103 protein-coding genes and 1 tRNA gene (1 of these 104 running past the window's edge) are annotated in these 115,343 nt (G+C 34.0%); 56 read left to right on the plus strand and 48 right to left on the minus strand.

Annotated elements, in window-relative coordinates; all coding sequences use genetic code 11:
* The first annotated feature begins 241 nt into the window (after positions 1 to 241).
* The 4 genes from GN105_RS10450 (at position 242) to GN105_RS10465 (ending at position 5,465) form a co-directional block, all read left to right on the plus strand.
* Positions 242 to 1,069 (plus strand): RteC domain-containing protein, encoded by an 828-nt coding sequence (locus tag GN105_RS10450; protein ID WP_155285347.1) that lies wholly within the window; start codon positions 242 to 244, stop codon positions 1,067 to 1,069.
* Between the two features lie 536 nt (positions 1,070 to 1,605).
* Positions 1,606 to 2,136, plus strand: coding sequence for a hypothetical protein (locus GN105_RS10455; RefSeq protein WP_155285348.1), 531 nt, complete (start codon positions 1,606 to 1,608; stop codon positions 2,134 to 2,136).
* Positions 2,137 to 2,939: 803 nt separating this feature from the next.
* A complete protein-coding gene (locus GN105_RS10460; protein WP_155285349.1) occupies positions 2,940 to 4,148 on the plus strand; it encodes a hypothetical protein in 1,209 nt (402 codons plus the stop codon).
* A gap of 57 nt (positions 4,149 to 4,205) precedes the next feature.
* Complete coding sequence (locus tag GN105_RS10465) at positions 4,206 to 5,465, plus strand: hypothetical protein (RefSeq protein WP_155285350.1); 1,260 nt, start codon at positions 4,206 to 4,208, stop codon at positions 5,463 to 5,465.
* Positions 5,466 to 5,481: 16 nt separating this feature from the next.
* On the opposite strand, the gene bcp is transcribed toward GN105_RS10465, so the two are convergent.
* Both bcp and GN105_RS10475 read right to left on the minus strand, forming a co-directional pair.
* Positions 5,482 to 5,943 (minus strand): thioredoxin-dependent thiol peroxidase, encoded by a 462-nt coding sequence (gene bcp, locus GN105_RS10470; RefSeq protein ID WP_155285351.1) that lies wholly within the window; start codon positions 5,941 to 5,943, stop codon positions 5,482 to 5,484.
* 35 nt (positions 5,944 to 5,978) lie between these two features.
* Positions 5,979 to 7,835: an SLC13 family permease gene (locus GN105_RS10475; protein ID WP_155285352.1), complete on the minus strand. Its 1,857-nt coding sequence runs from the start codon at positions 7,833 to 7,835 to the stop codon at positions 5,979 to 5,981.
* A 131-nt stretch (positions 7,836 to 7,966) separates the two neighbouring features.
* Between GN105_RS10475 and GN105_RS10480 the strand changes: the two genes are divergently transcribed.
* The 8 genes from GN105_RS10480 to ribB all read left to right on the plus strand — a co-directional run bounded on the left by GN105_RS10480 (position 7,967) and on the right by ribB (position 16,464).
* Positions 7,967 to 8,458 carry a phosphoribosyltransferase family protein gene (locus tag GN105_RS10480; protein ID WP_155285353.1) on the plus strand — a complete coding sequence of 164 codons (492 nt, stop codon included), beginning with the start codon at positions 7,967 to 7,969 and terminating at the stop codon, positions 8,456 to 8,458.
* 146 nt (positions 8,459 to 8,604) lie between these two features.
* Complete coding sequence (locus GN105_RS10485) at positions 8,605 to 9,153, plus strand: nucleotide exchange factor GrpE (protein WP_155285354.1); 549 nt, start codon at positions 8,605 to 8,607, stop codon at positions 9,151 to 9,153.
* Positions 9,154 to 9,166: 13 nt separating this feature from the next.
* Positions 9,167 to 10,279 carry a molecular chaperone DnaJ gene (dnaJ, locus tag GN105_RS10490; protein ID WP_155285355.1) on the plus strand — a complete coding sequence of 371 codons (1,113 nt, stop codon included), beginning with the start codon at positions 9,167 to 9,169 and terminating at the stop codon, positions 10,277 to 10,279.
* Positions 10,280 to 10,699: 420 nt separating this feature from the next.
* The gene (locus GN105_RS10495; RefSeq protein WP_155285356.1) at positions 10,700 to 11,503 is read left to right on the plus strand and encodes a M48 family metallopeptidase; all 804 of its coding nucleotides are present in this window, start codon (positions 10,700 to 10,702) and stop codon (positions 11,501 to 11,503) included.
* 125 nt (positions 11,504 to 11,628) lie between these two features.
* Positions 11,629 to 12,270 (plus strand): endonuclease III domain-containing protein, encoded by a 642-nt coding sequence (locus GN105_RS10500; protein ID WP_155285357.1) that lies wholly within the window; start codon positions 11,629 to 11,631, stop codon positions 12,268 to 12,270.
* A gap of 491 nt (positions 12,271 to 12,761) precedes the next feature.
* Positions 12,762 to 14,039 (plus strand): adenosylmethionine--8-amino-7-oxononanoate transaminase, encoded by a 1,278-nt coding sequence (gene bioA / locus GN105_RS10505; RefSeq protein WP_155285358.1) that lies wholly within the window; start codon positions 12,762 to 12,764, stop codon positions 14,037 to 14,039.
* Between the two features lie 13 nt (positions 14,040 to 14,052).
* Positions 14,053 to 15,264 (plus strand): Gfo/Idh/MocA family protein, encoded by a 1,212-nt coding sequence (locus tag GN105_RS10510; protein WP_155285359.1) that lies wholly within the window; start codon positions 14,053 to 14,055, stop codon positions 15,262 to 15,264.
* A gap of 78 nt (positions 15,265 to 15,342) precedes the next feature.
* Complete coding sequence (ribB, locus tag GN105_RS10515; RefSeq protein WP_155285360.1) at positions 15,343 to 16,464, plus strand: 3,4-dihydroxy-2-butanone-4-phosphate synthase; 1,122 nt, start codon at positions 15,343 to 15,345, stop codon at positions 16,462 to 16,464.
* 29 nt (positions 16,465 to 16,493) lie between these two features.
* On the opposite strand, the gene GN105_RS10520 is transcribed toward ribB, so the two are convergent.
* The 9 genes from GN105_RS10520 to GN105_RS10560 all read right to left on the minus strand — a co-directional run bounded on the left by GN105_RS10520 (position 16,494) and on the right by GN105_RS10560 (position 32,277).
* Complete coding sequence (locus tag GN105_RS10520; protein ID WP_155285361.1) at positions 16,494 to 17,768, minus strand: NAD(P)/FAD-dependent oxidoreductase; 1,275 nt, start codon at positions 17,766 to 17,768, stop codon at positions 16,494 to 16,496.
* Between the two features lie 78 nt (positions 17,769 to 17,846).
* A complete protein-coding gene (locus GN105_RS10525; RefSeq protein WP_155285362.1) occupies positions 17,847 to 19,085 on the minus strand; it encodes a DUF445 domain-containing protein in 1,239 nt (412 codons plus the stop codon).
* 77 nt (positions 19,086 to 19,162) lie between these two features.
* Entirely contained in the window at positions 19,163 to 21,004 is a 1,842-nt protein-coding gene (glmS, locus tag GN105_RS10530) for a glutamine--fructose-6-phosphate transaminase (isomerizing) (RefSeq protein WP_155285363.1), read from the minus strand.
* A 75-nt stretch (positions 21,005 to 21,079) separates the two neighbouring features.
* Positions 21,080 to 21,559 carry a pantetheine-phosphate adenylyltransferase gene (gene coaD, locus GN105_RS10535; protein WP_155285364.1) on the minus strand — a complete coding sequence of 160 codons (480 nt, stop codon included), beginning with the start codon at positions 21,557 to 21,559 and terminating at the stop codon, positions 21,080 to 21,082.
* A gap of 2 nt (positions 21,560 to 21,561) precedes the next feature.
* Positions 21,562 to 22,542 (minus strand): D-alanine--D-alanine ligase, encoded by a 981-nt coding sequence (locus GN105_RS10540; RefSeq protein WP_155285365.1) that lies wholly within the window; start codon positions 22,540 to 22,542, stop codon positions 21,562 to 21,564.
* Between the two features lie 281 nt (positions 22,543 to 22,823).
* Positions 22,824 to 23,735 carry a PorP/SprF family type IX secretion system membrane protein gene (locus GN105_RS10545; protein ID WP_155285366.1) on the minus strand — a complete coding sequence of 304 codons (912 nt, stop codon included), beginning with the start codon at positions 23,733 to 23,735 and terminating at the stop codon, positions 22,824 to 22,826.
* Positions 23,736 to 23,747: 12 nt separating this feature from the next.
* A complete protein-coding gene (locus GN105_RS10550) occupies positions 23,748 to 27,674 on the minus strand; it encodes a T9SS type B sorting domain-containing protein (protein WP_155285367.1) in 3,927 nt (1,308 codons plus the stop codon).
* A 460-nt stretch (positions 27,675 to 28,134) separates the two neighbouring features.
* Positions 28,135 to 29,652, minus strand: coding sequence for a leucine-rich repeat domain-containing protein (locus tag GN105_RS10555; protein ID WP_155285368.1), 1,518 nt, complete (start codon positions 29,650 to 29,652; stop codon positions 28,135 to 28,137).
* A 711-nt stretch (positions 29,653 to 30,363) separates the two neighbouring features.
* The gene (locus GN105_RS10560; protein ID WP_155285369.1) at positions 30,364 to 32,277 is read right to left on the minus strand and encodes a S9 family peptidase; all 1,914 of its coding nucleotides are present in this window, start codon (positions 32,275 to 32,277) and stop codon (positions 30,364 to 30,366) included.
* 168 nt (positions 32,278 to 32,445) lie between these two features.
* Here GN105_RS10560 and GN105_RS10565 point away from each other — a divergent pair, with 168 nt between their 5' ends.
* Positions 32,446 to 33,126 carry an SDR family NAD(P)-dependent oxidoreductase gene (locus GN105_RS10565; protein ID WP_155285604.1) on the plus strand — a complete coding sequence of 227 codons (681 nt, stop codon included), beginning with the start codon at positions 32,446 to 32,448 and terminating at the stop codon, positions 33,124 to 33,126.
* A gap of 160 nt (positions 33,127 to 33,286) precedes the next feature.
* Here the strand turns inward: GN105_RS10565 and GN105_RS10570 are convergent, their stop codons facing one another.
* Together GN105_RS10570 and GN105_RS10575 are read right to left on the minus strand one after the other, a co-directional pair.
* Positions 33,287 to 34,693: a DUF5723 family protein gene (locus GN105_RS10570; protein WP_155285370.1), complete on the minus strand. Its 1,407-nt coding sequence runs from the start codon at positions 34,691 to 34,693 to the stop codon at positions 33,287 to 33,289.
* 489 nt (positions 34,694 to 35,182) lie between these two features.
* On the minus strand, positions 35,183 to 35,677 hold the full coding sequence (locus tag GN105_RS10575; RefSeq protein WP_155285371.1) for a DUF456 domain-containing protein: 495 nt from the start codon (positions 35,675 to 35,677) through the stop codon (positions 35,183 to 35,185).
* A gap of 491 nt (positions 35,678 to 36,168) precedes the next feature.
* Between GN105_RS10575 and GN105_RS10580 the strand changes: the two genes are divergently transcribed.
* The 3 genes from GN105_RS10580 (at position 36,169) to GN105_RS10590 (ending at position 39,029) form a co-directional block, all read left to right on the plus strand.
* Positions 36,169 to 36,846, plus strand: a complete 678-nt coding sequence (locus GN105_RS10580) for a DUF6261 family protein (RefSeq protein WP_155285372.1) — start codon at positions 36,169 to 36,171, stop codon at positions 36,844 to 36,846.
* Between the two features lie 51 nt (positions 36,847 to 36,897).
* Positions 36,898 to 37,503 (plus strand): hypothetical protein, encoded by a 606-nt coding sequence (locus GN105_RS10585; protein ID WP_155285373.1) that lies wholly within the window; start codon positions 36,898 to 36,900, stop codon positions 37,501 to 37,503.
* A 656-nt stretch (positions 37,504 to 38,159) separates the two neighbouring features.
* A complete protein-coding gene (locus GN105_RS10590) occupies positions 38,160 to 39,029 on the plus strand; it encodes an endonuclease/exonuclease/phosphatase family protein (protein WP_155285374.1) in 870 nt (289 codons plus the stop codon).
* On the opposite strand, the gene tsaE is transcribed toward GN105_RS10590, so the two are convergent.
* The 3 genes from tsaE to GN105_RS10605 all read right to left on the minus strand — a co-directional run bounded on the left by tsaE (position 39,013) and on the right by GN105_RS10605 (position 41,327).
* Entirely contained in the window at positions 39,013 to 39,429 is a 417-nt protein-coding gene (tsaE, locus tag GN105_RS10595; protein WP_155285375.1) for a tRNA (adenosine(37)-N6)-threonylcarbamoyltransferase complex ATPase subunit type 1 TsaE, read from the minus strand. The two genes, GN105_RS10590 and tsaE, sit on opposite strands and share 17 nt — an antisense overlap.
* A 100-nt stretch (positions 39,430 to 39,529) precedes the next feature.
* Positions 39,530 to 40,279, minus strand: coding sequence for a shikimate dehydrogenase family protein (locus GN105_RS10600; RefSeq protein WP_155285376.1), 750 nt, complete (start codon positions 40,277 to 40,279; stop codon positions 39,530 to 39,532).
* 118 nt (positions 40,280 to 40,397) lie between these two features.
* Positions 40,398 to 41,327 carry a polyprenyl-phosphate transporter gene (locus tag GN105_RS10605; RefSeq protein ID WP_155285377.1) on the minus strand — a complete coding sequence of 310 codons (930 nt, stop codon included), beginning with the start codon at positions 41,325 to 41,327 and terminating at the stop codon, positions 40,398 to 40,400.
* A 260-nt stretch (positions 41,328 to 41,587) separates the two neighbouring features.
* Between GN105_RS10605 and GN105_RS10610 the strand changes: the two genes are divergently transcribed.
* From GN105_RS10610 to GN105_RS10650, 9 genes are all read left to right on the plus strand, one after another.
* Positions 41,588 to 42,238, plus strand: coding sequence for an epoxyqueuosine reductase QueH (locus GN105_RS10610; protein WP_155285378.1), 651 nt, complete (start codon positions 41,588 to 41,590; stop codon positions 42,236 to 42,238).
* Between the two features lie 18 nt (positions 42,239 to 42,256).
* Positions 42,257 to 42,661, plus strand: a complete 405-nt coding sequence (locus GN105_RS10615) for a hypothetical protein (RefSeq protein ID WP_155285379.1) — start codon at positions 42,257 to 42,259, stop codon at positions 42,659 to 42,661.
* Positions 42,658 to 43,392, plus strand: a complete 735-nt coding sequence (gene truB / locus GN105_RS10620) for a tRNA pseudouridine(55) synthase TruB (protein ID WP_227977363.1) — start codon at positions 42,658 to 42,660, stop codon at positions 43,390 to 43,392. The genes GN105_RS10615 and truB overlap by 4 nt, the downstream gene beginning before the upstream one ends.
* 1 nt (position 43,393) lies before the next feature.
* Positions 43,394 to 44,308 (plus strand): energy transducer TonB, encoded by a 915-nt coding sequence (locus tag GN105_RS10625; protein WP_155285381.1) that lies wholly within the window; start codon positions 43,394 to 43,396, stop codon positions 44,306 to 44,308.
* Between the two features lie 9 nt (positions 44,309 to 44,317).
* Entirely contained in the window at positions 44,318 to 45,358 is a 1,041-nt protein-coding gene (locus GN105_RS10630; RefSeq protein WP_155285382.1) for a glutaminyl-peptide cyclotransferase, read from the plus strand.
* A gap of 98 nt (positions 45,359 to 45,456) precedes the next feature.
* Positions 45,457 to 47,661, plus strand: coding sequence for a RelA/SpoT family protein (locus tag GN105_RS10635; protein ID WP_155285383.1), 2,205 nt, complete (start codon positions 45,457 to 45,459; stop codon positions 47,659 to 47,661).
* A 16-nt stretch (positions 47,662 to 47,677) separates the two neighbouring features.
* Positions 47,678 to 48,208, plus strand: coding sequence for an RNA methyltransferase (locus GN105_RS10640; RefSeq protein WP_155285384.1), 531 nt, complete (start codon positions 47,678 to 47,680; stop codon positions 48,206 to 48,208).
* 91 nt (positions 48,209 to 48,299) lie between these two features.
* Positions 48,300 to 49,199, plus strand: coding sequence for a NifU family protein (locus GN105_RS10645; protein WP_155285385.1), 900 nt, complete (start codon positions 48,300 to 48,302; stop codon positions 49,197 to 49,199).
* 30 nt (positions 49,200 to 49,229) lie between these two features.
* Positions 49,230 to 50,060 carry a rhomboid family intramembrane serine protease gene (locus GN105_RS10650; protein ID WP_155285386.1) on the plus strand — a complete coding sequence of 277 codons (831 nt, stop codon included), beginning with the start codon at positions 49,230 to 49,232 and terminating at the stop codon, positions 50,058 to 50,060.
* On the opposite strand, the gene GN105_RS10655 is transcribed toward GN105_RS10650, so the two are convergent.
* On the minus strand, positions 50,057 to 50,473 hold the full coding sequence (locus GN105_RS10655; RefSeq protein WP_155285387.1) for an acyl-CoA thioesterase: 417 nt from the start codon (positions 50,471 to 50,473) through the stop codon (positions 50,057 to 50,059). The two genes, GN105_RS10650 and GN105_RS10655, sit on opposite strands and share 4 nt — an antisense overlap.
* 248 nt (positions 50,474 to 50,721) lie before the next feature.
* Here GN105_RS10655 and dnaA point away from each other — a divergent pair, with 248 nt between their 5' ends.
* The 7 genes from dnaA to speB all read left to right on the plus strand — a co-directional run bounded on the left by dnaA (position 50,722) and on the right by speB (position 57,002).
* Complete coding sequence (gene dnaA, locus GN105_RS10660) at positions 50,722 to 52,140, plus strand: chromosomal replication initiator protein DnaA (protein WP_155285388.1); 1,419 nt, start codon at positions 50,722 to 50,724, stop codon at positions 52,138 to 52,140.
* 152 nt (positions 52,141 to 52,292) lie between these two features.
* Complete coding sequence (locus GN105_RS10665; RefSeq protein ID WP_155285389.1) at positions 52,293 to 52,757, plus strand: low molecular weight protein-tyrosine-phosphatase; 465 nt, start codon at positions 52,293 to 52,295, stop codon at positions 52,755 to 52,757.
* Between the two features lie 44 nt (positions 52,758 to 52,801).
* A complete protein-coding gene (locus GN105_RS10670; protein WP_155285390.1) occupies positions 52,802 to 53,503 on the plus strand; it encodes an SAM-dependent methyltransferase in 702 nt (233 codons plus the stop codon).
* A 95-nt stretch (positions 53,504 to 53,598) separates the two neighbouring features.
* Entirely contained in the window at positions 53,599 to 54,249 is a 651-nt protein-coding gene (locus GN105_RS10675; protein ID WP_155285391.1) for a phosphatidylserine decarboxylase family protein, read from the plus strand.
* A gap of 52 nt (positions 54,250 to 54,301) precedes the next feature.
* Positions 54,302 to 55,021 carry a YebC/PmpR family DNA-binding transcriptional regulator gene (locus tag GN105_RS10680; protein ID WP_155285392.1) on the plus strand — a complete coding sequence of 240 codons (720 nt, stop codon included), beginning with the start codon at positions 54,302 to 54,304 and terminating at the stop codon, positions 55,019 to 55,021.
* Between the two features lie 111 nt (positions 55,022 to 55,132).
* Positions 55,133 to 56,101: a polyprenyl synthetase family protein gene (locus GN105_RS10685; protein ID WP_155285393.1), complete on the plus strand. Its 969-nt coding sequence runs from the start codon at positions 55,133 to 55,135 to the stop codon at positions 56,099 to 56,101.
* 34 nt (positions 56,102 to 56,135) lie between these two features.
* Complete coding sequence (gene speB / locus GN105_RS10690) at positions 56,136 to 57,002, plus strand: agmatinase (protein WP_155285394.1); 867 nt, start codon at positions 56,136 to 56,138, stop codon at positions 57,000 to 57,002.
* 74 nt (positions 57,003 to 57,076) lie between these two features.
* Here speB and ychF read toward each other — a convergent pair whose 3' ends face one another.
* Complete coding sequence (gene ychF / locus GN105_RS10695; protein WP_155285395.1) at positions 57,077 to 58,168, minus strand: redox-regulated ATPase YchF; 1,092 nt, start codon at positions 58,166 to 58,168, stop codon at positions 57,077 to 57,079.
* Between the two features lie 313 nt (positions 58,169 to 58,481).
* Between ychF and GN105_RS10700 the strand changes: the two genes are divergently transcribed.
* From GN105_RS10700 to GN105_RS10710, 3 genes are all read left to right on the plus strand, one after another.
* Positions 58,482 to 58,952 carry a hypothetical protein gene (locus tag GN105_RS10700; RefSeq protein ID WP_155285396.1) on the plus strand — a complete coding sequence of 157 codons (471 nt, stop codon included), beginning with the start codon at positions 58,482 to 58,484 and terminating at the stop codon, positions 58,950 to 58,952.
* A complete protein-coding gene (locus GN105_RS10705) occupies positions 58,949 to 59,419 on the plus strand; it encodes a hypothetical protein (protein ID WP_155285397.1) in 471 nt (156 codons plus the stop codon). Before GN105_RS10700 ends, GN105_RS10705 begins: the two co-directional genes overlap by 4 nt.
* Before the next feature lie 609 nt (positions 59,420 to 60,028).
* Positions 60,029 to 62,221, plus strand: a complete 2,193-nt coding sequence (locus GN105_RS10710) for a hypothetical protein (protein WP_155285398.1) — start codon at positions 60,029 to 60,031, stop codon at positions 62,219 to 62,221.
* A gap of 90 nt (positions 62,222 to 62,311) precedes the next feature.
* On the opposite strand, the gene typA is transcribed toward GN105_RS10710, so the two are convergent.
* Positions 62,312 to 64,117: a translational GTPase TypA gene (gene typA / locus GN105_RS10715; RefSeq protein ID WP_155285399.1), complete on the minus strand. Its 1,806-nt coding sequence runs from the start codon at positions 64,115 to 64,117 to the stop codon at positions 62,312 to 62,314.
* 362 nt (positions 64,118 to 64,479) lie between these two features.
* Here typA and gyrA point away from each other — a divergent pair, with 362 nt between their 5' ends.
* The 4 genes from gyrA to GN105_RS10735 all read left to right on the plus strand — a co-directional run bounded on the left by gyrA (position 64,480) and on the right by GN105_RS10735 (position 69,857).
* The gene (gene gyrA, locus GN105_RS10720; RefSeq protein WP_155285400.1) at positions 64,480 to 67,005 is read left to right on the plus strand and encodes a DNA gyrase subunit A; all 2,526 of its coding nucleotides are present in this window, start codon (positions 64,480 to 64,482) and stop codon (positions 67,003 to 67,005) included.
* 109 nt (positions 67,006 to 67,114) lie between these two features.
* Positions 67,115 to 68,377: a tetratricopeptide repeat protein gene (locus tag GN105_RS10725; RefSeq protein ID WP_155285401.1), complete on the plus strand. Its 1,263-nt coding sequence runs from the start codon at positions 67,115 to 67,117 to the stop codon at positions 68,375 to 68,377.
* Between the two features lie 154 nt (positions 68,378 to 68,531).
* Positions 68,532 to 68,882, plus strand: a complete 351-nt coding sequence (panD, locus tag GN105_RS10730; RefSeq protein ID WP_155285402.1) for an aspartate 1-decarboxylase — start codon at positions 68,532 to 68,534, stop codon at positions 68,880 to 68,882.
* 24 nt (positions 68,883 to 68,906) lie between these two features.
* Positions 68,907 to 69,857: a lysylphosphatidylglycerol synthase transmembrane domain-containing protein gene (locus GN105_RS10735; protein ID WP_155285403.1), complete on the plus strand. Its 951-nt coding sequence runs from the start codon at positions 68,907 to 68,909 to the stop codon at positions 69,855 to 69,857.
* Here GN105_RS10735 and GN105_RS10740 read toward each other — a convergent pair whose 3' ends face one another.
* The 3 genes from GN105_RS10740 to pyrE all read right to left on the minus strand — a co-directional run bounded on the left by GN105_RS10740 (position 69,858) and on the right by pyrE (position 72,190).
* Positions 69,858 to 71,006, minus strand: coding sequence for a THUMP-like domain-containing protein (locus tag GN105_RS10740; protein ID WP_155285404.1), 1,149 nt, complete (start codon positions 71,004 to 71,006; stop codon positions 69,858 to 69,860).
* A 62-nt stretch (positions 71,007 to 71,068) separates the two neighbouring features.
* Positions 71,069 to 71,461, minus strand: a complete 393-nt coding sequence (locus tag GN105_RS10745; RefSeq protein WP_155285405.1) for an SRPBCC family protein — start codon at positions 71,459 to 71,461, stop codon at positions 71,069 to 71,071.
* Between the two features lie 87 nt (positions 71,462 to 71,548).
* On the minus strand, positions 71,549 to 72,190 hold the full coding sequence (gene pyrE / locus GN105_RS10750) for an orotate phosphoribosyltransferase (protein ID WP_155285406.1): 642 nt from the start codon (positions 72,188 to 72,190) through the stop codon (positions 71,549 to 71,551).
* Positions 72,191 to 72,198: 8 nt separating this feature from the next.
* Between pyrE and GN105_RS10755 the strand changes: the two genes are divergently transcribed.
* Genes GN105_RS10755 through GN105_RS10770 form a run of 4 tightly spaced genes read left to right on the plus strand, consistent with a single transcriptional unit; the run spans position 72,199 to position 75,768 of the window.
* Entirely contained in the window at positions 72,199 to 72,783 is a 585-nt protein-coding gene (locus GN105_RS10755) for an NUDIX hydrolase (RefSeq protein ID WP_155285407.1), read from the plus strand.
* 43 nt (positions 72,784 to 72,826) lie between these two features.
* Entirely contained in the window at positions 72,827 to 73,201 is a 375-nt protein-coding gene (gene crcB, locus GN105_RS10760; protein ID WP_155285408.1) for a fluoride efflux transporter CrcB, read from the plus strand.
* A 19-nt stretch (positions 73,202 to 73,220) separates the two neighbouring features.
* A complete protein-coding gene (lnt, locus tag GN105_RS10765) occupies positions 73,221 to 74,828 on the plus strand; it encodes an apolipoprotein N-acyltransferase (protein WP_155285409.1) in 1,608 nt (535 codons plus the stop codon).
* Between the two features lie 4 nt (positions 74,829 to 74,832).
* Positions 74,833 to 75,768 (plus strand): DUF6929 family protein, encoded by a 936-nt coding sequence (locus GN105_RS10770; protein ID WP_227977364.1) that lies wholly within the window; start codon positions 74,833 to 74,835, stop codon positions 75,766 to 75,768.
* A 151-nt stretch (positions 75,769 to 75,919) separates the two neighbouring features.
* Here the strand turns inward: GN105_RS10770 and GN105_RS10775 are convergent, their stop codons facing one another.
* The 10 genes from GN105_RS10775 to GN105_RS10820 form a co-directional block, all read right to left on the minus strand.
* Positions 75,920 to 76,696, minus strand: a complete 777-nt coding sequence (locus tag GN105_RS10775) for a hypothetical protein (protein WP_155289099.1) — start codon at positions 76,694 to 76,696, stop codon at positions 75,920 to 75,922.
* Positions 76,697 to 76,854: 158 nt separating this feature from the next.
* Positions 76,855 to 77,808 carry a transketolase family protein gene (locus tag GN105_RS10780; protein WP_155285411.1) on the minus strand — a complete coding sequence of 318 codons (954 nt, stop codon included), beginning with the start codon at positions 77,806 to 77,808 and terminating at the stop codon, positions 76,855 to 76,857.
* Between the two features lie 5 nt (positions 77,809 to 77,813).
* Positions 77,814 to 78,710 carry a hypothetical protein gene (locus tag GN105_RS10785; protein WP_155285412.1) on the minus strand — a complete coding sequence of 299 codons (897 nt, stop codon included), beginning with the start codon at positions 78,708 to 78,710 and terminating at the stop codon, positions 77,814 to 77,816.
* 30 nt (positions 78,711 to 78,740) lie between these two features.
* Positions 78,741 to 79,367 (minus strand): putative polyvalent protein kinase domain-containing protein, encoded by a 627-nt coding sequence (locus GN105_RS10790; RefSeq protein ID WP_173015002.1) that lies wholly within the window; start codon positions 79,365 to 79,367, stop codon positions 78,741 to 78,743.
* Between the two features lie 201 nt (positions 79,368 to 79,568).
* The gene (locus GN105_RS10795; protein ID WP_095912581.1) at positions 79,569 to 79,958 is read right to left on the minus strand and encodes an HU family DNA-binding protein; all 390 of its coding nucleotides are present in this window, start codon (positions 79,956 to 79,958) and stop codon (positions 79,569 to 79,571) included.
* 137 nt (positions 79,959 to 80,095) lie between these two features.
* Positions 80,096 to 81,349 (minus strand): pyridoxal phosphate-dependent aminotransferase, encoded by a 1,254-nt coding sequence (locus tag GN105_RS10800; RefSeq protein ID WP_155285413.1) that lies wholly within the window; start codon positions 81,347 to 81,349, stop codon positions 80,096 to 80,098.
* Positions 81,350 to 81,408: 59 nt separating this feature from the next.
* Positions 81,409 to 81,840, minus strand: coding sequence for a hypothetical protein (locus GN105_RS10805; protein WP_155285414.1), 432 nt, complete (start codon positions 81,838 to 81,840; stop codon positions 81,409 to 81,411).
* 44 nt (positions 81,841 to 81,884) lie between these two features.
* Entirely contained in the window at positions 81,885 to 83,288 is a 1,404-nt protein-coding gene (locus GN105_RS10810) for a TIGR00341 family protein (protein WP_155285415.1), read from the minus strand.
* Positions 83,289 to 83,310: 22 nt separating this feature from the next.
* A complete protein-coding gene (locus GN105_RS10815; RefSeq protein WP_155285416.1) occupies positions 83,311 to 84,183 on the minus strand; it encodes a mechanosensitive ion channel family protein in 873 nt (290 codons plus the stop codon).
* 35 nt (positions 84,184 to 84,218) lie between these two features.
* Positions 84,219 to 85,064, minus strand: a complete 846-nt coding sequence (locus GN105_RS10820; RefSeq protein ID WP_155285417.1) for a transketolase — start codon at positions 85,062 to 85,064, stop codon at positions 84,219 to 84,221.
* Between the two features lie 257 nt (positions 85,065 to 85,321).
* Here GN105_RS10820 and GN105_RS10825 point away from each other — a divergent pair, with 257 nt between their 5' ends.
* From GN105_RS10825 to GN105_RS10855, 7 genes are all read left to right on the plus strand, one after another.
* Positions 85,322 to 85,804, plus strand: a complete 483-nt coding sequence (locus tag GN105_RS10825) for an ABC transporter ATPase (RefSeq protein ID WP_155285418.1) — start codon at positions 85,322 to 85,324, stop codon at positions 85,802 to 85,804.
* Positions 85,805 to 85,959: 155 nt separating this feature from the next.
* Positions 85,960 to 86,032 (plus strand) — tRNA-Pro (locus GN105_RS10830).
* A gap of 168 nt (positions 86,033 to 86,200) precedes the next feature.
* Positions 86,201 to 87,250 (plus strand): tRNA preQ1(34) S-adenosylmethionine ribosyltransferase-isomerase QueA, encoded by a 1,050-nt coding sequence (gene queA / locus GN105_RS10835; RefSeq protein WP_155285419.1) that lies wholly within the window; start codon positions 86,201 to 86,203, stop codon positions 87,248 to 87,250.
* 245 nt (positions 87,251 to 87,495) lie between these two features.
* Positions 87,496 to 89,250, plus strand: coding sequence for a 30S ribosomal protein S1 (rpsA, locus tag GN105_RS10840; RefSeq protein WP_155285420.1), 1,755 nt, complete (start codon positions 87,496 to 87,498; stop codon positions 89,248 to 89,250).
* Between the two features lie 164 nt (positions 89,251 to 89,414).
* Complete coding sequence (locus GN105_RS10845; RefSeq protein ID WP_155285421.1) at positions 89,415 to 90,698, plus strand: glycosyltransferase family 4 protein; 1,284 nt, start codon at positions 89,415 to 89,417, stop codon at positions 90,696 to 90,698.
* Positions 90,691 to 92,007, plus strand: a complete 1,317-nt coding sequence (locus GN105_RS10850; RefSeq protein WP_155285422.1) for an MATE family efflux transporter — start codon at positions 90,691 to 90,693, stop codon at positions 92,005 to 92,007. Before GN105_RS10845 ends, GN105_RS10850 begins: the two co-directional genes overlap by 8 nt.
* A gap of 39 nt (positions 92,008 to 92,046) precedes the next feature.
* Positions 92,047 to 92,589 (plus strand): RsmD family RNA methyltransferase, encoded by a 543-nt coding sequence (locus GN105_RS10855; protein ID WP_155285423.1) that lies wholly within the window; start codon positions 92,047 to 92,049, stop codon positions 92,587 to 92,589.
* A 97-nt stretch (positions 92,590 to 92,686) separates the two neighbouring features.
* On the opposite strand, the gene GN105_RS10860 is transcribed toward GN105_RS10855, so the two are convergent.
* The 13 genes from GN105_RS10860 to GN105_RS10920 form a co-directional block, all read right to left on the minus strand.
* On the minus strand, positions 92,687 to 93,967 hold the full coding sequence (locus GN105_RS10860; RefSeq protein ID WP_155285424.1) for a Glu/Leu/Phe/Val family dehydrogenase: 1,281 nt from the start codon (positions 93,965 to 93,967) through the stop codon (positions 92,687 to 92,689).
* Between the two features lie 249 nt (positions 93,968 to 94,216).
* Positions 94,217 to 95,275 (minus strand): nucleoid-associated protein, encoded by a 1,059-nt coding sequence (locus GN105_RS10865; protein WP_155285425.1) that lies wholly within the window; start codon positions 95,273 to 95,275, stop codon positions 94,217 to 94,219.
* Positions 95,276 to 95,582: 307 nt separating this feature from the next.
* The gene (locus GN105_RS10870; RefSeq protein WP_155285426.1) at positions 95,583 to 96,266 is read right to left on the minus strand and encodes a hypothetical protein; all 684 of its coding nucleotides are present in this window, start codon (positions 96,264 to 96,266) and stop codon (positions 95,583 to 95,585) included.
* An 87-nt stretch (positions 96,267 to 96,353) separates the two neighbouring features.
* Positions 96,354 to 96,884, minus strand: a complete 531-nt coding sequence (locus GN105_RS10875; protein ID WP_155285427.1) for an IS1096 element passenger TnpR family protein — start codon at positions 96,882 to 96,884, stop codon at positions 96,354 to 96,356.
* Between the two features lie 15 nt (positions 96,885 to 96,899).
* Positions 96,900 to 97,778 carry a bifunctional methylenetetrahydrofolate dehydrogenase/methenyltetrahydrofolate cyclohydrolase FolD gene (gene folD, locus GN105_RS10880; protein WP_155285428.1) on the minus strand — a complete coding sequence of 293 codons (879 nt, stop codon included), beginning with the start codon at positions 97,776 to 97,778 and terminating at the stop codon, positions 96,900 to 96,902.
* A gap of 37 nt (positions 97,779 to 97,815) precedes the next feature.
* Positions 97,816 to 98,238 (minus strand): DUF2750 domain-containing protein, encoded by a 423-nt coding sequence (locus GN105_RS10885; RefSeq protein ID WP_155285429.1) that lies wholly within the window; start codon positions 98,236 to 98,238, stop codon positions 97,816 to 97,818.
* Positions 98,239 to 98,319: 81 nt separating this feature from the next.
* Complete coding sequence (locus tag GN105_RS10890) at positions 98,320 to 98,796, minus strand: DUF2750 domain-containing protein (RefSeq protein WP_155285430.1); 477 nt, start codon at positions 98,794 to 98,796, stop codon at positions 98,320 to 98,322.
* 152 nt (positions 98,797 to 98,948) lie between these two features.
* The gene (ffh, locus tag GN105_RS10895; protein ID WP_155285431.1) at positions 98,949 to 100,280 is read right to left on the minus strand and encodes a signal recognition particle protein; all 1,332 of its coding nucleotides are present in this window, start codon (positions 100,278 to 100,280) and stop codon (positions 98,949 to 98,951) included.
* Between the two features lie 163 nt (positions 100,281 to 100,443).
* A complete protein-coding gene (locus tag GN105_RS10900; protein ID WP_155285432.1) occupies positions 100,444 to 100,986 on the minus strand; it encodes a DUF4199 domain-containing protein in 543 nt (180 codons plus the stop codon).
* A gap of 86 nt (positions 100,987 to 101,072) precedes the next feature.
* Positions 101,073 to 103,478: an efflux RND transporter permease subunit gene (locus tag GN105_RS10905; RefSeq protein WP_155285433.1), complete on the minus strand. Its 2,406-nt coding sequence runs from the start codon at positions 103,476 to 103,478 to the stop codon at positions 101,073 to 101,075.
* A 172-nt stretch (positions 103,479 to 103,650) separates the two neighbouring features.
* Positions 103,651 to 104,187 (minus strand): DUF4136 domain-containing protein, encoded by a 537-nt coding sequence (locus GN105_RS10910; protein ID WP_155285434.1) that lies wholly within the window; start codon positions 104,185 to 104,187, stop codon positions 103,651 to 103,653.
* A 128-nt stretch (positions 104,188 to 104,315) separates the two neighbouring features.
* Entirely contained in the window at positions 104,316 to 105,566 is a 1,251-nt protein-coding gene (gene metK / locus GN105_RS10915) for a methionine adenosyltransferase (RefSeq protein WP_155285435.1), read from the minus strand.
* Positions 105,567 to 105,800: 234 nt separating this feature from the next.
* Positions 105,801 to 106,334: a hypothetical protein gene (locus GN105_RS10920; RefSeq protein ID WP_155285436.1), complete on the minus strand. Its 534-nt coding sequence runs from the start codon at positions 106,332 to 106,334 to the stop codon at positions 105,801 to 105,803.
* Positions 106,335 to 106,502: 168 nt separating this feature from the next.
* Here GN105_RS10920 and GN105_RS10925 point away from each other — a divergent pair, with 168 nt between their 5' ends.
* Complete coding sequence (locus tag GN105_RS10925; protein ID WP_155285437.1) at positions 106,503 to 107,270, plus strand: murein L,D-transpeptidase catalytic domain family protein; 768 nt, start codon at positions 106,503 to 106,505, stop codon at positions 107,268 to 107,270.
* A 50-nt stretch (positions 107,271 to 107,320) separates the two neighbouring features.
* Here GN105_RS10925 and GN105_RS10930 read toward each other — a convergent pair whose 3' ends face one another.
* Together GN105_RS10930 and GN105_RS10935 are read right to left on the minus strand one after the other, a co-directional pair.
* A complete protein-coding gene (locus GN105_RS10930; RefSeq protein WP_155285438.1) occupies positions 107,321 to 109,003 on the minus strand; it encodes a L,D-transpeptidase family protein in 1,683 nt (560 codons plus the stop codon).
* 46 nt (positions 109,004 to 109,049) lie between these two features.
* Positions 109,050 to 110,453, minus strand: a complete 1,404-nt coding sequence (locus tag GN105_RS10935) for an aromatic amino acid ammonia-lyase (RefSeq protein WP_155285439.1) — start codon at positions 110,451 to 110,453, stop codon at positions 109,050 to 109,052.
* 159 nt (positions 110,454 to 110,612) lie between these two features.
* On the opposite strand from GN105_RS10935, the gene GN105_RS10940 reads away from it, so the two are divergent.
* The 3 genes from GN105_RS10940 (at position 110,613) to GN105_RS10950 (ending at position 113,184) form a co-directional block, all read left to right on the plus strand.
* Entirely contained in the window at positions 110,613 to 111,968 is a 1,356-nt protein-coding gene (locus tag GN105_RS10940) for an MFS transporter (RefSeq protein ID WP_155285440.1), read from the plus strand.
* A gap of 72 nt (positions 111,969 to 112,040) precedes the next feature.
* On the plus strand, positions 112,041 to 112,706 hold the full coding sequence (locus GN105_RS10945) for a hypothetical protein (RefSeq protein WP_155285441.1): 666 nt from the start codon (positions 112,041 to 112,043) through the stop codon (positions 112,704 to 112,706).
* A gap of 40 nt (positions 112,707 to 112,746) precedes the next feature.
* Positions 112,747 to 113,184, plus strand: a complete 438-nt coding sequence (locus tag GN105_RS10950; protein ID WP_155285442.1) for an NTF2 fold immunity protein — start codon at positions 112,747 to 112,749, stop codon at positions 113,182 to 113,184.
* A gap of 5 nt (positions 113,185 to 113,189) precedes the next feature.
* On the opposite strand, the gene murB is transcribed toward GN105_RS10950, so the two are convergent.
* Complete coding sequence (murB, locus tag GN105_RS10955; RefSeq protein ID WP_155285443.1) at positions 113,190 to 114,209, minus strand: UDP-N-acetylmuramate dehydrogenase; 1,020 nt, start codon at positions 114,207 to 114,209, stop codon at positions 113,190 to 113,192.
* Between the two features lie 250 nt (positions 114,210 to 114,459).
* On the opposite strand from murB, the gene GN105_RS10960 reads away from it, so the two are divergent.
* Complete coding sequence (locus GN105_RS10960) at positions 114,460 to 114,777, plus strand: YbaB/EbfC family nucleoid-associated protein (RefSeq protein WP_155285444.1); 318 nt, start codon at positions 114,460 to 114,462, stop codon at positions 114,775 to 114,777.
* Positions 114,778 to 114,830: 53 nt separating this feature from the next.
* Positions 114,831 to 115,343, plus strand: partial view of a ParA family protein gene (locus tag GN105_RS10965; protein WP_095894589.1) — the 5' portion only. It continues 255 nt past the right edge of the window; 513 of the gene's 768 nt are visible here — the first part of the coding sequence; its start codon is at positions 114,831 to 114,833; the stop codon falls past the right edge of the window.

Genomic DNA, 115,343 nt, shown 5'->3' on the forward strand with positions numbered 1-115,343 from the left:
CCATTGATTAGTGCATTTTAATGTTTTTTAACGAAGTAATTATAATTTACAGATAATCAATTGTTTAATTTTATTACATTAAACGATCATCTCCAAAAAGAAAAAAACAGATACAAAAAAGCCAATGAGCCTATATGGGTAAAAAAGCGTAGTTTTCACATTATTAGCAAGATTAGGGCATTCCACCTAAATTTGACATAGCACAAAGCTTTATAGAGAAATTAATCAATTATTCAAGAATATGAATACATTTTTTTATCAGTTTCTCTTGAAAATAAAGCAAGAGGAACAAAAGGTGAGTTTTTTGCCTGAAAGTTGTGTAGAGGAATCATTACAGATGATGTCCTTATTAAGCGATATGCTTAAAGAGCTAAAAATCTATGTCTTAGACAATGGATTTGATTCACAAAACGAAGAAATCATATTCTTTCGTGATGTGAAACCTGTCGTGCAGGGAAAATGGTTGTTTTATCATCAGTTATATCAATGGGAAGCAGTAACTTCGGTATTGTCCAAAGCACATCTCAAAGATTTTTTTGTTCAGCAAGGAAAGAAAATTGAAAAAGATTTTAAAATTTGTTTAAAGCAAAATCCTTTTTACAATTATTACCTATCAGAAAATCATTCTTGGGATGACAGATACTTTGTAAGGTATCAAATCAATGTGGATACCGAAGGACTGCCTGAAAATATGTTGAATTTCGATGCCGATTTCTCAACTTATTACGATTTTTTGGTCGCTCAAATACTTTGTAAAAAACAATTGGGTGAATATCTTTCCAATCGTATTACTGATTTAGAAGGAAGCCTCCAAGAAGTCGTTACAGATTTAGAATGGACTGCTACCAAAAATGATTTGATTGAACTCGTTTATGCCTTACAACACATCAAAGCGATTTCTTATGGGAAGATGAGTATCAAAAAAATCATTGCTGTCTTTGGTAAAATATTCAATATCGATTTAAAAGATAGCCATCACGCTTTCCATCGGATGAAAACACGTGCCAAATCAAAAACCGCTTTCTTAGATGAATTAAAAAAGACATTGGAAGAATATATGGATAGGTAATCCGTTTTCATCAGTAGGGTAACTAACTTACAAACGTCCCGTTTGATTGTTTTGAACGGGACTGCCTTACTATTGACCTTTTGAACAGGTGGTGGTTGCAACCACCACCTGTTCACAGGGCAAAGGTAAGATTTTTTTGCCAATTTGTAAATAGTTCGTACCTTTGCGACATTGAGTTACAACGCAAAATAAATAAAATCAATGAAATTGGCTCCGTTACTAAATCGTTACCTCATAGACTTTGAAAAATAAGTAACTCTCTGATAATAAATATTATATAATTTTAGTTAGATTTTTGTCAGAAAAATACATATCAATTTTATGAAAAGGAAAACAGAAAAAGATACATATTGTATAATTTATTTTTTGATGTTTTGTGTTTAATATATGCTTTTAACAAAATAATTATTTTTATTTAAAAATGAAATAGATAGCTAAAAAAAATATTATTTTTTATCTCAAATAATTGTATATTTTTGCAGCCGAATTAATTAAAAAATAATGTATTATTAAGTAGTTATTAATTTTTATATAAGATGAAAAAAATAATTTTAATGTTGATTGTAAGCTTTCCTTTATTTACTAAGGCACAAGATATTGCAGTAAAAAGACAAATAGGCATTGACGCTACAATGTTAGGAGTAGGGGCTTTTATTGAACAGCCTATTTCAACAAATATTTTAGCTGAAATTTCTGCAGGAGTGGGTTCTTCCGTATTAAAAAATTTAGGAAGTATAAATTATGTTTTTGATGATTTTCGTCCGTACACGCGAATTGAACTCAAAAGATTTTACAACAGAGATAATCGTATTCGTAAAAATAAAAATATTTTATTTAATAAAGGAAATTATATCGGTTTTCAAAATAAATTATACTACGGAATTAAAGCCGATGAGGGTACTCATACCTTTATGATAAATGAATTACATTGGGGAGTACAAACCGAATTGCATAATAGATTATTGCTTAATTTTCATATAGGATTAGGATATGCTTCTACAAAATATAGTTTATACAGTAGCTTTTTACCTACCATCGGTTTGAAAATTAAATATGTGATTTTTTAATGATAATACTTTAATAACTTATATCTAAAAAGACAGCTTATAAAAGGCTGTCTTTTTTTATGATTTTTTGTAAGTAAATAAAAAAATACTTTTGTATAGACTATATAACTAACTGATAAATCAGATTGTGTTTGTCTGTCTGAATAAAGTCAAAGACATTATTTTAATCGGAATTTTTCGGAGAATAATTTTTGATCGGGCAAACTCTTCGTAATTTTTTGGAAGGTAATTTCTGCTTGGGCGAACTCTTTGGAATTTTTCGGAGAATAATTTTTGCTCGGGCAAACTCTTCGTAATTTTTTGGAGAGTAATTTCTATTCGGGTGAACTTTTCGGAAAAAATTGTATATAGCTAACCCAAAATAGTCTGTCATACTGATTCCCCCTTCAAAAGGGGGCAGGGGGATGTAAATTCTAAGGAAACATCCTCCGTCCTTCGGACACCTCCTTCAAAAGGAGGATTTTAGAGTGCGACAATTTATATAAAGTTAGCTATGTTATATTTCAGAAAGAAAATAAAAAACAATAAAAAAATATGAGATAAAACAGAAAGGAATACACATTGGTTGTTTTATGCTTTTATTTTCTAATTAAAAATTGATTTTTACGAAGTTACGCAAAAAAATAGTTTGCCGTATTTTTTGTTTGTCGGGTAAAATGATTATTTTTGTAGGGAAATAAAAAATCGGTTTTAAAGTCTGATTTGCTGTTGATGATTTAGTTTTTATTCCTGTTTTCGGCAAAGGGATTAAAATTTGAGTTTTTTATTCATATAAAAGAGGTGTATCAATAGTATGATAAAAAATGAAAATCAATATAATTACTGACATCCGCTGTGCTTTTTTTTATTTTCTCGTGGTAGTTTGCTTAGGAGTTTTTCTTCGTTTGGTATATGTTATGCCGATTCCTTTTGAATACAACTATCGTTATATACTTCACGCACATTCGCACACTGCTTTTTTGGGTTGGATGTATGTTTTGTTATCATCACTTATTAGTAGAGAATTTATTAATGTTGTTTACGAAAAGCAATACAGAAGATTGTTTTACGTTACGCAATTTTCGGTGCTGGGAATGTTTTTTAGTTTTCTTTTTCAAGGATACGGAGTGTTTTCTATTATATTTTCATCTATTTTTGTTCTTTTATCATACATTTATAGTTATTTCTTCCTGAAAAAATCCAAAAATCAGATTTTGATGATTGAAAAGGAACAGAAATATAGCAGTGTTTCGTTTCTTTTTGTAAAAATGGGCGTTTTTTACTTGATTCTTTCAAGTTTAGGAATTTGGTCAATACCTTTGTCGATTGTCAAATTTGGGAAAGATTCGGATTTCTACAAGGCTTCTATAGCATTTTTTCTGCATTTTCAGTACAACGGTTGGATACTTTCTTCATTAACAGGATTATTCATACGGAAATTTGGCTGGGATGTGAGATTTCCTCAGCTGATGAAAAAAATATTTTACGGATTTCAGGTTGCCGTCATCGGGACATTAACGGTGTCTTGGTTAGGAATATTTAACTTTACGGAATTTTACGTAACAGGAGGTTTTTCCGGAATTATATGGCTGATTATGATATTAGTTTTAAGTTATTTATATTTTTTTAGGACTTCTGAAAAATCGCTTTTGGCTACATTGTTTTTGTTGTTTTTTATTTTGAAAGTGTGTGTGATGATTTTCGGGATTGTTTTAAATATTTTCAAACCTGTTTTTAATAATCCTGATTTGATTGTCAGTTATTTGCATCTGAATTTTTTAGGAGTTATAAATTTGGGATTGTTGAGTGTTTTATCTTCTTACAAATTATTGAAAGTAAATAAATTATCTGTTTTAGTTTATCTTTTGGCTTTTATTGTTACAGAAATTCTTATAGCTTATAAAGGTTTATTTCTTTGGCTTGACTTTCCTTTTTTTGATGCGTATTTTTTGTATTTGGCTATTGGCAGCATTCTGTTTTTACTCCCTGTTTCGTATTGGTTCGTACTTAGCTTAAAATTAAAAAAAGAATAATTTTTGACTTGCATTTTTATCGTAAATTTATTATTTTTGGCTAAAAATTATTGATTTATGAAAAAAAGTGTTTTTTTGATTGTATGTGGCTTATTTTCAATCAGTTTTTATGCTCAACTTCTGAGATATAATTTTGATGAACGGGGAGATACGTACATTCAGGGGTCGTTTCGCGGGCAATTTTGGCTGAGATATACGGATACTAATCCGGGAACAACCATAGGCGGAGAAGCTGTGAATCAGGCTGTTGATTTTTCTGTAAGACGCTATCGAGTTGGTTTTCAAGCTCAAATAAATAAGAAGTTGTATTTCTTTTTGCTGATGGGAAATAATAATATCAATCAGAAAACCATTCGTTCAACCGATTTCAGGTTGCTTGATATTTTGGCAGAATACACATTCAGTCCGAAATTGAAATTGGGAGCAGGAAAACTTATTTTTGCGGGTCCCGGGCGTTATGTGTATTTTTCCAATGGTTCGATGATGAATTTGGATCCTGCCATACATCAATTGTTTACAATAAATCATCACGATGATGTGGGACGAAACATAGGAATGTACGTTAAGGGACAGTTAGGAAAGCTTGAATATAACCTGAATGTTCAAAGTATTGCAATGCCCACAGATGCTCACATAAAAAGTTTTGGTTATTCCAAAAAACATACCTCTTTTGGATATGCTTCATACCTAAAGTATGAATTTTTTGATGATGAAAGTAACAGAAGTCCTTATAGTGGAGGTATAGGGACTTATATCGGAGCAAAAAAGATACTAAATTTGGGATTGGGATATGCTTTTAAGCCAAAAATGTTTGAAAGATTGATAGGAACAGATGTTAAACACGATGATTATAGAAATTTGGGTATAGATTTGTTTATAGATATGCCCGTATCGGAAAGAAATGCAGCTGTAACTACCTATTTAGCCTTCAATAATATAAATTTAGGAGAAAAATATGTCCGAAATATTGCAGTTAACGGTATTTTTGATGCGGAAGGGACTTCCTTCAACGGAGGTGGAAATGCTTATCCGATTGTAGGAACGGGAAATTCCATTATGTTTCAATTTGGATATTTGTTGCCAAAATCGGAAAATCATAAGGTACGTTTTCAGCCCAATTTTGGTTGGAAGTTTGCTGATTATAAAGGTTTAAATCAGGCAGTAAATGTGTATGATTTGGGATTGAACGTTTTCTTTAACGGACATAAAAGTAAGTTGTCATTAGGTTATAACAGTCGTCCTATTTTTGATAAATCTGAAAAAAAAGTCAGTACAAGGAAAGGAATGTTTGTGGCTCAATATCAAATCGAATTATAAAGGATTTTAGAGATTATCATTTGATAATCTCTAAAATTTGTTGAGTATGTTGCTTTGTCTTCACTTTTTCTATGACGTGTGTAATGATATGATTTTCGTTTAGAATGAAGGTCATACGATGTATTCCGTCAAAAGTTTTACCCATAAATTTCTTTTCTCCCCACACGCCGAATTGCCCAATAATTTGCTTGTTTTCGTCGGCTATTAAAGGGAAATTCAGATTGTTTTTAGAAGCGAAATTAGCTTGTTTTGTTACAGAATCGGCACTGATGCCTAAAAGTTCGTATCCTTTTTCTTTCAAAAGGTTGTAACCATCTCTCAAATCACAAGCTTCGGCAGTACAACCCGGAGTGCTTGCTTTTGGATAGAAAAAAATTATCAGCTTTTTTCCTTTGTAATCGGAAAGGCTAATTTCTTTTCCGTTTTGGTCTATACCTTTGAAATTTTTAACAGAATCGCCAATTTTTAATGTGTTCATATCTTAATTTGTTTGTTTTATTAGAAAAAAGTAGCTTAAAAAGGAAACAACAGCGGAAGTACAAAAACCATTACGATTCCCATAATGATTTGCAACGGAAGTCCAATTCTTACGTAATCTATAAAAGTGTATCTTCCTGCCGACATTACCAAAGCATTGGGAGGTGTTGAAAACGGAGAAGCAAAGCACATACTCGCTCCAACGGCAACTGCAAAGAGAAATGCTTGCGGATTCAGCCCTAAAGAAACTGCCGACTGGAAAGCTATTGGTGCCAGCAAAACCGCTGTAGCTGTGTTGCTTATGAACATTGTCATCAGTGAGGTGGTAAAATAAATACCTGCAAGCAATACATAAGGACTGTAACCTCCCAAACTTCCTACTAAAGTTTTTGAAACCAGATCGGAAACTCCTGTTTTTTCCAGAGCCAAAGCCATAGGTAACATTCCGGCAATCAGCACTACGCTTTCCCAATTGATGGTTTTGTAAGCGGCTTCCGTATTTCGCAACGCTCCTGAAATCACCATTAAAAGCGACGCTATTAAAACAGCAGTAACAGGAGCAATAGGAATGAAATCGAACATCATAGCAAAAACCATTGCTATCATAATGAGTCCCGCTATGGGAGCTTTGTGAGTTAGTGTTACTTTCGATGCCTCGCTCATCGGCTGTCCTAAAACAACCAACTGACTACGTTCGGCTTCAAGTTGTGCAATGTGTTCCCAAGTTCCCTGTACAAGCAGAATGTCTCCCGAATGCATTTTTTCATCTTTCAGATGTTGTAAAATATAAGTGTTTTTCCGCTGAATTCCCAAAATATTCAGACCAAAATGTTCTCTTAATTTGGAATCTTTGATGGGTAAATTTACGAACTTTGATGCCGGCATAATTAACACTTCTGCAATTCCTATTTCTTGAAAATTAAGTACATCTGTCTTTTTTTCTTCTGTTTGATGTGTGTCCAAAAGTTCCAATTTATTTTCGGAAATCATCATTTTTATGTTTTCGAAATCTCCTTGCAGGTATAAAATATCTCCCTCAAAAATAGTTGTGTCAGCATTAACCACTTCTTGATTGCCGGATTTAAAAAAAGGATTGTTGGAAGTAGATTTACGACGTATTTCTAACACAGAAGTGCGATATTTTTCATAAATTCGTATTTCCTTTATGGATTTTCCTTCAAAAGGTGAGTTTTTATTAACTTGTACACGATATAAATTCGTAGCAAGTTGATATTCATTAACTAAATCATATAAAGATTTACTCTTTTTTTTGTTTTCCGTACCTGAATTCTCTTTTTTTGATAATAAAAACTTGCTTGCAGGGATTAAAAATAAGATTCCAACAATCAAACAAACAATTCCAACAGGTGTAAACGAAAAAAATGTTAGTTGAGGATATCCTTCCTTTATGAGCACTTCATCAATCACTAAGTTAGGAGGTGTACCAATGAGGGTCATCATTCCTCCCATACTGCTGGCAAAAGCCATTGGCATCAATAAACGACTTGTATTGATGTTGGAACTCATCGCCATACTGACCACTATCGGAAGCATCAAAGCTACTGTACCTGTGTTACTTACAAAAGCTCCGATGAATGAAGTTACGAGCATTAACAGAATGAAAAGTTTAATTTCACTGTTTCCTGCCATTCGAAGAATTCTACTACTAATCATTTTTGCAAGTCCTGTCTGGAAAATGGCTCCACCCACCACAAAAAGCCCAATCATCATTATTACAACGGAACTCGAAAAGCCTGAAAGAGCTTCTTCAGGAGTAAGAATGCCAAAAACTACCAATAAAACCAATGAACACAGAGCTACTAAATCGGAACGAACTTTTCCGCTCATAAAAAAAATCGCCGAAGCAAACAAAATGGTAAGAGTTATGTACATAGAAGATTAATTTGGAATAAATTTAGAAATACTTGCACACCAAAGGTAGTAAAAAACAACATATTATCAAAATTTTTGATGTTTAATGTTTGTATTTTTTCATATATTTGAACCGAAAAATAGCAAAAATTATGACACCAATATTAAATCATCAAGATATTCAACACAAAATCAGACGGATAGCTTTTCAAATTTACGAGGCAAATTTAAATGAAACCCAAATTATTTTAGCAGGAATTCAAGGAAATGGATATATTTTTGCGGAAAACTTAAAAAAAATACTTTCTGAAATTAGTCCTATTGAAGTGATTTTATGTAAAGTGAAAATGAACAAAAAAAATCCGCTTGAAGGAATTACAACTTCCATAGAGTCAGAACAATACAAAGATAAAGTAGTGGTTTTGGTTGATGATGTTTTAAATTCGGGATTGACATTAATCTACGGTGTTAAACACTTTTTAGAAGTCCCTTTAAAAAAATTAACAACTGCCGTTTTAGTGAACAGAAACCACAAAAACTTCCCGATAAAGGCTGATTTTAAAGGGATTTCATTATCTACTTCCTTACAAGAACACGTTTCGGTTGAGTTTAATGAAGGAAATTATGTCGCATATTTAGAGTAATTAAGCAAATAAATATTAGTTTTTCAAATTAAAAAGGCATTCTGCACGATTTTAGTTTAGAATGTCTTTCTGCCATATTGTCACAAAAGAAAAAATGGCACACTTTTGAATATGATTATATCGTTTTTATACTAAAAAAATTGATTATGAGTACAAAAAAGAATACACACGAAGAGTCCGCTTCAAATGAAGAGCTTCAAAAAGAAGAAATTACTCCTGAAACGGAATCTGAACAAAATAATGAATCTCCTCAAAATAATGTAGAAGAGGAGTTGGCGAAAGAAAAGGATAAATTTTTACGTTTGTTTGCTGAGTTTGAAAATTATAAAAAACGCACAACCAAGGAGCGAATAGAGCTTTTTAAAACGGCAGGAGAGGACATTTTGTCAGCAATGTTGCCTGTGATAGATGATTTTGACAGAGCTTTGGCAGAGATTTCAAAATCAGGTGACGAGAATATGTTAAAAGGAGTGGAATTGATATATAATAAATTAGTTAATACGCTCAAATCAAAAGGATTGGAAAAGATAGAGGTAGCTCCGAGTGATATTTTTGATAGTGAAATACACGAGGCTGTTACTCAAATCCCAGCTCCTTCACAAGAATTGAAAGGTAAAGTGGTAGATGTTATCGAAAAAGGATACAAGTTGGGAAATAAAGTCATTCGATATCCAAAAGTTGTTGTAGGACAATAGTTTATAAAAATCAATGAAAAAAGATTACTACGAAATATTAGAAGTTTCAAAAACGGCAACCGCTGCTGAAATCAAAAAAGCATATCGCAAACAGGCTTTAAAATACCATCCGGATAAAAATCCCGGAGACAAGCAAGCCGAAGAAAATTTCAAATTGGCGGCGGAGGCATACGAAGTATTGAGCGACGATAGCAAAAGAGCCCAGTATGACCGTTTTGGGCACGCGGCTTTTGAAAACGCAGGAGGAGGTTATCACTCAACAATGGAGGATATTTTCAGTCATTTTGGAGATATTTTTGGCGGGCAATTTTCAGGTTTTTCAGGATTTGGAGGCTTCGGAGGAGGTCAGCAAACTCATATGCGAGGCGAAAATCTTCGAGTTCGTATAAAAGTTTCACTGGAAGACATCGTAAAAGGTGCAGAGAAAAAAATAAAAGTTAAAAGAAAGGTTCAGGCAGAGGGAGTTACCTATAAAACGTGTCCGACTTGTAACGGAACAGGGCAGATTGTTCGTGAAGTGAATACAATGCTTGGAAGAATGCAAACAGCAAGTCCTTGTTCGTCTTGTCACGGAAGTGGGCAAATTATTGATTATCGACCTTCAGATGCTGATTATCAAGGATTAAAAGTTGTTGAGGAAACTATTTCCGTGAAAATTCCTGCCGGAATTATGGAGGGCGTTCAACTGAAAGTTAGCGGAAAAGGAAACGAGGCTCCGGGAAGAAACAGCCTTGCAGGTGATTTGTTGGTGGTTATTGAAGAACAAGAACACGAAACGCTTAAAAGAGAAGGCGAAAATCTGCATTATGACCTGTATATCAGCTTTTCGGAAGCCGCTTTGGGAACTTCTAAAGAGATTGAAACCGTTACTGGAAAAGTACGAATTAAATTGGAAGAAGGGATACAATCAGGGAAGATCCTTCGGTTAAGAGGAAAAGGAGTTCCCAGTTTAAATGGTTATGGAACAGGAGATTTAATCGTTCACGTAAATGTTTGGACCCCCAAAAATCTTACAGAAAAACAGAAGGAATTTTTTAGAGAGATGCTCAACGATTCTAAATTTGTTCCCAACCCTGAAAAATCAGACAAATCCTTCTTTGAAAAGGTAAAAGAAATGTTCTCATAATAAATAAATTTAGAATTTGTATTACGATAAAGTTGAAAGGGCAGTGTAATTGCTGGGCTTTCAACTTTATTTTTTATGTTTGTTTCTATTTTTGATAATATATCCAAAATAAATTTCTGTTTTTACCAAACAATGAAGAATATTTGTTATGGGGGAAGCAATGGAAAAATATTTTTTACTCAATCATTGTGGGGATTTTATGCTAATATTTTGATATATGGGTTTTCAATCCCAGTGCATAGAGCGAGAACAAGATTTTTTTGTTGATTTGCAAATAGTTTGTATCTTTGCCTCACTGAATTACAACCTAAAAAAGGTAAAATCAACGAGGGTTGTTTTTGTTACTAAATCATTGCCTTCTATTCTTCGGTGATGAGGTTATAAAAAAGATATTTTATTTTGTTACAAAAAAAGAAAGTTATGAGAAGAATTAGTCTGGTTATCATTTTTTTAGTGGTTTTTTCTTGCAAAACAAATCCTTTTACGGGAAAAAATACGTTAAACTTTAAATCGAACAGTACTTTGTTTCCGATGGCTTTTACTCAATATTCTACTTTTCTGAAAGAAAATGAAGTTGTTATGGGAACGTCAGAGGCTGAAATGGTTAAGCGAGTAGGGCAACGGATTGCCAAAGCAGCTCAAATGTGGGCAGAGGCAATCGGTCATAAGGACTATTTGAAAGATTATAAATGGGAATACAATTTGGTTCACGACAAACAAGCCAATGCGTGGTGTATGCCGGGAGGGAAAATTGTGGTTTATACAGGAATTCTTCCCATTACCAAAAGCGAGGAAGGGTTGGCAGTTGTTATGGGACACGAAGTTGCTCACGCACTACTTGACCACGGAGCTCAGCGGATGAGTGCAAGTGACATACAGGTACTCGGAGCGATTGTCGGCAATGTGGCTCTTCACGATAGCAAGTATAAGGACACATTCAACGCAGCGTACGCACCGGCAACACAAATATTAGGAATGTTGCCTTATAGCCGTTCACACGAAACCGAAGCCGATGAAATAGGAATTCAACTTATGGCAATTGCAGGATACAATCCTGAAGAAGCACCTAAATTATGGGAGCGAATGCAAGCAAACAGTTCAGGACAGTCGCTTGAAATATTGAGTACGCACCCGTCCAATGCTTCGCGAATAGCAAATCTGAAAAATTGGGTTCCTAAAGCAAAAGCCGAAGCAGCAAAATACGGAATAACAACCTTCAAATAAGGAACATTTTATCAAAAAAATATATTTTCTGCATTCTTTGAAAAAGAAGTACGAAACAAAACAGTGAGTACAAGCAATTCTTTTTTGAAGAATGCAGATGAACGTTAAAGAGGAAGCATATAAATATGAAGAAATCCGAAAAAGTAAGTTTTGTAATCAATACATTGGAGGAAATATACCCAAAAGTAGATGTCCCCCTTGACCATAAAGACCCATACACCTTGTTAATAGCCGTGCTACTCTCTGCACAAAGTACCGATGCCCGCGTAAATCAAATAACACCGTTACTTTTTGCAAAAGCGGACAATCCGTACGATATGATAAAGCTATCCGTTGATGAGATTCGTGAAATCATCAAACCGGTGGGGCTTTCTCCTGCCAAGTCGAAGGGAATTTATGAACTGTCACACATTTTGATTGACAAACACGGCGGAGAAGTACCACAAAGCTTTGAGGATTTGGAAGCGTTGCCTGCGGTTGGGCATAAAACGGCAAGTGTGGTGATGTCGCAGGCCTTCGGCATTCCTGCGTTCCCCGTGGATACTCATATTCATCGGCTAATGTACCGATGGGGGCTATCAAACGGAAAGAATGTAACGCAAACTGAAAAAGATGCGAAGCGTTTATTTCCTCAGGAGAAGTGGAATAAACTCCATATCCAGATTATTTTATACGGAAGAGAGTATAGTCCTGCCCGAGGGTGGAATATCGAGAAAGATATCATTACAAAAACTATCGGACGGAAATCAGTTATTAATTCCATTTAGTCAAAATACTTAATGAAGAAGTAAAAGTTTACATAACAAATTATAAATATCTTATATCAATATAAAAAATACAAAGAACGGGAAGGAATTTTAGAAGAGAGATTAGTAAAAATTCAAATAATTGAAGAAAAATCAAAAAACAAGTGTTTTTTATTGGAATGTAATTGTGAGCAATTCAAAAGGAACTATAAAAGATACAAAAACAAGTGTGATATGTTTAAAAACAAGACAAAATAATATAAGATAGATAGTAAAAATTTAATAAACAAGTGTTATTTTTGAAGATGTAATAATCAAAAATATAAATTCAATACAAGAAAATATAAAAGTAAAAGTATGCAATGTCAAATCAATAATTATAGATAAAGATGATGAAGAATAAGTATTGATTTAATAAGATAAAAATTCAACGCAAATTAAATAATAAGCAAAATCGTGTAGTAAACACAAAAGATATTTTAATAAATAGAAGTAACTAACGATAAATAATTATGAAGTTACAACAAAGAGATGAAAAACATCTGTGGCATCCTTATACGCAACATCAAACAGCTTCCAAACCTTTAGGAATTGTTAAAGGGAAAGATGCTTTGCTTTGGGATGAGGACGGAAAGGAATACATTGATGCCATTTCCAGCTGGTGGGTAAACCCTTTTGGGCATAGTAACGAGCTTTTAGCACAAGCGGCATACAAACAATTAACACAACTGGAACACGTACTCTTCGGGGGATTTACTCACGAGCCTGCGGTGCTTTTAGCAGAGAAACTAATTTCTATTTTGCCTTCCAATCAGCAGAAAATATTCTTTTCGGACAATGGTTCAACTGCTGTGGAAGTCGCAATAAAGATGGCAATACAGTATTTTTTCAATAAGGGAGAGAAAAAACACGTAATAGTGGCGTTCGAAAATGCTTTCCACGGCGATACTTTTGGGGCGATGGCAGCTTCCGGAATATCGTTCTTTACGGAATCGTTTAAGGGGCAGCTTTTGGAAGTGGTGCGGATTCCCATTCCGGAGAAGGGCAAGGAGCAATTATCGGAAGAAAAGCTAAAAGAAGCCATAACAAAGCACAAAGTAGCGGCTTTCATCTTTGAGCCGTTGGTTCAGGGTGCAGCGGGAATGAAAATCTATGCTGAAAAGGCTTTGGACAATTTGATAAAAATAGCTAAAAGCCATAATGTTATCACAATCGCCGATGAGGTAATGACCGGATTTGGTAGAACAGGGAAAACATTCGCTTGTGATTATTTAAGTGAGCAACCGGATATTATTTGTCTTTCAAAAGCATTGACCGGAGGAACGATTCCGTTGGCGGTAACCTCGGCAACTCAGGAAATCTTTGATGCTTTTTGTGATGAAGACGTGAATAAAGCTCTGTTTCACGGGCATACTTATATGGCGAATCCTACAGGATGTGCTATTGCTTTGGAGGCAATCCGAATTTTGCAAACAGACGAAACTCAGCAAAACATAAAACGTATCGAGCAACATCATAAGGAATTTGTGCAAAAATTAAATGACAACCCGAATGTTGAAAATGCACGAACGCTGGGGGTTATTTTAGCTTTTGAAGTGAAAACATCAGGAAATACATCGTATTATGGAAGTATTCGCAACCGATTGTATGATTTTTTTATTGAAAAAGGCATAATTTTACGTCCTGTTGGCAATACAATTTACATACTTCCTCCGTATATTGTTACAAATGCACAGTTACAGCGTATTTATAGCGTAATTGAAGAAGCAATAAAGGAAATTGCTTCATAAAATCGGTTTAAAAATGAAAAAAGTATTCGATTTGAAGGTCGCTCCCATAGAAAATCTTTGTGTGGGATTTATCGGCGTTGGCATTCGAGGTATTGAAGCCCTGAAGCGATATATGTATTTGGATGTACGTATCTCGGCGGTGAGTGATGTGTATAAGGAATATATAGAAAAAGCCAAGAAAATTACAGAAAATCAGTCTGCTTCACCGGTTTTCTTCACAGGAAAGGAAGATTGGAAGAAACTTTGCGAAATGGAAGAAATTGACTTGGTTTATATATCTACACCTTGGGAGCAACACACCGAAATGGTGACATACGCAATGCGTTGTGGCAAGCACGTAGCAGTGGAAGTTCCGTTGGCTATGACCGTTGCCGATTGTTGGGAAATTGTCAGAACTGCAGAAGAAACTCAACGACATTGTATGATGTTGGAAAATGCGTGTTACGATAGCTTCGAATTGATGACTATTGAAATGGCAAAGAGAGGAGATTTTGGAGAGATTGTTCACGGAGAAGGGGCTTATATTCACGATTTAAGGCGTTTGAATTTTCAGCAAAATGATAGGGATACCTTGCGAGGCGAATGGCGGATGAAATATAGCCAAACACATAACGGAAATCCGTATCCAACACACGGAATAGCTCCTATTTGTCAGGCAATGAATATTTTAAGAGAAGATAATTTGGTAAAATTAGTGTCGATGTCATCTCTTTCAATCGGGATGAAACGCTATGCTGAAGCCACCTTTGGGAAAGACTCTCCACAGGCAAAAGCACATTACACAGGCGATATTAATTTGACGCTTATTCAAACGGAAAAAGGGAAAACCATTTTATTACAACACGATGATACCAGTCCGCGACCATATTCAAGAATATTTTTAGTGAGTGGAACAGACGGATTTATTCAAAAATATCCCACTCCTCAAATTTATTTCGACAAAAGGGAAATTCCACAATTAACTCAGGAGGAAGTAGCATCGTATTTGGAACAAAATCAGCATCATTATGTATTGGAAACCGCTCATTTGAGAGAAAAACTTCCGGAACAAAAGCCTATGGATATCATTATGGATTACAGATTAGTGTACTGCCTCAAAAATGGACTTCCGTTAGACCAAAACGTATACGATGGAGCATTGTGGTCGTGCATTACAGAATTATCACAAATTTCCGTAGAAAAAGGAAGTATTCCTGTTGATATTCCTGATTTTTTGAATGGATAACGCTTGAAAAATAAAATTTAGATTCTTTTATAAATTTATTACTTTAAATAATTATATTTGCCCGAAAATTGAGTTAAGATGAAAAAAATAGAGCTAAACACAATTGAAGAAGCTATTGAAGATATAAAAAAAGGAAAGGTAGTTATTGTGGTAGATGATGAAAATCGTGAAAATGAAGGAGATTTCATTGCTGCTGCAGAAAAAGTTACTCCTGAGATGATAAATTTTATGATTACGCACGGTCGTGGCTTGGTTTGTGCACCGCTTACTGAAAAGCGTTGTTCCGAGTTGGATTTGCCGATGATGGTACACAATAACACAGTGTTACATCAAACTCAATTTACAGTTTCCGTGGATTTGATAGGGCAGGGGTGTACCACCGGAATTTCAACTCACGACAGAGCAAAAACAATTTTATCATTGATTAATCCTGAAACAAAACCGTCGGATTTAGGGCGACCCGGGCATATTTTCCCACTTCGGGCGAAAGAAGGAGGTGTGCTTCGCCGAACAGGGCATACTGAGGCTACAATTGATTTGGCTCGGCTGGCAGGCTTTCAACCAGCGGGAATTCTGGTGGAGATATTAAATGAAGACGGAACAATGGCTCGGCTTCCACAATTGGTAGAAATTGCCAAACGTTTTGATTTAAAACTTATTTCAATAGAAGATTTGGTCGCTTACCGAATGCGGAAAGATACTTTAATTGTTAAAAAAGAAGACTTCTACTTGCAAACACCTTACGGAGAATTTCGCTTGCGTGCCTATGAGCAAACGACTAATAAACAAATACATTTAGCTTTTACCAAAGGCACTTGGGAGCCCGATGAGGCGGTACTTACCAGAGTCCACGCGTCATTTATCAGCAATGATATATTAGAGATTTTGGCAAATGATAAGGATAATCCGCTTGAACGAATATTTAAAAAAATCAATGAGGCAGGTAAAGGTGCAGTAGTGGTTATCAATAAAGAAGGATATTCGCAAGATTTGCTAAAACGTATCACAGAAATTAAAGAAAAACAGAATGGCAATTATATTCCGCAACCTTCCACTGATACAAAAGATATAGGAATGGGATCGCAAATTCTTCACGACTTGAACATACGTAAGATACGATTACTAACTAATTCAAAACAATCACATTACGTAGGGATGTCAGGTTACGGACTTGAAATTGTAGAGGAAATTGAATATTAAAAAAGTTGCCTATTTAGGCAACTTTTTTGTTAGTTTTTATCTTTATTACTCGGTTTTAGAATCATTCGGTAGGATTGGTCTTTACTGATGTAATATCCTAACCAATTATAAAAAGCTTTGAGGCGATTTCGAAATGTTACAAGCGACATAATATGTACAAAAACCCAGATAAACCAAGCAAAGAATCCTTTCAGAAATATTTTTTTAGGAATATCAGCAACGGCTTTATTTCGTCCGATAATAGCCATAGAACCTTTGTCAGTATATAAAAAAGGTTTAGCTTCTATGAAATCATTACTCAGATTTTTACCCAAATTTCGTGCTTGTTGTATAGCAACTTGAGCCAATTGCGGATGACCTTGCGGAAAATTTGAATCGGTAGTCATAATACAAGAATCCCCAATTGCATAAATATTTTCAAAACCTTCCACTTTATTGAAAGCATCTGTTTTTATTCTTTTTCCTCTTCCTAAAAGCGATTCATTATCAATGCCTTTGAATGATTTTGCGGAAACTCCGGCTGCCCAGATAAGGTTTCTTGCATCCAAAATTGTTCCGTCAGAAAGATGTACTTCATCATTTATGAAATCTTTTACAAAAACGTTGAGTTTGAGTTTTACACCCATTTTTAACAAGGATTTTTCGGTGTAATTTTGCGATTTTTCGGACATTGGCGCGAGTACTGTTTTTTGCCCATCAATCAGGAAAATATCTCCTAAGTCTTCCTGAGCAAGTTCGGGGTAGTCCTTTTCCAAAATGTAATGTTTCATTTCTGCAAAAATTCCCGAAAGTTCAACGCCCGTTGGTCCCGCTCCAGCAATGGCAAAGGAAAGCAGTTTTTTTCGTTGTTCTTTATCTTCAGTACGAGTAGCTCTTTCAAGCCGTGTATATACCAAATTTCGCAACATTAAAGCATCACTAATTGTCTTCATCGGCATTGCTTTTTCTGCTACATTTTGATTGCCAAAGAAGTTCGTTTCCGCTCCTGTTGCCATTACTAAAATATCGTAAAACATTTCTCCATTACTGAGTATCAGTTTGTTTTCAGAAGGAATTACCTCTTTGAGTTCTCCCATTCTGAAATTCGTGTTTTTGTACGAACGCAAAATTTTCCGAAAAGGATACGAAATGGCAGAAGGTTCCATAAAACCTGCTGCAACTTGATAAAGTAAAGGCGGAAAAAAATTGTAATTATTCATATCCACCAAAGTAATGCGGAACTTATCGGAATGATTCAATTCTTTAACAAGTTGTAAACCAGCAAATCCACCTCCAACAATAACGATATGTTTTTTATATTTCATTGAGTTTTTTTATATTTTAAAAATCGGTACAAAAGTAAAACGTTTTTTGAAATAAACAGGAGAATTTTGATGTTAAAATCAGAAAAGTTGAGTGATAATATAGATTAGAAGCCCAACCAATCCGCCAACTAATGTTCCGTTAATACGAATAAATTGTAAATCTTTACCCACTTCAAGTTCTAATTTTTCGCTTAATTCACGTCCTTTCCAATTTCCGACGGTTTCACTTATAAGCTGACCAACTTCATTTTTGTTTTTCAATACGAATTGATAGATTGTTTTCCGGCTCCATCCGTCTAATCGATTTTGAAGCTGCTTGTCGGTTTGTAACTGTTGAGTAAAATTCAGAATTGATTTTTTTAAATAACTTTTTAAAACAGAATTATTTAAGGGTTTTGACAAGTCTTCTGTCAGAAAGTTTTTGATGTAAATCCAAATATTTTTGGCGTATTTTTCAATATTTTCAGATTGTAACAAATTGCTTTTTAGTTTTTCCAATTTTTCTTTCCAATGAGATTCGTTTTTTAAATCTTCACTAAATTGAAGCAATTGGTTTTCTATCTCTTTGCGAACGGAATGTTCTTTATTTTGAGCCGCTTCAGCCATATAGTTTGCCAGCCCTGCCGTGATTTTATCAGCTAAAATTTTATCAATGAAATTAGGAATAAAAAATGCACTTTCTTGAGAAATTTTTTGATGTATTAAGTCCTTATTTTCCAAGATATAGTATTCAATTTTTAGGAAGATAAAATCAAGTATTTTTTGATGTTCTTTTTCTTTTAGTAAATATTCTAATATATTGCTTGTTAATTTATTTAACTCTATGTCTTGAAGTAATAGTTTAGATTTTTCTGTGATAAAATTTGTAATTTTTTCGTCATTAATATTTTGTATTATTTCTTCAAGTTTTACTTTAATTTCGCTTATTAATATGTTGATATTCTTTTCTTTATTTAAGTATTTAACAATAAAAGGAGAAACATTGATACTTTCCACGTATGGGCGGATATTTTCTGCTTTTAAAAAGTTTTCCACTACAAAGTTACCCAAATTATCTCCAATGTCTTTTTTCCGATTTTCAATCAAATCTGTGTGCGGAATCGGAAGTCCCAAAGGTTTATGAAATAGAGCGGTAACAGCAAACCAATCTGCCAAAGCACCAACCATAGCCGCTTCGGAAAAGGCTTTGATATATCCTACAAAAGACCATTCAGGAGCTTTTTTTTGCAGAATTACCATTGTAATGTACAGTAAGGTCATAAATAGGAATAATGCCGTGGCGATTCGTTTGTGGTAACGTAATTTTTTTTCTTTCATAAGTAGTATTTAAAAAAGAAAAGAATCAACAATTGAAAAATATCCAAATTGTCGATTCTTTATATTTAATTTGTTGATTATTCAACAGTTACTGATTTGGCTAAGTTTCTCGGTTGGTCAACATTACATCCTCGTTTTATGGCAATGTAATAAGACAATAATTGTAACGGAACGGAAGCCAAGATAGGGGAGAGAGCCTCACTTACTTCCGGAATTTCGATTACGTGGTCAGCAATGGAAGCCATCTGTTTGTCGCCCTGAGTTACTATGGCAATAATTTTTCCTTTCCGAGATTTTATTTCCTGAGCATTGGATACAATTTTATCGTAATGTCCTTTAAGCGGTGCAATGAAAATTACAGGCATATTTTCGTCAATCAAGGCAATAGGACCGTGTTTCATTTCAGCTGCCGGATATCCTTCTGCGTGGATGTATGAAATCTCTTTTAGTTTTAAAGCACCTTCAAGTGCTGTTGGGAAATTGAACCCTCTTCCTAAATATAAGCAATTTGATGCGTTTTTGTAGATTTCCGCTACTTCAATAGCAGTTTGATGCGTATTTTTAAGCGTTTTTTCTACTAAATTTGGAATGTTAGCCAAATCTTTAACCAAATTATGGTATGTTTTTTCATCTAAAGTACCTTTTTTACGTCCTAAATGTAAAGCCATCAGGGTCAGAACGGTAAGTTGGGTAGTAAAGGCTTTGGTTGAAGCAACCCCAATTTCAGGTCCTGCGTGTGTGTAAGTTCCTGAATCCGTGATACGTGCAATTGAAGAGCCTACCACGTTACATATCCCGTAAATGAAAGCACCTTGTTCTTTTGCCAGTTTTAAAGCAGCAAGAGTGTCGGCGGTTTCTCCTGATTGTGAGATAGCTATGACAATATCATCTTTGTGGATAATTGGATTTCGGTAACGGAATTCTGATGCGTATTCCACTTCCACAGGAATTCGGGCAAATTCTTCAAACAGATATTCTCCCACTAACCCTGCGTGCCAAGAAGTTCCGCAAGCCACTATTACGATGCGTCGGGCATTCAAAAATGTTTCAAGATGATTGTCAATTCCTGATAATTTGGTTGTATAATCCTCAAGTAAACGTCCACGCATTGTGTCTTGAATAGACTTTGGCTGTTCGTAAATTTCTTTCAGCATAAAATGGTCATAACCTCCTTTTTCAATGGCTTCTAAGCTGATTTTCAGCTCCTGCATAAGCGGAGTAACGCTTTCGTTGCTAGTGATGTTGCGGACATTTAGCGGTTTTCCCAAACAAATGGTAGCCATTTCACCATCTTCCAAATAAAGAGCATTTTTGGTAAATTCAACAAAAGGAGAAGCATCTGAGGCAATGAAAAATTCATTTTCACCAATACCGATAACGAGCGGACTTCCCAAGCGAGCCACTACGATTTCTTCCGGATGACCTTCTTCCATAACAGCAATGGCATATGCTCCCACTACTTCGTTAAGAGCATGTCGAACGGCACTTTCCAAAGAAAGATTTTCTTTTTCTTTGAAGTATTCGATGAAATTTACCAAAACTTCAGTATCTGTATCGGACTGGAAAGTAAATCCTTCTTGTATCAGTCGTTGTTTGATACTGTCATAATTTTCAATAATTCCGTTATGAACAATGGCAAGTTTTTCTGAACTTGATAAATGTGGATGTGAATTGACATCATTCGGAACTCCGTGCGTAGCCCAACGCGTATGTCCCATTCCGCAACCGAATTTAGGAATGTCATTTCCTGCTTTTTTTTCCAAATCGGAAACTTTTCCTTTGGTTTTTACATTTACAAATTTCTCAGAATTCAAAATAAATCCTGCACTGTCATAACCGCGATATTCCAATCGCTTTAATCCGTCAATAACAACGGGAAAAGCAGCCCTGCTGCCTAAATAACCTACAATTCCACACATAATTTTTATTTTTATTTTAAAATTTATACTTTTTTGAGTGGTTGAGTAGTAGTATTTTTTGTGAATTTGGTATTTTTAAAGTTTTTTATAGTTCACATTTTTATCTAATTTCACGCTTTCAGGAACAAGAACGGTGTAATTTCCGCCGTTTCTTATTACATCACGTACAATTGATGAAGAAATAAACGAAGTTTTTGCCGCTGTAAGCAAAAAAACCGTTTCGATTTTTGAAAGTGTACGGTTAGTATGTGCTATGGCTTTTTCAAATTCAAAATCAGCCGGATTTCGAAGTCCTCTCAGAATGAATTGAGCTTTGATTTCTTTGCAAAAGTCCACAGTAAGTCCTTGATATGTTGTAACTTTTACCTTAGGCTCGTCAGCGAAAGCTTTTTCTATAAATTCTTTGCGTTGTTCCACCGAAAACATACAATTTTTCTCATTGTTTACCCCGATGGCAACCACGATTTCATCGAATAAGTCCAACGCTCTGTGAATAATATCGTAATGCCCTAATGTAATTGGGTCAAATGATCCCGGAAATAATGCTCTTTTCATTTTTAAACTTCATTTATGGCTTCTTCGATAGCATTTTCAAACAAATCTGAGAGCGAAATTCCTGCTACTTTGGCTTGTTGAGGCAATAAACTGGCTTCGGAAAGTCCCGGCGTAGTGTTCATTTCCAACAAATAAGGAGTTTCTCCTACAATGATAAATTCACTTCGGCTGAATCCTTTCATTTTGAGTATTCGATATATTTTTTCTGCCAAATGATTGATTTTTTCAGTCATTTCAGCAGAAATTCGAGCGGGAGTAATTTCATCGGATTGCCCTAAATATTTTGCTTCATAATCAAAAAAATCATTGTGCGAAACAATTTCTGTCATTGGAAGCACTTTTACTTCGCCTTTGTAGGTAATCACACCAACGGAAACTTCTGTTCCTTCCAAAAAACTTTCAATCAGAATTTCATCATCTACATCAAAAGCCTTTTCGATGGCCTCTGCTAATTTTTCTTCTTCATACACTTTGTAAACTCCAAAGCTACTGCCTGATTTATTGGCCTTTACGAAACAAGGGAGTCCTACTTTTTTAACAATTTCAAAAGTCGAAAAACGTTCACCTTTGTTGAGATATACCGACGGAGCGGATAATATTCCGTAAGGTTTCAATACTGAAAGCATATCCCTTTTGTTAAAAGTTAAAGCCGACGCATACATACTGCAACCTGTTAAAGGTAAACCAATTAAGTTGAAATATGCCTGTAAATAACCATCTTCACCAGGTGAGCCGTGAATTGCATTAAAAACAACATCAAAAGTTATTTTTTTTCCTTCAACTTCAACAGAAAAATCATTTTTATTGATGGGGAATTCCTGATTTTGATTGTTGATGAAAACCCATTTTTCTTTGTAAATGTGAATAGGGAAAGTGTCGTACTTTTCTTTATTAAGATGCTGTATTACAACACTTCCGCTTTTTAAGGAAACTTCTGCTTCGGCAGAATATCCTCCCATAATAACAGCTATTTTTTTCTTCATTATTTTTTCGAGAATCTCTGTAAATACGTTTAATGCACGTGCCAAAAATAGTATTTATTATCTAAAATAAAAGTTAAAAGAAAATTTTTTATTATTTTAACCGATTTTTTGTATATCCCTGATTATAGATATACAAAATTGTAATAACATCCAAAAAAGTTATTCCTTGTTTTATATCAAGCCATTCAAATTATTGTAAAAATTTTGGTCATTTTCTTTTTCAAGTTTAGTTTCTTAATCCAACTTGATAGTTATAAACAAAATTGTAAAGCAAAAACCGTTTATAAAAAACAGCTTAGCGAAAAACCGTGAACATCTTTTAAATAATTCTGCTCCAAACTAACGTGATGACTATAACCATAAGTTGCACGAAAAATTTTCGAAATGCGTATCCCTATCATTGCATTGACAGCTGAGACCGTTTTATATCCCAAACCTATTTCTAAAATATTTTTATAGATGAAAGAAAGGTTGGCATCAGCTTGAAAAGGGGCTTGATTTTCGTATTTCAACAAGAAATTAGGTTGTAAAATCATTGTTTCAAATCGGTCAATATAAAAACGATAACCGAAGTATGCATAGAAAGGGTATGTCAGTTTTATAACGTTTACATTCTTGGCTAATGCATTTCCGATAAGGTTGGGAGCCGAAATACCTGCAAAAAACAAATTGTGATTATATACCATTGAAATTCCTACAGTGGGAATGGTAGCCGAAACATTTTCAGAAAACCGAGGGTCATTTTGTAATCCTAAATTTAACAAATCATCTTGGAAAAATCGTGCCCCCGCTGTGATACCAAACGACAAAGCGTGCGGACGATACAACGCCCATTGCGGACGTGATTCATAATAGGTTAAATCCAAAACGTACGCATAGGTAGCTTGTAGTGAATTGTTGGATATGGTACCCGTTTTGTCACTTACCACGCCTATGCCTAGAGCAAAATTTCTGTCGTTAAAAGGTAAAACACCCGATGCTGTAAAAGTGGTAGGAGCACCTTCTACACGCCCTGAAAATCCTTTGGCAGTGAATGTACTTAATGAAATCATTGCCTTGTCAAGCAACCCTGCATAAGCCGGATTTACCAGAAAAGGGTTGTGATTATATTCTGAAAAAGAAGGTGTTTGTTGTGCTTTTACAGAAAAAAACAGAGTTAAAAACAAAATAGTACTTATAGCGATTCTTTTCATATCATTTTACATTTATCTTCGTAATTCAAGTGAGCCATTGAGTTTCGTGTAAGGATGTTTGCCGTCTATTTCTATAATGAAGAAATAAGTTCCTTCGGGTAATTTTCCAGCACCTAATTTGGTTAGTTTGTTTGCTTGACCGCGAAACGCTCTGTCCTTATTATTATAACCTTCCACATAAAATACCATATCTCCCCAACGATTGAAAATGGAAACGCGATTGTTAGGATATTGTTCTATGGCTTCGATTTCCCAAACGTCATTGATACCATCTCCGTTAGGAGAAAATCCTTGTTTGAAATGACGGTCTTTCGCTATGGTTGTGAAGCTCTCTTCGGAGCATTCCATTGCATCACCCCAGCGATTAAAAGGGGTAATACGCACATAAATCGTACGTCCTGCGGGCAAGTCATTGGCAAATTGATATGAGGTATTGTTTTGACCATTAATAATTTGGTTTTCTACGATTTCGCTTCCTCCCGCCGATGTTCCTACCGAAATTCGATAGCCATCAGCACCTTCAACCATTTCCCATTGTAATTCAGTGTTAACAGGAACCAAACGACTATGGTTGTAAGGATTTACAAGGCGTGTGCATTGCAATGGGTTTCTTAAAATATTTACGTTATGAGAACTTTTGCAACCATTGGGCAGTTCGTAAGTTACTAAAACACTACCTTGTAATATTCCTGTGATAATGACTTCATTATCATTTGGAGAGATGGTTGCCAATGATGAATTTGAAATAGACCAAATTCCCATCTTTTTGTTGGCTTTTAAGGTAATTGTATTGCCAATAATTACATCAGATTCTCCTGTAATATTCACATTTTCAATAATAACAGAAATTTCTACCTTTTCGCTTTCACAATCGTTTTGTGTTTGTGTAACGAAATATTCTCCTGATTGTAAATCGGTTGTACCTTCCAATACAATATTTGAAGCGTTATACCATTTTAGGTTTTTACCCGTTGCTTCCAAGTCAGACACTTTTGCATTGTTGCAGAAAGTTTGTTGTCTTTCAACTGTTGGGGGATTAGTTTTATTAACAGTAACAGTAACTTCCAATTTTTCGCTTTCGCAATTATTCAGCGTTTGCGTAACGAAATATTCTCCTGATTGTAAAATAGTTGTGTCGTTTAATAGATTATCCGAAGTATCGTACCATTTTAAGTCTTTACCTGTTGCTTTTAAGTCAGATACTTTTGCGTTGTTGCAGAAAGTTTGTTGATTATCAGCTGTTGGGGGATTAGTTTTATTAACAGTAACAGCAACTTTCAACTTTTCGCTTTCGCAACCATTTTGTGTCTGCGTAACGAAATATTTTCCTGATTGTAAAACGGTTGTTAGGTTTAATAAATCACCCAAAGCATTGTACCATTTTAGGTTTTCACCTGAGGCTTTCAAGTCAGAGACTTTTGCGTTGTTACAGAAAGTTTGTTGGGTATTAGCTGTTGGCATTGGTGTTTTATTGACTGTAACAGCAACTTTCAACTTTTCACTTTCGCAATTGTTTTGTGTTTGCGTAACGAAATATTCTCCTGATTGTAAATCGGTTGTTGAACTTAATTCCATACCCGAAGCATCGTACCATTTCAGATCATTACCCGTTGCTTCCAAGTCAGACACTTTTGCACTGTTGCAGAAAGTTTGTTGCCTTTCAACTGTTGGTATTGGCGTTTTATTAACAGTAACTTTAACTTCCAATTTTTCGCTTTCGCAACCATTTTGTGTTTGCGTAACAAAATATTCTCCTGATTGTAAATCGGTTGTATTTTCCAATACATTATTTGAGGCATCGTACCATTTTAGGTTTTCGCCTGTGGCTTTTAAGTTAGACACTTTTGCACTGTTGCAGAAAGTTTGTTGATTATCAGCTGTTGGCATTGGTGTTTTATTAACAGTAACTGTAACTTCCAATTTTTCGCTTTCGCAACCATTTTGTGTTTGCGTAACGAAATATTCCCCTGACTGTAAATCGGTTGTTAAACTTAATTCCATACCCGAAGTATTGTACCATTTCAGACCATCACCCGTTGCTTTCAAGTCAGACACTTTTGCACTGTTGCAGAAAGTTTGTTGCCTTTCAACTGTTGGCATTGATGTTTGATTAACCGTAACAGAAACTTCTACCTTTTCGCTTTCGCAATCGTTTTGTGTCTGCGTAACAAAATATTTTCCTGATTGTAAATCGGTTGTATTTTCCAATACATTATTTGAGGCATCGTACCATTTTAGGTTTTCGCCCACTGCTTTTAAGTCAGACACTTTTGCACTGTTGCAGAAAGTTTGTTGCTTTTCAGCCGCTGGGGGTGTTGTTTCAAAAATTTGTAAACTTACGATGTTTGAAGTTTCTTTGTGTCCGCAATTTCCTTCTACAATTACTTGATATTTGTAGTTGTTTATTTCGTTTGATGTTTTAACAGTTAAATTATTTGATGTTACTCCGCTGTATGTCGCATCATTATTCAGATTTACAAATCCATTATTATCGTTTTTATCAACTTGCCATTGATATTTTGTAACGCTTTCGCCTGCAATGTTTATTGTTATGGTTTTTCCAGTACAAGCCCTAACAATAGCGTTTGGTTGGGTTGTTATTATAGGAGCAATACATTCTGATTCAAATGCTCCCAGATCAATATTTGCTCCTATGATTCTCCGCTCTCCAACCAAATCTTCATCTCCGTATTCGGGTAAAAAATAAGAGTTATCTCCGCCATTAACTGCCTGATTGTCTGCCTGAGGTTTCAAGTCAAAATTACTGCCTAATGGAGATAAATCGGATTTGATACTTCCCTTCACATTTTTTTGTTCATTATCACCAACAACACCAAATCCCGAAACGTACCTTCCTCTTGAATCATAATTTCCTATTTCTTTGACATAACTATTATAGTAAAAAACCTTATTTTGTCCCTCTTGAAAACCTGAAATAGAAGGACTTAAATTGGTTACGTCACTGCTTTCTCCCCCACTGGATGTGTTACCGTAGATGATACTATTGTAAAAGTTTATGGTAACTTTATTTCTGTTAGATACAGCTCCACCGATTTTATGCCGATTCGCGTGATTATTTGCAATGGTAACATTTACGAAGTTAACGGTATTGAAGCACCGTAAGGCTCCTGCTTCAGCCCCATAGTTATCAGTAATCAGTGAGTTGTGTATTGTGACACCACTGCTAATACCAGAAAGGTACATAGCTGCTCCTGTAATTCCTTTATTTTTATCAATCCAAATATTCCCTATCTTTGGTGAAGAAGAAAAAACAGCAACACCAGCGCCATAATCGGCTTTATTTCTGTTTATTTTTAGATTTTTTAACTCTAATGATGCTCCGTTGATATATATACCAGCTCCATAACCTTCTATTTTGTCGGAGTTTCGTGAGTTATGCCCTCCCACAATGTTAAATCCATCTAAAACGGCATTTCCTACATCGCCTTGTGCATATACCACCCGAAAGGCATTTTCATCATTGTTAAAAAATTTTAAGGAAGCACCTGCTCCACTGGTATTGTCATTATTGTTGAAATCGCCACTTAAAACCGTTTGATTGGATAACCAAAGACGCTGCTCAATATTGGTTTCATTACCTGCAAATCCTCCGTAAAGTTTTACGTTTTTGACCATCTTAAAGGTATTTTCCCTATTCTTATTATTAGAGCCGTCTCCCGCTATCGTATATCTCGGATGATATTTCCCTTTGGCAATCCATATTTGCAAAGGCTTGTTTTCCCAACGGTTTTTGTGTTGATCCGCCCAATGAAGAACGTATGCCAAATCAGGATATGCATTTTCCCAAGAAGAACCATCATTAGTACCTTTTGCTCCTTGTTTCACATAAATAATGTTTTCTGAGGAAGGATTTAAATTCTGTGAAATGATATTGCCGTAAAAAAATAAAAATAGAGTTAGAAGTATTATACGCTTCATATTTTGTTTATTTAGAGTCAGTAACTATTTTTTTGTAAAACTATTCAAAACCGATAATTTATTGTTGAGTAAATAAATTTTTATGATTTTAAGATGGTAAAATTCAAAAAGGGTCGCAAAATTAATAAAAAAAAGTATTTCTCTCCAAAAGAAAAATCATTAGTTTTTACAAGAAAGATATGAAAATTTTTCAATAATGTCTTTCTTTGGGTTTGGTAAAATTTAGTTTGGATTTTTTAAAGCGTTGCTATACGAGGAGTTACACACGATATATATTTCTCATCAGATGCGGAAAATATTTCACAAATAAAACCATTTTTTTTATTTTTTATAACACAATCGAAAAATTAAGAAGATGAACAACAAATATCAAGTGCTGACTGCTAAATTATTGAAAAAGCCCCAAGCAGTTCGGCACTGCTTGGGGCTTTTTCAGATTTTTAAATTATGAGTAAAGTTGCTACTTAGCACTTATTTTATCTTTGTATATACTCCACCAGCTATCTGGGTCTTTATATTTAACTTCACTACCCGCGGGAACATAAATATGTTCTAACGGATTACTAATTTCATCATTGTCTGAGAATAGATAATACTCTAAAGCGATAGGTTCAGATGAATTTAAAGTGATCGTTCTTAGTGAATTACAATTTCTAAATACGTAATCCCACATTTTTGTTACCGAAGCTGGAATGGTAATTTCAGTCAGTTTGTTACAACTATTGAATGCCGTATCGTAAATCGTTGTAAGTCCCTCCATTAAGGTTACATTTGTTAGTTCAGAACATCCAGAAAACATATTGGCGCTTAGCACTTTAACTCCTGAGGGAATGGTAATTTCAGTCAGTGCTTTACAATCTGCAAAGGCAGCATCTCCAATTTGCGTAACTGTATTAGGTAAAACGATGTTTCTTAACTTAATACATCCATTAAAAACTAAATCGCCTATTGCGGTCAATTCATTAGAAAATGTGATAGTTTCCAAACTGTTACATTTTCCAAAAAGCCTATCTGGAAAGGTTTTTACTCCGTTAGGCACAGCTATCGAAGTAAGGGCGTTACACTCCAAAAAGGCAGAGTCTCCTAATTCGGTTAGTGCATCTGGAAGAGTTATCGAAACAAGCCCTCGGCAACTATGGAAAGCTCCATCGCCTATTGAAGTAACTCCTTCTGGAACTGCGATATTTGTTAAAGCGACACAAGATTCAAATGCACTTTCTCCAATGGTTTTTAAGCCTTCGGGAAGTACTATTGATGCCAGACTGGTTTTTGTAGAAAAGGCTCTTCTACCTATGTTAGTAACCTGACTTAAAATGGGGTCAGACTGCATATCTACCTCAGTAACACCATCATTAAGCCATCGAACAAGAGTAGTACCATCGGTACTCAATTCGTATTGGTCTTCTGGGACTTTTACGAAAACCTTAACTGCCACGGTAAGCTCTTTTGAGGTCTTGGTGTCGGTAACAGTAACGGTTACTTGCCCTTTGGCAAGGGGAGTGAGCGTGATTTCGCTTCCGCTTACAGCTACGGTAAGTATTTGTTCATCACTGGAAACGGACTTATAAGTACCACTTCCAGATTTTGCTGTAACCGTAGCGGTTTCTCCCACAGCTACGGAAACTTCTGTTTTGTCCAACACAAATGCGGTAACGGTTACCTTTACGGTAGCTTTTTTGTCTTTGCTATCGGTGATGGTAAGGGTGCTTTCTCCTGATTTTTGCCCTGTTACGGTAACGACATTATCTTTGATGGTTGCCGTAACATTATCATTATCAGCAGAAACCTTGTAAGGCACATTTCCAGAAGTGATTTTTACTTCTTTGGTTTCGCCTTCTAAAATGGCAAGTGTTTCGCCTTCAATTTTAAGTTCGTGAATTTTTGGGGGTTCTGGCTCTTTCCCCTTTTCGTCTTTGGTACAGGATACTGCCCCGAAAATAAAGAACATTACAGCATAAAGAATGGTTGCTTTTTTCATTATAAAATATTTAATTAAAATTTAACAGGGGCAAATATACTTATTTAAACTGAATAAATATAATGTTTTTTGTAAAAAATGTATGAAGAAGCAATATTTTTTTATCGTTTGTGCAAGTAAAATCGAGTTTATTTGCTGAATATATGTATTTTGACAACGCCCATAGTTTTCTTCACAGTAATTTACATAAAAAACATTTTCCCACTGCTTCCTTCAATCTGATTTGAGTAAAAAATATTTTCCCATTGCTTCCTTCAGTCTGATTTAAGTAAAAAATATTTTCCCATTGCTTTCTTCAGTTTGATTTAGGTAAAAAATATTTTCCCACTGCTTCCTTCAATCTGATTTGAGCAAAAAATATTTTCCCATTGCTTCTTTCAGTTTGATTTGAGCAAAAAATATTTTCCTATAGCTTCCTTCAATCTGATTTGAGTAAAAAATATTTTCTCATTGCTTCCTTCAGTTTGATTTGGGCAAAAAATATTTTCCCATTGCTTCCTTCAGTCTGATTTGAGCAAAAAATATTTTCCTATTGCTTCCTTCAGTCTGATTTGCCTTGTGGGAATTTTTTCTATGGATATAAAATATACTTTTTGAAGAAAGAAAAGGATGTTTTTTAACTTTCCAAATCCGTATATCCGGCATAAAACAAAAAATCTTAGCTTAAATTTTACTTTTAAACTAAGATTTTTCTTTTTAAGGATTGGGATTTTAAAGCGTTTCTTTAAGCCATCTGAAAAAGTTTCGCTGCCAGAACAACCCGTTTTGAGGTTTCAATACCCAGTGATTTTCATCGGGAAAGTAAAGTAATTCGCTTTTTATACCTCTAACTTGTGCGGCGGTGAAGGCTTGAAGTCCTTGCTCTTTCGGGACTCTGTAATCTTTTCCTCCGTGAATAATTAATATGGGAGTATCCCAATTTCTGACCAAATTAATAGGGTTGAAATCTCGGTACGATTTTTTTGCCGCTTCATTGTCTTTCTCCCAATATGCACCTCCGATTTCGTTGTTATTAAAAAATAATTCTTCCGTGGTGCCATACATACTTTGCAAATTGAAAACTCCGCAATGAGCTATGAATGTTTTGAAGCGTTTGTTGTGAATTCCGGCCAAGTAGAACACGGAATATCCGCCGTAACTTGCCCCAATTGCACCCAATCGGGAGGTATCTACATAACTTTCTTTTGAAATATCGTCAATGGCGGAAAGGTAATCTTTCATCACTTGTCCTCCCCAATCTTTACTGATTTGAGCATTCCATTCTACACCAAATCCAGGCATTCCGCGTCTGCTTGGGGCAATGACTATATAGCCTTGCGAAGCCATAAGCTGAAAATTCCATCGGAAGCTGTAAAATTGTGTAAGAGCCGATTGTGGTCCTCCTTGGCAATATAACAATGTGGGATATTTCTTTTCGGGATTGAAATCAGGAGGATAAATAACCCAAGCGAACATATCTTTCCCATCGGTTGTTTTTATAATTCTTTCTTTTACTTCACATTTTGCGATGGATTTGTACATATCATCATTAATATGAGAGAGTTGCACTACGTCAAAGAAAGTTTTTTTCTTTGATTTTTTTGACAGGTTGATGGTGTAAATTTCAGCTGCCCGATTCATATCAGTACGTGTTACCACCAATAAATCTCCTGCCTGACCTACAATTCCGTTAATGTCAAAATTCCCCTTTGTTAATTGTTTCGGCATAGGTTTTTCATCAAACGGATTTATCTCAAAAACTTGTTCCGTTCCGTCTGTTGCGGCAAGGAAGTAGATTTTCTTTCCGTCATTGCTCCAAATGTAACTAAAAACGGTATTGTCCCAATGTTCGGTAATGTTTTTTTTCTGTCCGTTTTGAAGGATAACCAAATCATTTTTATCAGCTTCATTGCCTTCTTCCTTCATACTGAGCCAAGCCAGAACTCCGTTTTTATTAAATGAAGGATGCGTGTCGTATCCCATCATTCCTTCGGTAATATTTATTGTCTTTCCGTTTTTTGTATCGTATTGATAAATATCTGTATTTGTACTCAAAACGTAATCGGTTCCTACTTTTGCTTTGGTAACATATAAAACCTTTGTTCCATCATTGTTCCAGATATAATCTTCACTTCCTCCGAAGGGTTCTTGTGGAGAATAATAAGGAAGATTTTCCATAATGTCCGTTTGTTTTCCATCTTCAATATTTTCAATAAAAACGTGATTGAAGGTTCCGTCCGTCCATTTGTCCCAATGACGATGGTCTAATGATTTGTAAAGTTGCCCGGTTGATTTTTCTAAATCCTGATAGAAGTCCTTTGCAAAAACAGAGTTGATTTTTACTGCTTTGTGAATTAGTTTTTTATCTCCCGAAGCATTTATTTTTTCGGTAACTTTTTTTGTTTCTTCTTCGGAAACGGGAATGGGAACGCCCCCTTTCACCGAAAGTTTATAAAACGATTTTCTGAAAGAATTATCTTCCATATTGGGTTTTGATACGCTGAAGAAAACATAATTTTTGTCAGAACTAAGTCCGATGGCTCCAATTCTGTTCAGTTCCCATAATTTTTCGGGAGTTAATGGTTGTTGTGCTGTAATAAAATTCGTAATCATTCCTGCAATTAGTGTAATAAATCCTTTCTTCATATAAGTTTGTTCTTTAATAATGGGGGTAAAGGTAGTAAATATTTGAAAAATGAAGTTTCTTCAGAAATAAAAAGCACGATATTTTTTTGATAAATGAATTTTAAAAACTATATTTGCAAACGATATTAAGGAATATTGTTGTCTTTCCAAATAATGTATGTTAGTCGGATGAAGAATGTAGTAATTACAGGTACCAGTAGGGGAATAGGTTTAGAACTGGCAAAACAGTTCGCCAATTTGGGGCATAAGGTACTAGCTTTATCAAGAAATGTACAACCACTGCAGGATTTTAATCATAAAAATATAGAGTTTTTCCCTTTTGATATAACATCAGAAGAGGATTTGGAGCAAGTTTCTTGTTTTTTATCTGAAAAATGGAAAAAAGTAGATGTTCTTATCAATAATGCGGGCAAATTAATTAATAAACCTTTTGAAAAACTTACTCGTGAGGATTTTTTTCAGGTTTATGACGTGAATATATTTGGAGTTGCACAACTTATACAGACTGTAATTCCGTTTATGGACAAAAACTCGCACGTGGTTACCATCAGCAGTATGGGAGGCATTCAAGGAAGTTTAAAGTTTGCCGGTTTGGCAGCTTATAGTTCGTCAAAAGGTGCCGTGATTACACTTTCCGAGCTTTTGGCTGAAGAATATAAAGAAAAAGGAATAGCTTTCAATGCGTTGGCTTTAGGTGCCGTACAAACGGAAATGCTTTCTGAGGCTTTTCCTGAGTATAAAGCCAATACAAGCCCTGAAAGTATGGCGAAATATATCGTTGATTTTGCCCTGAATGCAAATAAATTATTTAATGGGAAAGTAATTCAGGTTTCTAATTCAACACCGTGATAAATTAAAAGATAAAAAAGATAGAGTGAGAAATAAATGAAGTGAGAATTGAATGTAAGGAGGATTTGTGAAGAGAGATTATGTAGAATGATTAGCAGAGTTGAGGGAAAAATGAAGGAGAAATGCGTGAAAAGGGCTATTCCGAAAGGAATAGCCTTTTTTATCTGTATCTTCTTTCCAAAGGAATGACAAAACCGAAATTAACATTGGCGTTGAGGCTGTTTTTAGGAATATATTGTTCTGATAATCTCCCAAAAAATCGGTCTGAACCTATATAAAAATTAAATCGCGGTGTATAAAAGCTAATCATTCCGCCAAAAGTAACGCTATCGCTGGTAGCAGAAGCACTCAGTGAAGCCTCAAGCCAATCAATAGGGCGAATATTTCCACAAAACATCATCTGTGAAAAGCTATATATGTCGTTGAATCTGTGTGAAAATAACACGCCAAAATGTAGCTTATCGTAAGACGGAACCACATATTCCGCACCCAAATTTATCGTAGCAGGAAGCATCTTTCCTACGTTTTTCTTTCCGTCGTAATACAAAGAAAGCATCCGGGCAGTTTCAATTTTTAATCTGTTCATTTGGGCAGAAACGGTGGGCGTTTCCGTTGGATTGTAGTGAGAAAAATCCTTGAAGCCATCAAACATCCAATTCCCTTTTGACGACGCTAAATTTGCATTTTTCCACACCATATAACCTACATCGGTTAAAGAAGCGGACAAAGTAAGTTCTTCTACAAAAGGAGTTTTGTAAGTGAGTCCCATATCCAAGGCTATCCCTCTTCCGGGCAGACCAAAAGTGGGGTCGGACAGGTCATTTACTCTCGGTTTGCCGTTTAATGGTGCTTGATGTTGTAAGCCCGCATCGTCGCTATATCTGAGGTGCGAGTTAAGCACTGCCGTTGTAAGTTCGGTATCTCCGTCAATGTCCCAATAATTCCCCCCTGAAGAAATATTGAAATGATTCATCTTAAATTCTCCGTAACTTGCTCCGATTAAGACCTTTAATTTTGCCCCAACCGAAACCCTTCTGCTCAGTTTGCGGGAGTGTCCCAAAACTAATTCTGCGTATGTTTCCGATTTCATTCCTAATTTCTTGAAAGAATAGTTCTTTTTTGAGGCAGGCGATTTCATAAACACAAAAAGATGGTGCGGAAAAATTCCGTAGTTGTTGGAACGTAAATTAACCTCTACCAAATTCGTCCCGTTGAAGGCGTTGAAAGCTACCGAAAGCAGGTTGTAATTCAAATTGGCATTGATGGTTACATTGTTTTTTATCTTTTTAAGAAATTCCTTTGCGTCAACCGAAGGATGCAAGAACGTTACCAAATGACCATCTTGGTTTCCTTCAAGCGGATACAAAAACGTGGAATGTCCGTTCTTTCCTCGCGTGCCGATATTGATGTTTCCCATCAGAGGGACAGCAACATACGGCTTGTCAAGCAAGGCAGGATTCATTTGATGTCTGAAAGCAGATGTTTCCATAAAGTACGAAGAGCGTAGTTCCTGAGCAATGCTCCCCATCGCAGAAAAACTTAAGGCAAGTAATAAAATCTTTTTCATTAATAAGTCAATTAAATTTCCGGATACGATTTCCTTTTGGATTTTTATTTAGTGAAAATTTTCTGAAATAATAATTTTCCTTACAAATTAACCCCAAAAAACAAAAATGCCGCCGTAAAACAATTCTATTAAGCTGTTTTGTATGTATTTTGGGTTGTTTTGGGGCAAAACTATGAAAAAAGAACGGCTTTTTGCAAGCTTTTTTAGTTAAAATAAACGGAGTTAGTGAAGAAATATCTTAGCAAGCTGCATCTGCTAAAAGCAAAGTGATTATGAAAAATATTTTTGAATGTATATTTATTCAATATAAAACCAAAACTAATTGTTTTTATGATATAATATTATAATTTAAAAAATAAACAGACTGATATATTGAAAAATAAGCAGTAAATAAAAGCTATTATAATAAATTTATCAGATAAATGTATTTTTTATGAATGAATTATCTTTAGAAATATCCTTTTTCAAGAATTTACAAAATGTATTCTGCTAAAAAAGTTTTGCAATCAAATCAATTAGTATTGTAAAGAGCATTCCCACTCCGATTAAAAAATTAAATCCGGTACTATAGAAAAAACCAATGATAGAACCTTTCATTGATTTGAAAGCTTTACTTGTATCTTGGCTGTCGTGTAGTAATTCTCCTATGAAAACCCCGACAAGCATTCCTATTAAAAATCCTAATGGAATTGGAATAAAAAAGCCGATGAGCATTCCTACAATGCCTCCTGCACTTCCCCAATTTGTCCCTCCGTATTTTTTATTTAATTGTACAGGAATAATATATTCCAGCACCAATGAAACTATAGTTAAAATAGAAAATATCCAAAGATATATATTTGGCAATTCAGCTCCATTTCCAAAGAACTTATAAGCAAACAATCCGGCTAAACATAAAACTAAACCGGGTAACATAGGGATAATCGTTCCTAAAATTCCTACAATGATTACTAAAATACTTAGTATTGTTACTATGATTTCCATTTTTTTAAATTTTAAAATTTTACCTTACAAATATACTAAAAAATAATCTGAAATACAAAACGATATTATAGCATATTTTTAATCAAATTTATAGTAAAAAGGTAATATAATTCTTCCAAATAGATTTTATTCCTATTAAAATATCATCTGAAAAGCTGTTTTTAATATTAAAACAATGAAAAATATCTTTTTTGAAGCTGTATTTATAGTTAATTCTATGAAAAATATGGTCTAAAGATTCATTTTTTAATTGAAAATATATAAAAATATGATGTCAAAACCTTCTATGAAATTCAGAGAAAGAATTATATCACATTAAAAGCTATTTTTTAAAGCATTTCAATAAAAAATATCAGAAAGAAATTCTCAAAAATATTTTTTTCAGTTTGGAAGAAAAAGAAATTAGTATCTGATAAAAAATATTCTTATAAAAATTGTTTTTGAATATAAAATTTTATATTTTTGGCAAATAAAAATAAAAGCAAATTGCTATGATTAATCGTACAGACCTTCGGAAAGTTCGCCAAATGGAGTATTTCCAAGTAATGGCAACCATAAAACGCTTCTTGGAAGCAGAGAATTTAACCGAGTTAGGACTTGAAAGCCTCAAACCTGACTTTGATACAGCACTTGATGAGTTGGATAAGGCTCTGAAAGGAATGAAAAAAAGTGAATACACTGAAGTAATTTCAGAACTTGACCATAAACGCGATATGTTTCTGGTTGGTTTCATTGAGCAATGCAATCTGTATTTGGATTTTCCGGTTGAAGAGGTGGCACAAGCTGCCAAAAAGATTTTACCGGTGATTGAAAAGTACGGAAAAAATCCGCAAACGTGTCCGTTACAGGAAGAAACGGGAATTATCGTGAATCTTTTGCAAGATTTAGAAACTTCCGATTTGAAACAAGCTGTTGAAAAAATGCGGGCTAAGGAATGGATTGACGCACTTCGTGATACCAATGATAAATTTATCGTTGCCTATGAGCGTCGCATAGAAGAACAGGGTGGAAGTGAGACCGGTAAGGCTAAAGAAAAACGTGAAGAAATGCAAAAAGTATTCGTAAAGTTATGCAAACGAATCAATGCACTTTCAGAAATTAACGGTGTGGCAACGTATAAGAATATTATCAACAATATTAACGAGACGGTTAAAAAAGCCTTAAGCTGAAAAAACGAAAGCAATCCGTTTTAGAACTAAAATAACTAAAATCAAAATGCGATGCGAATAGGAACACGCCTTACCGTGCTGTTATATAAAAATAATACGTATCAGCGAGCAATTGAAATTAGTACAAATAAGTATCGGCTTGATGATGGTATCGGATATAGCTTTTGGGACATCAATCAGTTAGATAAGGAAGAAGATATGAAAAGATATCAACTCACAGAGGAAGAATATGAGGCTGTGCAGTTTGAATATTTTTGGTTGGAAGACTTGCTTGTCAGAATTAATGATTATCATTTTGAAATGGATTATTCCAAAGTTACTGCCAAAGGGCTTTCAAAACCAAGCAAGTTAAAAGAACTTTTGGAAAGAATATATCTGATTGAAAGAGAACACATACAGGAAGATTTTTCCGCTTTAAGTAGTAAAATACGAAGCCATAGGCAAGATTTAACTCAGATAAAAGTTTATATGGGAGGGATTCCTAAGGCAGAAACGTCCAATTTCAATGAAGTACTTTCGGCAATGGATGATATCGAGCGGAAATATATCGGGCATTATGATAAAATGAGCTTTATCAACCTGCTTGGAATTTTAACAGGAACGCTTATGGATATTACCGATGATTATGATATTAAAATCATTATGTTTGCAGGATAAAACAACAAGAAATTATTTTATTTCCTTTTAAAAAGATGCTGTATAAATGTTTTAATATATAAAATCATCAAAAAATATTCTTTAAAGATGGCTGAAAAAATTTAGTTATCATATTTTTGTAATAGTTATTTAATTTGAAATGATTTAGTGTTTTTGGGGATAGAGGCGGTCTGCAATAGAAATTTTCGTTCATAATATATATATATTAATTTTATGCCTCTATCCCTTTTTTTAAAATATAAAAAGAAAGAATTTTTCTTTAAAAATAAATGATTTTTTTTGGGGGTAGAGAAAACACCATTAGGTTAAATTTTTTTTTTCGTATGCAATACACTTTTGTTATTCTCTATCCCTTTTTTTAAAATATAAAAAGAGAGAATTTTTCTCTAAAAATAAATTATGTTTTTTTGGGGATAGAGAAAACACGTTTAGATTAAACTTTTTTTCATAGTAAGGATATGTTTTTTATTATTCTCTATCCCCTTTTTTACTGTTTAGGATAGGAGGGAAGTGCTTATTTAATTTTACATAATTTCATTTTTAATGGTTTTTTTTGCCCTCCTATCTTTATTATGTCTGTTTTGGTAATAAAATAAGCTATTTTTATTATAAAAGAATAGAAAATACAATGTTAATAAGCATATTTTAATCAAATTATGTGTATTATATCCTCAAAACGATGCCGAATAAAATCATTTCCGATAGTTTTTGCCATATTTTTCAGTGTATTGAATTATGCTCAGGCAATTGACGTGATGACTTTCAACATTCGTCTTGATAATGCAGGCGATAAGGAAAATTCTTGGACGCAAGGCAATCGGAAAGAACGTGTGGCGAGATTCCTTAAGGCTGAAAAACCTGCCATTTTAGGCGTTCAGGAAGCGTTACATCATCAAGTAGAATTTTTAGAAGATGTTTTTGCCGATTATCAGCGTGTGGGAGTCGGCAGAGACGACGGAAAGCAAGGAGGGGAGCATATGGCTGTTTTCTTTGATAAGAAAAGATTCAAATTACTTGATAGCGGTCAGTTTTGGCTTTCGCAAACTCCCGAAATACCGTCAAAAGGCTGGGACGGAACGTGCTGCAACCGCATTACAACTTGGCTGAAATTACAGGAAGGCAATAAGGTATTCTTTGTATTCAACACACATTTTGACCACGAAGGAAAGGTGGCTCAGCGTGAAAGTGCGTATTTAATTCTGTCTAAAATAAAGGAAATTACAGCTGACTTAAAAGCCAATGTGATACTTATGGGCGACTTTAATGTTCCTCCACAACACGAAGGGATTGTTGCCATCAAAAAACAGCTTAAAGATACTTACAAATCGTATAAAAATATTCCTAAAGGCACATTTACGGCGTTTAAACTGGATGAAGAACCTAAGCAACGTATTGATTTCATTTTCATTTCTGAAGGATTGCGGGCAAAAAACTATAAAATTATAGACAAAAAAATTGACGGATTATATCCGTCAGACCATTTTCCCGTGAAAGTAACCATTGAGCTTCCTAATCGGAAGGATTGATAATTTTTAGCTTTCGTCTGTCAGCATCAATCCATTGAAATTCAAGTGTTGTATAGTGTTCAGGCAGGTAGGTGCTTACACGTTCTGCCCACTCGATGAAGCACCACGCTCCGGAGTATAGATATTCTTCAAAACCAATGTCAAAGGCTTCTTCCTCACGTTCAATACGATAAAAATCAAAGTGATATACGGTGTTATCATCACTTTCATAATGATTTACCAACCCGAAAGTAGGGCTTGCGACAACATCGTTAATTCCAAGAGCTTTTACTAAGGATTTGATAAGCGTAGTTTTTCCCATTCCCATACTTCCTTCAAAAATGACTATCTTAGATGAAAGCAGAGGGATTATCTGTTGGGCTATTTTGTCTATTTCGGATAAAGAATATGTTATTTCCATATAAAAATAATTGTTTTAGAATTTTTTTCAGGCTGAAAAGTTGATATTTTAATCATATTTTATTCTGATTGGTGTTGTTTTGATGTTATTTTAGTCGGTTTTAATCTTCATCGGGGTTTGTATTCCATATTTCCCACGCTTTTTCGGCTTGTAGTTCTAACATTTTTCGCCCGTTGATGATAGTTGCGTTCTTTTTTTCGCCTTTTTGCAGAAAAATTGTCTTCTCCGGATTGTAAATTAGGTCGTAAAGCAAATGTTCTGAGGTCAAAAACTGATAAGGAATGGGAGGGAAGTCTTCCACATTAGGGAAAGTTCCTAAAGGCGTACAATTAATGATGATTTTGTACTTGCCGATAATTTGCGGGGACAAATCTGCGTATGAAAATTGCCCCATTTTCGGGTTTCTGGACACAAACCGAAAAGAAATTCCCAACATTTTCAGTGCGTACGCCACAGCATTGGACGCTCCGCCTGTGCCTAAAATCAGGGCTTTAGTGTGTTGTTGTTCCAAAAAAGGCTTTAACGATTCGCTAAACCCGAAATGGTCGGTGTTGTATCCCACCAATCCTTTTTTGGTGATTTTAATGGTGTTTACCGCCCCAATTTGTTCCGAAATGGGGTCTAACTTTGCCAACATCGAGATGATTTCTTTTTTGTAGGGAATGGTTACGTTCATTCCTTGTATGTTTGGATTTTCCTGCAGTTTTTGAGGCAGCTCTCCAATGCAATTCAAATCAAAATTGACATATTCTGCATCTGAAATATGTTCTTTTTTAAATTTTTCTGCAAAATAAGCCCTCGAGAAAGAGTATGAAATATTTTTTCCGACCAGAGCAAACAAACGTTTCATAATATTTATTTTTTAATAAGCCTGATATATCACCAATTCGGAAAGATTATAACTTAAAAATGAGACTATTTTAAGTATTTTTAAAACAATCTCATTTCAATGATGTTATCAATGTTCCTTATGGGTTTGTTTTCAATTTTCCTGCCCATTTTTCAAGTCCGTATAACAAGAAGAAACCAACCAAAGCCATTACAATAGCCAGAATTACTTGCGGATTTCCGTCGTACGAACTGGGAAGGATACTTTTTTCCAATAACGGAATTACTTTTCCGTGGGCATCTATTTTGGTTGAGATGACCTGTTTCCAAGGCCATACTTTATTGAGCGAACCAACGATGAATGCCGTTAGGGAAGCAATGGTCAAGTTCCGATGATGCTCAAAAAGCCATTTCAATATTTTGGAAAAACTCAACAACCCGAAAACGGCTCCCGCCGCAATTATTGTCAATACTTTAATATTTTTTTCATCAACAGCAGTAAGAACTGTGTCATAAGCACCCAAAAGCACCAAAATGAAGGCTCCGGAAATCCCCGGAAGAATCATTGCACAAATAGCCAAAGCTCCGGCAAAGAATAAGAAGATTAATCCGTCGTGGCTTCCTAAAGGAGGTAAAGTTGTTATTCCGTAAGCTGCTGCAAACGAAATAATCATAACCAGAATTGTTGCCAAACTCCATTTTTCTACACTTTTTGCTAAAAATAAAATGCAAGCCACCATCAGCCCGAAAAAGAAAGACCATACCGAAATGGGTTCGTTAGCCAGCAACCATTTGATTCCCTTTGCCAACGAGAAAACACTGATTCCGATTCCTAAAAATAGTGCAAGAAAAAAACTCCCGTTGATATGTTTCCAAAAGGGGATGAAACCTTCTTTTTTCAGGATTTTTAAAGCACCTAAATTTATTTTGCTGATTGAATCAATAAGTTCTTCATAAATTCCGGAAATGAATGCTATCGTTCCTCCGGAAACACCCGGAACCACATCGGCGGCACCCATTGCCATCCCTTTTAAGGAAATTAAAATATAATCAAAAAAATTTCTTTGCATCTTTTTTATGTTTAACATTGCGTGCAAATGTACATAAAATAATTATAAAGCCCAAAAGCTTTTTTTAACTAATAAATATCTTATTTTCAGCATAAAATGAATATCTTTACAGAATGCAAATTTGAAGTTGTTTTGTGTGAAAATGGCTGTAAAAAAGGTGTTTAGTTCTTTAGTTTTTCAGACCTTATGAAAAATTATTTTATAATCAGTGTGATAGACATCAAAAAAATTGCTTTATTTGCAAAAAAATAAAAGAGAAAATGACTTTAATTCGTGAGAAATTAACACTTCCTAATAACGGTAAAAAACTATTACTGCATTCTTGTTGTGCCCCCTGCTCGGGAGAAGTAATGGAGGCTATCCAAGCTTCAGGTATTGAGTTTACAATATTTTTTTACAATCCGAATATTCATCCTTTAAAAGAATACGAGATTCGAAAAGAAGAAAATATTCGTTTTGCCGAGAAATGTAACATTCCTATCATTGATGCTGATTATGATGTAGATAACTGGTATGAACGTGCCAAAGGAATGGAAATGGAACCCGAAAGAGGTATCCGCTGTACGATGTGCTTTGATATGCGTTTTGACCGTACGGCTTTATATGCTTATGAAAATGGTTTTGATACGATTACAAGTTCGTTGGGCATTTCACGTTGGAAGAATTTTGACCAAATCAACGACTGTGGCATTCGTGCTGCCGAAAAGTACGAGGGCATAACATACTGGACGCACAACTGGCGAAAAAAAGGAGGTTCAGCCCGAATGCTCGAAATCAGTAAACGTGAAAAATTCTATATGCAGGAATATTGTGGCTGTGCCTATTCACTTCGTGATACTAACAAATGGCGACTTGAAAACGGACGGGAACGCATCAAAATAGGAGAAAAATACTACGGTGTTGATGATTAATCAAAATATTTCTGTTTTATGAGCAAGTCCGAATTAAAAAGAGTCATAGCTGATTTTGAAAATGGTAAGTTTCCTGTTGAGGAAGCATTGAATAAAATTCAAAAAATCACAGAAAAGAGGATTGATTCATATACTTTGGAAAACTATTGGCGTTTAGCTTCTTTAGATGATTTTTGTGATGAATTACTTAGCCAACCTATTGAAAATTGGCAAGAAATAACGGATGGTCAAGCTTTAGAGTTAATTCAAGAAATTATTGAAAATATTGAAAACGATGCAGTTCTTCGGAGAAATTCCGAAGTATTGGAAAAAAGATACGGCAAAGAAGAAGGATTTGTTGAAGATTTAATTTTTAATTTGGACATTAATATTTCAGAAGAAATTTTGAGTAAATTAAAAGAAAACACGATTTTATACCTATGACAGAAGTTATGACAGAACATTTTTTAACAACTGAACAAATTCTTGAAGGTCAAATCTTATTGATTGACAAACCTTTACATTGGTCTTCGTTTCAGGCTGTTAACAAAATAAAATGGTCTATCATCAAAAATTACAAACTCAAAAAGGTTAAAATCGGGCACGCCGGAACTTTAGACCCGTTGGCTTCGGGCTTGCTTGTCATTTGTACGGGAAAATTTACCAAGAAAATCACTGAGTTTCAGGAAGCATTAAAAACATATACGGGAACTATTCGGTTGGGAGCAACAACGCCTTCCTTTGATTTGGAAACAGAAATAGAACAAACCTTTCCCGTTGAGCATATTACACCTGAATTCATAGAGCAAGTCCGACAGAAATTCATAGGTGAAATCGAGCAAACACCGCCCGTTTTTTCGGCAATAAAAAGAGAAGGAAAAAGACTGTATGAATTGGCTCGTGAGGGAGAAGAAATGATAGAAGTTCCTAAGCGAATCGTTCAAATAGAGCAATTTAACATTGATATTAGCAACTTCCCCAATATACATTTTGAGGTAGTTTGCAGTAAAGGAACTTACATTCGTTCTTTGGCGAATGATTTTGGAAAAGCTTTGCAAAGCGGTGCTCATTTAACTGCTTTGAGACGTACGAAGATTGGTGATTTTTCTGTTGAAAATGCCCTTTCTCCTGACGATTTTGTAGAACAAAATATCTTAAATTATAGAAAAAACTAAGATGAAAACCATCAATGACCTTTATGAAGACAGACACAAGCCTTATGAAGTAAAGGTTGAAGAGAAAAAAACTGTAAATCAGCTTTTTGAAGAAAAAGTCAAAGGGAAAGAGACTTTAAATGAGAAAAGACCGCAATCCGGCAAAAAAGTTGTCTTTTTTGAAAAAAAACGCAAAAAAACAAGCGGTTTTCGCTATGAAATGGAATATTTTCTCTCTTTATTTTCAGATTCGGACAAGTCAATAACAGTAACGTTGTTTATTATGTTTTGCTTGGTAATTTCGCTCCTTGTAATACAACTTCAGAACAAGGAAAAAGAAATTATGATTGAAATGAGCCATATTTCCGAGCTTCCGGAAGAGGTTAAAGAAGAAGAGCCTAAAAAACTGGAAGAATCCACAGAAACTCCAAGTAATACAAAGGTAACTTTAAACGCTTATAATGAATCGGATATGGATTTGCAACATTCCGAAGATGCTCATAAAAGTCTTGATGAAATTCTTGCAGAACGCGAAATGATGGAAGCTAACGAAGAGTTGCTAACTTCTAATGCTCCTAAAACTGACCTCATTTTACCTACAAACATAAAAGTTGAAGAGAAAAACTTGACTAAAAATGAGGATGTTGTCAATAAAAATGCTTTGGTGAAATATGCCTTGGCTGACAGAACTTTACGAGAAGAATTACCAAATCCTATTTTTACTTGTGAAAGATATGGTAAAGTGGTGATTATCATTAAAGTAAACGATTCAGGAAACGTAATTGAGGCAACAATTGATAAGGTAAACTCCACAACTTCAGATGGTTGCCTTATTGATAATTCTTTGTTGTACGCTCAGCAAGCTCGGTTTAACATTGTACAAGGAAGAGGTGTGCAAGTAGGAACGATTACGTATTCTTTTCAACAAAAAAGATAAATTTTTAATATGAAAGCTGTTTTTTTGTCATTCATTTTCTGTTTTTTATTAATTTCTTGTAATGGAGTAGGAACACAGAAAAAAGAGAAATTTTCCATAGAAATCAATCCCAAAAGCAGAGAATATCAATTGAATGATGTTCTTGATTTTGATGTGTCTAAAAATAATTTTGGAGAAGGAATTTCTTCTGTAGCATACCGAATTAATGGAAAGGAAATCACCAAAATCAACGGAAAATATCAACTTAAAAACATAAAATTAGGCAAGCAGTTTTTGGAAGCTGAAATAACAACGCAAAGTGGAAAAACGCATAAAATCCAAAAAGAGATAATGATTTTAGCGAATCAGCCGCCTAAAATTTATACTTATAAAATCATAAATACATATTCTCACGATAAAAAATCATATACGCAAGGTTTTGAATTTCTGGGAGATACAATCCTTGAGAGTACAGGTCAATACAGAAAATCTTCTTTAAAAAAATGGAATGTTTTCACAGGCGAGACTTATAAAAATATTAACTTAAATCCACAATATTTTGGTGAAGGAGTAACTGCTTTTAATGGAAAAATAATTCAATTGACGTGGCAAGAAAATACAGGACTAATATATGACTCTGATTTAAAGCAAATAGGAAGTTTTAAATACGGGAAAAGTAAAGAAGGCTGGGGAATTTGTCACGATGGAAAAAAAATTTACAAAAGTGATGGTTCAGAAAAGATATGGATTTTAAATTCAGAAACCTTTGAGGAAGAGGATTTTATACAACTTTGTACAGACAAATCACTTTTTTCTAATGCTAATGAACTTGAATGGGTTGAGGGAAAAATTTATGCAAACACCTATCAAAAAGATGGCATTATGATAATTAATCCTGAAAATGGGGCAATTGAGGGAATAATTGACGTACGTGGATTAAAAGAAAAAGTAGAACAAATTGATGAATTGGATGTTTTAAACGGAATAGCATATCATTCTGGTCGTAAAACATTTTTTATTACAGGAAAAAATTGGAGTTCTGTTTTTGAGGTCGTTTTCATTGAAAAATAATTAATTTTTAGCGAAAATTATTAACGCTTTAATTGGCATTGGAATATAAATTTTTTTACGGTTACTGATATTAATTTGCATTAAAATACGCTCAATATATGAAATGGTCGTTAGATTCAGAAGAGGAAAATAAAGCAATCGCAAGGGAATATAAAGAACTATTAAGTATTAGTTATCAGACCCTTACAGAGGAAGATAAAAAACTTATTCGTTTGGCATTTGATACGGCGGTTGATGCCCATAAAGACCAACGCAGAAAAAGTGGAGAGCCTTATATTTTTCATCCGATTGCCGTTGCGAAAATAGTCGCTTCCCAAATAGGGTTGGATGCTGTTTCTATTGCGGCAGCACTATTACACGATGTGGTGGAAGATACTGACTACACCGTGGAGGATATGGAACGCCTTTTCGGGAAAACCGTAGCTCACATTGTGGAAGGACTTACAAAAATTTCGCATCTTAGTCGTGAAAACGATATTTCTTTGCAAGCCGAAAATTTCAGAAAGCTGCTTCTGACAATGAACGATGATGTACGTGTGATTATTATCAAAATTGCCGACAGACTGCATAATATGCAAACGATGGATTCAATGGCAGAACACAAACAAGCCAAAATAGCTTCCGAAACACTGTATATTTATGCTCCGTTGGCTCATCGTATTGGTCTTTACAATATTAAAACTGAATTAGAAGATTTAGGCTTAAAGTACACGGATTCAGAATATTATTATAGTATTCTTGGTAAAATGGAAGAATCTAAGGAAGAGCAAAAATCTTACATTGAGTCTTTTACCAAAATTATAGAATCTTCACTCAATAACCAAAAGATAGATTATCGCATTAAAGGTCGTCCAAAATCTATTTATTCGATTTATAAAAAGATGGAGGCTCAAAATGTTACTTTTGAAGAGATTTATGACAAATTTGCCATACGAATTATCTACAAAAGTTCTCCTGAGGAAGAAAAATTTTTAGCGTGGAAGATATATTCTATTGTAACAGACCATTTTCGTCCCAATCCTACACGTTTACGAGATTGGATATCTTCCCCTAAATCAACTGGTTATGAAGCATTGCATATTACCGTTATGGGACCTAAAGGGCGTTGGGTAGAAGTGCAAATCCGTAGTGAACGTATGCACGAAATTGCCGAAAAAGGTTATGCAGCACACTTTAAATACAAACACGGAAACCAAAAAGAAGCGGGTATTGAAGAGTGGCTCAATCGTTTACAGGAAGTTTTGGAAGGCAGCGAAGGCAATGCGGTTGATTTTGTAGAGGATTTCAAACTGAATTTGTACGCTAAGGAAATCTTTGTTTTTACGCCTAATGGGGAAATAAAATCGTTGCCAAAGGGTGCAACTCCTCTGGATTTTGCTTTTTATATCCATACGGGTGTGGGAATGAAAACACGTGGAGCAAAGGTAAATAACAAGCTCGTTCCGTTAAGCCACGTGTTAAGAAGTGGCGACCAAGTGGAAATTATCACAGCAGAAAATGCAAAACCAAATAAAAACTGGCTAAATTATGCAACAACCGCCAAAGCTCGAAATAAAATAAAATCGGCTTTGAAGGAAGAAGTTAAAATTGTTGCTTCCGAAGGAAAAGAGCTGTTAATGAGAAAGTTAAAACAGCTCAAAATAATTCTTACGGAAGATGTTGTGAATGAATTGGTTAGTCATTTCAAGACAAAAACAAGCTTAGATGTTTTCTATCAGGTAGGTACAGGCGAAATTACTAACCAGATGTTGCGTGATTTTGCTTCAAAAAGAAGTTCGTTTTTTAACTTTTTTAAAAGCAAAATTACCACAAGCAAAAAGCCAACTGAGGAGATCGTTCACACTCCGAACGAGCATTATGACAGTATTGTTTTCGGTAAGGAAGAAGAATCGTTGGATTATACCTTTGCTAAATGTTGTAACCCAATTCCCGGAGATTCTATTTTTGGTTTTATTACTATAAATGAGGGAATTAAGGTTCATAAAAAGAACTGCCCCAATGCCATTTCAATGCAATCGAATTATGCTTATAGGATTATGCCTGCTAAGTGGGTAAAATCGGAAGAGCAAGAATTTAAAGTTGCCGTTCGCATTAGTGGGTTAGACCGCGATGGTTTGGTGGGAGATATTTCACGGGTAATTTCTGAAAATAAATTTGTGAAATTGACCAATATTAATATTGATACAGAAGGAAATATGTTTAGCGGAAAAGTCTCAATTACAGTTAATAACAACGCCACTTTGAAAAAATTGATGCAAGATTTGAAAATTTTGAAAGGAGTGGACAAAGTGAGTCGTTTATAATTTTTTCAGGAAAAATATGCGAAAATTAGCCAATAGTGAGTTAGAACGATTAGAGATAGATGAATTTAAAAAAGCAACCAAAACGCCACTTATTGTTATTTTAGATAACGTTCGGAGTTTGAATAATATAGGTTCCGTTTTTAGAACTTGTGATGCTTTTTTGGTTGAAAAAATATTTCTTTGTGGCATAACCGCTACTCCTCCGAACAAAGAAATTCACAAAACGGCACTCGGAGCTACTGAAAGTGTGGATTGGGAATATGCAGAAAGCACAATTTCAGTGGTGGAACGCCTAAAATCGGACGGAATTCGCGTTATTAGCATTGAGCAAGCCGAAAAATCTGTAATGCTCAACGATTTTCAACCCGAGTCTGGCACAAAATACGCAGTTATATTCGGAAATGAGGTAAAAGGAGTGGAACAAGAAGTAGTTTCTGCCTCTGACGGAGTTATTGAAATTCCGCAGTACGGAACGAAGCATTCTCTAAATATTTCAGTAAGTGCAGGAATTGTGATTTGGGATTTATGGAAAAAATTGAACGAGTAGATAAAGTTTAAAAAAAGAAGTTAGTTAAATTTTTCTGTAATAATTTTCGGAAGAACAAAAAAATGAATAGTTTTGCCGAAATTTATTCGAAATGACAGATATAACACTTTCCATACAAGCTACAAATAATCCTGAAATTATAAAATTAGAAGCTTCAAAGGCTTTAGTAAAAGGAAGTTACGAATTTAAAAACATTGATGAAGCTAAAAATTCTCCTTTAGCCAAGCAACTTTTCTATTTACCTTTTATAAAAACTGTTTATATTTCAAGTAATTTTATTGCATTGAAACGTTATCCGATAGTAGAGTGGGAGGAAGTGCAAGAAGAAGTAGCCGAACAAGTTTTGGAGTATATCAAGTCAGGTAAAGAGTTGATTATTAATGATTCAGGAGATGTAAAAAATCCTGTAACTGTTTATGCAGAAAGCACGCCTAATCCTGCGGTAATGAAATTTGTAGTGAATAAGCAGTTGGTTCCTGAAATTTTTGAATACAAAAATAGTGATGAAGCCAAAGATGCTCCGTTGGTAACTGCTCTTTTCAAGTTTGCTTTTGTAAAAGAAGTCTTTTTGGATAACAATTACATATCAATAACCAAACACGATGTTGTTGATTGGTATGATGTGGTGATGGAATTGCGAGAATTTATTCAAAATTATCTTATTCAAGGAAATACTGTCATCTTATCCGGAGAGATTAAAAAACGGATAGAAAAAGAAGAGAAAAAAGAAAATAGAATTATCACTACGGATATAACTTCTCAAAAGATAGTTTCGATTCTTGACCAATATATAAAACCTGCAGTAACTCTTGACGGCGGAAATATTGATTTTATTTCATATGATTCTGATAATCATTTGGTTGAAGTTGTTTTGCAGGGGGCTTGTAGCGGTTGTCCTTCATCAACACAAACATTAAAAAATGGTATTGAATCAATTTTGAAGGAACAGTTGCAAAATCCTAACATTCAAGTTGTTGCCATAAATGGTTAATTTCTGATTTAAGTCGTTACTTACAGCCGATTGTTACAAAAATTTCAAATACGAAAGTTAAATTTTGCAGAACAAGTTATTCTGCTCAATGCTTTATTTTTTGTAATTGTCCATTTGCTTACAAACTTGGCTGGGTTTTCACAATATCAAATTAACAATTGGTTAGGGCTACCTCAAAGTATAAGAGAATTTTTCACAAAACCTTGGACAATAATTACTTATTCCTTTTTTCACGCCAGTTTTCAGCATTTATTTTGGAATATGTTGATATTGTTTTTTACAGGACGAATATTCTTCAATTTATTTAATAGAAAGCAATTTATCAGAGTTTATTGTGCCGGAATTATTTTCAGTGGAATGTCATTTTTGTTGATAGACACATTATTTCCTCTCTTATTTGATGGTTCTATTTTATTAGGTGCATCGGGGGCAATTATGGCTTTGTTAGTGTTTGTTACTGTGATTGTTCCTAAATATACTGTGTATTTACTTTTTTCAATTCCAATGAAACTATGGGTGATAGTTTTATTTTTAATATTGTATGATATTGTTCAAATTTCATCAAACCCAGGCGGAAAAATTGTCCACTTAGGAGGGGCTTTTACAGGATATTTTATAGGGATTTTGACAAGAAAACCAATCCGAAACAAAAGTGAAAAAACAGTTAAATTAACAAAAAATAATGTTTCTAAGAAAATCGTAAAACCTTTGAAATCAAATGACGGTTTGAATGATTCTCAAAAATTAAAACAACATAAAGTTAATATTTTATTAGATAAAATCAGTACCAGCGGATACGCAAGTTTAACTGAAAAAGAGAAAAAATTTCTGTTCGAGGCAAGTAAAGATATGAATAATTAACCTCTCTTTTTAGCTTCAATAAGATTTATGATTTTTTCAGGACAACGGGTTGGTTTCCAAGTTTTGGAGTCAACAAAAACTAACGTTGTATTAGCTGTTGAAATTACTTCTCCTTTTTCGTTAATTATCTCATAATCAAATTCTATTTTGCTTGAAGTGACATTTTTGAATTTTGTTCTGATAGTGAGTAATTCATCATAAAATGCTGGTTTTTTATAGTTTATTTGTAGCGAAACCACAGGTAGCATAATTCCTTCTTCTTCTAACTTTTTGTAAGAAATTCCGAGTTCTCTAAGCCATTCTACTCTTCCTAATTCCAAGTACTGAGTGTAGTTGCCGTAGTAAACAACTCCCATTTGGTCGGTTTCGGCATAACGGGTCCTTAAAGTGTAGTCAAAATATAATTCTTTCATATTCAGGGGGTGTTTTTGCATTAACAAAGTTTAACTTTCTTCTCTTGCAAAAAAAAATGAAAAAAACAAGAGTTAAATCATTTTTTTTATTCAAAATTTATTCACAATTTTGCTTCCTCGAGAAAGTGACATTTTGGTGGTGTGTTTATTTAATTCTCGCAAATTTATATGTTTTTTTTAAAAGAGCAACAAGTAAAGGACTTAATTTCTGATTAAGTGCAAAGAATATTTTGACTTTTTAATCAATAATGAAAGATTTAGCCGAAAAAGTATGGGGTAGATGTCTTGATTTTATCAAAGACAATATTGATGAACAGCCATTTAATGTGTGGTTTGCTCCCATTGTGCCTATGGGATTAGATGGAAATACACTGAAAATCAAAGTTCCAAGTAAGTTTTTCTATGAATTTTTGGAAGAAAATTACATTTCACTTCTTAAATCGGCATTGACCTTTGCTTTAGGGGCTAATTCTAAATTAACGTATATTATAGATGCTTCGGTTAGGGAACAAGTACCAAGTACCAATCGACCTGAGTTGGCGAAACAGTCTGTTACTGTGTCAGTTCAAAATAAAGATCCCGAACTGAAAAATCCATTTGTTATTCCTGGAATTCGGGAAATTACGATTGACCCGCAACTTAATCTGAATCAGAATTTTGACAATTTTGTAGAGGGAGCCTCTAATCGTTTGGCTCGTTCGGCTGGCATAGCTGTGGCTAATAAACCTGGTGGAACATCTTTCAATCCTTTGTTTATTTTTGGAGGTGTAGGGCTTGGAAAAACACATTTGGCACACGCTATTGGGGTGGAAATCAAAGAGAAACATCCTAAGAAAAAGGTATTATATGTTTCTGCTGAGAAGTTTACACAGCAATTTGTAAATGCCACAATGTCAAAGGATAAGGATAAAAATACATTAAATGATTTTATTCATTTTTATCAACTTATTGACGTTCTGATAGTTGATGATATTCAGTTTTTATCCTCAAAAGTGAAAACACAAGATGCTTTTTTCCATATTTTCAATCACTTACATCAGAATAATAAACAGGTGATTTTGACATCGGATAAAGCACCGGTGGATATGCAAGATATTGAGCAACGATTACTTTCTCGTTTCAAATGGGGATTGTCGGCAGAATTACAAGCTCCTGATTATGAGACACGTTATAAAATTCTGAAAAATAAATTTTATAACGATGGAGCTGATGTTAGTGATGAAATTATTGCATATTTGGCTCAAAATGTGAGAACTAATGTACGTGAATTGGAAGGTGTTAGTAATTCATTGATTGCTCAGGCGGCTTTCAATCGTAAAGAATATTCGATTGAGCTGGCTCAAAGCATTATTGAAAAATCAATAAAAAATCATAGAAAAGAAATAACAATTGATCACATACAGCAAATAATTGTAGATTATTTTCAGGTAGATTTGGAGGATTTGCAGTCAAAAACACGAAAAAGAAATATAGTGCAAGCACGCCAATTGGCGATGTTTTTTGCTAAAAAATATACGAAAAATTCCCTTACAACTATTGGTTCACAGATTGGACAACGTGATCACGCAACCGTTCTTCACGCTTGTAAAACAGTCGAAAATCTGGCAGAAACAGATCGTGAATTTAAAAAGTATGTTGAAGATTTAACCTTGAAATTATCTAATTAAAATTACGCTCCCAAGTTTGAATACTTGGGATTTTTTATGTCAAATTCTTTTTAGCTAAGATGTTATCATTTCAAAATAAGCACAATTTTTATTTGTATTTTTGAATGAAAAAATGTAGTTTTGCAATATTCAATTTTTCTACAAAAATTTAAATGAAAACAAAAATATTGATGGTTTGTTTGGGGAATATTTGTCGTTCTCCATTGGCAGAAGGAATTTTGAGGTCAAAGCTTGATTCAGAGAAGTTTGAGGTGGATTCCGCAGGAACTTCAAATTATCACGTAGGTGCAGCTCCTGATCGTCGTTCTATAGAGGTTGCTCGTAAAAACGGAATAGATATTTCTAACCTTAAAGGACGTCAAATTTCAGTTGATGATTTTGAAAAGTTCGATTATATTTTTGTAATGGATAGGAGTAATTATGCTAATGTATGCGACTTAGCAGCAAAAAATGAGCACCGTGAGAAAATATCTTTTTTATTAGATACACTCGGTAAGGCAACTTTGAAAGAGGTTCCTGACCCATATTATGGGGATAAAAATGATTTTAGAGCTGTTTTTACTATGATTGATGAAGCTTGTGATGTGATAAGTGAAAAGTTGAAAGCTATTCATTAAAATAATTTCTTCGTTTAAATTACTGTATTTCAGTTATTCATTGTATGTCAAGTATTTATTTGATTCCTAATTTTTTAGGTGAAAGCTCTGCTGATATGGTTTTGCCAAATCAGGTTGTAGCAGTTGTTCGTTCGTTAAAACATTTTATCGTAGAAAACGAAAAATCGGCACGAAAGTTTATAAAACAAATCGCCCCTGAGAAATCTCAACAGGAATTAATTTTTTTTACCATCAATAAACATACACCTTCAGAAGAATTACCTTCTTTTTTGCAGCCTTGTTCTGCCGGATTTTCAATGGGAATTATTTCTGAGGCAGGTTGTCCCGGAATTGCTGATCCGGGAGCTGAAATAGTAAAAATAGCTCACAAGAAACAAATCAAAGTAATTCCTTTAGTTGGTCCTTCTTCTATATTGATGGCGATGATGGCAAGCGGACTGAATGGGCAAAGTTTTGCCTTCAATGGTTATCTTCCAATTGACAAATCAGATCGTAAAAAAATGCTAAAGTTACTTGAAAGAAAGGCAATAGAAAGCAATCAAACTCAGATTTTTATCGAAACTCCTTACAGAAATGACAAAATGTTTGCCGATTTGATAGAAACTTTGCAACCAACAACTCTCTTATGTATCGCGTGTGATATCAGTTTGGAAACTGAGGAAATTAAAACTCAAACCATAGCTCAGTGGCGAAAAACAAATATTTCTTTTCAAAAACGTCCCGCAATTTTTATTATAGGTAGTTAAAAAATGTTTGGTGTTTTTAGAATATTTATTCATATATTTGCCGAAAAGTTTTTCTTTTTACACACCAAGTTGATTTTTTTGAAAATTTTACATATATGTTTCATAAAGAAGGTTTTAAGATAATTCTGACTACATTTTTCATTACCATAGGGTTGGTTTTGTCTGCACATTTTTTCATTGATATTTTTTGGTTACAAAAACTAATTCAGGTATTTGCATTGGTATTTTTGATTTTGGTACTTCAATTCTTTAGGAATCCTAAAAGAATTACACAAAAGAATGATAATCATATCATTGCACCAGTTGATGGAAAAGTTGTAGTTATTGAAGAAGTAGAAGAGAAAGAATACTTTAAGGACAAACGTCTGCAAGTTTCCATTTTTATGTCACCCTTTAACGTTCACGTAACTCGTTATGCCTTAGGAGGAAAGGTGGTTTTTAGTAAATATCATCCCGGAAAATATTTAGTGGCTTGGCATCCAAAAGCTTCTGAAGAAAATGAAAGAACTACTGTGGTTGTTGATAATCAAGTGTTTGGAAAGGTGTTATATCGACAAATTGCAGGGGCTTTGGCAAAACGTATTGTGAATTATGCAAAAGAAGGAAATGTAGCAATTCAGGGAGCTGATGCGGGATTTATCAAGTTTGGCTCACGCGTGGATTTATATTTACCACTTGGAACCAAAATAAATGTTGAACTTGGTCAAACCGTTAAAGGCGGAGTTGACGTGATAGCTGAAAAATAAGAGTTTAGCAAAGAAATTAATTTAAGTTTTTTAAAAAAGATAGAAAAAATTTATGGGAAGAGCATTTGAGTTTAGAAAAGCACGAAAATTTAAACGTTGGGCTGCGATGGCAAAAACGTTTACACGTATCGGGAAAGACATCGTAATGGCAGTTAAAGAAGGAGGTCCGCATCCTGAATCTAACTCACGATTAAGAGCTGTAATTCAAAATGCTAAGGCGGCGAATATGCCGAAGGAAAATATAGAAAGAGCAATTAAAAAAGCATCGGAAAAAGATACTGCAAATTATAAGGAAGTTCTTTTTGAAGGTTATGCACCTCACGGAATTGCAATTTTGATTGAAACGGCAACGGATAATAATAACCGTACTGTGGCAAATATTCGTAGTTATTTTAACAAATGCAATGGAACTCTTGGTACTTCCGGTTCAGTGGAATTTATGTTTGACCACACGTGTAATTTCCGAATTAATGCAGAAGGAATTGATCCGGAAGAGCTTGAACTTGAAATGATTGACTTCGGTGCAGAGGAAGTTTTTGCTGATGAAGACGGAATTCATATTTATGCTCCTTTTGAAAGTTTTGGAGCTATTCAAAAAGAATTGGAAGGCAGAAACATAGAAATTTTATCTTCCGGATTTGATCGTATTCCTCAGGTAACTAAAGAGTTATCAGCTGAAGAACAAGCTGATGTGGAAAAACTTCTTGAAAAAATAGAAGAAGACGAAGATGTCCAAAATGTTTATCATACAATGAAAGAGGCTGAGGCTTAGTCTTTTAGAGTTAAATAAACTGTAAATATTCAATATAAAAATATGTAGAAACTGTTGGAGATTGCTTTATAGTTTTTTTCTGACAGTTTTTCTTTTATTATAAGCATAATTATGTCATTTATAGAGGATTATAAAAAAGCATTTTTAATTCATCTGGAAAAATCAATCGTTAAAACAGAACCCGAAAATTTGTATGCACCAATGCATTATATTTTGGGATTAGAAGGAAAACGCATTCGTCCTGTTTTAACATTAATGGCTGCAGACCTTTTTGGAACAGATTACAAAAAGGCTCTTCACGCAGCTTTGGCTGTGGAAGTTTTTCATAATTTTTCGTTGGTTCACGATGATATTATGGATAATGCTCCTTTGAGGAGAGGCAAACAAACGGTACACAGTAAGTGGAATACTAACACGGCAATTTTATCAGGAGATGCGATGTTAATCATTGCATATCAGTTGTTTGAGAATTATAAGCCAACTATTTTTCAGGAATTGGCGAAATTGTTTAGCAAAACGGCTTTGGAAGTTTGTGAAGGTCAGCAATTGGATATGGATTTTGAGAGCCGAAACGACGTGAACAGTGAGCAATATTTACAGATGATAAAGTACAAGACTGCCGTTTTAGTAGGAGCTGCTTTGCAAATGGGGGCAATTGTAGCTGAAACTTCCGAAGAAAATAAAAAACTTGTTTACGATTTCGGAATTCAGTTGGGTTTGGCTTTTCAATTGCAAGACGATTACCTTGATGCCTTTGGAGATAGCTCTTTTGGCAAGCAAATAGGAGGGGATATATTGGAAAATAAGAAAACAATGCTTTATCTGAAAGCTTTGGAACTATCTGATAATGAACTTAAAAAAGAATTGTTTCTTTTGTATAATAATACGGAAGAAAATCCGGATAAAGTTGAAAAAGTGAAGAAAATTTTTGTGGAAACTCAAGCTGCTGATTTTGTCAGAAAAGAGATTGAAAAATATACGCAAAATTCTTTAGATTCGCTCGAAAAATTGGATATTATCGAGGATAAAAAACTTGAAATCAGAAAGTTTGCCATTGATTTAATGAATAGAAAAATATAAGAAACAGAATAAAATTACTAAAAATATAGAAGAGATGGAAAGAACATATGCAGGAATTCCTGAAGAAAATGCAACGTTTGAAAATTCAAAAGTGATGCTGGTAACAGTTCCTTATGACGGAACGTCCACTTGGGGAAAAGGTGCGGACAAAGGTCCTGAACTTTTTTTAAACGCTTCTGAAAATATGGAACTTTATGATATTGAAACAGATACAGAGCCATATTTGAATGGAGTTTATATGGCAGGAGAAATATCCGAGAGCAGTTCGCCTGAGGCAATGACTGAAGCTGTTTATCAAAAGACAAAGGAACTTTTACAGCACGAAGGCAAATTGTTTACGCTTTTCGGTGGAGAACATTCTGTTTCAATTGGTTCGATTCGTGCAGTGGGAGAGAAGTACGAAAAATTAACAGTACTTCAGTTAGATGCTCATACGGATTTGCGTCCAGAGTTTCACGGTTCTACATCTAACCACGCTTGTGCTGTGTTTGAGGCTAATCAAAAACATAAATTAGTACAAGTAGGTATTCGTTCAATGGATGCAGAAGAAAAACAATATCTTCCAAAAGGACGTGTTTTTTTCGCTCACGAAATTGCTAAAAATAAGAAATGGATTGACGATGTTTTGGATAAAGTTTCCGGAAATGTTTATATAACTATTGATTTAGATGCTTTTGACCCTTCAATAGCTCCGTCAACAGGTACTCCTGAACCGGGAGGATTGCAATGGTATCCGACATTGAAATTACTTCGGAAAGTTTTCAAAAAATGTAACGTAGTAGCTTTTGATATTGTGGAACTTATGGATAGCCCTGCTGCTAAACCAACAGCTTTTTTAGCCGCAAAATTGTACTACAAAATGTTAGCTTATCATTTTAAATACAGTAAAAGAGTTAAATAGCAAGAATTGTGATAAATGAAAAAGGTCAGAATATTTCTAATTCTGACCTTTTTTATTTTGATAATTTGGTAAAATTACACATTAAAACGGAAGTGCATTACATCGCCGTCTTTTACGATGTATTCTTTGCCTTCTACACGCATTTTTCCGGCTTCTTTTACTTTGGCTTCGCTGCCGTAGGTAACAAAGTCATCGTAGGCAATAACTTCGGCACGGATAAATCCTTTTTCAAAATCGGAATGGATAACTCCGGCGGCTTTAGGGGCGGTATCTCCTTTATGAATCGTCCAAGCACGCACTTCTTTTACTCCGGCGGTGAAATAGGTTTGTAAATTGAGCAGTTTGTATGCTGCCCGAATCAGTTTGGAAGCTCCCGGCTCATCAAGTCCGATATCTTCCAAGAACATTTGACGTTCCTCATAGCTTTCCAGTTCTGTAATATCGGCTTCGGTAGCAACAGCCAGTACGATAACTTCCGCATTTTCGTCTTTTACGGCTTCTTTTACCTGCTCTACATATTTATTTCCGTTTTTGGCGGCAGCCTCATCTACATTACAAACGTACAGAATAGGCTTGGCGGTAAGCAGCTGGAAGGAATCCATCAGTTCTTGCTCATCATCAGCGACTTGTACGGCTCTTGCAGAATTGCCCGATTCCAACGTAGTTTTAATTCGATTTAAAAGTTCTTGTTCTTTGGCAGCTTTTTTATCGCCCGCCTTAGCAGCACGATTTACTTTGTCGAGGCGTTTTTCAACGGTTTCCAAATCTTTAAGTTGAAGCTCCACATCAATGGTTCCTTTATCGCGAATGGGGTTTACGCTTCCGTCCACGTGAACGATATTGTCGTTTTCAAAACATCTGAGTACGTGTATGATGGCGTTACACTCGCGGATGTTCCCCAGAAACTGGTTGCCCAATCCTTCGCCTTTGCTGGCTCCTTTTACCAGTCCGGCAATGTCCACAATTTCAACGGTGGCGGGTAAAATGCGTTCGGGTTTTACCAATTCTTCCAATTTTTCCAATCGTGGGTCGGGTACGTTTACTACGCCTAAATTGGGTTCGATGGTACAAAACGGAAAGTTTGCACTCTGTGCTTTGGCATTTGATAAACAATTAAATAAAGTGGATTTTCCAACGTTAGGAAGCCCTACAATTCCTGCTTTCATATTATTTTTATGGGTTTTACAGCCTTTCAATGATTTAAAATACTCATTTTTAGCTGTTTTTCTTTTTACTAAAATTCGTGCAAAAGTAAGAAAAAATCTTGAAACTCAAAAAAGCAAAATGAACATTCCAAATGAAAGGAATTCTAAAATCTTTTAGTAAACATAAAAAGAAATATCTATAAGAAAATAGTTGTAAAATTTAACATTTGAATACATTTAGATATGAAAAATTAATATATATTTGCACCCTGACACAAAGCGATATAAAGCATTTGAAGTGATGTGAAAAGTATGATACCTTAAAAAAGAGGATATGTCTGTCAGGCTGAGCGAAGTCGAAGCCTTATTATTACAAGGCTTCGACTTCGCTCAGCCTGACAATCGGAAGTGTTATCACACTTTTTATAATACAATCAAGCATTTAACTACTCAAAACTTTATGAATTTCAATATTAAAAACTTGCTTAAGTTGTTGAATTTCCGTATATTTGCATTGCAAATTGATACAAAAACGCAACGCAACGCAACGCAACGCAACGCAACGCAACGCAACGCAACGCAACGCCTTTCTTGTGCTTTAATTAAAAGTACCCTCGCACGCGTATATACTTTTTCCGCTTATATACAACATTCCGTAACTAATTTTTTAAAACAAAATACAGATTTGCTGTGCAAAACGCAACGCAAACAGACCGGCTATGGGCATTTCGCTCGTAATCGGTTTTTTGTGTTTTGTGCAAATTGGGAAAGTAAAAATTTTAATTATAAAACTTTAATACGATGACAGACAAAAATTTAGCCAGTGTAATTTTTACCACCGAAGAATTACAAAAATTAGATGAAGCCTTACAAAGCATTGAAAATGTATTAAAAGGAAAAACATTTAACCTCACTCCCGACGAACGCAGACAATACGGGAGCATTGCCGAACAAAACAAACTTTTTGTAAATAAATGCAAGGAGCTTATGGAGCAATATCCGCAGTTTGTGCCTTCCTTTTTGGATAAAGCCGAGTTTGACCGCGATTATCAAGCTCGTCAGCAGATTGAAACCCGCCTTATCCGTCTCAAAACCTTTACCGAACAACTTTCGGACACTAAAGTATTGCTCGACAATGACAATTATTACAATTCGATAACTTTTTACCGAAACGTAAAATTTTTAAGCGTACAAAACATTCCGGGTATTAAAACCTTATACGAGCAATTAAAACAGTTCTTTAAAGGCGGACGAAAGAAAACAGACGCATAACAATTCCCTTTTAAAGTAAGCCACAGAAGTTATTCAATGGAACAAAAGGGTATTGAATAAATAGTTGAGTTTTCAGAGGTAATGTAAAAATTATGATACCTTAAAAAAAAAGAAGTGTTTTTGTCAGGCTGAGCGTAGTCGAAGCCCTGTAATTACAAGGCTTCGTCATATACTCCGTTTTCACGGACTTTGCTCAGCCTGACAATCGGAACTTTCATCATACTTTTTATAACACGACCGAGTTTTCTAAATTCCCCCTTTAAAGGGGGTAGGGGGATGTTAAAAATGTATAGAATATAGCAAACAAGCTATTAAATAGGTTTTATAACTATATTTAATAGATATCATCAGGGTATTGAATGCTTTTTATCAATGTATTTAATAGGGTTTAAAACAGTATTAAATACATTGTTTTAGTGTATAAAATACATTTCCGAAGGGTATTTTATGCATTTTTGAGAAGTATTTTTACGGGTTGAAAAGCCTATTTAATACCTAAGTAGAGAACAATTAACAATCATTCATTGAAAAATTATTATTTGTTCATTGAAAAAAGGCGTAGCCCGAAAAGCCTGTAATAGAGTAGGGAAAATTTTAATAGATTGAATAATGAATAAATCTACTTTTGTAACATTATTGATTATTGGGGTGGGTGCATTTTTATACTTCTACAATTCAGAAAAAGCATCTCCTATTGATTTGGTTAATTACCAACCAACCCAAGAATTTGCTCCAGCATACAATATTCTCAAAGAAGAATCTAAAATTTCCGAAGAAAGAAAAGGAGAAAAGGAATATGATATAGAGGAAACTGTACGCATTATGAACGGACTGGAACTGGCACAGTCCCAATCCGATAATTTTTACGACTTTTTGGAATATCTGGCTAAACAAGATTACAGTTTGGTGGCACAAGATGTAATCGAAGCTAAAATGAAACTTTTGCCTATTCTCCAAAAAATGTTTGAGTTAGAAAAGAAACACCAAGAGATTTCATTTATGTGGGAATTGGCTAAAAATATGGCTACAACTCCAAGTTCAAATTCTGCAATATCTGACTTAGTAATGAATGTTTCCCCTGCAAAAGCCCATCTTCAATTACTTTCCGCTGCCAAGGCAGTAGGCACTCAAGCTATTGATACTTATCAAAAACAACAAGAATTAAAATCTGCATTGGAGGATGAAATTAATGTAGTGAAAAATGCCTATATTGAATACCTATCAGAATTTTCTCCTATTTATTATAAATATATGAAAGAGTGGGACTTATTGTGCGTCAATAAAGATAAGGCTTATCTTGAAGTTTATTCTGGTAGAATGGAAGAGGCTCGCAATTCTACTTCTGATATTTTGAAAAAATATCCAAATAACAGAGAAGCACTTCTTTTGAAGGCTTTAGCTTTAATCAATATACCTCCTAAAATTAAAACTATTGAAAATCAAGAAAAAATAGAAAGCATTTCACAAGATGAAGTTTTACCAATAGTACAGGAAGAAGTTAATGAAAATTTCATAGAGGCAGAAGCTACTTTAAATACATACATCGAATTATATCCAGAACGTTCTGCTCCCGCATTAGTACTTAAGGGATTACTGAGTGCTAAAGAAGGCAAGGTACAGCAATCTTTATCTTACTATGATCAAGCTGCCATAGAATACCCTCGCCAAGCCATAATGTTGACTGACTTATTAGATTCTTACAGAAACAGAACCTATTTGAATAAAACACCCGAAGGACAATATCTGTTAAGACTCTACCGTTCTACAATGGAAGGATACGGAATTTTTAGTCCCAATTTTTTAAAGGCTAACTATTACGTAGAAAAGGGAATGTTAGAAGAAAGTAAAAATGAAATTTTCAATCATTTTTTCAGAAGAGGGAATCAAGGTATTTATGATTGTCTATTATCAGATATGAATTATTGCGAGGATAACTTATACAGCAGTTTTAAACAATTGTTGATGGAACAATCTTTTATAGATGTTGGTGTAAATCCTGCTTCGGACTGGAAATTTTTAGATAAAGAAGATGAGATATTAGTAACCATTAACAATCGTTCTGATATAAAATTAGAAAATGTTCGTTTGTTCCTTTGTTTGCATTACACAGATATGTACAAAGATGAATACGACGTAATAAAAACCTCTGCTAAAAACATAATAAATCCTCACGAACAGATAGAGTTAGCCCCTATAAAATTAGAATACAATGGTAAAAAATACAACGATATTACACGCGTGAGGGTTATAGCTATGACAGATGATAAAATTTGTTGGGTAGATGATGCTGAATACAAACAAAATCATGCTCTGAATATCTCTAATAACTTACAATATGCAAAAAACAGAATTGTAAATGAAAAGAGAGAAGTCTTTTTAAAAGACTTTTCATTAACAGCAGATAAATTAAAAACAATATTGGAGGAAAGCATTGGAATACAAGGCGGACAGAAAAAATCTAATTCTTCTGTCAGTTGGTATTCTTGGGATGGAGTAAAAGAGGTAGGTTCTTCAATTTCAAGCCTATGGAAAGAATCTGATAAAAAATTAAAAATAGAACTTCCTCGAATATTAACACTGATTGACCCCATTTTTTCTATCTATGAATTACAAGATAAAGATAGAGTTATATTGCCTAAGGAGAATTATTTAGCTGGCTCAAATATCCGTCTGAAGTTTGACAATGAACCCAAAGAAGGAGAAATTATTCCTCTATATATTTACAGTGACTTTGTCAATTTTAAAATAAATCTTATTTTCAAAGGGAATAATCCAATTGTAAAGAATGTAGAAATACTTTAAGTTAAAATTTTCATTATGAAAGAAATTAATGAAAAAAACCGAAAGCATTACACTTTCGGTTTTTTGTTATCCTTAAACAGAATTCTTAAGTTATTTAAATTCTTTTTCGTAGCGTTTGCGGTCGTTTTCGTTTAAGTAGATTTTACGCAAGCGTATTGACTTTGGTGTAACCTCCACGTATTCATCTTTTTGGATGTACTCCAACGCTTCTTCCAACGAAAACTTAATAGCAGGGGCAATACGCATTTTATCGTCCGCACCGGCTGAACGTATGTTGGTGAGTTTCTTGGTTTTAGTAACGTTCACTACCATATCATCACCGCGTGAATTTTCCCCAATTACTTGTCCTTCATACACATCTTCGTTCGGGTCGATGAAGAATTTCCCTCTATCTTGCAGTTTGTCAATAGAATACGGAATGGCTTTTCCATTTTCCATTGAGATTAACGAGCCATTGATACGCCCAGGAATTTCGCCTTTGTAAGGTTGATATTCCAAAAATCGGTGTGCCATAATGGCTTCTCCAGCAGTAACTGTAAGTATCTGATTACGAAGTCCGATAATTCCTCTTGACGGAATGATAAATTCGATTACCATTCGCTCGCCTTTTGGGGTCATTGATAGCATTTCGCCCTTGCGAAGAGTTACAAACTCTACGGCTCTTCCTGACAGATTTTCAGGCAAGTCGATGGTCAGTTCCTCAACGGGTTCGCATTTTACGCCATCAATTTCTTTTATAATTACTTGTGGCTGACCGATTTGCAATTCATAGCCTTCACGACGCATCGTTTCAATAAGTACTGAAAGGTGCAATACACCACGCCCAAAAACCATAAATTTGTCGGCACTATCGGTAGGTTCAACACGAAGAGCAAGATTTTTCTCCAATTCTTTTTCTAAACGCTCCTTAATGTGGCGTGAGGTAACGTATTTTCCTTCTTTTCCGAAGAAAGGTGAATCGTTGATAGTGAACAACATACTCATCGTAGGCTCATCAATGGCGATGGTTGGCAAGGCTTCCGGATTTTCAAAATCGGCAATGGTATCACCGATGTCAAAACCTTCCAAACCGGCAATAGCACAGATGTCGCCCGCTTGTATTTCATCGATTTTTTTTCTGCCCAATCCGTCAAAAGTGTGTAATTCCTTAACCTTTGATTTGGTGATAGTTCCGTCTCGTTTTACCAATGAAACGTTCATACCGCTTTTGAGAACGCCGCGTTGCAAACGTCCGATGGCAATTCGTCCCGTAAAGGAAGAATAATCAAGCGAAGTGATAAGCATTTGTGTAGTTCCTTCTTCAATTTTTGGTGAAGGAATGTATTTGATAACCATATCGAGAAGCGGTGCGATAGAGTCGGTAGGTTTTTTCCAATCTTCTGACATCCAATTATTTTTGGCAGAACCATACACGGTAGGGAAATCCAACTGCCATTCTTCGGCACCGAGTTCAAACATCAGGTCGAACACTTTTTCGTGAACCTCATCGGGCGTACAGTTTTCCTTATCTACTTTATTTACCACTACAATGGGTTTGAGCTTCATTTCGATGGCTTTTTGCAGTACGAAACGCGTTTGTGGCATCGGACCTTCAAAGGCATCAACCAAAAGCAAAACGCCGTCCGCCATATTGAGTACACGTTCTACCTCGCCCCCGAAATCGGCGTGTCCTGGCGTGTCTATAATGTTGATTTTTGTATCCTTATAAGTTACGGAAACATTTTTGGAAAGAATCGTGATTCCGCGTTCGCGTTCAATGTCGTTATTATCCAAAATAAGTTCGCCGGACTCTTGATTTTCTCTGAATAAAGCACAATGATGCAATATTTTATCCACCAAAGTAGTTTTCCCGTGGTCAACGTGGGCAATAATAGCTATGTTTTTGATAGCAGTCATAAAATGTATTTAAAATTAAAAGCGGGCAAAAATACGATAAAATGTGAAAAGTGAAAAATAAAGCCAAAAAAAGTTTTGTTAAATCATAGAATTTGAATAAACAGAACTTAAATCTCAAAGAAATTTTATTTTTGATAAATAAAACAAAAAATAATTATAAAATACTGAACCGAATAAATTACAAATATTTAGTATTAAATCAATAAAAGGCATTTTATTTACTAAATTGTAACTAACTTAACACCAGCTCTATTTTCTTTTGAAAAATAAAAAAAACGCGAAAATATATGTCATAATCAATTTTTTTCGTACATTAGCCCGTTGATTTGTTGAATGAAATTAGAAAATAGTAAACATTAATTATGACAGAAGGAGAAAAACTCATTCCTGTAGATATAGGTGATGAGATGAAATCCGCTTACATTGATTATTCAATGTCGGTAATTGTTTCACGGGCGTTGCCGGATGTTCGTGATGGTTTAAAGCCTGTTCATCGTCGCGTTCTGTTCGGAATGTATGAGTTGGGCGTGTTGAGTAACAAAGCATATAAAAAATCTGCGAGAATTGTAGGGGAGGTTCTGGGTAAATATCACCCACACGGAGACTCGCCCGTGTATGAAACAATGGTGCGAATGGCACAGCCTTGGAGTTTGCGTTATATGCTGGTTGATGGGCAAGGAAACTTCGGTTCGGTAGATGGAGATTCAGCAGCGGCAATGCGTTATACGGAGGCTCGTATGCGAAAAATATCGGAAGATATGCTTGCTGATATTGAAAAAGAAACCGTTGACCATCAACTAAACTTTGATGATACTCTGCAAGAACCTACGGTGTTACCCACTCGTATCCCTAATTTATTGGTGAATGGTTCGTCAGGAATTGCGGTGGGAATGGCGACCAATATGGCTCCGCACAACTTAAGTGAAGTAGTTGACGGAACAATTGCTTACATAGATAATCCTGAAATTGAAATAGATGAATTAATAAAATACATCAAAGCTCCTGATTTTCCTACCGGAGGAATCATTTACGGATATGAAGGAGTACGAGAAGCTTTCAAAACAGGACGTGGTCGTGTTGTGATGCGTGCTAAAGCTGATATCCAAGAGGTTAAAGGAAGGGAATGTATCGTAGTTACAGAAATTCCGTATCAGATTAATAAAGCCTTGATGGTTAAACAAACTGCCGACCTTATTAAAGAGGGAAAACTGGACGGTATTGCTGAAATTCGTGATGAGTCATCAGGACGCGAAGGAATGCGTATTGTTTATGTGCTCAAGCGTGATGCCGTGTCTAACGTAGTGTTAAATAACTTGTTTAAACACACAGCTTTACAATCTTCTTTCAGCGTAAATAATATTGCCTTAGTTAAGGGTCGTCCGCAATTGTTAAACTTGAAAGAGTTGATTCATTACTTTGTGGAACACCGTTATGATGTGGTCTATCGCAGAACACAATTCGAACTTCGTAAGGCACAAGAAAGAGCTCACATCTTAGAGGGATTAATCATTGCTTCGGATAATATTGATGAAGTAATTGCGATTATTCGTTCATCGGAAAGCCCTGAAGTAGCTCGAACTCGATTGATGGAACGTTTCAATCTGTCTGAAATTCAATCAAGAGCGATTGTTGAGATGCGTTTGCGTCAGCTTACGGGTCTTGAGCAAGATAAATTACGAGCTGAATTTGAAGAACTTAAAAAGTTGATTGTTGATTTAGAAGATATTTTGGCTCGTAAGGAACGTCGTACCGAAATTATTAAAGAGGAACTTCTTGAAATTAAAGAGAAATATGGCGATGTTCGTCGTTCTCAAATCGAATACGCAGGAGGAGAATTTAGTGTGGAGGATATGATTCCTGATGAAACAATGGTAATTACCATCACACACGCAGGATACATCAAGCGTACATCTTTAAATGAGTACAAAACACAAAACAGAGGTGGTGTTGGTCAAAAGGCTTCAAATACGCGTGACCAAGACTTTTTGGAACATTTGTTTGTGAGTTCGAACCACCAATATATGTTATTCTTTACTCAGAAAGGAAAATGTTTCTGGATGCGAGTTTACGAAATTCCGGAAGGAGGTAAAACAGCCAAAGGACGAGCTATTCAAAATCTTATCAATATTGAGCAAGATGATAAAGTAAAAGCCTTTGTAAGTGTTCAAAACCTTAAAGATGAGGAATATATCAATAATAATTATTTGATTATGGCTACGAAACAAGGTATCGTTAAGAAAACTTTGTTGGAGCAATACTCTCGTCCTCGTCAGAATGGTATTAATGCAATCACAATCAAGGACGGAGATGAATTGCTTGAAGCAAAACTTACTTCTGGTAGAAGTCAGCTGATGTTGGCTGTGAAATCGGGTAGGGCTATTCGTTTTGAGGAAGAGAAAGTACGCGCCGTAGGTAGAAATTCGCAAGGTGTTCGAGGAATTGATTTAGATGTTGAAAATGATGAGGTTATAGGAATGATTGCAATTGAAAATCCATTGGAAGAAACTGTACTTGTAGTTTCGGAAAACGGATACGGAAAACGTTCTTATATTGATGAACCGGAAACAGGAGAGGCTGTTTACCGAATTACAAATCGTGGAGGAAAAGGAGTCAAAACGATTTCCATCACTGAAAAAACAGGGAATTTGGTGGCAATCAAGAGCGTGCTTCCGGGAGAGGATTTGATGATTATCAACAAATCCGGAATTGCTATTCGTTTACCAATTGATGATTTACGAATTATGGGGCGTGCCACACAAGGTGTACGTTTGATAAACATCAAAGGGAATGATTCTATCGCGGCTGTTGCTAAGGTGATGAAAGAAGATGAGGAGGAAGAAACGGTATCAGAAGAAAATCAAAATCCTGAAACTGAAAATAACGTATAGATAGTCAATTTTGCATAAATCTTGTCAGAAATTAAGACTTTGGCAAGGTTTATGCTTTGGTTAGTCTAAAAATCAAAAAATTATAAAATAACTTACAAAAACAAATCAGATGAAAAAATCATTATTGTTTGCATCAGCATTATTGGTATCGGCTGTTGCGTTTGGACAAAAAAAAGAACTTAGAGAGGTAGAAAAACAAATCAAAAAAGGAGATTTGGCAAATGCCAAAAATGCATTGGAAGGAATTAAAAGTGCGGCTACATCAAACAGCGAGTTTGCTCCTCAATACTATTTCTTGGAAGGGCAATTGAATCTTGCTAATGCTAAAAAGAATGTAAATGTAGCGTCTTCTTTACAAAATGCTTCTGCTGCGTTTGCTAAAGTAAGAGAATTGGAGGGAGGAAAAGGGAAATATGTGTCAATGTTACAACCCCTTTTGGAAGATGCAACTAACATTGCTCTTACTCAAGCACAAGAATCTTACGGAAGAAAAGATTTTAAAAATGCTACAACCGCATTTGAGCAAGTGTATCGTTTAAGTCCACGTGATACTGTCTTTTTGTATAATGCCGCTTTAGTTGCCGTACAAGACAAAAACTATGATGCTGCTTTAAAATATTATAAAGAGTTAAAGGATTTAAACTATGACGGAACAGAAGTTCTTTACTATGCAAAAGAAAAGCAAACGGGAAAAGAAGAAGCTTTCTCAACTAAAAATCAGCGTGATTTAATGGTAAAAGGAGGTACTCACACAAATCCAAGAACTGAAAAAACTCCTTCAAAACGTGCTGATATTGTCAAAAACATTGCGTACATTTATGTAGAACAAGGGAAAAATGATGAAGCTTTGGCTGCATTTGCAGAAGCTAGAAAAAGATATCCAAATGATGCAAATTTGATAGTTCAAGAAGCAAGCATTTATATGCAGTTGGATAATAAAGATAAGTTCAAAGAGTTGATGCAAGAAGCAGCTAAATTAGAGCCTAAAAACCCTGATTTACAGTATAATATAGGTGTTATTAATATGCAACAAAATCATTTGGAAGAGGCTCGTAAGGCGTTTCAACAAGCTTTGAGCATCAAACCTGATTATGCAGATGCTGTGTTAAATATTTCAACAACCTATATCAATGAAGGAAATGCTTTGGTTGAGCAGATGAACTCTTTAGGAAATTCAAAAGCAGATATTGCAAAATATGAGGAATTAAGACTTAAAAAAGATGAATTCTTTAAAAAAGGTGCTGAAATTCTAGAGAATTTTTATAAAACACAAGGTAAAAATGAAAGTATCTTGGAGCAATTAAAAAATATCTATGGAGCCTTAGGAGATAGTGCTAATTTCCAAAGAGTTAAAGGATTGTTAGGACAATAATTCTTTTTTGAAATAAAATAACTGATAAATAAAAGCATAAAGGATTCATTTTCTTTATGCTTTTTTATTTTATCTTTAGGATTAAATAACATATGTTCGGTTTTTAACTTTCGACTTTTAATTCTATCTTTGCCCGAATTTTCAAATAATAAAAATGCAAATAGAAGTATTAAAATCTAAAATTCACAGAGTTACGGTTACAGGAGCTGACTTAAACTATGTTGGCAGTATCACAATTGACGAGGATTTACTTGATGCAGCCAATATGATTGAAGGCGAAAAGGTTGCAATTGTGAACGTGAATAACGGCGAACGTTTAGAAACTTATATTATAAAAGGAAAACGCAATTCTGGAGAAATTGTATTGAATGGTCCTGCTGCTCGCAAAGTACAAAGAGGAGATGTTATTATTATTATTTCTTACGGAATTATGGATTTTGAAGAAGCAAAACAATTTAAGCCCTCAATTATTTTCCCAAATGAGAAAACAAACAAAATAGAATAACATAATAAACTAATTTCCAGAAAGATGAAACTTGTAAAAACTCTTGTTCCTCTATTGTTGGGTGTCTTCTTGTGTTGGTATGCGTATAGCCAATTTACTGAGGAACAACTTGTTGAAATCAAGACAAAGTTTATAGACACCAATTACTTTTATATTGGTCTTTCCATCTTTTTGGGATTTTTAAGTCATATTTCAAGGGCAGTTCGTTGGCAATTGTTAATCAGTTCGTTAGGATACAGAGCGAAGACTACAAACAGAATTATGGCTGTTTTTATTGGTTATTTAGTAAATATTACAATTCCTCGTTCAGGTGAAGTTTCACGTGCCTTAGTAATCAATCGTTATGATAATGTCCCTTTTGATAAGTCTTTCGGAACGATTATTTCTGAGCGTATTGTAGATATGATTTTGTTGTTATTATTCACATTATCAGCGTTTTTAATTCAATTCGATTTGATAAGTGATTTTTTACTTTCAAGAGTTCCTTTTAAAAAATTAATGCTTATCGGAGGAATTGGGTTCGTTCTTGGTGGAGGATTTTTGTGGTGGCTTTATAAATCAAAAAATTCATTTGCAGATAAAATTAGTAATTTTCTTCTCGGTTTAAAAGAAGGAATATTTTCAATCGTAAAATTAAAACAACGAAAAATGTTTATTTTACATACATTTTTTATATGGGGAATGTATTTTTTGATGTTTTATGCTCCGTTTTTTGCTTTGCCTGAAACTAGTGATGTTGAGCTATCTACGGTTCTAACTGCCTTTGTAGTAGGTAGTTTTGCAATTGCTTTCACCAATGGGGGCTTTGGTTCGTATCCATTTTTTATTGCAGAAATTCTTTTACTTTTTGGAATACCATTAGTTACAGGAACGGCTTTCGGATGGATTGTTTGGGTTTCGCAATTTTTTATGACTTTATTTTTTGGTGGCATATCTTTTATACTACTTCCGTTATTAAACAGAAAAAGAAACTAATTATATAGGATTTCCTAAGATAATTTCCTTTCCTTTAACAGATTGCGTAAAAATTAAATATCTATCGCCTCCGTCCTTAAGTTTGTATTTTTTCTTAATTTCATCAGCTGATAATGGATGATTTTTGGAAATTACATTGTATCTACTTCCTTTTTCAATACTTTTTGTTGAAATAATTTCTGATTTTAAGATTCTTCCCGGGAAATTAGGATTTATTTGTTCGGAAGTATATAAATGTGTATTGGGATGCAATTTTTCTAAATTAAAATATTTGGAAATCAAGTTGAAAGCTCCTGATTTTAACAAACTATTATTAGGAATGTATATATATTCTTTAGGGACTGAAAAAGAAATCGTTACATTTTCGGCATCTTCAAAGAAGAAGGAAAATATAGGTTCATCAGTTCCTAAATTTACACATCGGCAAAGAGCTTTATCGTTTGCTTTATCTTGATTTTGTAAAACAAGAACTTCTTTTACTTCATTTTTAACGGACACTATATCAATACGTTTTACATTTGGAAATACTGAAAGTAAATATTTTAAGTCGATTAAAGGCGATAGTTTTATTAAAATTTGGTCTGCGATTTTCCAAAGTGCAGGTTGAATATCCAATAAGTTTGGGGAAAGCTCCTCCAAAAGAAATTTTTTCTTGTTGTTTTCGTCTCTTCTTGCAGGGTCGATGAAAATCAAATCGAATTTTTCTGAATTTTTTTGTAAAAATTCATATAAAGATTCTTGATGAAAGTTCGCTTTTCTACCTAAAATCAACCAATTATGTTGTACTAATTTTAGAAGTTCCGGATTTTGCTCTACCAAATGTACTTCTTCAAAATTTTTAGACAGAAAAAAGGCATCTATTCCCAGTCCGCAAGTCAAATCTAAAAAACGTTTTCCCTGCATTCCAACAGACTTAAATTCAGCTGTTTGCTGTGAAGAGGCTTGCTCCAAATTAAGTTGTGGAGGGAAAAGAATATTGGGTTGATTTAAAAAAGGAAATTTTTTGGAAGCAGTGTTTCTTCCGATAATTTGTTGAGCCAAATATTTATTACTAATTCCTTCAAAAACAGTTTTTTTAAGCAATAAATCGGAGATGTTTATATTTAAATTTTCGGTGATAAAATCCTGGATTTTTCTATCTAAAATCATACTAAGAGAAAAAACAAAAGAATGATTTTTTTGAAAAATTCTTAAAATCATTCTTTTTAATGCTATAAATCTTTCATTTTATTTGCCAAAGTTTCAATGAATTTTGAAATAGGAGATTTAATCATCATTGCCATCATTGGATTAAAATTTCCTTGAAAGAGAAGTTGTGCTTCCGTCTGATTTTCAGATTTTTTCAATAAATTTGCAGTAAGTGTAAACGGAACTTTATCACTTTTTGCTCCCAAAACAATTTGTGAATTTGGCGTACTGCTCTTCTTTTCCAATGCAATTTCAGGCATTCCTTTCAATGCAAACAGAAAAGAATTTTCATTGAGTATCTGAAACTTGCTAATGGAATCGGGCATTAATTTTTCAAAGTTTTTCATATTTTCCAACAAATCAAATAATTCTTGTTGGCTTTTTGGTACGGTTACTTTCGAACTTTCTAAATTCATTATTTTTTTAATATAAAGTTAAAAAAGAGGCAAAATTGAATTTCTATTTTTTCAATTCTAAATTTGGATTTTACACATTGGATTAATTTATTGTTTCCATTGTGATGGATTTTCTCTCCATTCCTTTAATGTTTCTAATTCATTTTCAGAAATATATCCTATTTTTAATGCTTGTAAAAGTAAACTTTCATAATCCCCTAACGTGTGTAAATTTACTTTTTCATTTGCAAAATTGGAGTTAGCCACATCAAATCCGTAAGAGAAAATAGCTATCATTCCCAACACATTAGCCTGACTGTCTTTCAATGCTTTAACGGCATTTAAACTACTCATTCCGGTACTGATGAGGTCTTCAATTACAACCACATTTTGGTTTGCTTCCAAAAGCCCTTCAATTTGATTTTGCCTGCCGTGTTTTTTAGGCTCAGGACGTACATAAATGAAAGGTAGTCCTAACTGATTTGCCACAAGCATTCCGATACCGATGGCTCCCGTAGCAACACCGGCAATTACTTCCACATTTGGATATTTTTCTCTGATTTGTTTTACCATCTCTGAGGTTACAAAATTTCTAACCTCTGGATATGAGAGTATTATACGATTATCACAATAAATTGGAGATTTCCAACCTGAAGCCCACGTAAAAGAATTTTCAGAATTCAATTTTATTGCTTTTATTTGCAATAAAAAATCAGCCGTTTTTTGTGCGGTATTACTATTTAAAATCATTTTTTGTTATGTATGAAATTTTTGTAAATGATAAATCTATTATTCTGACAAATATAGAAGAAAATATTAACAATATCAAATTTTTTCGACTAAAAGATGTAACAATCGATTTTATTATGTCAGAATTGAATAAAAAAGGTGTTGAAAAAATCTATCTTTATCATCCTAATGAGGAAAAACTTCTTAAAAAGTTCAAGAAGAAAATAGATGTCATCAAAGCTGGAGGAGGAATCGTAACCAACAAAAAAGGGGAAATTCTGGTGATGAAAAGACGAGGAAAATGGGATTTACCAAAAGGGAAAAAAGAAAAAGGAGAGAATATCGCCGTTTGTGCTTTGCGTGAAGTAGAAGAAGAAACAGGAGTTAAGAAGCTGAATTTGATACGATTTAGAACCATAACCTATCATATTTTTAAGCAAGATGGGAAATATTTTTTGAAAGAAACATATTGGTATGATATGGAAACGAAATACAAAGGTGTTCTTAAAGCCCAAATTGAGGAAGATATAGAAATGGTTTGTTGGAAAAAGCCTGATGAAGTTCAAGAGCTAATCAAAAAATCATATAAAAATATTCAAAAAATATTTGAATAAATTTATAATGTATTGATTGTTATAAATTTAATTTTAAAATAAAATGATTAAGCTGATTTTAGTGTCAGGCTTGGGAAGTTTCATAGGTGGGATTTTGAGAGTAATCATTTCTTTTATTTTAAACATAAAATTTGACAAAACTCTGCACTTTCCTATCGGAATTATGACTGTAAATATCATTGGATGTTTTTTGATAGGTATTTTTTTTACTTATTTTAAGGAAAAATCACAATTTGGAGCATTACAGTACTTATTAATGACCGGAATTTTAGGAGGATTCACTACTTTTTCAACTTTTTCGCTCGAAACACTTCAACTTTTTCAAAATAATGAACCAATAAAAGCAATTTTTTACGTTTCAGGTAGTGTTTTATTGGGAATTGCAGCTTGTTTTTTAGGAAGTAAAATACATTTTTAATAAAAACTTAAAAGCAAAAATGAAAAAAAATCTACTATTAGCAATATTATCAGGATTTCTTTTGGCTCTCTCTTGGCCTACATACGGTTTTACGGCACTGATTTTCATTGCTTTTGTTCCACTGTTATTGGCTGAACAAAACATACGTGTAAAATACAAACAAACAAAAAGAAAAGTGTTTGTAATCAGTTATTTATCTTTTCTTATTTGGAATATAATTACCACGTGGTGGATATGGCATTCAACCAAAGGCGGAGCAGTTTTTGCAATTTTAGCAAACACATTATTGATGACCATTACATTTTTGCTTTACCATATTATTGCAAAAAAATTACCTCAAAAAACAGCATTTATCTTCCTGATTACAATATGGTTATCTTTTGAAAAATTTCATTTAACGTGGGATGTTTCGTGGCCTTGGCTTAATTTAGGAAATGTTTTTTCCGGAAAAATTACTTGGGTTCAATGGTACGAATATACGGGAGTTTTTGGAGGTAGTTTATGGGTTTTATTTGTAAATATTTTACTTTTTTCGTTTATTAAATCATATTTTGAGCAAAAAAATAGAAAAATTCTTGCAAAAGGTGTCGGGATTTCAGTTTTATGCTTCGCTGTGCCTGTTTTGGTATCTTATTTTATGTATATCAACTATAAAGAGGAGCGAAATCCTATTGATGTAATCGTTTTACAGCCAAATATTGACCCTTATTTTGAAAAATATCAGATTTCAAATCAAGATATAGCACAATTATTAGTAAATCTTTCTGAAAAATTATTAGATGAAAAAGTTAATTTTATCATCACTCCTGAAACGGTTTTTGCGGATAATGTTAAGTTTGAAAACTTACAAAATTCGTGGGAATTTTCCATTTTACGTTCAATGGTGCTGAAATATCCGAATTTGAACGTTGTCGGAGGTATTGCGATGATTGATTTCTTCAAAGAAAAATCTAAAATAACTGAGCAAAGTAATTATTTGGAAAGAGCAGACATTTGGTATAATGATTACAATTCAGCTTTTTTGCTAAACAGAAATGATTCAATTCCTTTGTATCACAAATCAAAATTAGTAGTTGGAGTTGAAAATTTTCCATATCAAAGCGTTTTAAAACCTATTTTAGGTGAAACTTTGATAGATTTGGGAGGAACAGTTGCCTTAAAAACCACTCAGCAGGAGCGAAGTGTCTTTTTGGGTGAAAAAACGGAAGGAAAAGCAGCTCCTATTATTTGTTATGAATCCATTTATGGTGAATTTGTAACCGATTATATAAAAAAAGGAGCTAATTTCTTAGCAATTCTTACAAATGATGCTTGGTGGAAGAACACACAAGGACACAAACAGTTATTAAGTTATGCTCAATTGCGTGCCATTGAAACTCGTCGTAGTATTGCCCGAAGTGCCAACACGGGAATTTCCGCCTTTATCAATCAGCGGGGTGAAATTACCAATTCATTGGCTTACGAAAGGCAAGGAAGCTTGCGAAGTACTATCAATCTGAATGATAAAATAACATTTTATGTAAAAGCGGGTGATTATTTGGCAAGAATTTCACTATTTTTGAGTTTGTTTATATTCTTGTACGCAATGGCGAAAAAAAGAGTTGGAGTGGTTTTGGTTAAAAAGTAATTTTATGAGAAGAGTTTTAACTTGTTTGTTGGCAGCTTGTTTATGTTCATTAAATATTTACGCTCAAAAAAGAATGAAAATAAAAATACAGAAAATCAGTAATATAGAAGATTTTCCCAGCGGTTCGGGATTGGGAGCAAATGGGGAAAAATTGTATGCCATTGGTGATGATAGTCCGTTTTTGTATGTTATAGATTCGGATTTTCAGGTAGAAAATAAAATTTCACTATTGGAAGTTCCCACAGAAGATTTTAAAAGCAATCGCATCAAAAAGAAAAAGAAAGCTGATTTTGAAACTCTGGAAATCATTTCGGAAAATGAACTTGTCATCTTTGGATCAGGCTCCAAATCGCCACAACGTGATGTATTTGTACGAGTTTTTTTGAACGAATCAACGATAGAAAGATATTCTATTTCAATGCTTTATACTCATTTAAGAGAATTACCACTGTTAAAAGATTTGGAATTAAATATTGAAGCAACTGCTTTTTCTGACGGATTTTTATATCTATTCAATAGAACGAATAATATTATAATAAAGTTTGACTATCAGGAATTTATATCATATTTAAAAACAGAAAATCTTCCCAAGATTGAAATAATTCAGGTTTCTCTTCCTAAAATTGAGGGCATTGAAGCAGGTTTTTCAGGAGCTACGTTTTTTGATAAATCGAAGATTCTTTTTACGGCTTCGGTTGAAGCTACCGATGATACCTACAACGATGGAGAGATTATTGGAAGCTTAGCAGGAATAATTGATATTTCCGATTTTCAAAAGGCAAAAGTAACTCATTATAATTTTATTCCGAGTGAAAATCCCATAAAGGTAGAATCCGTTACTATATTGCCGTCAAAATCAACTCGTAATACGAACGTTGTCTTTATAACTGACGATGACAACGGAAACACAAAGCTCATTAAAGCAACTTTGAAAATATAGGTCGTGTTATGAAAAAGTATAATGATAGTTATTGTCAGGCTAAACTAAGTCGAAACCTTGTAATAATGAGGCTTCGACTTCGCTCAGCCTGACAGAAATATTCTCTTTTTTTAAGACATTCATACTTTTTGAATCTCTTCCAAAATATAATTTATCGGAAATTACGTTCAAATTTTCCGTAAAGTAAATCCAAATAATAGCGAGATTCTTCCGTAAGATTAGGATTTTCAAAATATTCTTTTTCAATGATGGGTAGTACAATTTTAGCAAGTTTAGTGCTTGTTATCCAATTTTGTATTTGATTATTAAACTCAGGATTATCCGAAAAAGAATGAGAATAATAACCATCAGAATCAACATAATAATACATCATTATCTGTAAATGTTCGAGAGCAAGTGGGGAAGAGGTTAGTTTACTTTCCCAAATTCCGAGCAGATGTTCAGTTGGAAGTCCCGCTAAATCAAACATCAAGATATAATTTATTGCATTATCTCCCTGACTTTTATTGTAATTTGTAAGTATATATCTTATGAATTCTGCCGAAAAGCGTTTCATAAAATCCAACTCGGTTTGTCGCCAACAATCTTTTTCAAAATGGCATTTGTCCAATATAATTTCGGTAGAATGTCTTATTGTTGCATCTTCCGCTAATAGTTCAAGTATTCGAGGTAAGAAGTGTTTGATTTCATATCCCGTCTCATCATAATGTACAGCATCTAAGTAATCATAAATGGCAGACGCAGAAAGTTCGCATACAGGAGTTCGTAAAAGTTCTTGCATTCTCTCCGAAGATACACAACACGGAGTACATACATTTAGTGTTCCATTAAGTGAATATTGAAAAATATCATAGGCTTCTTCTATAAGTAACCGTATAGGCTTACTTACTTTAGGCGTATTTTTTTCCGGACGTGTTTTTATTTTCATCAGATTTATTGTATTTTGATTACGCAACAAAATTAGAATAACCATACGCAATCTTTTTACGTAATTGGTTTTTTATCAATAAAATTAAAACAAACAGGCTGAAAAAATTCATTCTCAGCCCGTTTTATTTTAGATAAAATGTATATTTCTTTTCCGAATTACTTTCGTTTCAATACTTTCTCCACAGCTTTTAGAATGCCGTCTTTATCGAGTCCGTATTTTTTCATTAGTTCGGCAGGTGTTCCCGATTCTCCGAATGTGTCATTCACCGCTACCAGTTCTTGCGGAATAGGGAACCTTTGTGCAAGAACACGCGATACGCTTTCGCCTAATCCTCCGTAGTAATTGTGTTCTTCACAAGTAACGATACATTTGGTTTTCTTTACGGAATTTAAAATAATTTCCTCGTCCAAAGGTTTTATGGTGTGAATGTTAATTACTTCGGCAGAAATACCTTGCTTTTCCAATTCATCAGCAGCAAGTAAGGCTTCCCAAACTAAATGTCCTGTGGCGACGATAGTTACGTCTTTCCCTTCGGTGAGAAGAATTCCTTTACCGATTTCAAATTTTTGGTCTTCCGGAGTAAAATTTGCTACCGTCGGACGCCCGAAACGCAAGTAAACCGGACCTACATAATCGGCAATGGCAATAGTAGCCGCTTTGGTTTGATTATAGTCGCACGGATTGATAACTACCATTCCGGGGAGCATTTTCATCAGACCGATGTCTTCCAAAATTTGGTGCGTTGCTCCGTCTTCCCCTAATGTAAGTCCTGCGTGTGAGGCACAAATCTTTACATTTTTGCCTGAATATGCAATCGACTGACGGATTTGGTCATACACCCTTCCCGTTGAAAATGCGGCAAATGTACCCGTAAACGGAATTTTTCCTCCGATGGTAAGTCCCGCCGCGATGCCCATCATATTGGCTTCTGCAATACCAATTTGGAAGAAACGCTCAGGGTTTTCTTCAATAAACTTCTCCATTTTGAGCGACCCGATAAGGTCAGCACAAAGTGCCACTACGTTAGGATTGGTACGCCCAAGCTCAGCCAATCCCGCCCCGAAACCGCTTCGAGTATCCTTCTTTCCTGTGTCTGTATATTTCATAATTGTATTTATTCGATGATTTTTCCGTTATTAATGTCTATTTTAATTGTTTTTGTTCCTTCTTCAAACTGTTCTTGTTTCTCATTATCTTCATACTGAAGTGTATAATTTACTATAAAAGTCCAAATATTTTCAGCTTTATTTACTTGAGTTACTCGGCTTAGAAACACTCTTTTAGCAGGAAATATTTTCTCAGAATCAATTTGCCAAACAATATTATTATCTTTAATATTTATCCTTTTAAATAGATGTTTTTCATCTCCGAACTCAATAGCTTCTTCCTGATTTAACGCATATATTTTGTCAGGATTAATTAAGGATTTTGATTTTGCCTTAAACAAGAACTGCCATTTATCATTGTAAATATAAAAATCTCTATCGGAATTTCCAGTTACTTGAACAAGAAAATTCGAATTATTCCAACTACGTATATCAAGAATATCGCCGTTCCAATCATAGGATTTATTATCTATTTTAACAAAAATATCCTTATGAAGCACAAAAGAAAAAAGTATATAATACGGATTTACCGAAGTATTTCCTTGTTCCGCCCAATCACGTGTTATATCAATCCAAATGAAACCATTTTCTTTTAATCGACTTATGTTAGGTGTAAAACCCTTTACTAAATACGTTTTTTCTCCTTTTTTTACTTCTTTAGGAATAGGCTCTTTGTGTGAAACTACGATTTTTTTATTCTGAATTTTATATAAAAACAACTCAAAATCTTTCTTTCCTACAACAATTTCAAAATCTTTTCCTAATGAAATTCTCTCAATAGAAATATCTTGTGGAATATTTCTTTCTCGTTTAAATAGCTCAAGAAACTCTTGTCTGTTCGGTTCACTTTCTTTATTGCACGATAACATAACTATCGACAATAATATAAAAACTAATCTTTTCATTGTGTTGAATTTTAAAAATATAAACTATTATTATTCCCAAAAACTATCTTCCAAATAGAAAACAGTATCAATAAAAGCCAAAACTCCATCAACAGTAAGTACATTCTCATCGTGTAAATCTTCGAGTATAATTCCTAATTCTTGGTTTTTATAATCATTATTTCGGATAAGTTGAAATCCATTATTAGCCATAAATTCTCTTACATTTTCTAATGAAGTTAATTCGGTTGCTTTTACAAATTTCTGTTGTACAACTGCATATAAAATATTTTTATCTTTATAAAATCCTAATAACTTGTATGCAGTATCCGGAAAAAAATAATTATTTAAAAGCAAATTATAAAAGTAATCCAACCAAGATAGGTAGTAAATACTGTCATTAAGTTTTATTACATACTCTTCCTGATGCAAATATACCTTTTGTTCTGCACCTTGCGATATAAACTTATCAATGTCAATGGTGTGAATCCATAAATTATTTTCTTCTATCCATTGGCAGAGTTTCTCCGTTTCCTTACTTTTGTTTTGCTCTTTTTCTTCAACCATTGTACTTGTTCCCGAGCTTCTTCTAAGGTAACAGGCAATTGTTTGGATAGGTTCTCCATACTTAACTTCGCCCTTTCCTGAAAGGATATTTTGTAACTCATTTTTAATCATTTGTATTTATTATTCAATATAAAAAATAATAAAACTTATAACTTAAAATATAAGTCATTTATTTTATATATAAAACTTCATCAACTTGTATATATATTTTTATAAACTTATATATATATCTTCGATAAGATATATACATATAATTTTAAAAATACACTTACTCGTATATCAATGAATTGAGACTTCTTTCTGAAAATAAAATTATTTTTTGTATTTTTCGTATTTGATAACGCGTTGCATTTCCTTTAAATCCACTCCGGGTGTAAACTGAATTTTATTGCTTTTAATTAAAGCAGGATTAAATTTCTCCGAGGATTCTGCACCTTCACTTGAGATAGTAATTCTGAAACTCCCGAAGTCGCCTAACCGAACGATACGTCCTTCCGAAAGATGTTTTACTAATACTTTGGTCAAATCATTTAATACTGCTAAAACATCTGTGTCCGACACGGTTGATGAACCTGTCGCAATTTCTTTAGCAAGAGCACGGAAAGATATTTCGCCGTCTGCTTTTGCACTTGCATAAAATTTAGGTTTAGCTTCTTTGTCTAAAAGGTTTTTTCTTTCTACGATATTGTATTTTACTGCCATAATAATAAGTTTTTTAAAGTTTATAATATATATAAGATGTGATGATTTTAGTTGAGATTTGAAACCAATAAGCGGAGCAAAGTCTGATTTTATGCTTTTTTTCGTTGAAAACTTTGCTCCGTTTGATTGTTGTTTTTCTATTTCAATTCGCTTAAGGCTTTCTCTAATCTTGGGAGAACGTCCTTAATATCTTGCAACGAACATCCGCCCGCCGAAGCTCTAAACCAAGGCATTGTTCGGCTATTTCCAAAGGCAGAAAACGGAACTAATGCCATTCCGGCTTCCTTAATCAGATAGAAAACCAAGTCGGTTGTATCGTTAAGTTTCTCGCCTTTCGGGGTGGTTTTTCCAACATAATCCAACTGAATGGTTAAGTACAAAGCTCCCATCGGACGAATGCTTTCCACAGCATATCCTTTTTGTTTCAATGCCTGAATGCCTTCGTGTAGGGTTTCCAAACTATGTTTAATCTTTCCTTTGAAATCATTTACGAATGCGTCAACTGCTTTAGTATCAGTAAGGAACTGAGCCATCGCCTGTTGTTCGGGTTTCGGAGCCCACGCCCCAACGTGCGTAAGTAGAGCCGCCATTTTACCGATGATTTCCGAAGGACCAAAAGCCCAGCCCACGCGAACGCCCGTAGCCGCAAAACATTTGGAAGAACCGTCGATAAATACCGTATAAGGCTTCATTTCAGGGACTAAACTTACCGGATTAAAGTGTTTTTCTCCAAAGGTAAGCATCGCATAAATTTGGTCATACATCAAGTAAAGGGGCTTTTCGTCTGCTCCACGTTTGCGGTTTTCTTCCACAATAAGTTCGCAAATTTCTCTGAGTTGATGCTCGGAAAACATCGTTCCTGTCGGATTAAGTGGCGAACAAAGTGCTAACAGAACGGCATCTTTCAGGTGCGGACGTAGCTCTTCCGCCGTAGGTAAGAAGTTGTTTTCAGGCTTAACTTCCAGTTCTACTTTCTGAGCAGAATTCAAATACGAATAGTGATTGTTGTTCCACGAAGGTACAGGATAAATTACTTTATCGCCCTCATCTACAATAGTTTTAAAGGTTGCGTAAATCAACGGACGCGAACCTCCTGCGATAAGAATATCTTTCGCCGAGTACTCCAATGCGTAACGTTGTTTGAGGTCTTTTGAAACATTTTCCCGAAGCGAAAGGATACCACTCGCAGGAGGATAGTTCGTAAGATTGTCGACATACGCTTTTTGGATTCCGGCTTTCAGCTCATCAGGAATGGGATAAATATTCGAATCCAAATCGCCAATAGTTAAATTTGTGATTTTTTCGCCTTTTGCTTTGAGGTCGTTTACTTCGTTTCCAATCTTTACAATCTCAGAACCGATTAAATTTTGTGCTAATTTTGATACGTTCATTATGGTTTGATGTTTTTAAAATTAAGGTTCGATAAATACATATGTGCCCTAAATGTTCTTTATTTGCAATACGGAACGGTATATTTTCCTTCAGCTTTATGACCTGAAATTGTTTTTGCTTCTACCCAAATAGTTACTTGTTTGTCATCATATTTATAACGAATTTTACTGTTTAAAGCATTCATAGGAATACTTCCCTTACGCCCGAAAACAACATTATATTCATTTTTGTCGGCATTTTTTGGGATTTCTACGTTTAAATAATTGTCATATTCATAGACTTTGGACGAGCAATTACTCGGATGTGGAGTTACGTACACCGAAATGGATGCTCCGTTATCGAACGCTTTTCCTCCTTCCGCCGTGAAACGTTGTTCATCTATTTCCCAATAAAGTGGTTGTGAGTTATCGTTATTGTCTTCGTTTTTTGAACAAGACATTGATAAAGCAATAACTACTGCATAAATCATTTTTGTTAATTTTCTTGTCATAATAATTATTTCTTTTTATTTTGAATTATTGTATTAGTTTGTCGTTAATTTTCTTCTTTCACTAAAACTTTTTTATTGTTCAAGCGAGTTGAAAGCCATTTTCTTAGTTTTTCTATTTCAGCTTTTCGTTCATCTTTTTTGGGTTCCTTTTTCCATTGAATACGAAAAACAGGAATTGTATCTATCTTCTTGAAGTTACTTTTCAGTTCGTTAGCAAATGAAACAGAAGCAATATCCTCATAATTTACAGCTATTTCCTTCGTGATTTGTTGGAATTTAGCAGCTTCCTTGTTGTATTTGCCCAAAGTTTCCACTTGGTCTTGCAGTAATTTTATCTTACTTTGGCTTGAAATAAGTTGTTCTTTATTAGTATTATACAACTCCTGAACGTACAGACTTTGGTCACGCTCTCGGCTATCATTCAAGATACGTAACTCTGTATTTTTCAAATACGGATAAGCTTCTTTTTGGTTATTCCAAAGGGTTTTTACCTCATCAGGAATAGGAATGTCACCAAAGAAAACCAGTTCAATGTAAGGATTTCCGTTATTATATTCCACTTTTGAAAGGTCTTTTAAGAAACGACCTCCGTCAAACTCGTACGTTTCGATGCTGGTTTCAATGAAAGTATTGGCGTTATTTTTAAATTGGGAAACTCTCCAAACCTCGTAAAAAGTATATCCGGCAGGAACCATTACCAAAGTAGCACAAATGTAAGCTATGTTTGAAATTCGTTTACGTTTGGAAGAATTTGCATAAACCACCATTGGTAAACGTAAGAAACGAAGTACCAAAAATGTAGCCAAACCAATAAAAATGGTGTTGATTAAGAATAAATACAAAGCTCCCAAAGCCAATTTCCAATCACCAACAGCCAAGAAGAAACCAACGGTACAGAGCGGTGGCATCAACGCCGTAGCAATAGCAACTCCAAAAATAACACTTGCCATCGTGCCGCGTTTAGCACGAGCAATTACCAAAGCCAATCCACCAAAAAAAGCAATTAGTACATCGCGAATATCAGGAGAGGTGCGTGCCAAAAGTTCAGAGGAAGTATCACGAAGCGGAAACAACCAAAAGAAAACAAAAGCTGAAGTCACACTCAAGACAACCATCACCCCGAAGTTCTTTACGGCTCGTCGTAATAAGTCCACATCATTGATAGCCAAGGAAAGAGCCATTCCTAAAATAGGTCCCATCAATGGAGAAATTAACATCGCTCCGATAATTACAGCTGTTGAATTGGCATTTAATCCTAATGATGCAATTACGATGGAGCAAATCAAAATCCAAGAGGTGTGTCCTTTAAAGGAAATGTCGGCTTTTATACTTTCGATGGTAGCTTTTCTGTCGGTGTCTTGACGAATATTCATCAATTCAGAGAGAAACTCTTTAGTTTGTTCTAAAATACTTTTAGGTTTCTCATTTGTGTCATTCATTGCACTCATAGTTAATTCATTTTTATTAAATTTAAATATTATTCAATCCCGAACGTATGTGTAAATCGCGTTGTGGGAAAGGAATTTCGATATTATGTTTTGTAAATTCCTTAAAAATTTCATAGTACAATTCGCTTTTTAAAACGATTGGCTTTTGAATATAGGTAGATGTCCAGACAACAAGCTCAAAGTTTAGTGAATTATCGCCGTATTCAACAAACCAAAAAGCCGGAGCCGGGTCTTTCAATACGCCGGAATGATTTTTAGCTATTTCCAGAACAATATTTTTCACTTTTTCAGGGTCTTCTTTATAAGCAACTCCCACAGGATAATGAAAACGAACCAAACGATCATTATGCGACCAATTCGTTACATTTCCGTTAATAAACTGAGAATTAGGTACAATTACCGAAATATTATCGTTAGTAACAATCGTAGTGGAACGCATTGAAATAGAAATAACATCTCCTGAAATATCTCCGACCTGAATGCGGTCACCTATCTTGATTGGACGTTCAAAAAGAATAATTATCCCTGATATAAAATTATTGGTAATGTTCTGTAAACCAAATCCGATACCGACACCCAATGCCCCAAAAAGCCAACTGAAAGCCCCTAATTCAAATCCTGCTGATTTAAAAATGAACAGAAAGCCAAATAGCAAAATCAAATATCGAATTATAGTCACAATCGCAGAACGATTTCCTTTTTCTGCGATGCGACCTACAAAGAATTTATGTTCCAGAAAATACGTGATTTTCCTCGAAGCAAAAATCAAAACAGTAATAGAAACTATTAAATATACCAATGTCAATAAAGTAAAATTACTTCCTTGTATATTAAAAATTACATAGTTCATTACTTCCTTAAGTTTTTCGAAAAAATCGAACTCTGTTTCTTTCATTTTAGCAAGATTTATGCTTTTAGGCAGATAATTTTTTAGTAATCTCCTAATGTTTCAGGATTTTGAGCGAGGGCTTTGGCAAGTTGCTCATCATTCGGTGCTTTTCCGTGCCAAGCGTGTGTGCCCATCATAAAATCTACACCATTCCCCATCTCGGTATGCAGAAGTACACATACGGGTTTTCCTTTACCGGTTAGCGATTTGGCCTTTTGCATCCCTTGAAGAATAGAAGGAATATCATTTCCTTTTTCAATATCAATTACTTGCCAACCGAATGCTTCAAATTTGGCTCGTAAATCGCCTAATGGCAGAACATTATCGGTACTTCCGTCGATTTGTTTTTTGTTGTAATCAACGGTAGCTATCAGGTTATCGACGCCTTTTCCGCCAGCGTACATCGCTGCTTCCCAAATTTGTCCTTCTTGCAGTTCGCCGTCTCCGTGTAGTGTGTACACCAAATGCTTATCACCGTTGAGTTTTTTGGTCAGTGCAGCTCCAATCCCAACAGAAAGCCCTTGCCCTAAAGAACCTGAAGCAATACGCACCCCTTCCAGCCCTTCGTGTGGGGTTGGATGCCCTTGCAAACGAGAATTTAGCAAACGAAACGTATTTAATTCACTAATGGGGAAATAGCCTCTGCGAGCTAAAACGCTGTAAAACACGGGAGAAATATGTCCGTTAGAGAGGAAGAAAAGGTCTTCGTTTTTGCCATCCATTGAGAAATTCGTGTCAATTTCTATCAATTCGTTATAAAGGCAAACTAAAAATTCAGTACAGCCAAGCGAACCACCAGGATGTCCTGAATTTACTTTATGAACCATTCGTAAAATATCTCTACGTACTTGCGTAGTTAAATCTGTAAGTTGTTGAATATTCGACATAGTTTATTTTTAATTTATCCGCACAAATGTATATCTTTTTATTCTTGTGTGCAAGAAGATTTAAAAAAATGAAAATGTAACAGAAACAAAATCAGAAGACTACTTTTTCAAAAAGACAAATTTCATTTCCATTTCATTAAAAATATAATTGATTCTATAAAATATTGTAATTTTGTGCTCGCAAAAGTATTAAGATTATAAAGATAAAAATTGATTTTGCTTTTTAATATATTGATTATTATATAAATAGATAGAAAATGTATATAGATTTTAAAGAATTACCTGAAAGTTCACGAATTTGGATATACCAAAGTAATCGCAGTTTCACAGAAGTAGAACAAGTAGAGTTGCACGCCAAAATCAAAACATATTTGGAGAATTGGACAGCTCACGGAATTGGACTAACTGCCTCATACGAATTACGTTACAATAGATTTATTGTCATAGGAGTAAATCAGGAATTACACGCAGTTTCAGGATGTTCGTTGGATAATTTGGCTCAATTTATTCAACAACTAGAAAAAGATTTTCAAGTTGATTTACTTGACAGAATGAACGTAAGTTACAAGCAAGGTGAATTTATAGCGTATAAAAATTTAGTCGATTTCAAAAAAATGGTAAAAGAAAAAGCTGTTTCTGGTAAAACAATCGTATTCAATAATTTAGTAAATACAAAAGGTGAGTACGAAACACATTGGGAAATTCCAATGGAAGAAAGCTGGCACAGTCGTTTTCTATAATAAAGCAATCTTGTAAAAAGAAAGAAATTTTATTAATCAACTTACTATCAATTACTTGTTTTTAATTTTTAACAAAAATTTCTTCAGGTGATTTTTTCTTTTTAAAATTATTTTCTTTTTTCAAAAAAAGATGTAAATTTGCACACCAAAAAAATCGGGGTGTGGCGCAGTTGGTAGCGTACACGTATGGGGTGCGTGTGGTCGCTGGTTCGAGTCCAGTCACCCCGACTTTTTTATTAGTGGCAATATTTTTGAATCTTCTTTCTTTTAAAATGTAATTGTTTTATTTACAATTATTTATAAATCAAAAATAAAATTATTTTATAATTTACTTGACAACCCCTATCTTCAAAATGTATATTTGCACGCTTTTATAAAAAATATACACTGTTTGAAATGAAATTATCTAATTTTAACTTTGACCTTCCAAAAGAGTTATTAGCTGAATACCCAAGTGAGAATCGTGATGAAGCTCGTTTAATGGTTTTGCACCGAAAAACGGGAGAAATTGAGCATAAACTATTCAAAGATGTTATTGATTATTTTGATGATCAAGATGTTTTTGTATTGAACAATACTAAAGTTTTTCCTGCCCGATTGTACGGAAATAAAGAAAAAACGAAGGCGAAAATCGAAGTTTTTCTACTCAGAGAACTCAATGCAGAACAACGTTTATGGGATGTTTTGGTTGACCCTGCCAGAAAAATTAGAATAGGTAACAAACTTTATTTTGGAAAAGATGATAGTTTAGTAGCCGAAGTTATTGATAATACCACTTCCAGAGGAAGAACTCTTCGTTTTTTGTATGATGGTTCTTATGAAGAATTCCGTAATAAATTAACCGAGTTAGGGCAAACGCCTCTTCCTAAATATATTTCTCGTGCCGTAGAGCCTGAAGATGAAGAACGATATCAAACTATTTATGCGAAACACGAAGGTGCTGTCGCTGCACCAACCGCTGGTTTGCACTTCTCAAAACACTTAATGAAAAGACTCGAAATCAAAGGTATAAATTTTGCAGAAGTAACTTTGCACGTAGGATTAGGTACATTTAGTCCTGTTGAAGTAGAGGATCTTTCAAAACATAAAATGGATAGTGAAGAGGTTTTCATTCCTGAAGATCAAACTAAAATTATTAACAGAGCAAAACTCAGTAAGAAAAAGGTTTGTGCAGTTGGAACGACTGTAATGCGAGCTTTGGAAAGTTCTGTTTCATCTGAAAATACAGTTAATCCTTATGTTGGCTGGACAAATAAATTTATTTTTCCTCCGTATGACTTTAGTGTAGCTAATGCAATGATTACCAATTTCCATACTCCAAAATCAACACTTTTGATGATGGTTTCTGCCTTTGGCGGACACGATTTGGTAATGCGAGCTTATAAAGAAGCTGTGGCTGAAAAATATAAGTTCTATTCGTACGGAGATGCAATGTTGATACTTTAAGGATTTTATTTTGTAAAAAATATCTCTGATTTTTTCTATTTGAAATTTGATAGGAACTTATTTAATTTTATTTTTTTTGAATAAAAAAATACAAAAATTTTGTGGATAATAAAATTTTTTGTAATATTGCGACCTCTTATAAGCGTTTAAAGAGTAAAGAGGTTTATTTTAATGTTTAATTCTTTCTGATGGAAATTCGCTAAGCTCTTGATTTTCAAAAGAAATACAAATTTATTTATCAGCAAATGGCTGAACAAAAACAAACGCAAGAAGAATTCTTGCAAAATTTTGATTGGACAAAATACGAAGAAGGTATTGAAAGTGTTCAAGAGGATAAGTTGAAAAACTTTGAAGATTTGGTAAAAAACAATTTTGTTGATACGCAAGACAATGAAGTTGTTGAAGGAACAGTAGTTAGAATCACTGACAGAGAAGCAATTATTGATATTAATGCTAAATCAGAAGGTGTTATTTCTTTAAATGAGTTCCGTTATAATCCCAATTTAAAAGTAGGTGATAAAGTAGAAGTTTTGATTGATATCCGTGAGGATAAAACAGGTCAATTGGTACTTTCTCACAGAAAAGCACGTACAATTAAAGCGTGGGATCGTGTGAATTTAGCTCACGAAAATGGAGAAATCGTAAACGGATTTGTTAAGAGCAGAACAAAAGGTGGTATGATTGTTGATGTATTTGGAATCGAAGCATTCTTACCAGGTTCCCAGATTGATGTGAAGCCAATTCGCGATTACGAACAATATGTGAATAAAACAATGGAGTTCAAAATTGTGAAAGTAAACCACGAGTTTAAAAACGTAGTTGTTTCACACAAAGCTCTTATTGAGGCTGATATTGAAGAACAGAAAAAAGAAATCATCGGACAACTTGAAAAAGGTCAAGTTTTAGAAGGTGTTGTTAAAAATATTACTTCTTATGGTGTATTTGTTGACTTAGGAGGTGTTGACGGATTAATCCACATTACAGACCTTTCTTGGTCAAGAATCAATCATCCGAATGAAGTGGTTGAATTAGACCAAAAATTAAACGTAGTTATCTTAGATTTTGATGATAACAAATCACGTATCCAATTAGGATTGAAACAATTGAGTAAACATCCTTGGGACGCTTTAGCTGATGACTTGAAAGTTGGAGATAAAGTTAAAGGAAAAGTAGTTGTTATTGCTGATTATGGTGCTTTCGTTGAAATCGCAGAAGGAGTTGAAGGTTTAGTTCACGTATCAGAAATGTCTTGGAGTACACACCTTCGTTCAGCACAAGATTTCGTAAATCTTGGTGATGAAATTGAGGCTGTTGTGTTGACTTTGGATCGTGATGAGCGTAAAATGTCATTGGGTATCAAGCAATTGACTTCTGACCCTTGGGCTAACATCGCAACAAAATATCCTGTAGGTTCAAAACACGTTGGAACAGTTCGTAACTTTACTAACTTCGGAGTGTTTGTTGAATTGGAAGAAGGAATTGATGGCTTGATTTACATTTCAGACCTTTCTTGGTCTAAAAAAATCAAGCATCCTTCAGAGTTTGTTAATGTAGGAGACAAATTGGATGTAGTAGTTTTAGAATTAGATGTAGATGCTCGCAAACTTTCTTTGGGGCACAAACAAACTACTGAAAATCCTTGGGATAAATATGAAGTAGAATTCGCAGTGGGAACAGTTCACAGCGGAACTATTTCTAAAATGGTAGATAAGGGAGCAACTGTTGAATTTAACGAGGATATTGTCGCGTTCATACCTACACGCCACTTGGAGAAAGAAGATGGCAAAAAACTAGGAAAAGGCGATACAGCTGATTTCAAAGTGATTGAGTTCAATAAAGAATTCAAAAGAGTTGTAGCTTCTCACACTTCTATCTTCAGAGAAGAAGAAGAAAAAATTGCTAAAGAAGCATCAAGCTCTACAACAACTGTCGAAAAATCAACTTTAGGAGATTTAGAAGCTCTTCAAGAGTTGAAAGACAAAATGGAAAGAGGAAAGTAATTTAGTTTTTTTCATAATTTTTTGTTTTAATGAGGAAAAGCCGTTGCTGGGAAGTGACGGCTTTTTTGTATTTAAATTCAAAAAAATTTTATTTTTTATAAATTTATTACGAAGTTTGTGAGTTGAATTTATTTTTTCTAATTGGGAAAACAGATAAAATTAAGATGAAGAAAGTTTTAATTATCACATATTATTGGAAACCTGCCGGAGGACCCGGAGTACAACGCTGGCTAAAGTTCATTAAGTATTTACGTGATTTCAATATTGAACCTATCGTTTATACACCTGAAAATCCAGAATATCCAATAATTGATGAAAGAATAGGGGAGGACTTACCCTCTAATATTCAAGTAATAAAATATCCCATTTGGGAGCCATACAAATTAGCTTCTTTTTTCTCCAAAAAGAAAACACAGAAAATAAGTTCAGGGATTATTCCTCGTAAAAAAGTATCTTTTATAGAAAAAATTATGCTTTGGATAAGGGGCAATTTATTTATTCCCGATGCGAGAAAGTTTTGGATAAAACCATCTGTTAATTTCCTTTCAAATTTTATACAAGAAAATGAAATTCAAACAGTTATAACTACTTCTCCGCCTCATAGCGTACACCTAATAGGTTATCATTTGAAAAAAAAATTTCCGCAATTAAAATGGATTAGTGATTTTCGTGATCCGTGGACAACGATTGGTTATTACAAAGACTTACGATTGACAAAATGGGCTCATAAAAAACATAAATTTTTAGAAAAAGAAGTTTTACAATCTTCTGATTTAGTTATTGTTACAAGTTTTAAAACTAAAGAAGAATTTTCACAAATAACGAAAAAGCCAATCAAAGTAATAACTAATGGATACGATATTATAAATCAACCCAAAGCAAAAGTTTCAGATAAATTTCTGATTTCACATATTGGTTCATTGCTTTCCGATAGAAATCCGAAGTTATTGTGGAAAGTATTAGCTGATTTAGTTATTGAGAATAAGGAATTTGCTGAAAATTTTGAATTATGTTTTGCAGGAAAAATAAGTGGTGATGTAGAGGAGGAGATAATTTCTTTAGGATTGAGTAAATACATAACAAATATGGGGTATATTTCTCATAATGAAGCTATTAAATTACAGCAAAAATCTCAAATATTATTATTAATTGAAATTAATTCAAAAGAAACAGAATGCATCATACCTGGAAAATTGTTTGAATATATGATTTCAGAACGTCCTATTTTAGCAATAGGTCCTAAAAATTGGGATGTTATAAAAATTATTAAAGAAACTAATACTGGACGTTTTGTCAGTTATGATAACGAAACTAAAATTAAGGAAATTATATTGACTTGGTATAATGATTACAAGGATAACAATCTGAAAACAAATCCCATAAGATTAGCTCCTTATAGCAGAAAAAATTTAACTCAAAAGTTAGCTGAATCAATACAAAATGTCTAAAGTTTCTATAAAAGAAATCAATCGTTTGGCAATTCCCGCTATCATTTCGGGAATTATTGAGCCTATCATATCTTTAACCGACACAATTGTTGCGGGGCATATTCCTACAAATACAGAAGAAATACTTGGGGCTGTGGGGATTGTTGGCTCTTTCATTACTGCAATTATTTGGATTTTTGCTCAAACATCGTATGCCATAGCTTCGCAAGTTGCACAAGGCTATGGACAAAGTAGGCTTAGGAATTTAAAAGGACTGGTTGCCCAAGTTTTTTGGTTCAGTGTGGGAATTTCTTTAATAGGTTCTGGAATAAGTTTCGCCTTAGGAGATTCTCTTTTTCGGCTTTACGGAGCGGAAGGAAAGTTATTAGATGTTTGTCTGCAATATTTTAATATACGTGTTTGGGGATTTCCTTTAACTCTTTTAACCATAATGCTTTATGGAGTTTTTAAAGGTGTACAGAATACTTCTTGGGCGATGGTCATCAGTGTGTTTGGTGGGATTCTCAATATTATTTTGAATTTAGTTTTTGTATTTTTATTGGATTTGGAAGTAAAAGGGCTGGCTTGGGCTACTTTGATTTCGCAAATAGTGATGTTTGTATTAGCTTTAATATTTTTGAACCGAAAAACAATTTTCAAAATATTTATTTTTAGGAAATTACATCCTTCTTTTTGGAATAATTTGATAATGAGCTTTAATCTTCTAATTCGTTCACTTTCATTACAAATTGCTTTATTTTTTGCCTTTCGTGTAGCAACAAATTTGGGAGGCGAAACCGATAATTCTTTTGTGGCAACACATACTTTGTTGGCTCAAATTTGGTTATTCTCAGCTTTTTTTATTGATGGTTATAGCAGTGCAGGCGGAGTTCTTTCTGGAAAATTATACGGAATGAAAAAACTGGAGACAATGACAATTTTAGTAAAAGACTTATTGAAAATCACAATATTAATAGGATTTTTTTTAGTTTTAGTTTATTCTATTTTTTATTTCCCGATAGGTAACTTTTTTACCAAAAATGAAGATATTCGCAGTTTATTTTTTGGTACTTTTTGGATTGTAGTTTTAATGCAGCCTATTAATTCTATAACTTTCTTACTTGATGGCGTTTATAAAGGTATTGGATTTACAAAGACATTAAGAAATGTGCTTTTGATTGCTACTTTTGTAGTATTTTTACCTTTTTTATTCCTATTTCAAAGTCTAAATTGGGAATTGAAAGGTATTTGGTTTGCTTTTTTTGCTTGGATAACTACTCGCGGACTGCTTTTGGCTCTTCATTTCAGAACAAATTTTATTCAAAAATAATTTTATTTTAGTTACTTTTGCAGACAGAAAACAGACAAAATGCGAATCATTTCAGGAAAAAACAAAGGAAAGCACCTCATTGCTCCCGCTAAATTACCCGTTCGCCCTACAACGGATTTTGCCAAAGAAGCATTGTTTAACATATTGAATAACAACTATTATTTTGATGAAATTAGCGTTCTTGATTTATTTACAGGAACGGGAAATATCAGTTATGAGTTTGCAAGCAGAGGGTGCCAAAACATCATTTCAGTAGATAGTCATAGCGGATGTGTACAATTCATCACTAAAACAGCAAAAGAGTTGGGATGTCTTATAACTTGCTTGAAATCAGATGTGTATAATTATTTGAGAAAAACAAATCAAAAATTTGATGTTATTTTTGCAGACCCTCCATACGATTTTACCCAAGAAAAGTTTTCTGAAATAGTGGATTTAGTTTTTGAAAGAAATTTACTAAATGAAGGAGGAGTTCTTATTATAGAACACTCAAAACAAACTGATTTAGAAGAAGTTTCACACTTTTCTTATTCTAAAAAATATGGAGGAAATTTATTCAGTTTTTTTGAATTAGAAGATTAATAATAGGAATGTTTCCAAATATTAACAATCAAAATAAAAAAAGTTACTCTCAGAAAAGAGTAACTTTTTTATATTCAATTTTTTGAAAAAAAATCTATTAAGGGAAAACACCTCTTTCTTTATATACTTGCTCAATTTTAGCCAAAGCAACAATGTATGCAGCCGTTCTGTAATCGGTCTGATATTTTTCAGCTGAAGCCACCACAGCATCAAATGCAGTTTCAATTTTTTGTTTTAGCTTAACAAGTACTTCATCAATTTCCCATATTTCAGCACGTTTATTCTGCAACCACTCAAAATATGAGCCAATTACGCCTCCACTGTTACAAAGAATATCAGGGATGATAGCAATGCCTCGTTTCATCAAAATTTCTTCTGCAGAGGAATCTGTAGGTCCGTTTGCACCTTCAGCTATAAGGGTTGCTTTGATATCATTAGCGTTATCAATAGTGATTTGGTTACCCAAAGCAGCAGGAACTAAAAGGAAACAGTCTGTTTTCCAGAACTCTGCATTATCAATAGTCTTCGCTTTAGCATATCCACCCACACCACCTTTATTTGTTTTTGCATAAGCCAATAAATCTTCTGGGTCAATTCCTTGCGTATTAAGAATTGAGCCTGTATGGTCTTGAACCGCGATGAGTTTAGCTCCTAATTCGTGTAAAAAATGAGCCGTCCAATAACCTACATTTCCGAAGCCTTGAACAATAAATGTTTTTCCTTTCAAATCAACATTATTTTTCTTAGCCCATTTTTGAATGGAAACTACAACACCAAACCCCGTGGCACGGTCTCTACCTTGCAAACCTCCTGATAAAACAGGTTTTCCAGTAACTACGTGCAGGTTTATAGAACGATTAGCTGGAGATTTTGCAGAAGTATAGGTGTCTGAAATCCAAGCCATTATTTGAGCATTTGTGTTTACATCCGGAGCAGGAATATCATAATCTGGTCCGATATTGTCACCCAAAGCGTATGTAAATCGGCGTGTAATTCTTTCCAACTCACCTTGTGAATATTTTGAAGGATCTAACTGAATTCCTCCTTTTCCGCCACCATAAGGAAGCCCTGCTATGGCTGATTTCCACGTCATCCAAGTTGCCAAAGCTCTTGCAGCATCAATATCCACGGTTGGGTGATAACGTAATCCTCCTTTATAGGGACCTAAAGCATTATTGTGCTGAACGCGGTATCCGGTGAAAACTTCAATAGAACCATCATCCATTTTAACAGGGAAATGCACCACAATTTCGTTCTGTGTAGAAGCCAAAATCTTGCGTACTCCTGCATCTAAATTCATTTTATCAGCGGCTTTGTTGAATTCGTGCATCACGTTTTCATACATTCCAGTTCTTTTCTTTTCTGTATTGTTACTCATAATTTATAAATATAATAAAGCAAGGGTAAAAGTATGTATTAAAATTGATATAAACAAAAATAGTACGTAACATTTTTTTCATATTCATAAAAATATTAATTCATTTAGCATAATATCAGTGAATTAGTATTTTTTAAAGACGAAAAAAATCGAAAATTAATAAAGCAAAACGAAACCTCAATAAAATAAAAAAATAGAAAGCCAAATTCTCAATTCACTTTCTATTTTTTCAGATTTTGATATTTTTATTTAATTTTTCTGTTCTCGGTTGAAATACACCAAGTAATAGTACATTTGCTTTTCTTCGTCCCAACCTTTTTCAATGAATTTTTCAGCCGATTCGGGGTTTACAAAATCCATTCGTATTTGAATATTGGTGTCCAATTCAATTACGTTTTTGATTTTTTTCCGAACATCCGAAACCGCTTTATTGGCTATCGGAAAACTTGAAACATCTTCAATTTGGTATTTGGGACCTTTTTCAACCTTATAATGCTTAAACTCGGGGATAAGTTCCGGATTATCAATCACTTCGTTTACAAAGGAAGTTTCTTCAAACTCGTCATTTTTAGCAAAATAATTGATTGCCCGATTCATAAACATTACTTCTTGCTTTTTGTCTTCGGCAGGAAGAATCACATCTTTAGCAAAATCTTGACTGAATTTCAGATATTTTTTCGTGTAAAAATTCTCATCAATTAGGGCATCGACTCCCAAGAAATGCTCTAACCAATATTTAGTATCGTAACGATTGCTGTCCACCGAAAGCAATTTGTATCCGTCTTCTTTATTGACATTGAAGATGATACAACCTTTATCAAGTTTGTGGATATTTACGCCTTCTTGAATGATGATATCCAACTGATTTTGATTCTCTTCAAATTGCAGAAAACTGTGCTTCATTTCCGATTTGAAAATCCCAACGGCGGATACTTTATTGTTATCCAAATAAATATCGTGAAGTAACGTAACATACAATTCACCACTTTTAATATGCGGATGATTGGATTGATTATAAAGATGTTGTGCTATTTTTTTTGATACTTCGTGAATGGAATTTTCATTCTCAAAAATGGAAGTAACCAGTTGATAAAGCTCGTTAAATTCCACATCGGCATCGTGCGAAAATCGGAAATAATTTTCTTCCTTTTCGCGAAAAGGTTTGAAAAAATATTCCTTCAACAAACCTACAATTTCATCATTGAGTGAATAGGGTTGTGCCGACAAAAACAAAGGTTCGTTTTTACTTTGATTTCCAATGCGATGGATAGATAAACTATCAATATGCGTAGTGTAAAGATTTAGCATTTTTCTTTATTTATTGCGATTTTTTTAATTATAAATTACTTATGAGTTTAAAAAACTTGGTTGTGTTATAAAAAGTATGATGGCAGTTTTGATTGTCAGGCTGAGCGTAGTCGAAGTTCTGTAATTATATGGCTTCGACTACGCTCAGCTTGACAAAAACACTTTTTTTGAGCATACTTTTTACATCACCTCCAAAAACTTTTGAACTTTTTGTTAACTGCTTACTGAAATATAAATTTCCACTTCTGAATTTTCTTCTTTTTGAGAATTTTCCTTTGACGTAAAAATCACGCTATCAAGAGTTTTGTCATACAATTAAAGTGGCATTTTTGTGTTGAAAGAGTAAATAATCAGAAATTACACCTTTCTTAAAAGCATTTCGTTTTCGTCCAACTTTTCTTGGTAATCGTATGTCATTTTTCACGAAAGTAACCTCTATTTTCCGATTGAATTTTTGCAATGTAAGATTGCAAACTTCATCAGATAATGAGATATTTTCTATTTTACTTCCTAAAATATAGTCAGTTAAATCGTCCCAATTTTGCTCGCCTGCAAAGTCTGATATCCAAGGTTTTGTTTTTTTGTAAAGGTCTGGATTGCATTCCACAACCCTGTCATCAATAATGACATAATCCCCTGCTCCCCAAACGGCATAAGTCAAATATTCAGTGTCGTTAAGTAGCAGCCCGAAAAATCCTGCTCCTCCCATTCCATAAGTCCCCAAACATGTCGAAATTTCTGTGATTTCAAGCCCTATGAGTTTATTGGCAGGAATATTTTTCAGTAAAGTAGGTCTGTTGAATATTAAAATTTCATCTTTTTTGATTTCTCCATAAAGCAAATAGGCTTGTTCATCTCCTTTGGGCAATCCAATTTCGGTAAATGTCAGCCATCCTAATTGTTTCCAATAATCTAAATCGACCTTTTTGATAACCATTGAATATTGCTCAATAGCTCCTATTTTCAAGTTTAAAAAATCGTGTTTTTTCATCTATTTTTTTGGCTTTTTAGGGGGACACAACTAATGTGAAACTTTATGTAATCAATCAGTTTTTAGTAAAGATAATTTTCAATTTTTTTAATAATAGTCTTCCTCGCGATAATTATCATCACCGTAACCGAACTCTCCGTAATCTTCTTCGTCCATATCGAAGTCGCTAAATTCGTCTTCAAATTCGTTAAAATCATCGGCAATGAACGATTTTTCGGGAGCTTCGGCAGGAATGCTTCCGTGTGAATGTATCAACATAGGATAACTCATTGCACTTTCTTCTTCGGCAATTTCCACGAGTTCTACAAAGAAAGTCCACATTGAAAAAAAGTCGTACACGTACAGCAATTTAGGTTCTTCTTCACTTACAACCGAATCAATGGTGGTTTCTTCCATCAAGCGAGTTTCTCCGCTTTCGGAAAGGTCAAAAAGAGTGATTTCCTCACCCTGATTCCAATCGTCATCAGTTAGGTAAAACGACGCCATTTCATTACCAGCAAAGCCAAATGATTGTACGATAACGTTATGAAAATCTTCCAAAGTGGCATCTCCCTGAATCACTATATCACGGAAAACGTCTTCTTTTACGTCAAGTATTATTCTGAATTTATATACCATTTTTTATTTGAAAATTTATTTTTCTTTCCATTTTCTTGCTAAAAGCGTGTTTTTCAGAAGCATCGCAATAGTCATTGGTCCCACGCCACCCGGAACAGGTGTAATATAATCAGCTTTTTCTTTAACCTGTTCAAAATCAACATCTCCTACGATTCTGTAACCTTTCGGAGCATTTTCATCTTTTAGGCGAGTGATACCCACGTCCACCACAGTTACACCTTCTTTTACCATATCGGCTTTCAAAAATTCAGGAATTCCGAGTGCCATTATAATGATGTCTGCCTGTTTGGTAATTTCTTTTAAATTAGGCGTATAGCTGTGTGTAAGGGTTACTGTTGCATTGCCAGGATTTCCCTTTTGGCTTAGCAAAATACTCATCGGGCGACCCACAATGTGCGAGCGACCCACCACAACTACGTGTTTTCCTTTGGTTTCTACATTGTGGCGTTTTAGCAGTTCCATAATTCCGAAAGGTGTGGCAGGAATGAAAGCCTCCATATCCAAAGCGATTTTTCCGAAGTTAGTGGGGTGAAAACCATCCACGTCTTTCTCAGGATCAACTGCCATCAGTACTTTTTGGCTATCGATGTGTTTTGGTAAAGGAAGTTGTACAATGTATCCGTCAATGGCTTCGTTTCGATTTAATTCATTGATTTTCTTTAATAATTCGGCTTCGGTAATGTCAGCAGGAAGTTCTATTAGGGTAGAGTCAAATCCCACTTTTTCACAAGCTTTTACCTTACTACCCACATACGTGAGGCTGGCTCCGTCATTGCCCACCAACACAGCAGCCAGATGTGGAACTTTTCCGCCACGTGCTTTGATTTGTTTAACTTCTTCGGCAATTTCCTGTTTGATTTGTTCCGATGTTTTTTTTCCGTCTAATAGTCTCATATCGTCATTTTTTTGTTGTCAATGATTTATTTTTGGTCTAATTTTCTGTTTCCAAATAATTTTTCAGATGTTTTATTGATTTGAAATTCTTAAATGTTATTTTCACGTTTGTTTTTTCAACTTCATTGATGATTTCTTTGAGCAAATCAATAGGAATTTCTTCTTCACCACATAAATTTTCGTCAAAATCAATACCGACTGCTACGCCATCTTCATACATTCCGAGACACCAAAACTCCATAAAATCGGCAAGTGATATTTCGACTACCTCATAATTTTTCCATTCTTCCTTCTGGCAGCTTTCCGCTTTTAACTTGCTCGACCAAAAAGGAAAAACCGAAATGGGTTGATTGTTTTCTTCAATAAAAAATACGTTAGAAGAGCAAACTGCCACTTCTTTCTTGTTTTTCAGATAGAAAACCAGTCCGTTTTCAAGTATTTTATGAATAAAATCGTGCATTTTTTGTTAAAAATCTAAATTTGGTTTGTCAGATTGAATATGATAAAAGCTTCTTCTATGTTATTATTTGAAATTAGAGGTTTAAGCTTCATCGTACTGATCTTCAATTTCTTCCAAATAATCTTTTAAATCAAAAAGCGAGTCAAAATTTTTGAAAGAAAGTTTGGTTTTGGTATCTTCTACTTGATGAATTAAATCATTTAATAAATCTAATGGAAGTTGCTCATAACCAAATAATTTATGGTCGAACTCAATGCCAACCACTACACCGTCATCATACATTCCCAAACACCAAAGTTCCAGAAACTCAGCCAGTGCAATTTGTGAAACGCAATATTTTGCCCATTCTTCCTTTTGGCAAAGTTTAGCACGTTTCTCCTCACTCCAAAAAAGAAGTACCGGACAAGCCTCTTCTTCCTCTTCATCATAAAAAAAATGATTAGACGGACACACAGCTATGTCTTTTTTATTCTTTAAAGTATAAACAATACCTGTTTCAACTACTTTTTTTATGAATTTATTATATCTTTCTTCTAATGTTTTTGAGTCTATTAACATTTTTTATTTCTTAAAATCAGATGAACTTTTATTTGTTAGCAAATACATTAAGATGAACAATCTATTTTAACCAATTATAGCCAAATTATTTTCCAAAAGAGGCTATTTTATTTAATTTGACTTGCTAATAAGGTGTTTTAAACAAAAATGAATTATCGTCGCATTCCTTGCATCATTTGCATCATTTTTCTGCCACCACCGCCTTGCATCATCTTCATCATTTTGCTCATTTGGTCGAACTGCTTCATCAATTGATTCACTTCTTGAATATCTCGTCCGCTTCCTTTGGCAATTCGTTTTTTACGGCTTGTGTCTATGATAGAAGGCGTACTACGTTCCTTAGGTGTCATTGAATAGATAATAGCTTCGATGTGTTTGAAGGCATCATCGTTAATGTCGAGGTCTTTCACGGCTTTCCCAACTCCAGGAAGCATTCCGAGTAGGTCTTTCATACTTCCCATTCGCTTGATTTGCTGAATTTGCTCTAAAAAATCATCAAAACCGAACTGATTTTTGGCAATTTTTTTCTGTAATTTTCGAGCTTGTTCCTCATCGAATTGTTCCTGGGCACGTTCTACAAGCGAAACCACGTCTCCCATTCCCAAAATACGGTCAGCCATACGTTCGGGATAGAAAATATCAATGGCATCCATCTTTTCGCCCGTCCCGATGAATTTGATAGGTTTGTTTACCACTGATTTAATAGAAATAGCAGCTCCACCGCGCGTGTCTCCGTCCAACTTCGTGAGGATAACTCCATCAAAGTTAAGCACATCGTTAAAGGCTTTGGCAGTATTCACGGCGTCTTGTCCAGTCATTGCATCAACTACGAAAAGGGTTTCTTGCGGATTGATGGCTTTATGAATGTTTGAAATTTCATTCATCATTTGTTCATCAACTGCCAAACGTCCTGCCGTATCTACAATTACTACATTGTAACCATTTGATTTGGCGTGCTGTATCCCTTTTTGAGCAATGTCAACAGGATTGTTATTGCCTTTGTCAGAAAAAACTTCCACACCAACCTGCTCGCCCACAATGTGAAGCTGGTCAATCGCTGCAGGACGGTAAACATCACAAGCTACGAGTAATGGTTTTTTATTTTTTTTCTTTTTAAGGAAGTTAGCTAATTTACCTGAAAAAGTAGTTTTACCCGAACCTTGCAAACCTGACATCAAAATCACAGATGGATTTCCTGACAAATTTACTCCGGAAGCATCGCCTCCCATAAGTTCGGTAAGTTCATCCTTAACGATTTTTACCATTAATTGTCCGGGCTGCAACGTAGTAAGTACGCTTTGTCCCAGAGCTTTCTCTTTAACTTTATTGGTAAATTCTTTTGCTATTTTGTAGTTTACGTCGGCATCAAGTAAGGCTCGGCGTACTTCTTTTAGAGTTTCGGCAACGTTAATTTCGGTAATTTTTCCGTGCCCTTTGAGGTTATGCAAGGCTTTTTCTAACTTATCACTTAAATTATCAAACATAATTTCCTATTTATTGAATATGCAAAGATACTAAAAAAGTGATAATGAGAAAGTGAAAAATAAAAAAGTTTTAAAAGACAGAAAATATAATAAATTGCAATAAAAAATAAGCAACAAGTAATAAACTTATTGCTTATTTGTATGATATAAAGTGCGTTATTTATTAATACTCTTGTTCTTTTTTCTGCATTACGGCTCCTGCAATTAGGGAAATTACAAGCCCTGAAAATAAACTCCCAATGATGGAAAATGTAAATGTAGTAAATGGAGAAAGAGAAAATTTCTCAGCCATTTCTCCCATAGCTTGTAATTGTTGTTCAGTCAAATTAGGATTAGCTTCAATCATTGCTTGTCGCTGAACTTCAAGGAGCTTTTCAAAATAATCAGGTTCAATTACAGTTGTAAAAAGTAACGCGTAAGCAGCTGCTATAACACCACCAATCAATGCAACTCCAATCCCTATTTTTAAGGCTTGGCTCAAAGATAAGTAACTATTATTTTCTGCCTTAAATTTTTTGATTGCAGAAACAATGAAAAATATTGAAATTCCTAAACCAATAATAGTCAGTAAGGCTCCCATCAGTGGGTTTGTGGAATAAGTATTTCCCATAGCATACCAAATCACACTCACTGCAATAGATACTAGCCCCAAATACAATCCGTTTTTCAGCATAATGTCTTTGCTGTTCACTACATTTGTTTCCATAAAAATAAGAATTTTAGTTAAAATTTATTCGCCAAATTTACAGAAATAAATCTTAATTACAAATAATTCTTAAAAAATGTTTACGATTATTCTGATTTTGTTTCTTCTTCTTTTTCCTCCTGCGGAAAAATTTCTATTTGAGGCTCTTTTAAAGTTTCCTCATTTGCAATGCTTCTTTCAAGAGCTAACAACAGACTTGGCAAAAACAGTAAGTTTGTAGCCATTGCAAAAAGTAATGTTACGGATACTAACCCTCCAAGAGCTTTCGTGCCGCCAAATCCTGATAACAAAAATACTGAAAATCCGAAAAGTAATACTATGGAAGTGTAAAACATACTAATTCCTGTCTCACGCAATGCTGCATAAACTGATTTGCTGATTTTCCAGTTTCGGGCAACCAATTCCTGACGATATTTCGCCAAAAAGTGAATTGTGTCATCTACCGAAATTCCAAATGCAATACTGAAAACCAATATGGTAGAAGGTTTTAACGGAATTCCCAAAAAGCCCATCATTCCTGCCGTTATTAACAAAGGTAAAATATTCGGAACTAATGAAACTATAATCATTTTAAATGAGCGGAACATATACGACATAATTAATGCAATCAGCAAAATCGCCAAAGCCAATGAATACACCAAATTCGTTACCAAATAAGAAGTTCCTTTTGTAAACAGATAGGCTTTTCCTGTGATTTTCAATTCGTATCTGTCTTCCGGAAACAATTTTTTAGCTTTCATATAAATACTTTCTTCAATTTGTTGCATTTTTTTCTCCGTGCCAATATCCTTAATAAAGGTAGTAATCCGAGCGGTTTGTCCTAACGAATCCACATAAGCTGACAACATTTGAGCGTTTCCTTTTGAATTTCGCACATACGACAAAATAAAATTCTGTTCCTGTGTGGTAGGCAATTCGTAATAATCCGGATTTCCGTTGTAATACGTTTGTTTTGCGTATTTTACCAAATTCAGAATCGAAATTGGTTTTGAAATTTCAGGAATTTCCTCCAAGTGAGACGTAAGTTCTTCAAGTCGTTTGAGAGTTGCCAGCTTGGTTACGCCATTTTTCTGTTTTGTATTTACGGTAATTTCCAAAGGCATAATTCCGCCAAATTCTTTCTCAAAAAATAAAATATCATCAAAGAAAGGAGCGGATTTAGGCATATCTTCAATCAAACTTCCTGAAATTTTGATTTGATAAATTCCGATAATGCTGCTAACCAACAACCCGACAGCAACAGAAAATACTGCAAATCGATGGTGTTTTACCGTATTTTCAAGCCAGCGAATAAGTCCACCCATCCAATTGCGACTCAAATGACGTAAATGTTTCGCCTTCGGAACTTTCATAAAACTATATATAATAGGAATTATGAGAAGTGAAATAAAGAAAATAGAAATCACACTTAATGAGGCAACTACACCAAATTCTTGCAAAAGGTCGCTCGCCGTGAATATAAACGTGGCAAAACCGATGGCGGTGGTAAGATTTGTTAGTAAAGTTACGTTACCGACATTTCGGATAACACGCTGCAATGATTTTGCCTGATTTCCGTGTTTATTTATTTCTTGCTGATATTTGTTAATCAAAAAGATACAATTTGGAATTCCAATAACGATTATTAGCGGTGGAATCAGCCCTGTGAGAATTGTAATTTCATAATCAAACAACCCGAGAAAACCAAACGTCCACATAACTCCGATAGACACAACTGTCATCGAAATAAACATCGCCCGAAAGGAACGGAAAAACAAGAAAAAAATCAATGAAGTTGTAAACAAAGCCGCCCCAATGAATAAACCTATCTCATCCGTAATACTTTGAGCACTAAGCGTACGAATGTACGGCATTCCCGAAGTGTGAACCTTCAGCTTAGTTTGTTGTTCAAAATTTTCTATTATAGGGATAAACTGATTAATAATGAAATCTTTACGAGCTTTAGTATTTATGATTTTTTTATCCATATACACCGCAGTTTGCAAAGTTTCCGTTTCCTTGTTATAAATTAATCCTTCATAAAAAGGAAGCCTTTCAGCAAGGACTTTTTTTATGCTGTCTGCCTGTTTTTGAGTTTCAATTTTTCCATTCAAAAGTGAACGCGTAACAAAACTTCCAGTTGCAGTATCTTTCACTAAAATTGGAAGATTTTCAATAGAAATTACAGCATTTATTTCCTTAAAATTTTTAAGTTTTTGGCTTAATTCATTCCATTGATTTAATATTTCAGGAGTGTAAATATTTTCATTTTTGATGGCAAGTAGAATTAAATTTCCTTCTTCCCCAAATTTTGATAAAAAGTCCTTGTACTCCAGATTTACAGGATGTTCGTTTGGCAACATATTCGCTTCCGTGAAAGTAAAACGAATGTTTTTCCACTGAATAGCCAAAAAAATGGTAATCAAGGCGATACCTATCAGAACAGTTATTCTATTTCGTAGTATTAAACGTGCAATGGTTGTCCAAAATTCTGCTTTAAACCATTTAATCATTGGTAATTTTTTAAAATATTCGTGCAAAAATAATAATTAATTTCCAGATTTCAGGATTAGATTTTCTAATTTATTCCTGAGAAACAATTAACCTTTCAAAGAGATGTCAAAAAACAAAAAAAGAGGTAACGAAAAAAATTCAAGTTACCTCTTTTTAATACTAATTATGATTTTATTTTTTCATTGGTGGATATTTTTCCAAAATTTTATTTACAAAATTAGCAATAGCTTCTTCCTTAGCTTCCACATTTTGAGGAATATAACCGGTTCCTTTTCCTTGCCAAATAAGTTCTTTTTTCTTAACATCAATAATTTCAATGTAAAGTGTTCCTTCCGCATTTGAACTTACATTGTAGGAAGCACCTCCCCAAAAAGGTCCCCAGCCTATTCCCCATCCCCAATAATAAGGATAGTTATTGTAAATGTTAATATTTTCACGTTCTCGTGTGAAAATATTAACCAAAAAATCAGGATTTTCAGAAACCACCATTCCTTTTCCATTCAGATTTTGTTCTATGGCACGCAAAATTCGTTTTTTATCCAAATCTGAAATTTGAGCTTTATCCACTCCCTCTTTAAAGAAAGCATACGATTTATAGGCAGAAAAATCTGCTTTCCCGTCATAATCCACTGCTACTGATATACTTGCACACGAAAATGAAGTCAAAGCAACGAATAAAACAATGATAATTGATACTGCATTTTTCATATTTTATACTTTTTATTGATTGAATATTTATCAAATAAATCTACCGCAAAATTCATACCGAAAATCATTATTTTTACTGAAAAAGCAAAAAAACTTACAAATTCTTTAAAAGAAGAAAATCAAAAGTCTTAAATTCCGAATTCGGTTTTAATTTTGTCCACAAAATCCAATTTTTCCCACGTAAAAAGCTCTACTTCAATAGTTTTTGTTTCATTGTAGGGTGAAGTAAAAACTTTAGTAATGGTTTGCGGAGTACGTCCCATATGCCCGTAAGCTGCTGTTTCACTGTATATTGGATTACGAAGTTTTAATCTTTGCTCAATATCATACGGACGTAATCTGAAAATTTTTCCAATTTTTTGAGCGATTTCACCATCGGTTAAGTTTACTTTTGAAGTTCCATAAGTATTGACGTACAGCCCGGTAGGTTCTGCAACTCCGATAGCGTAACTCACTTGAACCAAAATTTCATCAGCAACTCCGGCAGCAACCATATTTTTGGCAATATGTCGCATTGCATAAGCTGCACTTCTGTCCACTTTACTTGGGTCTTTTCCTGAAAAAGCCCCTCCGCCGTGAGCACCTTTTCCGCCATAAGTATCTACAATAATTTTTCTGCCTGTCAATCCTGTGTCACCGTGCGGACCTCCAATAACAAAAATACCTGTCGGGTTGATGTGATAAATAATATTTTCATCAAAGAAAGGAGCATATTGCGGATATTTTTTGATAACTCTTGGAATTAAGATAGTTACAACGTCATTTTTAATTTTTTGCAACATTTTTTCTTCTGTATCAAAATCATCGTGTTGCGTTGAAATTACTATTGTATTGACGCGGATAGGTTTGTTATCATCGCTATATTCCAACGTAACCTGACTTTTAGCATCGGGGCGAAGATATGTAATCTCTTTATTTTCACGACGTAACTCGGCTAATTCTTTCAATAAAGCGTGTGACAAATCCAACGCCAAAGGCATATAATTTTCAGTTTCATTAACTGCATAACCAAACATCATACCTTGGTCTCCAGCTCCTTGTTCTTCCGGATTTCCTCTGTCAACTCCTTGATTAATGTCAGGTGATTGTTCGTGAATTGCCGATAAAATTCCGCAAGAATTTGCCTCAAACATATATTCACTTTTGGTATAGCCAATTTTGCGAATAACATTTCGTGCAATTTGCTGAACATCAATATATGTGTTCGATTTTACTTCGCCAGCCAACACCACTTGCCCTGTTGTTACCAAAGTTTCGCAGGCAACTTTTGAAGTGGGGTCAAAGGCTAAAAAATTGTCAATAAGTGCATCACTAATTTGGTCTGCAATTTTGTCTGGATGTCCTTCTGAAACAGACTCGGAGGTAAATAAATATCCCATTTCTATAAAATTTTTAGAAAGGAAGATTTTAGGCGATAATTGCAATTTTCATTATTCATTCCTGACTATGAAAAGAATTATTTAGCAATTATAAAGTAATATAAATCACTGTTTTAGCATTTTTTTGGAAGTCCCAAAAAGAGGTTGCAATCAGTCCAAATCTTTCCTCTTGTTATTAATTCGGGGACAAAGGTACAAAAACAAACAAAAACAGAAAAACAAAAAAGAAAAATTTTACAGCCCTACCACGATTCCTACGTTAGGGATAAATCCTGTTGAAAATATACTTTTATTTTTGTTATAAAGTACATTATATGAAAGCCCAAGTTGCATATAGGCTCTTCCTCCCAAATGTTGCATATAACCGCCCCCTATGTATAAAGCATTTTCTCGTGCGTTGTAAGAAATTTTGGTAGTTTTATGTTTCTGTGATACAAAATAATGCTGAAAAGACGAACTTACAAAAAAATTTCTTTGTATGTAATAGCTAACAGAAGGACCAAATCCTAAGAGGTTGTTTTTATAGTATTCTGTACTTTGAAATGTGTAGTTCAGATTCATAGCTATTTCAAAGGCTTCTGAGATTTTATAACCAACTCTTGGCGTAATGAAAACTCCCAATCCGTAACTTCCTCCTGAAAGTCCTACATTTCCTCCAAAAGTCCAATTATTAGGTGAATAGACTTTTGATGCTGAAGAATTTCCTTGTTGAGCAGCCAAAAATCCGCAGATAAAAATAACCCCGAATGTTAAAATTAATTTCTTCATAATAAAATATTTACACTGGCAAAAGTACGCAAATATAATGATTGAGCAACTTTTTTACTCACTATAAAAATGTTAATTAACAATTTTTTATTTATTGAAGTCTTGTTTTTTTAATTATATGAACATAGTTTTGCATCGATTTTCGTTATAGTATAATAATTATATATTATGAATAAGATACTCCGTGTAATTTGTTTATTTAGTTTATTTATCTCAACACATCTAACAAAAGCAGAAAATGCTGTTTTTAAAACAATTAGTGATTCTATTAACTCAAAAGAGTATGTTGCTTTGGCTCTGAAAAAAATGGAAACGAGCATCAAAGATGTTTATGATGAAATTGGTGCCGAAGAATACGATTTAAACTTTGAAGCTTTCAGATATGCCTACATTGGTTATCAATCCCTCAGAAAACAGCAACGCTTAAATGATAAAGAAATCTTCTCAATTATTGACTTTTCAAAAGACTGCAACACAAAACGCTTCTACACAATTGATTTAGAAAACAAACAAGTTATCTACAATACTTACGTTGCACACGGCAAAAAAAGCGGAGAAAAAACAGCTACTTCATTTTCAAATGTTAAGGAATCTAACAAAAGTAGTATAGGTTTCTATATAACTGGGAAAACTTATATGGGAAGTAGAGGATTTAGTTTGCAACTTCACGGTGATGAAAAAGGTTATAACAGCAATATGGCTGAGCGTGGAGTTGTAATTCACACAGCAGATTATGCCAGTGAAGATTATATAAAAAGAAATGGGCGTATGGGAAGAAGCTTAGGATGTCCTGTGCTTCCTAAAAATATTTACAAACAAGTTATAGAAACTATTAAAGAAAAAACAATGATTTTTGCTTACTACAATAATCCGAAGTATTTGAGTTCTTCTAAATACTTGAATATATTGAAATTAATAGAATATTCTGTACTTTAATTTAATTGTTATATAAAAAACAGGACAGCATTTTTTACTGTCCTGTTTTTTTAGTTTTGAAATTTTCTTAACTCCTTGAGTTGTTCTTGGTCAAATCCGTATATATCATTTTTGATAATCAATTCTCCTTTTTCATCTACCCAAGCTGTAATATAAAGCATATTTACTAAGAATTTAGTATTCAGCGTAATACGTCTTTGATTTCTTCCCGAATTCATAGCCTCTACTACTTTTTCTCTTGTCCAATCATCTTGATTTTTCAAAAGAAGATATGCCAATTCTGCAGGCTCTTCCACGCGTATGCATCCGTGACTCAAAGCCCGATTTTCTCTGGCAAATAATTTTGGAGAAGGTGTATCGTGAAGGTAGATGCTCATATCATTTGTTAAAATGAATTTTACCAAACCTAAAGAATTTCGAGCAGAAGGAGCTTCCACAAATCTGAATTTCCGTTTGTTAATATCAGGGCTTTCCCAGTTAACGGTTTTAGGATCTACTTTTTTTCCGTTTTCGTAAAGTGTATATCCTCGTTTTTGATATTTTTCAGGGTCGGACTGTGATACTATTTGAGGAATCATTTCCTTTTTTATAATACTCTGAGGGACAGTCCAAGTGGGACGAAATTCAACATATTTTAACGTATCTACAAATACAGGTGTGGCTGTATATTCTTTTCCAACAATTACATTCATTTGATGAATCATAGAATCTTTGTGATATATAAACATTTTAAATTCAGGAATATTCACTACGATATAATTATCTCCTAAATCATTGTTTAACAACCGAATACGCTCCATATTGAGTTCAAGTAAATCACGTTTCTGTGAAATGGTCATATTCAAATAGTAAAGTGTTGATTTTCCTGGAATTCCATCAGGTTTAATGCCTTTATCTTCCTGAAATTTCATCAATGCTTTAAGCAATGTGCTGTCTACCTTATCCATTGAACTTTCAGGAATTGCTTCATAGCCTTTTTGTTTTAAATTATATCGTAAATTCTCCACCGATTTATCTCTGTAGCCTACGGAAAATTCTTTGGGTTTAAGGATTACAACTTCTGTTATTGAATCTTCTTCTGTGTTTTTCAAGATTTTATATTTCTCGCTCATTCGTTTGTAAAGAGAATGTTGAGGATGAAGAGCTTCAACAATTTCCGATAATTTCTCATTATCTTTTACCTTTAACAAGATTTCCAAATCGTCTCTGTTCTTTTTTGAGCGTCTCCACACGTGCTTTCCGTGAGCTAATTTTGTAATTCGTCCACGCCCTAAATGACTGGTTAATAGCAGAAAAGAAGATGTAATTTCCTTATCCAACTTTTCAATTTCTGAAAGAGTAGGGGAGGAAGCGTATAGACTATCAACGGATTGTAACAAGAATTTATGATTATACGTTTCAGGATTTAACCCATAATTTTCGGAATTCTCCAAAATTTTCATATATTCATAAAACAATTTTCCAGGCTTAGTTTCATAAAGCCAACGAGTTTGAAATCCGTTTTGTGTGTAGAAATTTTTAGTGTCAGAAATTACAGACTTTCGTAGTACACTGTCCTTTATAAATATTTGATTAAAAGACCTTTGTGTAGTATCAGATAAAGAAATTGTTTTGGAATTCTCATAAGTTTCTCGCTGTTTAATTTCCTCAACGAGTTCTTTTGGAGTTTGCTGATTTTTACAACTTTGTAAAATTATAAATATCCCTAAAAGGATAAGAAAATGTTTTTTCATTCTATTGAATTGAAAGTTAATAATATAAATATGCAATTTAATTTATTTAAATAATTTCGTTTTCTTTAAAAAACAACAATGTTTTTTCGATATATTGCTTCAAATCTTGTTTATTTGTGTCAAAATCTAAATATTCAATATATGTTTTTATGATCTCAGAATTGTAATGAATTTTTTTATTGAATATAATCAAAGTTACTATCAGTAGTTCAATAGCCAGAATTTGTTCTATATTTCTAATAACTTCATAACATTTTACGGCTGAACTTCCTCCCATTCCTTTAATATTTGTCATTTTTTCGGTAAAAATAGGACTTTCTACACTTACAGGAACTGATAATCGCTTATTTTCTGCTAAAATTCCTTCAGTTATACGCTGAAGAACAGGAAAATTTAAAAATATTGAGGAATTTTCATCGTTGTTTTCGGTACTTAAAGTAGAAATTAAGTAAAAAATTCTTCTTTCAGAGATATTTCCCAAGCTCGTCAATGCAATTGAAAGAAAATCCAAACCAAGTGACAACGGTAAAGTATGCGAATTCCCTCCCAAAATAATTTGTTTCTTTTCTGGGAAAACCAAAAGATTATCAGTTGTTGAATTGATTTCCGTTTTGATAATTTTTCTCACATATGCAATTGTATCTTTCACAGCTCCGTGTACTTGCGGAATGGCACAAAAAGCCTCAGGGGCGGAAGCAGCAACAGCTTTATTCAACTCTAATTTATTGTAATCCATAAATTTACGAATGGAATCGGCTGTTTGAATTTGTCCCTTATGCGGACGTACAATTTGTACTTGTTCTGAAAAAAACAAGCTATTTACACCAAAAACTTGCACCGAAATAGATGAAATAAAATCAGATATTCTGCACAATTTCAATGATTTAATCAAATTACAAGCCCCGAAAGCAGTTGTAAGTTGTGTGCCTCCCAACAAAGCTTCTGCTTCTTTATCTCTCAATTCAATGGGTTTCCATCCAAATTTAGATTCCAACTCACAGGCAGAAAAAACCTTTCCTTTAATTCGGACTTCTCCTTCTCCTATTAAAGGTAACGACAAGTGAGCCAGAGCAATACGGTCATCCGGAGTGTTTTTAGAATATACTACAGGCAATATGTTATTATTGAAAAAATCAAGCAAACGCTCCACAATTTCCAAACGTACACCGCTGAATCCGTAACATAATGATTGAATTTTAAGAAACAACATAAGTTTCACAACCTCGTCAGGAACTGCCTCTCCAACTCCGCTGGCATACGATTTCAGTACAAAATACTGATTATTAGTGTCCTTAATTTGAGATTCGTTTGAAATTTCTTCATTCAGAAAAGCATTACATTTTTGTACATTAATTATTGCTTCTTCTGATAACTTCAGTTTGATGTCATTGACTAATAAAGACTCAATATGCTCTAAAATCAATACATCATTGGATATATAGTGAATCATACTTTATTCATTCCTTTCAGGCACAAATATATGATTTTTTTGAATATACGAAAAAATGACCTTCAAATAATAAATGATTTTTCCTAATATTATAAAGAAAAAATCTTAAAAAAGTGTAAATTTGCCACCTTGATAATTTTACTAACTAAAAAGTTGCTTATGGCAAATCAATTTCCGCGAGGGCATAAAAAACTTCTAAAAGCTTGGATATTATATGATTGGGCGAATTCAGTATATAGTTTAACCATCGTTTCTGCGGTATTTCCTATTTTTTACGGATTATTGTTCAAAATTGCTAATATAACTCATATTCAGCTATTTGGAATTGATTTTAAAAACACAGCGGTAATTACGTTTGTTACGTCATTGGCTTTTTTGGTGGTAGTTTTGGTTTCTCCTATTTTAAGCGGAATAGCTGATTATCTGGGAAATAAAAAAACTTTTATGAAGTTTTTTTGTTACTTGGGAGCAATTTCGTGTATTGGTTTGTATTGGTTTTCATTGGAGAGCATCTATTTCGGACTTACGTGTTATTTTTTAGGAGTTGTAGGATTTTGGGGAAGTATCGTTTTTTATAATTCCTATTTGCCTGATATTGCCTTGCCGGAACAGTATGATGAAGTAAGTGCTAAAGGATTCATTATGGGATATTTAGGATGTACTACATTACTGATTTTCAATTTAGCAATGGTAATGTATCCGTCTTTTTTTGGCATTGGGGGAGATGAAACACAAGCTACCCTTACAGCAATGAAAATTTCATTTGTAACAGTAGGAGTTTGGTGGATTACTTTCAGTCAGTATTCTTTCAGGTATTTGCCTGATTTTGAGAAAGGAAGAGGAAAAATAAACAAAGACATTATTTTCAACGGATACAAAGAACTACGAGGTGTTTGGAGAAAATTGAAAGAATCTAACCGATTGAAAATGTTTCTGTTTGCATTTTTTGTATATAGTATGGGAGTGCAAACCATTATGTTAGTTGCGACTTATTTTGGTGAACAAGAAATTAAATGGAAAGGAGCCGAAGAACGTACTTTAGGGCTCATAATCAGTATTTTAATCATTCAAATTGTAGCGATTTTCGGAGCCAAATTAACGGTTATAGCGGTCAAAAAAATAGGTCAAATCCCTGTACTGATTGCCTTAAATTGTATTTGGATTATCATTTGTTTGGTGGCTTATTTCATCTATCTCCCGATACATTTTTATGCCACAGCTATGCTCGTGGGAATGGTAATGGGTGGTATTCAGACACTTTCTCGTTCCACCTACTCAAATTACTTACCCGAAACAAAAGATACAACATCTTTTTTTAGTTTTTTTGACGTAGCTGAAAAAATTGGCATTGTTATTGGTATGGGAATATATGGTGCCATCGACCAATTCACTAACAATATGCGAAATTCGGTAGTTTTTTTAGTTCTATTTTTTGGTTTCGGTGTATTTTTGTTATTGAAAGTTTTAAAGATGGAAAGAAGAAAAATGAAGTTAGAAAAACTTCAATCTAATTGAGATTAATCTATAAAATTTTATCAAAATTTGAGAAATCGGATTCATTTTTGATGATTTTTAATTTGATTTATTATGAAAAAACGTATTTTTATTTGTTTGTTTGGATTTGTTGTTGCTTTTGCTCAAGCACAAACTTTCGAAACTTCAAAAAAGGAAGTTCCCGTTGTGGTTCCGCTTGAGAATGCCCCTGAGCTTAATTCATCTAACAATTTGTTTTCCTTGCCTTTATCTACAAAAAAAGATGAATCGGGTTCTCTGTTGAAAAGACCTGAAAAAGAAATTAATTTCACGAAAAAAAGTGATTTAATCCGAAGAAAAGTGGATTTCAAGCCAAATTATCTAAATGACTATAAAAGAGAGGAATATGATGCTCCGAAAGGAAATCAATTTTTTGGAGATTTTGTAAGTAACGGAGGATTTGTAAATGTTTATTGTAGAGATTTTCAAGCTATTGATGGTGATAGAGTTAGCATTTTGGTTAATGATAAAGTAGAAATTCACGATATTTTCCTATTGGGTGAGTACACTGGTTTTCAAATCAATTTAAAACCCGGTTTTAACAAAATAGAATTTTTGGCTTTAAATCAAGGAGAATCAGGACCTAATACGGCTGATTTCAGAGTTTTAGACGATAGAGGTAAAATCATTGCTCAAAATCAATGGAATTTAGCGACGGGCTCAAAGGCTCAATTCGTTATTATTAAAGAAGTTAAAAATCAGGAAGAAGAAGAAAAGTAAATTCGGCTTTTATATTATTCACTAACAGTTAGTTAAACTTATGGAAGCAAAACAAGTTTTAGAAGCCTTTATTAATGAAATGAAAAACTTTGAGGAATTTTGGGGAGAAAAACTTCAAAATTTTTTAAATGATAGAAGTGAAGAAGGTTTATTACGATTGAAAGAAAAATTGATGGAAGATAATCGCGAAAAAAGATTGTCTGAAATAATTAATATTCAGGAGAAATTTTTATCAAAAAAAGCTTTATCTTTAAAACAAGATAGACGTACAACACTAACTTATCAAATTCCACCTGAGTATAATCAAATAATTACATCTGAGCGAAAAATTAATGATAAGAAATATGAAATCAATGTTTTGGATGATGACAACGATAAAAAAACTTATGTTTTGATTTTAGAAGATGGCGAGTGGAAAATAGACCAAATGGCATTTATGTATTACGATAAATGGAAAAAATCACGGCAATTGTTTTAAATTTTTCAAAAAATATTTACTTCAAATTCTAAATCTATATCAAACTTTTCTTTTACCGTATTTTTTACAAGATGAGCAACTTGAAGAATTTCCGAACCGGAAGCGTTGCCATAATTTACCAAAACAAGTGCTTGCTTTTCGTGTACGCCTGCATCACCTTTTCGATAGCCTTTTAATCCGCAAGTATCTATAAGCCAACCTGCAGGGATTTTTATATGATTGTCGTCAATAGAGTAAAAAGGCATTTGTGGAAATCGTTTTTGTAAAGCTTCAAACTTGATTTTCCCTATTATCGGATTTTTGAAAAAACTTCCGCTGTTTCCTATTTGTTTTGGGTCGGGAAGTTTGCTTTGTCTGATAAAAATTACAGCTTGTGAAACGTCTGTCGGAGTTGGATTTGTAATTCCTTTTTCTGTTAGAACTTTCTGAATATCACCATATTTTATGTTAAGAGAGTGATTTCTTTTCGTTAGCTTAAATGTTACAGATGTGATTATGTAATTTCCTTTTTCTTCATTTTTAAAAACAGACTCACGATATGCAAACTTACAATCGGCATTAGTAAAAATTCTTTTTTCTTGCGTTTTTATATGAATTGCGTGGCAAATTTCCATAATATCCTTAATTTCAACGCCATAAGCTCCTATATTTTGTACAGGAGTAGTTCCTACATTCCCCGGTATAAGTGACAGATTTTCAAGCCCTCCAAAACCTTGATTTAGTGTATATAATACAAATTCGTGCCAATTTTCGCCTGCCTGAGCTTTTATCCAAACAAAATCATCGGTTTGTTTTTCTACAGAAATTCCTTTTAATTGTATGTAAAAAACAGGATTTTCAACATCTTTAGTCAAAAGCATATTGCTACCGCCTCCCAAAACAAACGGATTTGAAAACTGTTTTAATGCTTCAATCAATTCCTGTTCAGTTCGTATTTTAACAAATTCGCTTGATTTAACATCTATATTAAAAGTATTGAATGGTTTTAAGGATATTTTCTTTTCTGAGAATATTTCTTTTGACATAATTGTATTTTTAATGCTGTTTTTTCTGTATCATTTCTTTTTTGCAAATATACAAAATCCACATATATTTTTAATTTTTTAATCAGTGTTTGGAATAACTTTTTTCCTTTTTGAAAAAGAAAAATTTAAAATGTTAATAATCTGTACAGTTAAGAAAAAAAGTTGATTCATTTCGCTCACGGATATTTCTCAAACTTGCTACTTCAAAAAAAATTACTACTTTTGTCCACAAGAAAAATCGTAATAAAATATGTTTGGAGATCTTATGGGAATGATGGGTAAGTTAAAAGAAACCCAGCAAAAAATTGAAGAAACGAAACAACGTTTAAATCACGTTTTGATAGATGAAGTTTCACCAAATGGCGGAATTAAAGTTACTGTAACTGCCAATAGGGAAATAAAATCAATTGAAATTAACGAAGATTTACTTTCTGATAAGGAAGAATTAGAAGACTATTTGGTACTTACGTTAAATAAAGCAATTGAGAAAGCTACACAAATCAATGAAAATGAGTTAGCTGCCGTTGCTAAACAAGGAATGCCTAATATCCCGGGTCTTTTCTCATAGGCACTTCAACTTTCATATAAACATTACTTTCAAGATAATTAAAATTTAAGATTATGGGCAAAATAATTGCTGTTGCAAATCAAAAAGGGGGAGTGGGAAAAACCACAACTTCAGTAAATCTGGCAGCTTCTTTAGGTGTACTTGAGAAAAAAGTATTGCTTATTGATGCTGATCCTCAAGCAAATGCCACTTCAGGATTGGGAATTGATATTGATTCCATTGAGCACGGAACTTACGAGCTTTTGGAACATACTGTGGAGGCAAAGGATATGATTATTCATACAGAATCGCCAAATTTAGATTTAATTGCAGCACATATTGACTTAGTAGCTATTGAAATTGAGTTAGTTGATAAAGAACAACGCGAATTTATGCTCAAAAAAGCCTTAGAGCCCATCAAAGACCAATATGATTTTATCTTGATTGATTGTGCTCCTTCATTAGGTTTAATTACATTAAATGCACTGACAGCTGCAAACTCTGTTATTATCCCTATTCAGTGTGAGTATTTTGCTCTGGAAGGTCTTGGAAAGCTTTTGAATACCATCAAACAAGTTCAAAAAGTA

The organism is Capnocytophaga felis (genome assembly GCF_009684755.1).
In the GTDB taxonomy this organism is placed as follows: domain Bacteria; phylum Bacteroidota; class Bacteroidia; order Flavobacteriales; family Flavobacteriaceae; genus Capnocytophaga; species Capnocytophaga felis.

Excerpts from the sequence above, each read along its gene's own strand:
- GN105_RS10450 (WP_155285347.1), top strand. The coding sequence starts at position 242 with ATGAATACATTTTTTTATCAGTTTCTCTTGAAAATAAAGCAAGAGGAA.
- GN105_RS10455 (WP_155285348.1), top strand. The coding sequence starts at position 1,606 with ATGAAAAAAATAATTTTAATGTTGATTGTAAGCTTTCCTTTATTTACT.
- GN105_RS10460 (WP_155285349.1), top strand. The coding sequence starts at position 2,940 with ATGAAAATCAATATAATTACTGACATCCGCTGTGCTTTTTTTTATTTT.
- GN105_RS10465 (WP_155285350.1), top strand. The coding sequence starts at position 4,206 with ATGAAAAAAAGTGTTTTTTTGATTGTATGTGGCTTATTTTCAATCAGT.
- bcp (WP_155285351.1), bottom strand. The coding sequence starts at position 5,943 with ATGAACACATTAAAAATTGGCGATTCTGTTAAAAATTTCAAAGGTATA.
- GN105_RS10475 (WP_155285352.1), bottom strand. The coding sequence starts at position 7,835 with ATGTACATAACTCTTACCATTTTGTTTGCTTCGGCGATTTTTTTTATG.
- GN105_RS10480 (WP_155285353.1), top strand. The coding sequence starts at position 7,967 with ATGACACCAATATTAAATCATCAAGATATTCAACACAAAATCAGACGG.
- GN105_RS10485 (WP_155285354.1), top strand. The coding sequence starts at position 8,605 with ATGAGTACAAAAAAGAATACACACGAAGAGTCCGCTTCAAATGAAGAG.
- dnaJ (WP_155285355.1), top strand. The coding sequence starts at position 9,167 with ATGAAAAAAGATTACTACGAAATATTAGAAGTTTCAAAAACGGCAACC.
- GN105_RS10495 (WP_155285356.1), top strand. The coding sequence starts at position 10,700 with ATGAGAAGAATTAGTCTGGTTATCATTTTTTTAGTGGTTTTTTCTTGC.
- GN105_RS10500 (WP_155285357.1), top strand. The coding sequence starts at position 11,629 with ATGAAGAAATCCGAAAAAGTAAGTTTTGTAATCAATACATTGGAGGAA.
- bioA (WP_155285358.1), top strand. The coding sequence starts at position 12,762 with ATGAAGTTACAACAAAGAGATGAAAAACATCTGTGGCATCCTTATACG.
- GN105_RS10510 (WP_155285359.1), top strand. The coding sequence starts at position 14,053 with ATGAAAAAAGTATTCGATTTGAAGGTCGCTCCCATAGAAAATCTTTGT.
- ribB (WP_155285360.1), top strand. The coding sequence starts at position 15,343 with ATGAAAAAAATAGAGCTAAACACAATTGAAGAAGCTATTGAAGATATA.
- GN105_RS10520 (WP_155285361.1), bottom strand. The coding sequence starts at position 17,768 with ATGAAATATAAAAAACATATCGTTATTGTTGGAGGTGGATTTGCTGGT.
- GN105_RS10525 (WP_155285362.1), bottom strand. The coding sequence starts at position 19,085 with ATGAAAGAAAAAAAATTACGTTACCACAAACGAATCGCCACGGCATTA.
- glmS (WP_155285363.1), bottom strand. The coding sequence starts at position 21,004 with ATGTGTGGAATTGTAGGTTATTTAGGCAGCAGGGCTGCTTTTCCCGTT.
- coaD (WP_155285364.1), bottom strand. The coding sequence starts at position 21,559 with ATGAAAAGAGCATTATTTCCGGGATCATTTGACCCAATTACATTAGGG.
- GN105_RS10540 (WP_155285365.1), bottom strand. The coding sequence starts at position 22,542 with ATGAAGAAAAAAATAGCTGTTATTATGGGAGGATATTCTGCCGAAGCA.
- GN105_RS10545 (WP_155285366.1), bottom strand. The coding sequence starts at position 23,735 with ATGAAAAGAATCGCTATAAGTACTATTTTGTTTTTAACTCTGTTTTTT.
- GN105_RS10550 (WP_155285367.1), bottom strand. The coding sequence starts at position 27,674 with ATGAAGCGTATAATACTTCTAACTCTATTTTTATTTTTTTACGGCAAT.
- GN105_RS10555 (WP_155285368.1), bottom strand. The coding sequence starts at position 29,652 with ATGAAAAAAGCAACCATTCTTTATGCTGTAATGTTCTTTATTTTCGGG.
- GN105_RS10560 (WP_155285369.1), bottom strand. The coding sequence starts at position 32,277 with ATGAAGAAAGGATTTATTACACTAATTGCAGGAATGATTACGAATTTT.
- GN105_RS10565 (WP_155285604.1), top strand. The coding sequence starts at position 32,446 with ATGAAGAATGTAGTAATTACAGGTACCAGTAGGGGAATAGGTTTAGAA.
- GN105_RS10570 (WP_155285370.1), bottom strand. The coding sequence starts at position 34,693 with ATGAAAAAGATTTTATTACTTGCCTTAAGTTTTTCTGCGATGGGGAGC.
- GN105_RS10575 (WP_155285371.1), bottom strand. The coding sequence starts at position 35,677 with ATGGAAATCATAGTAACAATACTAAGTATTTTAGTAATCATTGTAGGA.
- GN105_RS10580 (WP_155285372.1), top strand. The coding sequence starts at position 36,169 with ATGATTAATCGTACAGACCTTCGGAAAGTTCGCCAAATGGAGTATTTC.
- GN105_RS10585 (WP_155285373.1), top strand. The coding sequence starts at position 36,898 with ATGCGAATAGGAACACGCCTTACCGTGCTGTTATATAAAAATAATACG.
- GN105_RS10590 (WP_155285374.1), top strand. The coding sequence starts at position 38,160 with ATGTGTATTATATCCTCAAAACGATGCCGAATAAAATCATTTCCGATA.
- tsaE (WP_155285375.1), bottom strand. The coding sequence starts at position 39,429 with ATGGAAATAACATATTCTTTATCCGAAATAGACAAAATAGCCCAACAG.
- GN105_RS10600 (WP_155285376.1), bottom strand. The coding sequence starts at position 40,279 with ATGAAACGTTTGTTTGCTCTGGTCGGAAAAAATATTTCATACTCTTTC.
- GN105_RS10605 (WP_155285377.1), bottom strand. The coding sequence starts at position 41,327 with ATGCAAAGAAATTTTTTTGATTATATTTTAATTTCCTTAAAAGGGATG.
- GN105_RS10610 (WP_155285378.1), top strand. The coding sequence starts at position 41,588 with ATGACTTTAATTCGTGAGAAATTAACACTTCCTAATAACGGTAAAAAA.
- GN105_RS10615 (WP_155285379.1), top strand. The coding sequence starts at position 42,257 with ATGAGCAAGTCCGAATTAAAAAGAGTCATAGCTGATTTTGAAAATGGT.
- truB (WP_227977363.1), top strand. The coding sequence starts at position 42,658 with ATGACAGAAGTTATGACAGAACATTTTTTAACAACTGAACAAATTCTT.
- GN105_RS10625 (WP_155285381.1), top strand. The coding sequence starts at position 43,394 with ATGAAAACCATCAATGACCTTTATGAAGACAGACACAAGCCTTATGAA.
- GN105_RS10630 (WP_155285382.1), top strand. The coding sequence starts at position 44,318 with ATGAAAGCTGTTTTTTTGTCATTCATTTTCTGTTTTTTATTAATTTCT.
- GN105_RS10635 (WP_155285383.1), top strand. The coding sequence starts at position 45,457 with ATGAAATGGTCGTTAGATTCAGAAGAGGAAAATAAAGCAATCGCAAGG.
- GN105_RS10640 (WP_155285384.1), top strand. The coding sequence starts at position 47,678 with ATGCGAAAATTAGCCAATAGTGAGTTAGAACGATTAGAGATAGATGAA.
- GN105_RS10645 (WP_155285385.1), top strand. The coding sequence starts at position 48,300 with ATGACAGATATAACACTTTCCATACAAGCTACAAATAATCCTGAAATT.
- GN105_RS10655 (WP_155285387.1), bottom strand. The coding sequence starts at position 50,473 with ATGAAAGAATTATATTTTGACTACACTTTAAGGACCCGTTATGCCGAA.
- dnaA (WP_155285388.1), top strand. The coding sequence starts at position 50,722 with ATGAAAGATTTAGCCGAAAAAGTATGGGGTAGATGTCTTGATTTTATC.
- GN105_RS10665 (WP_155285389.1), top strand. The coding sequence starts at position 52,293 with ATGAAAACAAAAATATTGATGGTTTGTTTGGGGAATATTTGTCGTTCT.
- GN105_RS10670 (WP_155285390.1), top strand. The coding sequence starts at position 52,802 with ATGTCAAGTATTTATTTGATTCCTAATTTTTTAGGTGAAAGCTCTGCT.
- GN105_RS10675 (WP_155285391.1), top strand. The coding sequence starts at position 53,599 with ATGTTTCATAAAGAAGGTTTTAAGATAATTCTGACTACATTTTTCATT.
- GN105_RS10680 (WP_155285392.1), top strand. The coding sequence starts at position 54,302 with ATGGGAAGAGCATTTGAGTTTAGAAAAGCACGAAAATTTAAACGTTGG.
- GN105_RS10685 (WP_155285393.1), top strand. The coding sequence starts at position 55,133 with ATGTCATTTATAGAGGATTATAAAAAAGCATTTTTAATTCATCTGGAA.
- speB (WP_155285394.1), top strand. The coding sequence starts at position 56,136 with ATGGAAAGAACATATGCAGGAATTCCTGAAGAAAATGCAACGTTTGAA.
- ychF (WP_155285395.1), bottom strand. The coding sequence starts at position 58,168 with ATGAAAGCAGGAATTGTAGGGCTTCCTAACGTTGGAAAATCCACTTTA.
- GN105_RS10700 (WP_155285396.1), top strand. The coding sequence starts at position 58,482 with ATGTCTGTCAGGCTGAGCGAAGTCGAAGCCTTATTATTACAAGGCTTC.
- GN105_RS10705 (WP_155285397.1), top strand. The coding sequence starts at position 58,949 with ATGACAGACAAAAATTTAGCCAGTGTAATTTTTACCACCGAAGAATTA.
- GN105_RS10710 (WP_155285398.1), top strand. The coding sequence starts at position 60,029 with ATGAATAAATCTACTTTTGTAACATTATTGATTATTGGGGTGGGTGCA.
- typA (WP_155285399.1), bottom strand. The coding sequence starts at position 64,117 with ATGACTGCTATCAAAAACATAGCTATTATTGCCCACGTTGACCACGGG.
- gyrA (WP_155285400.1), top strand. The coding sequence starts at position 64,480 with ATGACAGAAGGAGAAAAACTCATTCCTGTAGATATAGGTGATGAGATG.
- GN105_RS10725 (WP_155285401.1), top strand. The coding sequence starts at position 67,115 with ATGAAAAAATCATTATTGTTTGCATCAGCATTATTGGTATCGGCTGTT.
- panD (WP_155285402.1), top strand. The coding sequence starts at position 68,532 with ATGCAAATAGAAGTATTAAAATCTAAAATTCACAGAGTTACGGTTACA.
- GN105_RS10735 (WP_155285403.1), top strand. The coding sequence starts at position 68,907 with ATGAAACTTGTAAAAACTCTTGTTCCTCTATTGTTGGGTGTCTTCTTG.
- GN105_RS10740 (WP_155285404.1), bottom strand. The coding sequence starts at position 71,006 with ATGATTTTAGATAGAAAAATCCAGGATTTTATCACCGAAAATTTAAAT.
- GN105_RS10745 (WP_155285405.1), bottom strand. The coding sequence starts at position 71,461 with ATGAATTTAGAAAGTTCGAAAGTAACCGTACCAAAAAGCCAACAAGAA.
- pyrE (WP_155285406.1), bottom strand. The coding sequence starts at position 72,190 with ATGATTTTAAATAGTAATACCGCACAAAAAACGGCTGATTTTTTATTG.
- GN105_RS10755 (WP_155285407.1), top strand. The coding sequence starts at position 72,199 with ATGTATGAAATTTTTGTAAATGATAAATCTATTATTCTGACAAATATA.
- crcB (WP_155285408.1), top strand. The coding sequence starts at position 72,827 with ATGATTAAGCTGATTTTAGTGTCAGGCTTGGGAAGTTTCATAGGTGGG.
- lnt (WP_155285409.1), top strand. The coding sequence starts at position 73,221 with ATGAAAAAAAATCTACTATTAGCAATATTATCAGGATTTCTTTTGGCT.
- GN105_RS10770 (WP_227977364.1), top strand. The coding sequence starts at position 74,833 with ATGAGAAGAGTTTTAACTTGTTTGTTGGCAGCTTGTTTATGTTCATTA.
- GN105_RS10775 (WP_155289099.1), bottom strand. The coding sequence starts at position 76,696 with ATGAAAATAAAAACACGTCCGGAAAAAAATACGCCTAAAGTAAGTAAG.
- GN105_RS10785 (WP_155285412.1), bottom strand. The coding sequence starts at position 78,710 with ATGAAAAGATTAGTTTTTATATTATTGTCGATAGTTATGTTATCGTGC.
- GN105_RS10790 (WP_173015002.1), bottom strand. The coding sequence starts at position 79,367 with ATGATTAAAAATGAGTTACAAAATATCCTTTCAGGAAAGGGCGAAGTT.
- GN105_RS10795 (WP_095912581.1), bottom strand. The coding sequence starts at position 79,958 with ATGGCAGTAAAATACAATATCGTAGAAAGAAAAAACCTTTTAGACAAA.
- GN105_RS10800 (WP_155285413.1), bottom strand. The coding sequence starts at position 81,349 with ATGAACGTATCAAAATTAGCACAAAATTTAATCGGTTCTGAGATTGTA.
- GN105_RS10805 (WP_155285414.1), bottom strand. The coding sequence starts at position 81,840 with ATGACAAGAAAATTAACAAAAATGATTTATGCAGTAGTTATTGCTTTA.
- GN105_RS10810 (WP_155285415.1), bottom strand. The coding sequence starts at position 83,288 with ATGAGTGCAATGAATGACACAAATGAGAAACCTAAAAGTATTTTAGAA.
- GN105_RS10815 (WP_155285416.1), bottom strand. The coding sequence starts at position 84,183 with ATGAAAGAAACAGAGTTCGATTTTTTCGAAAAACTTAAGGAAGTAATG.
- GN105_RS10820 (WP_155285417.1), bottom strand. The coding sequence starts at position 85,064 with ATGTCGAATATTCAACAACTTACAGATTTAACTACGCAAGTACGTAGA.
- GN105_RS10825 (WP_155285418.1), top strand. The coding sequence starts at position 85,322 with ATGTATATAGATTTTAAAGAATTACCTGAAAGTTCACGAATTTGGATA.
- queA (WP_155285419.1), top strand. The coding sequence starts at position 86,201 with ATGAAATTATCTAATTTTAACTTTGACCTTCCAAAAGAGTTATTAGCT.
- rpsA (WP_155285420.1), top strand. The coding sequence starts at position 87,496 with ATGGCTGAACAAAAACAAACGCAAGAAGAATTCTTGCAAAATTTTGAT.
- GN105_RS10845 (WP_155285421.1), top strand. The coding sequence starts at position 89,415 with ATGAAGAAAGTTTTAATTATCACATATTATTGGAAACCTGCCGGAGGA.
- GN105_RS10850 (WP_155285422.1), top strand. The coding sequence starts at position 90,691 with ATGTCTAAAGTTTCTATAAAAGAAATCAATCGTTTGGCAATTCCCGCT.
- GN105_RS10855 (WP_155285423.1), top strand. The coding sequence starts at position 92,047 with ATGCGAATCATTTCAGGAAAAAACAAAGGAAAGCACCTCATTGCTCCC.
- GN105_RS10860 (WP_155285424.1), bottom strand. The coding sequence starts at position 93,967 with ATGAGTAACAATACAGAAAAGAAAAGAACTGGAATGTATGAAAACGTG.
- GN105_RS10865 (WP_155285425.1), bottom strand. The coding sequence starts at position 95,275 with ATGCTAAATCTTTACACTACGCATATTGATAGTTTATCTATCCATCGC.
- GN105_RS10870 (WP_155285426.1), bottom strand. The coding sequence starts at position 96,266 with ATGAAAAAACACGATTTTTTAAACTTGAAAATAGGAGCTATTGAGCAA.
- GN105_RS10875 (WP_155285427.1), bottom strand. The coding sequence starts at position 96,884 with ATGGTATATAAATTCAGAATAATACTTGACGTAAAAGAAGACGTTTTC.
- folD (WP_155285428.1), bottom strand. The coding sequence starts at position 97,778 with ATGAGACTATTAGACGGAAAAAAAACATCGGAACAAATCAAACAGGAA.
- GN105_RS10885 (WP_155285429.1), bottom strand. The coding sequence starts at position 98,238 with ATGCACGATTTTATTCATAAAATACTTGAAAACGGACTGGTTTTCTAT.
- GN105_RS10890 (WP_155285430.1), bottom strand. The coding sequence starts at position 98,796 with ATGTTAATAGACTCAAAAACATTAGAAGAAAGATATAATAAATTCATA.
- ffh (WP_155285431.1), bottom strand. The coding sequence starts at position 100,280 with ATGTTTGATAATTTAAGTGATAAGTTAGAAAAAGCCTTGCATAACCTC.
- GN105_RS10900 (WP_155285432.1), bottom strand. The coding sequence starts at position 100,986 with ATGGAAACAAATGTAGTGAACAGCAAAGACATTATGCTGAAAAACGGA.
- GN105_RS10905 (WP_155285433.1), bottom strand. The coding sequence starts at position 103,478 with ATGATTAAATGGTTTAAAGCAGAATTTTGGACAACCATTGCACGTTTA.
- GN105_RS10910 (WP_155285434.1), bottom strand. The coding sequence starts at position 104,187 with ATGAAAAATGCAGTATCAATTATCATTGTTTTATTCGTTGCTTTGACT.
- metK (WP_155285435.1), bottom strand. The coding sequence starts at position 105,566 with ATGGGATATTTATTTACCTCCGAGTCTGTTTCAGAAGGACATCCAGAC.
- GN105_RS10920 (WP_155285436.1), bottom strand. The coding sequence starts at position 106,334 with ATGAAGAAATTAATTTTAACATTCGGGGTTATTTTTATCTGCGGATTT.
- GN105_RS10925 (WP_155285437.1), top strand. The coding sequence starts at position 106,503 with ATGAATAAGATACTCCGTGTAATTTGTTTATTTAGTTTATTTATCTCA.
- GN105_RS10930 (WP_155285438.1), bottom strand. The coding sequence starts at position 109,003 with ATGAAAAAACATTTTCTTATCCTTTTAGGGATATTTATAATTTTACAA.
- GN105_RS10935 (WP_155285439.1), bottom strand. The coding sequence starts at position 110,453 with ATGATTCACTATATATCCAATGATGTATTGATTTTAGAGCATATTGAG.
- GN105_RS10940 (WP_155285440.1), top strand. The coding sequence starts at position 110,613 with ATGGCAAATCAATTTCCGCGAGGGCATAAAAAACTTCTAAAAGCTTGG.
- GN105_RS10945 (WP_155285441.1), top strand. The coding sequence starts at position 112,041 with ATGAAAAAACGTATTTTTATTTGTTTGTTTGGATTTGTTGTTGCTTTT.
- GN105_RS10950 (WP_155285442.1), top strand. The coding sequence starts at position 112,747 with ATGGAAGCAAAACAAGTTTTAGAAGCCTTTATTAATGAAATGAAAAAC.
- murB (WP_155285443.1), bottom strand. The coding sequence starts at position 114,209 with ATGTCAAAAGAAATATTCTCAGAAAAGAAAATATCCTTAAAACCATTC.
- GN105_RS10960 (WP_155285444.1), top strand. The coding sequence starts at position 114,460 with ATGTTTGGAGATCTTATGGGAATGATGGGTAAGTTAAAAGAAACCCAG.